Here is a 115,343-nt window from a genome sequence, read left to right as displayed (position 1 = left end):
TCGTCGCCGCCACACCCAGCGCAGCATTGATCTTGTCGTCCTGGCTCATCGGCTGATCGACCGGCAGTACGGTTACATCGCTGAGGTCCGCCAGCGGATCGAATGCGGACGTGTTGCCTGGCTGAGGCAGCGCCACCAGCGTGACGTCGCTGACAGCTGGCGCCGGCGAAACGACAACCGTCGGCTGTGATTCGGCGACGTCGTCAGCCCAGGCCGTACCTCCGCTGGCACCGATGATCGCGACCGCCGCTGTCGCGCCTACTACGGCATGCGTCAACTTACTCATTAGTTTCCTCATCTCGCGCTGGATAGCATGTAATGCGACATCTTTGGAATAGTCGCAACGCCATTTCCGTGCCTTTAATGTTTTGGCGATATGCGTCGGAAATACGCGTCATGAGCATAGGAGTGAACCGGTTGGTTTGTCTACGTTTTGGAAATTTTTCCAGAATTTCTCCGAGGACCTGCCTCGTGTCGGTCCGACTAGAATTGGGCGCAAGCATTCCACGCGCGTCCATTTAATTCGTCGCTGCTCGATGACTAGGATCGTTACTCGACGTACTGTTTTTTCACGGCGGTCATGACTTCAGCGCGGGCGAGTTCATGACGCTTTCTGATTGTTACCCGGAACGGCTATCGCGCTTGGCAGTTTGCCAGCGTGCAGATCGATCAGTTGCCGATGTCGACACCTTCGAGCTAGGGAATTTTGAGTGTTACGGCGACGGACAGCGATGTCGTCCAGGTTGACAGGTGCGCATCGCAGAACGAACGGGCATTGTCGAATCCCACAGCCTCTCGGACCAAGCAAGCGCCGGCATAGGGATAACCGCGCCGATAATGACAGCGAAAGAGTGTGGCAAACATAGTATGCGATAACAAATCCAAACGAGAAATAACTCATTCATGGTCGCACCGAGAACGTCATCGGTCTGGCCGCTCAGTCGCGTCTACGAGCGTCATCCGACCAACCAGCGCTGCGGATTGGAGGACACCAGACCGTAGCCGATGGGATCGCTGGTCCACTCGACCCGGCGATTCCCGCCGGGGCAGCGGGCTTCGAGATGATCATGGTTGTTCACTTTCCTTACTTCGAAACAAGGAGCGCGCGTCGTACTCGATATCGGTTTTTTCATTTGACGCGCACCCGCGCTTTACAGTCAGTTGAGGCCGGCGACCTCCAGTGCCTGGCGGGCAGATTCGGCCAGGAGGCGGCCCGCAGCCTGATCAGCACGGACCTGGTCGAGATATCCGTCGTTCGCCATCGCACCCGCCAAGTACCGTGCGCGCACACCCGCGATGATGCAGGCCGAGCGCCAGCTGTGGAATGCGACCCAATAGCCTAGACCCGAGACGTCCCGGCCGGTCAGCGCGCCATAGTGCGCAGCGACATCGGCTCGGCGTGGGAAGCCCTCGACGGCCGTCGGCCCCTCCTCCCCCGGCTCAGCCCAGTGCGAGACCAAGTACGCCAGGTCCGCCATCGGGTCGCCGGCGGTCGAGAGTTCCCAGTCGAACACCGCCACAACAGAGCCGTCCGGGCCGAATGCCATGTTCCCGGGCCGGAAATCGCCATGCACGACCCCTCGGGTCTCGGCCGGGAGGTGCTTCGCCAGCAATCTGTGCACCTCGTCGAACAAGATCAGCTCGCGGCCCTCGACGCCGGTGTCCCGCACCTGCGCGGACCACCGAGCGAGCTGCCGCTCCGCGAACCCGCGCCGCGACCCGCGGATGCCTCGCTCGTCCGGGTCCAACGCGTGTAGTGCCGCTAGAACCTCGACCATGTGCTCACCTGCCCGTGCCCGAGCCTCCAGCGTGAGCGCCTGTGCGTCCTCAGCCGAACCGAGGACCTGACCTTCTACGAAGTCCATCACTGTGAATTCCGCGCCCGTCACGGCGCGGTCTGTGCAATGTGCCCGTGGAGTCGCGACCGGCACCGCAGTCCCGGCCATCGCCGAGACGAATCGCCATTCCCGACCCATGTCGTGTGCGGTGTGGAGCGTGTTCCCGGTCGGCGGCCGGCGCAGGGCGTAGACGTGCCCGGCGGCGTCCTCGATCCGGTAGGTCAAGTTCGACCGACCACCTGGGACCAACGTGAACGTGGCCGGGGCCGCGAACCCGGGCAGATTCGCGACCAGCCATTCCTCGATCGGGCCTTTCTCGATGCCTGCGAGTGCCGCCATCATCGACCTGTGCACCTCGACTCCCATGTCGCCAGGAATTGACCGCTCACGAGCGGACCTTGTTCGGGCCCGCGAAGCCGAATAGGTAGCCGGCGACCTTGCGGATTTGGATCTCCTCCGAGCCCTCGGTGATGCGGTAGCGACGGTGGTGACGGTAAATATGCTCGAACGGGGTGTGCCGTGAGTAGCCGAGACCGCCGTGTATCTGCATGGCCCGATCCGCAGCCTCGCAAACGAACCGATTGGCTCGGTAGTTGCACATCGACACCTTGTCGCTGATCTCTGCGTGCGGGAGCCGGTCGAGCTCCCAGGCTGTCTTGCGGATCAACCCGCGCAGCATCTCTGCCTCGGTCTGCAGCTCTACCAATGGCCACTGGATCGCCTGCCGCGCTGCCAGTGGCACTCCGAAAGTCACCCGCTCACGGGCGTATGCCACTGATTGGTCGATGCAGAACTGGCCCGCGCCGACACCGGAAGCGGCCTGCCGGAGGCGGTTCTCATGCACGAACGTCTGCGCAAGATCCAAGCCTCTCCCCTCCTCACCGAAGATCGCCGAATTCGGTACCCGGACGTCGGTGAGAGTCACCTCGGCATGGTCGGTGGGCATGTTCAGCGTCCACCAGTAGAAGTCCGCCGAGAAACCGGGCGAGTCCGTAGGAACGAAGAACGCGGTGATCCCGCGGGACTCGCCGTCCTTGCCCGACGTACGAGCGAAGACGATGTCGTATTTGGCCGAGTGGATACCGGAGTTCCACCGTTTGGCGCCGTTGATGATCCAGTCGCCCCCGTCGCGGATCGCGCGAGTCTCCATCCAGGTCGCATCCGAGCCGTGATCAGGCTCGCTGAGCCCGAAAGCGAACCGCGCCTCCCCGGTGAGCATCGGCTCCATATATTCAGCCTTCTGCTCCTCGGTGGCGTAGGCCAACATCATGTGCGCGTACGGGAAGTTACCCACCACGGACGACTCGTTCTGTATGTCGTTGTGAAGCCCCAGCCCCTTACGCGCCAGGTGCTCACGAATGACACTCATGTCGAAGTTGGTGCCGTCCTGCCCGCCGATCTCCTTGGGCAGGGCGTAGCGCAACCATCCAGCGGCATCCGCACGACGCCGCATCTCGCGCAGCAGATCTTCCCACTCCCGCCGCGGCGTACCACCCGCCTCGAAGTCCGTGCGCGCCCATTCCCTGCGGTGGTCGAAGAACCGCTCGTTGTCGTCCTGGGCTTGCAGGGGCTTGATCTCCTGTTCGATGAACGCGTCGAGCTCGTCCAACTTCTGGGTCAGCTCCACAGGTAGTGAGAAATCCACAGGTCCTCCTTATCGAACATTCGATAAGATTGGTCTCCAGAGCCACCGCAAGGAAGGGCAGTCCAATCAGAGCTCCATGTCCGATCGCTGGCAAATTTACTGGATCGAACGTTCGCAACATGGTTCAATGAATGCGGCCAGAATGTGACTTACGCCACATATGAGTGGTGGGAGAGGCACCAACCACCGACAAGGCCGCGGTGTCGGGCAAGGGCATCGAAGCCACTGTCAACCCGATGCCGTACGCGCTGCGTACCGCTGCTCAGCTGGCTCACGGGCGTGCCGGCCGCCGAGAAGATGCATACCCGGCGGGGACGAGCTGAACCTTTCAACATGGCACTGAACTGGCAGCTTGTGGTTATTCAGACAACAGAGGAGCACTAGTGCCCAGGACGTATCGAGCCATCACACTCGACATCGACGACGGCATCGCGACGATCACGCTCGCCCGCCCCGATCGGCTCAACGCCTTCGACGTGACGATGCAAGACGATCTGCTCGCCGCCTTCGACCAGACCGACGGTGACGACGATGTCCGCGTGGTGGTGGTCACCGGCCAGGGGCGAACGTTCTGCGCGGGCGCCGACTTGTCTTCCGGCACTACGACCTTCGACTACGCCGTTCGTCCTCCCGGCACCGCGACCGGCCGCACGGAGAACGGCAGGCACCGAGACGGCGGCGGCCTGGTCACGCTGCGTATCTTCGAGAGCCTCAAGCCCACGATCGCGGCGATCAACGGGCACGCGGTGGGTATCGGCGCGACCATGACACTGCCGATGGATATTCGAATCGGAACGCCGGGCACCAAATTCGGCTTCGTCTTCGCCCGCCGCGGACTCGTCCCCGACGGCGCGGCGTCCTGGTTCCTGCCACGCCTGGTCGGCATACCGACCGCTTTGGAATGGTGCTACTCCGGCCGCGTCTTCGACTCCGCCGAAGCGTTCGACCGCGGCCTGTTCAGCGCCTTACACCCCGCAGAGGACCTCCTCGCCGCCGCGAAACAGCTCGGACGGGAGATGACCGCCGATACCGCCCCGGTCTCGGTCGCCCTTACCCGCCAGATGATTTGGCGTATGGCGGGTGCTCCCCATCCGATGTACGCCCACCGGGCCGAGAGCCGGGCGCTAACCGCGCGCGGCGCATCCGCCGACGTGCGCGAGGGCGTCGCGGCATTCCTCGACAAACGCCCGGTGCTGTTCCCTGTCGCCGTGAACGACGGACTCCCCGACATCTGGGAGGGCCAGGACGCACCGCGGTTCGAGTGACAAGCCACTTGCGCCCGCGACACCGAGCTCAGGATTCACTTACCTGGGCAGTGGCAATAATTCGACGAGAGCGCCGCGACCCGTGCCCGCAGGGAGCAGCGCCTGTGCCTATGCCTATGCCTATGCCTATGCCTATGCCTGGAGCAGACCGGAAAAATGCGCGGTGCCCACAGTTCCGGTGGCCCGCCACACCCCGCCGTCGACCTGTCGTACCGGTAGGACGCGCACCCGACGGTGGGACCCATGGTCCAGCCGCGGTCGAAGAAGTCGATGATGGCCATGGGCTCACTTGCCTCCCATGATGACGATGGACGTGACGGCCTCTTAGCCGCGGTGGAAGCCGCCCCCGTTCTCGGCGAGGGCGATGCAGGCGCCCGGCAAGTGAGGCGGGCGTGGTCGGGCACGATGGGCCATGCGGGCTAAACCGGCCCTCGACACGTTCGCCATCACCTGCCAAGGCGGGATCACCTCAGCCGGAAGCCAACCCACACGGAGATCGGATCCACCGTTAACCCGAAACTCCGCACTGCCGCCGATCGCGCTGTCAATCTGCCTCGGGGAAGATGCCGCGTGTCGGTTCATTCGAATGTGTTGTGCGCGTGCGCCGCTGCCCATGCAGCGATCTGGGCGCGTGAGGTGAACCCCAGCTTGGTGAGGATGTGTTCGACGTGTCCCTGGGCGGTCCGCGGCGAAACCACCAGGCGGTCAGCGATCGCCTTGTTGGTCAGACCTTCGGCGACCAGGTTCGCGACCTGACGTTCACGCGCGGTGAGACTCTCGAACGAATCAGGAACCGGTGCAGCAGGTTTGGACCGTTGGCCGAGTGCGAAACCGGCCGCGGCATCGAGACTCATCGATGCACCTTCCTGGCGCGCTACATCGAACGCACGTGCTCCGAGTAGCTGACGACTGCTCCGCTCGCACTCGTCACGATAGGTGTGCAGTGCGCGGAAGATGAACGACGTGGAGCTGCCGGCGAGGCGCCCCGACGCGTCCGCGGCACCGAGTAGGACGGCCGCACGGTGGGCGTCGTGCTGCTCGGCAGCGATGCAGGCCAGGGTATCCAGACAACCGGTGGCGACGAGGGGATCGCTCACCATATGGGCCAATCGAATACCCTCGGCGAGCGCACGCGTGGCGCGGTCGGGCTCGCCGCCTCGCCATTCGGCGAATCCGTTCCCCCACAACGCCCACGACCGATAGATCATCTCGCCCGACGATTCGGTGATTCCGAGCGCCCTCTGGTAGGAGGCACGGGCTCGCGACATATCCCCGTTCAGTGCGTAGGCCCATCCCAACGCGATACTCAATTGCACTCCGAGATAATCGGACTGCTCGTAGTTGCCGGCAGCCCAGGCCAGACGGTCAATCGTACGAGTTGGATCACCGTCGCCACCACAGAATGCGTAGTTCGACTCCGCGTTGGCCAACAGGGCCGTGATCAGCGGGTCGGCCGTCTGCTCGGCCAACGTCCGAAGCTCAGCCAGCCGGCTGCCGGCGGTCGACAGGTCGCCCTGCATCGCTGCTATGGAGCTTGCCGCATAGAGCGCCTTGGCGCGGTCCTCAGGTCTGCCGCCGGGTGATTGATCCAGGGCGCGCTCATACCAGCGGCGTCCCTCGCTGAGCCGCCCACGCACGAACCAGAAAAGGAACAAGGAGGACACGATTCGCAGCGCGCGATCGTCGGACTCGGACAGGCCGAATTCCAGCGCCTTCCGCACATTCGGCAGCTCCCGTTCCAGCCGCTCAACCCATTTCATCTGGTGCGGACCGACCCACTCCGAATCCGCTTCCTGTACCAGTCCGGTACACCAGTCCAGATGCCGCCGACACAGGTCTGCGTATTCGCCGGCCTCTTCGGCCTTCTCCCGGCCGAATTCCCGTACCGTTTCGAGCATCTCGAAGCGCACCGTACCGGCCACTTCCTTCCGGGAGAGGATCGACTTGTCCAACAGCGCCGACATCGCGTCGTGCAGCTCCGGCTCGCTCATGCCGTCGACACACACCTGCTCGGCCGCATCGAGTTCGAAACCCCCGGCGAATACGGCCAACCGGCGCCACAACCGCTGCTCATCCGGCGTGCACAGGTCATAGCTCCAATCGATGCAGAACTGCATCGTCTGCTGGCGCTTGGGAGCACCCCTGCTGCCCCGAGTCAGCAGCGCGTACCGGTCGTTCATCCGAGCCAGGATCTCCTCGACCGACAGCGTGCGCAGCCGGGCCGCGGCCAACTCGATCGCCAGCGGCAAACCCTCGCACCTGGTACAGATCCTCGCAGAGGCCACCCTGTTGTCATCGGTAACTTCGAAACCCGGCACCGCCGCCGCAGCCCGTTCGGCGAACAGCGCCACCGCGTCATAACGCGCCACCGTCCGCAGCTCCGGTTCGACGCCCGGATCGGGAATCTCCAGCGGCGGTAGCGGATACACCGTTTCCCCGCCGATCCCCAAAGCCTCGCGACTGGTCGCCAGAATCCGCAGACGCGGGCACGCTCGCATGAGCGATACGGACAGGCTTGTAACCGCGTCGATCATGTGCTCACAGTTGTCCAAGACGAGTAGCACATCGTACGGAGTCAAAAGCTCGACCAACGTGTCGAGCGTCGAACCACCTCCATAGTCATGCACACCGAAGGCCGCGGCAACGACATCGGGCAGCGACGCGGCGTCGTTCAGCTCCCCCAACTCGATCAGCCACGCTCCGTTCGCGAACTTATCGCGCATCTTGTGCGCCACACGCAGGGCGAGCCGTGACTTGCCGACTCCGCCGATCCCGGTCAAGGTCACCAACCGCGAACTGGACAGCAGGTTCTTGACCTCGGACAGCTGGGTTCGCCGATCGACGAAACTTGTCAGCTCCAACGGCAAGTTGCCCACGCCTGCACGCAGCCTGCCACCACGGATGAGAGAAACCTCTAGTAACACTGAGTCTTCCGAAGACACGACAGCATCAGGGACAAGCCCCGGCTCAGTCGGCAGCGCCATCTCGTCGACAGTGAAACCATGATCGAGCTGAATGCGCCGCAGCTGCTCGCCCAACCCTACGACCGTGGGGCGGTCCTGCGGGTCGCGAGCCATGGCCGCCTCGATAATCGAGCAGACGTCCTCGGGCAAGCCGGACTTACGCAGGTCCGGAAGCCGGTGACTCGTGATCCGCACGAATTGCGCGACAACCTCCTCCCCGCTTTGCCGTTCGAACGCCGCGTGCCCGGTCAAGGCGCAGAACAACGTAGCCCCCAACCCGTACACATCCGCGGCGGGGCTCTGCGGCTGCCCACCGAGGATCTCCGGCGCAATGAAGGCCGGCGAACCAGTGATCGCACCCGATGTCGTCTCGAATCCCCCAGCGATACGGGCGATCCCGAAATCCGTCAACGCCGGCTCACCGTAATCGGTCAGCAGAATGTTCGCCGGTTTGACATCACGATGCAGAACACCCACACGATGCGCACTCTCCAACGCCCCCGCCATTTTCACCCCGAGACGAAGCACCTCCGCAACCGATAGCGGACCATCACGCCGGATCCGTACATCGAGCGAGCCTCGAGAGCAGTAAGGCATCACCAGATACGGACGACCGGACCCGGTCTCACCGACCTCGAGCATGCCGACGATATTCGGGTGCCCGGTGAGTCGCCCCATCGCATGCTGCTCACGAAAGAACCGCTCCCGATTCTCCTCCAACTCACCGGTGAAAACCTTCACCGCCACCACGCGTCCTGCGGCAATCTGAGTGCACCGGAACACCGCGCCGAATCCGCCCCGCCCGATCTCCTCGGCGTCCTCGAACCCGGCCGCACTCAGCTCCGTGATGAGGTCCATACCGACATCACGCTGCGTTTCGAAGGGATCATTCTCCACCATTACCGTCCCATGACCGCACCCACAAATCAGAATATCCCCGGCGCACCCACGGACCACCTACCGCCACAACAAGGCCGCGCGGGTTCCGAGAAATACGTACCACCGCGGCAGATCAGTCGTCACGTACCGGCCAGGTGCCGATCGACGCTGTTCCGGATGTCGGCAGTGGCGGATCTTCTCCAAAGCAAGGACCGAGCGTTCTGTGGCATCGCAAAGACGACTTCGGCCGGCAGGATGGCGAGTCGGGTGCCGATCCGCAGCAATTCATATACATAAACCGGTGCGCCGAACCGTGCGCGCCGATCGGCCTCGTACGAGGCGTCCCCGGGGAGGATTGCCATGGCTTCCGGACTACGCACCCGCTCCTGCGGGCTCGAGCTCGGCGACGGTTCGCCCCGGCGGTGTGATCGGGTGACGCAGTTCCCATTACAGGAGTGCCTTGAGCTGTGGGTGTAGTACCAGGAGGTTGTGCAGGAACGTGGTCCCGCTGGTGGGAAGCCCGAGAACGAAGACCGGTTTGTCGATGGGGATCTGAGTGATCTGCGGATGGCGGTTCACGTTGTCGCGCAGCAGGAGCCGGTTGTGCAGGGCCTCCACGACCATCCCCGGGGGGCGGCTTCAAGTCCGGCCGGAAGCAGAGCGTGTCCGGTGCCATACATGGCGGTGAGGAGTCGGTTAAGGCCGTCTTCGCGGGCGCGGCCGCCGAAGTCGGCCAGCCCGCCGGTCCTGCGGATAGCTTCGAGACGGAGATCTTCGCTCGACAGCTCATTCATTGACATGGTTCGGCCTTCCTCCACGCTCCGGGGTGCCTGGTTGCGATGGGTTCGGCCGCTGCACGCTTGGCCACGTGAGGCGTACGAGTGCAGGTGCGGTGAGGATCTGCTCATGTGGAAGACTGCCCGCCATGGCAAAGCTCCGGGTCGGTGTTTTGGCCTCGCACACCGGATCGAATTTGCGGGCGCTGCATCAGGCCTCGCTGGCCCCGGATGCCGACTTTGTGGTCGCTGTCGTGATCTCCAATAATTCGGGCAGCGGCGCGTTGGCGTACGCACGCGACCACAGCGTCCCGACGCGGCATCTGTCCGGGCGCACGCACCCCGATCCCGAGGCGTTGGACGACGCGATTCGCGCGACGCTGATCGGGCAAGGAGTCGACTACGTGGTCACCGCGGGTTATATGCGCAAGCTGGGTCCTGTTGTGCGCAAGGACTTTTCGGGCCGGATCATCAATATCCACCCGTCGCTGCTGCCGCGCCACGGCGGTCACGGCATGTACGGACTGGCAGTGCACGAGGCGGTGTTGGCGGCCGCCGACACAGTATCCGGGCCATCGGTGCACCTGGTGGATGAGGAGTACGACACTGGGGCGGTGCTCGCCCAGCGGGAGGTGTCGGTGCTGCCCGGCGACACCGTCGAGTCGCTGGCCGCGCGGGTGCTCGACGCCGAGCATGTCCTGCTGCCGCAGGTCGTGGCACGCATCGCCGCCGAGCATCATCAGTAGAGGTTGGGGCCGTAGCCGCACCCAGTGGAACAATGGTCAGCGGGCATCGTCATCCGGATGACCGCGACGGGGTCGTGATCTGTCTCGTGGAATGCCGCAGTCCGGTTGCCGACGTCTCCATCGGCGAGCATTCGGCCGGACCAGCGCCATCGTCCACCGTGCTGAGCCCTGCCGACTACCGATCGATGGGCTGACCCGGGCTCGTGAACCGCTCCTAAGTCGCTGCGGCATCTCTTGCCCACAGTTCAACAGCCGCTACCAAACGCTCGAGCAGCTCGGCAGGAGGCTGCTCCACCGGCGTCACGGGAAGATTGAAGTGTGTTCCTGGAACACACTGCGGCAATTCATCATTCATGACCTCCCCCATGGATTAGATCCTCTTCCTCGTCGAATACGGCTGCGCCGCTGCGACTACGCCGATCAGATCGGGCCACGCGATCGCAAGCTCGCCCAAACTGAGCCGCGTGGAGCTCATCCGACTCCGCTGAACCGCCGGATTCACGCTGTTGATCGGTCTCGATCTGTGCAGCGGCCATATCGTCGACGAGGCTCCCCAGCGATCGTTGAGGCCCCTACCATCCCGGCGGCCCGGGAAGATTTGTTGCCACCCATCGATCGATGAGCGATGCCAGTTCGGCTCGGAGGAAGGCCGATCCGCGACCGTCGCCAGGCCGACAATGGTCCGAGCGGTGGATCTCGGCGAGGCCGGCCGCCATGACCAGAATGAAGTGCGCGCCGGGGCCGCGGCCGGCTTCGCCGTGGAACGCCCTGGCGATGGTGCGGTAGTCGGGCAGACTCGCTTGAATGGTCGTGCCCTCGACCAGGATTGCGCGGGAACTAGGCATCGCGGCCTTCCCTTTCTCAGCTCCGGTTGGTCGCGTGTCCTGCTCTTTACTCACCCGCCCAGAACGAGCCTCGATGGGATACTGCGGCCAGGCAGGTGACACTCGCTCGCGAGAATCTCCGTGATTCACGGGGGAAAGCAATGGACCTGAACGACATTGGCGACGGAATCAAGATGCTGGCCCAGTCTGCTGGACTTCGCCTGCAGCGCTCGGACGGCACCGCAGTGGCGGTCATAGACAGCGCATCCGGGGCCCTCGTTGGCGTAGCGCGCGAGGAATAACCTGGATCATGGAGTGCGCTGTTCCGGTCGTCCACCAGGCCCTTCACCGAAGAAATAGCAACAAAGCCCCCGAGCGCCGACAGGGCGCTCATCGCCATCTTCGACAGTTCGACCAGGGCGCAGCAAAGCCACAGGATGGCCAAGCGAGCAATTACGTGATCGACGCACGCGGCGCGAACATCGGCAACATTGGCGATAATGCCCAGCAGCACAGCATCTTCCGTGACACGCCGAGAAAGTCCACCTAACCAGTCCCCCCTCCAGGACAAGGCGGAAGCAGCGAGACCAGCAAATCCCGTCGAGGCCGTCGTTCTCAACCTGACCGAGCCGTGGCGGACTTTCGACGATCCCTGGCACTCCGACGGCTATACCGAGACCTTGGTCCGATGACGGTCCCCGACCACGAAATCTGGCACCGCATCAGTTGATCGATCTGAATGCCGAATAGGCCCATCCTGCGGTCCTCCGACGATCACCACGTGAACCGGCGGCCCTTCGCCACCCACGTGCCGCGCCCCCGCTGTGTGATCGACCAGCGTCCGCGCCGAGCCGTGTCAACGATCAAGCCCCGGGACGCTAGACGAGCCACAGCGCCGCGGGTAGTCCACGAGGTGAGTCCCGCCTCGGCGGCGAGCTGATCGACAGTCAGCAGGCCACCAGGCGCGAGGACACCAAGCACCGCGAATTCGGCGGCCGTCCCGGACCTCATGCCGGGACCCCGAAGTAGCGACCGAACGTTTCACGCGGCGCCGCGGTCTCCACGTCGGCGAGATGCATCAACCTGTCGAGTGTAAGGACGTCCAAATGCTCTGGCGCGGGGACGATCACGGCATCCACGTCCGCCTCTCGGACCTGATCGACCAAGTCGAGGGCCGAGTCCTCCGAAGACCAGATCAGTACATAACCCAATCGGCGCGCCAGTCGCACCATTTGCGCCCGATCCCATTGCAACGCAACACCTGACACGTCGGCGTCCAACCAGCCGAATGCTGTTGGCCTAGCTCGCATGATCACCCCTCTCGTCGCTTGCACGAATGATGTTCGCGCCCGGCAACGCTGGGATGGGACAGGAAAGGGACAGGAAGGCCATGCGATACCGGTAGAACAGAGATCGGAGTAGCCGTAGGCTCGGGATATGGCGCATGTTGGCGAACGGATTGCCGCGGAACGCAAGATCGCCGGACTCGGACAGCGGCAACTCGCGGCACGAGCGAACTACAGCCTGAGCATGGTCAAGGCCGTGGAGCAGGGCCGGGAAGTCGCCAGCCCGGGATTCATCTCCGCCGCCGCCAAAGCCATGCGCATCACCCCCGAACAGTTGACAGGCGCACCGTTTGACGATGGCAAGCCACTCGCCGACGCGGTGAACGAGTTGTCCATCCTGCTGACCGAAGGCCGCTACGCCCGCGCGACCGATCCCGGCCCGCTCGCACAGATCGAGGCCGACCTCGAGGCGGCACAACAACTGTACCGGTCCGACCGCACCCGCCAGACCATCGAAGTCCTTCCCGCCCTCATTCGGCGTATCCATGGCGCCGTGCGCAACCTGTCCTGGAACGAGCAAGCACACGCGTACTCGTTGCTCACCTCCGCGTACGTCCTCGCCGAATGGTCAGTGCGTCGCACGGGTCATCTCATGTTGGCTTTGCCCGCACTCGACCTCGCCGACCACTACGGGTCAAGCAGCGACGATCCCGTGTGGGGTGCGCTCTCAGCGCTGGCCCGTGCCCGGGTGCTCACTCATTACGGTGAATCGGAGGTAGCGGCCGATCTCATCGGATCTGCAATCGACACCGCGGACACCACACGTACCGGGATGGTTCTCGCGGGATACTCCCACCTCACAGGAGCAATCAACTCCGCCCGCAAACTCGACTACGCTGGGGCGGTCGATCACGTCACCGCGGCCCGCGAATTCGCCTCCCGCACAGGCGAAACCGATGACTACATGACTTCATTCGGACCACTCAACGTTGAAATCCATGCCCACGCAATCGAACTCGAAGCAGGCGACCCGAACCGGGCAGCACTCGAGGGCGCCGAAATCGTCATCCCCACACGCCACAACGCGCCGACCAGGGTCGGCCACCACTGGCAGGACAACGCCCGCGCCTGGCTGATGTCCGGGAAGCCCGAGAAAGCCTTGGCGGCCTTGAACAAGGCACGGGTAGCAGCACCTCAGCAGACCCGATTGCACCCGGCCGTCCGAGAAACGTTGTACGGCATCGCGGCGGCGGAGAAGCGACGCACCGATACCTTGGCCGGATTCGCCAGCTGGCTGGGCACCTCGCTGTGAGAGTGAAGTCCGCTGCCCGGCTGACACACTGGTGACCATGAACGATCACGGTGCGCCCGTTCTCTACGCCATCGTCACCGGCTCCCGCCGCCCGCGACATCGGCAGACTGGTGGATATCGCTCACGCCGACGGGTAGGACGTGTGCGTCATAGCGTCCCCCGAACGGCCTTCGATTCATCGACGCCGAGGCTCTGGAGGCGAAGTCCGGGCACCGGTGCGTAGCCGCTACAAGGAACCCGACGCCCCGACATCTTGCCCCCTGCGGACGCGATGATCGTTGCCCCACTCACTGGCAACTCGCTGGCCAAGTGGGCCGCCGGGATCTCCGACACCCTGCCGCTCGGCCTGCTCATGGAAGCAGTCGGGAAACGGCTGCCCATCGTGGCCGTGCCCTTCTCGAACTCAGCGCAGATCAGCTTTCCCGCGCTCCAGAACGCCAGCCGAGACCTCTCCGACTGGGGCGTCACGATGCTGGTGAGCGATGCGGTCAACAAACAGCACGAACCCGGCACCGGGGCGGACCACATTCGCCTATTCCCATGGGAGACAACCTGGCAAGCACTGCTTGCCCACCCACTGCTCGCGATCCAAAAGTAATCAGACACTCCGCTTTCAAACCAGGGGTCGGGTTTGCGAACTGGCGACTCTTCCGATCCATTCGGTTGTCATCGCACCCCCGGTGGGCGCCAACCGATCTCAGACCTCTCCGCCACGCATCTCCTTGCTGATCTGGTCACGAATATCATTGGTCGCCCCGCGCATTTTGCCACGATGATCCCAAGTGTCGGACTTATGTTCCATGCAGCGATCGCCTTCCGGCGACTCGTCGTCGAGATGCGAACGACGCGTGAAAGCGCATCGTTCCGACGATGGGCCAAACGGGTGTAGCGGCTACCATCTGCCGGTAGAGCTCAATCGCTTGGTTCGCGTTGGCCAGCACTCCGCCATATTTGTAGCGCAGCAAGTAGGCGTTGCCGAGGTTGGATCTATACACCACCAAATCTGGATGGCCCGCAGGGGTGGCACCTATCGCCAACCCGCACATCTCGATCGCCCGGTCTGCATCGACTTGTACCCGACCGCGGTCGAACCTCGCCGCATACGCGTTACCGGGGTTGGACAGACGTGTCGGCAATGCAGGATGATTCACGGCCGTACCGTCCACTGCCTGCCCGTACACCTCGATAGCCCGATCCACATCGGCAGGTGTCCCGCTGTATTCGTACCTGATTCATACCTGTACAGGTGGGCGTTGCAAGATTTGACAAGATACACCGGCCGGGCCAGATCTCCACGGGGTGTGCCGCCTACCGCCTGCCCGCACATCACGACCACCTTATCCAAGTCGGGACCAGATCCGGGCACGCGCATCGAGCCATATCCGGGACCTGCCCCCGTCCAGCTCGCGCTGCAGTGCAAGGTCGGCGATTTCGTCGGGGCGGGTGAATCGGTCGGTGACCGATGCGGCTGCGGCGGATTTGGCGACGGCGACTGAATATCGAGCACGTCGATCTCGGTGATGAACTGCGGCAGCGCGTTGAGCTGCGCGTCGGCCCGAGGCCAGTCGTAGCCGGTTCAACGGGTCACCGGTTGCAGCCTGCGCGACATGTCTACACTCGCGGAACTGGTGGGCACTCGCCAGTCCGGGTGAGACGAACGCCCGTATCACCTGCTGCCGAAATCCGGATTTCGTCATGCCGTCGGCTTGTCGGCCCACCCTGACGCGTCCAGAATGTCGTGCCAGGTGACCTTGGGGGCGTGGTCCGGATACTGCAGCTGGTACACGTGCGCGGGGAAGCTCATCGGAGAGGCCATCTTCGCGGGGTTCGCGTGTATCTGGTCGGCGATCGTCTCGGAGAGGGCGTAGCCCAGGTTGTAGCGGGGATATGCCGCGTGTACCCGGTCGGCGTATTCCGGTGCGAGCTTGTCGCGGAAGCGGCCGATGATGTCGGCGCCGATCCCCATCTGGGTCACGGCTTCGGTGGGGCCGAAGCGGTGGCACAGACCGTCGCTGGTGTGCAGCGCGATGGCATTCCATACGGGCTTCACGCGGTCTGGGTCCAGGCCTCGGCCGGTGAGGAACTCCGCGGCGGCGTCGGCACCGTCCACCTCGAAACGCTGGTTGCCGTTGGCATGCTCGGTCGCGCCCAGGTCGTGCAGGATGGACGCGAGGAAGACGAGTTCGTCGTCGTAGTCGGTGCCGGCCCGCATTCCCATCGCGGCCGCGATCTCGCGCCCGAACAGGTAGCCGCGCATCGCGTGGTTGTAGATGAACTCCGGTGACACCGATCGGGCCAGTTCGTCGGCGGCGACTGCCAATTCCGTTGTCGGCACGCTGAATTCCGATCGCGCGTCAGCGTCGATGGTCATGTTTTTCCTCCGGTGTCAGTGGTTGAAGAACGGGTGGTCGACTGCGTAGAGCCATCGACCGTCGGGCTGGCGGCGTGCGACTTCCGTGGTCGTCGTGACCAGCGGCTGTTCACCGAAACCGACCACCGTGGCGTTGCTCGACATCAGCGCGATGTCCTCGATCACTGCGATCCTGCGCAGGTCGAGGGTGATCCGAGCGCCGGCACTGACGTAGTCGGCCAGCTGCTCGCGGATCGCGGCGCTGCCACTGACCTCGGTCGCCGGGTTCGGCGCGAACAGTGCCCCCGCTTCGTAGAGCTCGACCAATCCGTCGAGGTCGCCGGCGGCCAGGCGCTCGACGAAAAGCTCCGCGAGCTGTTGCGGCCTGTCGGCGAACTTCGCGGGGGATGCACTGTTCGCGGTGTATTGACGTGTCACGTAAAAGCTCCTTTTCCGTTCGGTATCCCCGATTCTGGTGCGATCGACCACGCCTCGACAGTGGCCAGAAAGACTAATATCGCTATAATCTGGCCATGAAGATCGTGGCGGTTCTCGCGCTCGACGACGTGGTCGCCTTCGAGCTCGCTGTCCCCGGCCAGGTGTTCGGCACCGCCAATCTCCTCGCGGCAGTACCCACCTACGAAGTCCGTATCGTCGCCCCCGGACGCCGGGCACACACCGATTCCCTTTTCGGCGCAGTCGATTTGCGCACCGACTGGGACCTGGACGCGCTCACCGAGGCACACACCATCGTCGTTCCCGGCCGCGCGCCTACACACGCCGATCCGCCGCCGAAGGTGCTGGACGCGCTGCGCGCTGCGCACGCGCGCGGCGCACGCATCGCGTCGGTGTGTACCGGCGCCTTCATCTTGGCCGCCGCCGGTCTGCTCGACGGCCGCCGCGCCACCACACATTGGGAACACGCCGACACCTTGGCGCAGCGATACCCACAGGTCGACGTCGATCCCGCGGTGCTCTATGTCGAAGACGGCACGGTGTGCACCTCCGCGGGCGTGGCCGCTGGACTCGACCTGTGCCTGCAACTGGTACGCCGCGATCTCGGCGCCGCGGCCGCCACCGATACCGCACGCCACACCGTCATGCCACCCCAACGCCAAGGCGGGCAGGCGCAGTTCATCGCCCACCCCGCCCCGGCCAACACCGACGTTCTACTCGGCGACACCCTGCAATGGATGAACACCAACCTGCACCGTCCCCTGACCCTCGCCGACATCGCCGACCACGCGGCACTCAGCGTGCGAAGCCTCAACCGGCACTTCCGATCCCACTTCGGGACCACACCGCTGCAGTGGCTGCTCAATGCGCGCGTGCGCTATGCCCGCGAGCTGCTCGAAACCACGGACACCACCGTCGAAATCGTCGCTCGCCATGCGGGATTCGCCAACGCCACCGCCATGCGCCCCCACTTCGTACGCCAGACCGGCGTGCCACCCCTGAGCTACCGAGCGAATTTTCGGGCCGCGCATCCGCCCGCTCCGACGTCGACACCGGAGCCCGCCCACACCGTACCCCCGATCACTGCCGAACCCACGTGGACTCGGCGCGCCAGCCACCCGCGAAAGCGATGACATGCGTTGCGGCCCTGGGCAATCTGTCTGTTCTCGTCACTCCGAGACGACCTGGCGAGTCCACGCATCCTGCTGGACCTGCTTGATGAGCTCCTCGGTCGCCGGGGGCCACACATTGCGGTAGTTGCCCTCGTCCGCGCCGATGACTTCGATCATCTTGTCGATCATGTCCTGCGAATCGTATTGGCCCTGCATGATCTCGGAGAACACCTTCTCGATCGAGGACCTGGAGGTGAAGTTCACCGTGTCGTCCTGCCAGTGGAAGGTGCTGTCGCCCAGTCGATCGTTGAACCCGGTGTCGTAGGCGCCCGGATTGATGGTCTGCACCGTGATACCGGTTCCGCCTTGCGCCAATTCATCACGCAAGGTCGCCGCGATGCCCTCGAGCGCATGTTTGCTCGAGCAATAGGCACCCAGCCCGTAGGCGGTGAGCATGCCGCCCATCGAACTCACGATCACGATGCGGCCGCGGATTCCCGCATCGACGAACTTCTAGCATCGGCGTCCATGTCCGAGCGCGAACATGTCCTCGACTGGCTGCAGAGCTGGTACGCCGCGCAGTGTGACGGCGACTGGGAACACGGATGGGGCGTGCGGATCGAGACGCTCGACAACCCCGGCTGGCTGATAAAAATCGATCTCAAGGAAACGACGGACCTGGCAGACCAGGAACATCCCCGACAGCAAATCGACAGGAGCGGGCACGACTGGGTGCATGCCTGGACCGCCGGGCAGACGTTCCACCTGGCCTGTGGTCCGGGCAATCTGACCGAGGCGCTCACGCTTTCGTGCCTGGGCATCGACGCGGGCCTGAAGGCGCGAATGCGTCCGTACCGATGAGTGCGGACGCTTTGGTTGCTGCCGTGGCGTCAAGCGATCACTGACATCACACCAACCATTGAAGAGCTCGTGACCCCACGCCAATCCGATCATCGGCGGTTGCGGACGTTCCGCGGCAGTCGGATGCCATCGAGTGTGCGCTGGTGTGGCGGATTTCCTCGGAATCGGGGCAAGATCGGAAGCGGCAACGACGGCTCGCTCGTTGAGACCCTGAGGACACTGTCGAAGGAGATCGTGATGGCGGAAGCGTTTGTGCTCGGTGGTGTTCGGACCCCCTTCGCCCGGTACGGCGGTTCGCTGTCGCACATTCGGGCCGACGACCTGCTGGGGATGACCATGAAGGGTGCGTGCGAGCGCGTCGGCGTGGGTCTCGATCAGATCGAGGACATTGTCGCGGGCTGCGTCAATCCGGCCCACGAAGGTATGGGTGATGTCGCGCGGTGGGCGGCGCTGGCGGCGGGATTCCCCGACACGGTGGCCGGGGCGACGATCAACCGGTTCTGCGGGTCGTCGCTGAGTGCAACCATCAATGTCGCGCACGCGATCAAAGCGGGGGACCTGGGCGTCGGAATCGCCTGCGGCGTCGAGTCGATGTCGCGGTCGGGATGGGCGTACATGAAGAGCGACACCCCGTTCGGCCCCCGTGGCCCGGTCATCCTGCTCGACACCATGTGGGCGGGTGCGGGCGGTCCCGCCAATCCGGCGCTGCTGGCGCGCAATGCTTACATCGGAATGATCGAGACAGCACAGAACGTCGCCGACCGCTACGGGCTGACCAGAGAGGAAATCGACGCGTTCGCGCTCCGGACGCAGCGAAATGCCAAGGCGGCCAGGGATTCCGGGCGGCTGGCCAAGGAGATTATGCCGGTCGAGATCGCCGCGACGAGGAAGACCCCCGCCCGCTTGTTCGAGCACGACGAATTCATCCGCGACGACACCACCGCCGAAAGGCTGGCGGCGCTGCCCCCGCAGCCGGGGACGACGCAGATGACCGCGGGGAACTCGACTCCCCTGACCGACGGAGCCAGCGCACTGGTGCTGGCCTCGGGTGAACGAGCGGCCGAACTCGGCGTCGAACCGCTGGCGCGGGTGGTGTCCTCGGCGGTGTACGGGATCGATCCGCTCTACATGGGTCTGGCTCCGGCGTGGGCGCTGCCGCTGGCGATCCAACGTGCGGGCCTGACACCCGAGCAGATCGACGTGTGGGAAGTACACGAGGCATTCAGCGCCCAAGCCCTGGGCGTGCTGCGTGAACTGCCCAACCAGCTGGACGGTTTCATCATCCCCGACGAGAAGCTGACACCGAACGGCGGCGCGGTGGCAATCGGTCATCCGTTCGGCGCCACCGGCGCCCGCTACGTCCTGACCCTGGCCACCGAACTGCGGGAACGCAATGCGCGCTACGGCGCGATCGGAGTCTGCATCGGATCCGGGCAAGGAGTCGCAATCGTCCTCGAAAACCCCTCCGCCGCCTGAGAAATCTCACCGAAGGAACAACGTACAGGGCTCCTCCTGGAGGTCGGGAGAACAACCTCGATGAGCTTGCCGGCGCTACTACAGCAACGCCTGCCGTCAGCGCGCCTACCCAAGGCGGCGAAACGACCTGGAACACCACACATCCCAGTAGCAGTTGATCAATCGGTCCTGGTGTAGTCCAGCGCTACGCGGGCATCGCGGCGTCGGTCATGACTGTCGTGATGGGTGATGGGCTCAGCTCTGGCCGCCGAAGTACTGGGCCTGGGTCCGGCCCTTCTCCCAGCCGTTGCCCGCCCAGTTCGCCTGCATGAGCGTGATCGCGCCGTCGGCGTCGACGGTGTACTCGTAGTAGAGCGTGTTGTGATGCCAGATCTGCGCAAGCGGCCACTGCGGCAGGTACGCCTCGGCGGCGGCCCCGGCGCCACCGCGATCCAGCGTCCACGCCACCGTCGACCACATGCCCTGCATCCACACCGCCACTTCCCACAGCTGCTCCGCTGCCGGTATCGGGCGTTGAACATACGGCGGAACCGGGACGCGAAGACCGTCCGGCGAGGTCGTCATGTGCGCGGTGGTCTCGGCCGAGCCGCTGGGCTGCATCGAGTCGAGCGAGGATTCCATGGTCGTGGTCCTTTCTTGTCCGCTGAGTTCGGGCCCGACTCCCGACTGCGTTCCCTGGTGAATGCCTTGCGCGTGCGTGTGGCGTGTGGTCAGTACACGCGTGCGGTGCTGGGTCTGGTGGCGTGGACGGTGGTTGTCCATGTGTCGTCGCCGTGTGCGGAGGTGACGTGGAGTTCGATTTCGGGTGGGATGGTGGTGTCGTCGAGTTGGACTCGCCAGGTGGCGGTTTGGCCGGCGCGCAGGCCGTTGTGGCGGGCGTGTTTGATCGGCCATGTGGCTTCGGGGGCGACGCCGTTCTGGCTGGCGGTGAATCCGATTCCGGGGGAACGGATTTCGACTTCGGTGTGGTCGATGGTGCCGGTTTCGAGTGTCAGTCGTAGCTGGTGGGTGTCGGAGCTCGGGGCTTTGTCGATTCGCGCGGTCCAGCGGGGTGCGCGTTGTGCGGCCCATTGCTGGTATTCGAGGGTGAGTTGTTGTTCGGCGACGGCTGCCGATCGGGCGGCGGCGGTGGCGGATTGGTCGGCGGCGGTCATGGCGCGGCGGGCGAGGCGGGTTTGCCAGATGGAGACGCCGAGGCTGCCGATTGCCGTGGTGGCCGCGATGATCGAGATGATGAGTGCCGTGATCGCCATGGCGGGTCACGGTACGCGCGGTGGCGGGGTCGGTACGCATACCTACCGGTTCGTGTCGGCGCGGGGGTGGTCGCAGGTGGGCAAGCAGAGCGGCCAGTAGACGATCTCGCCGCCGGTGGCGCATCGCCAGGTCATGTGGCCACTGCGGCCGGTGACGATGCAGGGCTGGTGGCCGACGATGACGTGCCGGTCGCGTCCTCGCGCAAGCTTCCCTGAGCGCGCCCCAACGCGAGAATGTGCTCCAACTGATCCGTCGACACCGCCCTCGAGCAGATCGCGGCCAGCCTGGACGGGCCGATTGTCGCCACCGCGAACGCCACAAACCGCTGCTTGCCCACGATGGCGCGCCGGTCCTGCAGCACCGATGTCCGCTCGGCGTGGTGGCTCGGCTTGCGAACAGTTGCGCGACCGTGAAGATCGCGCACACTACCGCGACGGCACCGGCGGCGACTCTGAGGTTGAACGTCGTGAAGGTGAGCCCGGCCAACGGCCCGGCGAGGGGACCGGGTGAGCCGGCGCTTACTCCAACACACACCCCGCGGCTTGTGGGGTGCCTGCGAAGCGGTCGGCGAGGAAGTTCATGCCGCCGAGTGCTTCGCCCGCGGCGGCTCCGATGTGCGTCGGGAACAGCGAGTGGATCGCGGTGAGGGTGGCGCCCCGAGCGCAGTAGGTATCGACGAGGGCGGTGTAGCCGGCAACGGGGATCTTCTCGTCGGCGACGCTGTGGTACAGGTACAGCGGGGTGTCGGGGACGGTGCGGCCGAGTTCATTGGGCAGGGCGGCGTTGCGGAAAGCGGGCTGCGCCAACAGGTTCGGGACTGTGGCGAAATCGTCGACGTGGATGTCGGAGTATTCCTGAGACAGATCCGCACCACAGCCGGAGGTGTCCGCGCCAAGCAGCGCGCGGCGGCCCCGGTCGTTCAACAAGTCGGCCAATCGGGAGGCGGGTTCATTGCGGGCCAGCCCGAGCAGCATCAGTATCGCCCCCGCGGCGCTGTCGGCGCGTTGTGCTACGGCCGGGAGATCGGTGGGGATTCCGCCGGCACTGGTGCCGACCAATTGCACGTCTGGTGCGTATTCCCGGCGCAGCTGTGTGGCCCACAGGGTAGCGAAGGCTCCGGCCGAGTATCCCCAGGCGCCGATTGGGCTCGAGGCATCGATGCCGGCCGGCGAGAACGACCGTGCGGCCCGGATTCCGTCCAGAACTCCACGCCCGGATGTCACGCCGTCGAAGAGCCGGGACTGCGGCCCTTCGTAATCGCTGACCACGACGGCCCATCCCCGCAGCAGTGCGTCCGCGATGAACGGCGCATCCTGCATGGCGCTCGCCATGTCGTTGTCGCTTCCGCCGCGCAGCGTGACCGACGGGGCGCACCGGGTGTCGAGACTGTTCTCGGGTACCTGGTACGACAACACCGGCCGCGGCCCGTTATAGGGCACCGGTGGCACCAGCACCGTGGTCACGTCCAGCTGCGGATGCTCTTCGGAATCGGTTGTGCGATAACGCAATTGCCATGCAGTCACCGGTATCGGCAGACCGAGCAGTGGGATCGTCCGCGCTCCGAGTACCGCGCCGTTCGGATGTGACGCGAGATCGGGGGGTGCGGCATAGAAGGGATCGTCACCAGGGGACAGCGAAGCGGCTCGCGCGACCGGCATCGACAATGCTGACGGCAGCACGATCATGGCGAGCGTGAGGGCCGCAAGCCATTGCAGGCCGATCCGCCACCACCTCACTGGTTGCCCGGGCGTGCCGCCAACCAGCAGGCCGGGCGTATCGGTTGCCGAATACGCTGTGCGGCAAGCATTTTTCCGATATGTCGACAACATGTGCCGGGATTCCATCACGCCTCCCGCGTCCAACCATCCGACGCGCAGGCACTCGGGGCCCGCACAACCAGTCGTACCAATTCGAGATCTAGGTCACGGTAACATAACAATCCCGCGTCCGCAGCTGTTATTTTCCAACGACGGTCGAGGCCGCCCAGTACCGCGGAGAAGGCTCGCCGGACCGAGCGGATACGAGCGCGGGTGCCCGGTCTCGACGCGGCGGGCTATTGCTCGGCATACGCCGCTATCGCGCCGGCCTGTGAGCCGTGCACGTCGCGCGCCCGGCAAAACCAGATGTCGGAGGCACAACCACGATGCGACCCGGCAAGCACGTGTGACGCTCCTGAGAAATCTCCGCCTCGCCGAGCACGTTTCAGCAAACGCAAGTAGGGTGCTGGTTCGAGACCCCGGAAATAGCTGTGCGGCGGAATCAGGAATGCGTACACGGAGGTCGCGGGCAGGAGATGCGATGCCGACAAAATTGTTACGATGGCTCGTTCTGGGAGTCATATCGGCAGCTGCGTTCGCCACGTTGCCCATGGGACCGGCAAGCGCCGATCCGGTCGACGACATCCCGGGTGGGCTGGAGTCGTTCTATCACCAGCCGCTGGACTGGACACCGTGTAACGATGCGGTGCTCGACGGTGCGGGGGCTCAGTGCGCGGGCGTTGTCGTACCGCTCGACTACAACCGACCGGACTCGCGCACGCTGACCGTAGCGATCTCGCGTATCCCGGCCACCGACCCAGCCCGCAGACGCGGGATCATGCTGTCCAACCCCGGCGGTCCCGGCGGTCCGGGCCTGAGCATGATCGCCGACCTCCGGGATCGGCTCACACCGGATGTCCGCGCCCGGTACGACCTGATCGGCATGGACCCGCGTGGTATCGGCCGATCGGACCGAATGAGTTGTGCGCTGCCGCTGCCCAGCATGTTGTTCTCGGCCGGCTTCGACGCCTTCGGCTACGCGCGCGACGCCACCCTGGCCGCCGCGTTCGCGGCTTCCTGCGTAATACCCGATCCCGAGAAGGCTCGGTCCATCACCACCCGCAATACCGCCCGCGACATGGATGTCATCCGCAGCGCATTCGGCGAACGCGCGCTCAACTACTACGGCGACTCCTACGGCACCTACCTGGGCGCGGTGTACACGCAGATGTTCCCTCAGCACAGTGACCGGATCGTGCTGGACAGCGCCATCGACCCGGACCGCTACTGGATCGGCACGTACCAGGACATGGGCGCCGTCAACGAGGCCGGGCTCGACGACTGGGCGATCTGGGCGGCCCTCCACGACGCCGACTACCACTTCGGCAGCAGCGGACCGCAGGTCCGAGCCTTTGTCGAGGACTTGATCCGACGTGCCGCCACGCATCCGGTCATCGGCAACGGCTATCTCATCGATGAACACACCGTTCCGATGATGCTGCTGTCGCTGTTGTCGAATCCGAAGAAGAACACCAGCCTCGCCGAGCTCGTGCGGACCCTGGCCGACGCAGTGTCCGGGCTGCCCATCGACATGGAGCAGCTGAAAGGGAAGGTCAGCGGTCCCGTTCCGCTGGATGCTTCGGGCATGGCCGCGGTCCTCTGCGGCGACAAGGCCGCACCCCGGGATCTGGCCTGGTATAGCCGCAATATCGAAAGCGTCCGGGCAACCCAACCGGTGTTCGGCGCGTTCGCCAACAACATCACCGCATGCGCGTTCTGGCCGGACCCGGTCGAGCCACCCACCGCCGTGCACAACCCGACACCAGCCCTGATCCTGCAGGCCACCCGCGACACCCGCACCCCCTACCAGGAGGGCCTTGCATTGCACCAGGACCTGACAGCGTCACGAATGGTCACACTGGCAGACAGCCGCGTTCACGGCGTCCTCGGCTCCAACGTGAGCCATTGCGCGAACGAGGTCGTCAATACCTATTTCCGTGACGGCACCCTCCCCGATGCCGACCTCACCTGCCAACGCGACACCGACAATCTCCCCTGACCTGACCCCATGATCTCGGTCCGGAGAGTGTGAGAGCCCTTGCGGCCCACGAAGTGGGCAGGAAGGCTCGAAAACCATCGCGACACGCAACAGGCACACCCCCGAGCAGGTCGTGCGCAGGCTGAGCGAGGCCGATCGGCTGCTGGGCGAGGGCAAGGACATCGCCGACGTGTGCCGGACCCTGCAGATCACCGGCCACCTACTACCGCTAGCGCAACCAGTTCGGCTGGCTCGAGGCCGACGACGCAAAACGGTTGAAGGCCCTCGAACGCGAAAACTCCACCCTGAAAAGGCCTCTCGCCGAGGCCGAGCTGGAGAAGGCAGCATTGAAGGAGATCGCCAAGGCGAAGGCGGTGGGCGAGCTCGATGGTGAGCCTCCGGGGATCGATCGCAGTGGCGCTGCTCGTGTCCCCGAACGCGTCACCGTCAAGGTGGTCCGCGAGCTGGCGTGCCACCTCCGGAGTACGGAATCCGACGACGCGCTCGACACTCCCCAGTTCCTCGACGAGGGCCTCGGCCGTCATGCGCACATCTCCGAGGACCGGGACCCTGCAATGCACCACGGTGTTGACGACGCATCGCCGCCCAGCCGGCGAACCGGTCAGATCAGCTTCTGCAACGGCGCGGGCACGTCCAACCCCATCTGGGCCAGGGCATTGGCGTGGTAGGCCTCTCCGGGAACATGAATCATGTGTTGCAGTCCACCGTGCGCGTCGCGCCAGAATCGTTGCAGCGGGTTGTTGCGCCGAATCACATTTCCTCCGGATCGCGCGAAGATCTCATCAACGGCCGAGACCGCCCGCCAGGCACAGCGGATCTGATTTCGGCGGACCATCGAGCGGTCGTCGATCGTGACCGGCCTGCCGCCCGCGACCCGGTCATACATCGCGCTGATGCCATCGATGAGTTGCACTCGCGAGGCAGAGATCTCGGCGGCCGCCTCCCCGGCCGCGTAGAGCACGTACGGATCATCTCGCACCTGAACCGCTGTCGAGGTGACCCGGTGGCGTTGCAGGTTCAGGTGCGCGGCCAGCGCGCCCTCGCAGATCCCGATCACCGCCGCGGTGATCCCGACCGGAAACATCGAGGAGTAGGGCAGCCGGTACAGCGGCTCGGTCAGCCCTCGGGCTTCTGCGGCGGCCCCTGACTGGATCCTGTCCTGGCCGATCGTCCGATATGCGGGAAGGAATGCTTCGGTGACAACGACATCCTTGCTGCCGGTACCCGATAAGCCGATCACATCCCACGAGTCGTCGATGATCGTGTAATCCGATCGGGGGACCACCACGTGCAGCATGGTGAACGGCACGGCGGGCATTCCGGTGCCGTCGCCGAGAATGGCGGCCAGTAGGACCCATTCGCAGTGGTCGGTTCCCGAGGAGAACGGCCAGCGCCCGCTGAGAACATAGCCGCCGTCGGCGGGATCGGCGATACCACAGGGCATCACCGGCGAGCCGACCCACGTGTCCGGGTTGTCTGCCCAAATCTCTTGTGCGATACGTTGATCCATTTGCATCAACTCCCACGGGTGGATGCCGACGACGCCGGCCACCCAGCCAGCGGCTCCGTCGTGGCGTGCGAGCGCCATGACCGCTTCGGCGAAGTCCCGCGGACGGGCCGCGTAGCCACCGAACTCGGTCGACGCCATCAGACGCATCACCCCGACCGAACGCAATAGGTCGACGCTCTTGGAGCTGAGTCGGCCGAGTTTCTCGTTTTCCTCGGCGAGCGCGGCCAGCTCGGCGCCAGCCTCCTCGATACGATGGACCACTTCGTGTGCCACGTCGCACACCTCCTGTCTGATTCTTGGCTCATTGCTGTGGTGAAGTAGTCGGTCGCCCGGTCATGCGGGCGCGGAATTCACGCCGCCCTGCGTACACGCCTGCGGTCGCGCACGCGGATGACGAACGACAACAGGCTTGCGATCGGCCCGGGCAACTCGGCGTCGGGCACCATACCCATCTGCCGCCCCATGCCGAGCTGGTCGGCTTCCTGCCACCCTTCGACGATGCGACCGTCAGCGATCCGCACCATGCTGATGGCGTAGAGCGTGGCGACCCGCCCGGTCGCGGGAAACCCGTTGAACATTCCGGCATGGGTGGCGGTGGAACTCCAGCGGATCACCACCAGGTCGCCCTCGGCGATCATCTCGTGCACGTCCAGCGTGAAGTCCGGCATGCCGGTCCTGACCACCTCCATCGCCGCGCGCATGCCCGCGCGCCCAGGCGGGAACCTCCCCTCCCGGATCTGGTCGTGGAACACCACATCCGGGTCGACGATCTCCTCGGCGAAACTCCAATCCCCTTCGTTCCAGACCCTTTTGATGTACTGCTCGATGAGGGCCTTGTTCTGTTCAGCCGACACTGATCGACTCCGTTTCTCCCATTGCGAAGGGATGCAGGGTGGCGTGGCTGCGCGCGTCCAGCGCCAACAGCGGGGGCGTGACCTTCGCCCCGAGCGTGCGCAGAATCAGCGCATTGGCCTGCGGGCCGAACGGACCGCCCCAAGCGGTAGCGGCACCGATCTGACGCGACGCCAGCACCAGTGGAAGAGTCACCTTCCGGCGGGCGCGTTCATAGCCGCGCAGTGCCGCGATGGGCGCGCCGCGGCGCGCCCACTGATCGGCGAAAACGACACCGTCGGTCAGTGAGGTGCCCGCGCCCTGCCCGAGGTCGAAGGTCATGGCATGGGCGGCATCGCCGAGCAGGGTGACCCGTCCACTGCCCCACCGCATCAGTGGTGAACGGTCGAAGGTGTCGCGTCGATGGATCGACGAAGGCTTCGTCGCCGCCAGCAGCCCCGTCACGATCGGGCCCCAGTCTCGGAAGAACCTGGTCAGGCCTGCGTAGACACCCAGATGGTCGCTGCCGCGCCCGGCGGGTCCGTTGCGGACCGCCCACCAGCACACCCGTCCATCCCCCAGATGGAAGAAGGCGAAACGTGCTGCACGTCCATGCAGAATACGGAACACGCCGGCCGGTGCGCCGCCGTCGGTCTCACTGATCCCGGACCAGTGCGCGTACCCAGGATGGCGCGGTGGAGTCAATCCGTGCAAATGTGCACGCACGCGCGATTGAAGTCCGTCAGCCCCGATGAGAACGGTACCGCGCGCCGTGCGCCCGTCAGTGAAGGTCGCGGTGACTCCGGAGCCGTCCTGCGACATCGTCGCCATTGTCGAATTCAAATGGAGCGCATCGGCGCCGAGTTCTCCGTACAGCAAATTCAGCAGGTCCGCACGCCGGATCGCCAAAGGCGTCACATCGTTCGCGGCGATACGAGCCGCCATGTCCACGCTGTAATGCGTACTGCCGTGCTCACCGCACATCTCGAATCGATCGACCCGATGACCCAATGCAATTGCCTTGTCCAGCAGCCCGAGTCTGGCCAAGGACATCACGCCCGCGTACCAGAGCACGTAACAGCCGCCGTATTGCGTACCACGCGCACTCCTGGCCTCATATACGGTGGCATCGAAGCCGTTGTTACGCAACGCGATCGCTGCGCCGGCGCCGCCGATCCCGCCGCCGATTATCAATATTTTTCCGCTACCTGAACGCACAGTGCCCTCCGAAGAACTCGAGGCCCGATGCCGGGCTCGTCATCGCGCCGATTTCCGTCCGATTAGGAATCGGGACCATTGACTTGGGCCCCGATTTCAAATACATCCAAATACCCAATTTCCGCGCCGACACCATCTGCCGACCCGGTGGTCGCCATTTTGTTCGTATCGCCACAAGGCTTATCAATCGCAATGCAGCGGCTTCGTCATCTCGGTCGACCTCGTCTCGAGCAGAAGTAGAACACCGTTCTACAAGAACTGTCAACGAATGGTCGGGCGGTTCGCCGTCGTGCTGCGCCTCCTGCCTACAACGGGCGCAGAATGTCCCTGTCGGGTACCTACTTTTGACTGGGGGCCGACCTCGTCGCAGGGTTCAACTGTGATCCTGGAGGGCGATATAGCGGTGCAGCCGACGCAGCGGAGCGGGGGCGTACCAATTGGTCCCGCCCAGGAGGCTCATGGCGGCGGGCACCAGGATGCCACGGATGAGCAGGGCGTCGATCAAGATCGCCAGGCCCGTGCCGAGACCGAACATCTGGATGAAGCTGACCTTCGACACACCGAATGCGAAGAAGCTGACTGCGAGCAAGCCGGCGGCAGTCGAGACGATCCGCCCAGTTTTGGCCAGGCCGTGGATGACCGCGTCGGTCGTGGCTGCGCCCTGGTCGTGCAACTCCTTGATGCGACTGGTGAGAATCACCTCGTAGTCCATGGACAGCCCGAATGCGACACAGAACAAAAGCACGGCCATGGCGGTGTCGGTGGGGCGTGGAGTGAATCCGAGCAGCCCGCTCAGATGCCCGTCCTGGAAGATCCACACCATGGCGCCCAGTGCGGCGGAAAGGCCGAGAGCGTTGAGCAGCAGTGCGCGCAGCGGTTGTACGACGCTGCCGGTGAATGCGAACAACAGCGCGAACGTGGTCGCGACGATCATCAGGGCGGCGATGGGGAGCCGGGATCCGATCGAGGACTCGGTGTCGAGCTGCTGGGCATCGACGCCGCCGACCAGCGCGACGGCGCCGGCAGGAGCAGCAGCGGCACGTACGGAACGCACCAGATCACTTGCCGCAGCGGACTTCTCGTCCAGGTCGCTGGCGACCGTGAGTCGTTGCAAGCCCGGCTGGGCGAGCACGGCGACCGCGGGACCGGTGTCGGTGGAATTGCCGTGCACCCAGGTACCGAGGCTGGTCGTCACGCCGGTGACGCCGGGCAGTTGGGACACCCGGGCGGCGTAGTCGGCGATCGCGGACGTTGTCGAGGGACCGTCGATGACGACGTCGACGGAGGCATGACCGAAGCCGTCGAAGTCGTCGTGCAAGGTGTCCGACACTTGGCGGCTCGCGGCGCCGGCGGGCATCACTCGCTCGTCGGGAATGGAGAATCCGACTCCGAGCAACGGACCGGCCACCAGCGCGAGGATCGCGACGACCGGCAGCGCGGCTGCGATCGGACGCCGGGTCACAGCGGCGGCGAGCCGGCCCCAGGCCGGAGCGTCCGAGCCGCGATGAGCCTTCGACCAGGGCAGCGACCAGGCGTTGACCCGGTGACCGAGAACCGCCAGCAATGCGGGCACGACGGTGAGCGCACTGATCGCGGCGACGGCGACGACGCCCATGCCCGCGTACGCGAATGACCGGAGGAAGAATTCGGGGAACACCAGTAGTGCGGCCAGCGCCGCGATCACGGTGGTCGCGGAGAACACGATGGTGCGTCCGGCCGTACGCAGCATCGCCGCGACCGCCTCGCGCACGTCGGCGCCACCGGAGAGCTCTTCACGGAACCGCGCGACCAGCAACAGGGCATAGTCCACCCCGAGCGCCAACCCGAGTGCGGTCGTGAGATTGACCGAATACACCGACACTGCGGTGATTCGGCCCAGTAGGTCGAGTTCGGCGAAGGTCCCCAGGATGGCGACCACACCGAGGATCAACGGGACCAGCGCGGCGACGACGCTCCCGAAGGCCAGCACCAGCAGGATCAGGGTGATGGGGATCGCGATCGATTCGGCGAGCCCGAGGTCTTTGGCGACCTGATCGTTGACATCGTGTTGGACTGCGGCACTTCCGCCGGCGCCGACAGTGATCGGCCCGCTCGGCCCCCGGTATCGATCGACGAGCACGGCAGCACGTTCGCTGACCTGGGTGGCGTCGCCGTCGATGTGCGCGACAACGATCCCGTTGGCGCCGTCCCGAGATTTCATGGCCGGCGCGGCCGTTGTCCAGTAGGAGGCGACCTGACTCAGCCCGGGCTCCGCAGCGACCCTCTCGGTGAGTTGCCGGGCGGCATCCGCGACGGCGGGGGTGTCCACCGAACCGCTGTTCGCGTGCACCATGAGCACCAGATTGGTTTGACCACCGAAGTGATCGTCGATGACGGCCGCCGCGCGGCTCGATGCCGCGGCCGGGTCGTCGAAACCGCCGCCCTGCAGCTTGCCGAATGCCCCCACCCCCAGTAACGCGGCAGCGATGAGAATGAGGACACTGAACGCGAGAACCGTACGGGCCCTTCGATATAACAGGCCCCCCAGTCTGCTCACTCTGTCGATGTCAGGTGTCGGGGTGGACAGGACTTGGTCAGACATGACTGGCGTTTCCCATCAGGTACGTGGTCGTGCATGGGCCGGATTCGGGGAGCGTCCTTGCTATAGAACAACGTTCTACTAGAGCCCGACGGGCTGTCAACCCGGTCGGCCGCGGAAAATCCGCACTCGCCTACCACGCGAAAACCGCTGCGGTCGAGTGCATCTCGACCACAGCGGCTTCGTATTCGAAATATGAACCGGCCCGGTATCAACCCATCTGCGCGGAGGCCGTCGCAGCGAGCAAGATGAATCCGATCAGGAGCAGCCAGGATCGCAGGCCCTGGAAGAACTCCCATTTGTCCCGGGTCTGCTTCCATTGCGCCGGTGGCTCTTCGGCGTTCCACCGCCCGGTGGCCAGGTTGATGGGGACGTTGAAGATCACCGTTGAGACGATCGCCACCACGAACGACGTGGCTGCGGCCAGCCCGAGGACGCGGGTCGCGCCGCCGAGGTGCCAGACGTGCACCGCGTAGCTCACACCGATGATCGTGGTGACGATCATCAACGGTGGCATCACGCGCCCGAATGTCCGGAGTAGGCCCTGCTCGACTCGGATGTGCTCGGTCTGCGGCAAGCGCCGCACAACCGGGTGGACGAAGGCGTAGGAACCGAATTCGGCGCAGGCGGTGAATCCGGTGACTACCAGGGCGGTGAATGCGAACCAGTTCATCGGTTTTCCTCGGTACCTACTCGGGCCGGATCGAGATTGCGGCGGCGATGCGCGGGCGCAGCTCCGCGGCCGGGATCACCGTATCGACCGAGCCGACCTGCACCGCACGCTGGATGCTGTGGACGCCGTCGAATTCCGCGCCCAGTGCCGACAGATGTTCGGCCCGCACGGCGGTGGTGAGATCGGCGAGTTCGGTGACCAGCTCGGCGCGCTTGCCGGCATCGTCGGTGGCATCGAGGCGCTGACGCAGACCGCGGACGCGGGGGTCGTCGGTGGTGCGGGCGTCGACGGTGCGGGCGAAGACCACCGCGGCTGCGGGCGCACCACCGATCACCGAGGCGTAGGACCCCTCGACGGCCAGGACCGTCATATTGGGATTGAGCGCCTTGGAGAACACCACGAAGGCGCCGCCGTGGTAGCGGGAGATCACGCAGAACACGATACGGCCGTCGAAATTCACTATGGCACGGCCGATTTCGGCGCCGTACTCGAGTTGCAGCCGCCGCATCGACTCCGGGGACCCGTCGAATCCGGACAGGTTCGCCAGCACCACGACCGGCCGATTTCCACTGGCGGCGTTGATCGCGCGAGCCACCTTCTTCGACGACAGCGGGAACAGGGTTCCGGCGGTGAATGCCTCCGGGCCGTCCGCCGACGGGAAGCCGTGCCGTGCGACCTGTGCGGATTCGATGCCGATCAGGCAGATGGGGCGACCGTCGATGCGGGCGTCGGTCACCACGGCGGTCTCGGCTTCGGCCATGTCCGCCCACCGTTCCGACAGCGGGTGGTCCTGGTCCGAGACGGCGTGCAGCACAGCGCGGATGGAGAACGCCTTCTTGCGGTCGGGGTTGGTGGCCGCGCTGAAGATCTGGCCGACGGTGGTGAAGTCGCTGTCGGGGTGCCGGTGCGGGAACTCGGTGACGTCACGGGTGACCGGGTCGGCGGTCGCGGCCCGGCGCGGCCCGGACTCTTCGGCGGCAACATACGTGTGCTCGTAGTGGTCCATCAGAATCTCGTGCGCGGCCGCGAGATTCGGTGCGAAGTACTGGGCCTGGCCGTTGGGGCCCATGACCCGGGCGTATCCGCCGATGCCGAAGTTGTCCTCGGCGGAGACGCCGCCGGAGAAGTCGAGGGACTGCTTGCCGGTCAGGACCATGGCGCTGGTGGGGGTCATCACCAGGATTCCCTTGGTGTGCATGAGCATGGTGGCTTCAGCGTTCCAGTACGGCTGGGCGCCGACGTTGATACCGGCCACGACGATATTGATCTCGCCGCCGTGCTGGGTGAACTGGACGATGCGGCGCAGCACCCGGGCCACCCAGTCCATGTTCTCGGTGCCGGAGTTCATCGAGATCCGTGCCCCCGACGACAGGGAGTACCACTCCAGCGGAACCCCCTGACGCTCGGCCAGATCGAGGGCGGCGTCGATGCGTGCGCATTCGGGTTCGCCGAGCGCACCGAGTTCGCGATACGGATCGCCGAACAGCGCGATCCGCTGCACGCCTTCGGGGTGCAGCTCGGTCGGCGTGGTCACCGCGCCGACGACGATCCCGGCTTCGTTGTGTCCGCGCGGCCGGTCGACCTCTTGCAGCCCGTCCCCGTTCGGGCCCAGGTCGAGTTCGGTGAACTTCCCGTTCTTCCCGCGTACCAGGTCGATCAGCTCGTACGGGTAGAGCGCACCGCGGCGGCGCACCCGCATTACTTTCTGGTCGTAATCGGTGAGCGGCGCAAGAGGTTCCGCGGGCGGTGCGTCGACGGTGACCTCGGTACCGCCGGTCAGGTCGTAGCTGAATCGGGTGACCTGGAAGTCGTAGGAGCCGTCGGGCTGGCGGACGCGGCCGTGTACGACCACTTCCTGGATTCCGGCCCGAACGATCTGGGGCGCGGTGACGTGGAGCCATTCCGCCAGTGCGGCGGTGTCTTCGTCGATAACCGGCCGGATGTCGAGCCAGACGTGATTGAGTTCCAGCCGCGTGCCGACCGGATCGAGTTCGCGCCGCGCCTGCGCCACCACTTCCGCGCAGGCATTGAGCACCGTCTCCGCACCGCGCACCGTGATGATCGCACCGACGCCGTCGCGCACCGGTTCGAAGCGACGTACCTGGGCCATGGCGACAAGTCGCTGATCGGCGGGGTTGTCGAGGGCGACCGCGTGGTAGACGGCCATGTCCGCGGGCGCGGCCAGGCGGTCGAGCCGGAAGTTGCGCAGCCGCCACAGATGCAGCCGTCGGCCGACCAGCGGGTGCACCCCACGAATCACGCTGTCCTCCACCAGATCACCGGCGCGCCGGCGGAAAGTGAAGTGTTCCAATGGCGCACCGTCGGGCGGTGCCAGGGCGACGGCGATGCGGCGTGCGTGCGACGCGAGTGCAGTCCTGCGCAGCGCATCCAACAGGTCGGACGCGCGTTCCTCGACCGAGCCCGGCGCGTCGGGCCAGCAGAGCAGCAGATCGACCACATGGACGTGGTCGGCGGGAGCGCCGTCGAGCAGACCGCACAGGGCGCTCACCACGGCCCCGGACGGCCCGTCCCGCAGGTCGCTGATTCGGGCCACGGTGGCGACGCAGGTGGTCGGAACGGTGTTGCGCGGCTGCAATTCGAGGCTGTAGTCGCAGACCGCGTAGGCGCGCCCGGCAACGGTCACAGTGTGCACGCTGCGCAGATGCTGTTCCCCGTAGCGGCGACGACACATCACCTCGAGCAGCGGATCCACCGGAGCATGGATATCGCGTCGCAGGCGGGCCACCAGGATACGATCCAGCGATTCGGGAATGTCGGCGATGGCCGTGATCCGTCGCGTGCGCTCCAGCGAGTCCGGAAGGCTTGCCAGCGTTCGCAGTTCGTCCGCGAGCCCGGCCAGCATGGCGGCGCGCGCCGCTTCGGCCTCCGGGTGCAGGTACCACCGGAACTCGACGCTGCGCGCCAGGTCGGCCAGCACCGGGGTGCGCGCCACTCCGACTCGGATCAACCGCTCCAGGGCGGCCCGGACCGCCGCATCGCTGTCCGGGAGCGGCTCGCTCAGCCACACCTTCAGCAGCTCCCGCACAATTCGGGTGGCCTCGTCGAGCCGCCTGCCCGCCAGCACGATTCGATACACGGCCTGTTCGAGCTCGGGCGTGCGCTCGAATCCGTCGACAGCATATCGACGCAGTCCGGCGGTCAGCGCCTGCCGGAACCCGGCGGACAGAGCGCCGCGACGGACGTCCAGACTCTGCAGGTAGACGTGCAACTGCTCGCGGCGGCTGCGATGCGAGTCGGTCTCCGGCACCGGATCCGACAGTTCGGCGATATCGCAGAAGGTTTCGATCACATCGGCCTCGGCGGCCGGCGGCGCACCATGCCGCGCGAAAAGCTCACTACGCGTGCGCAGATAGCGCGCCAGGGCCGGCTCGGATTCGTCGGCGTGGTCGAAACCCAGGATCACATTCGACAGTTCCTGCAACGCCCACCGCGCGCCGCCCCCGGAGTCCTCATCCGACGGCACCGGAAGCAGCAGATCGACCGGCTCCGACGGGGCCGACTCCAGGGTCTCCCCCACCGGCTCCAACTGAGCGAGCAAGGTTCCGGTAGCAACCTGGCTGCCGACCGAGACCAGCAAAGTACGAACGCGGGCGTCGAACGGCGCGGGCAGCACCGTCTCCATCTTCATGCTCTCCAGCACCAGAACCGGTGCGCCGGCAGCGATTTCGTCCCCGGCCGCCACGGGCGTCGCGACAACCAGTGCCGGGGCCGGAGCGCGCACCGCACCGCCCTCGTCGCGGCTGACCCGATGCGCCACCCCGTCGACCTGGACAACATGCACGGTGCCATGAATGGCCGTGACGATGCGGTAGGTGCGGCCGGCGACGGTCAACCGGCTCGAATACCGGTCACGACGTTCGACGACGGCATCGAAACCTGTTCCGTCGATGTCGATTCGGTACCGATCGGCTCCGGTCCGGGCCGCGGAGGTGCGATAGGTGCGCCCGGCCAGCTTCACCTCCACCGCGCGAATGGGCTCGTCGAGGATCTGCGGGCGACCACCGCGCCCGGTCTCCCACAGCCTCGTCCGGCGCGCCTGCTCATCCTCCTCGTAGCCGGCGATCGCCGCGGCTGCCAACGCGATTCCCGTCTGCTGGGCGGGCGCCAATCCGCCCAGCGCGCGGACCCGATCGACCCACCGGGTATCCGCGGTGGCGTCGATAACCTCGGGAGCATCCAGCAGAGCCGCCACCAAACTCTTGTTGGTCGCACCGCCTTCGATCACCACGGTGGTCTCGGCGACGGCCCGCCGCAGTCGCGCCAGCGCCTCGTTGCGATCCCGGCCGTAGGCAATGATCTTCGCGATCATCGAGTCGAAATCCGGTGGGATCTCATCGCCTTCGATGACACCGGTATCGATGCGAATACCCGGCCCGACCGGCCAGCGCAGCAGTTCGATGCGCCCCGGCGCGGGAGCGAAGTCCCGGTCGGCGTCCTCGGCATTGAGCCGCGCCTCGACCGCGTGTCCACGCTCGAGCGGGCGGGTGCCGCGTAGCGGCAGCCCGGCGGCCACCTCGATCTGGGCCTTCACCAGATCCATTCCGGTGGTCAGTTCGGTGACCGGGTGCTCGACCTGCAGGCGCGTATTGACCTCGAGGAAGGCGAAGAGCCGCTCCTGCGGCTGGTAGAGGAATTCCACCGTGGCTGCGCCCTGGTAGCCGACCGCGAGGACCAGCTGCTCGGCCGAATTCTTCACCGTCGCAATCTGTTCCGCGTCCAGCAGCGGCGAGGCGGATTCCTCGATGATCTTCTGGTTGCGGCGCTGAATCGTGCAGTCGCGCACGCCGAGCGCCCACGCGGTGCCGTGCGCGTCGGCGATCACCTGCACCTCGATGTGGCGGGCGCCGTTGACCAGCCGTTCCAGGAACACCGTGGCATTGCCGAATGATCGGAGGGCTTCCTCGCTGGTGCGGGCGTAGGCCTCACGCAGCTCTTGCGCCGAAGTGACCATCCTGATGCCGCGGCCGCCGCCACCCGCGGTGGCCTTGAGCATCAACGGGTACCCGATCTCCTCGGCCGCCGCCAAGGCGCCGGCCAGCGAGTCGACCGCTCCCCGGCTCCACGCGGCCACCGGTACACCGCACTGCTCGGCGAGCAGTTTGGCACCGATCTTGTCGCCGAGCGCGCGCATGGCCTCGGCGTTCGGACCGAGGAACGTCACGCCCAGCCGGTCGCACAACTCGACGAAGGCGGGGTCCTCGGCCACGAAACCCCAGCCCGCCCAGGCGGCGTCGGCGCCGGTCTCGGTGAGCGCCCGCTCCAGCACCGCCAGGTCCAGATAGGGTCGGGCAGCGGCCGGTCCCAGGCAGTAGGCCTGGTCGGCGTCGCCGACGAACCCGGCCTGACGTTCGCCATCGGTGTATAGGGCGATGGTCCGTAGCGGTTCACGATCGCGGTGCTCGGCATTGAACTCCCGGACCGCATGGATCAGGCGGCGAGCCGCTTCCCCACGGTTGACGATGGCGATGCGCGTGAACATGACTACTCCTGAAGCGGAACGACTTCGAGACGGGGATTCGGGACGGCTAGCGACGCAGCAGGGACACGCCGAGGGTGACCAATCCGATGGTCAGGCTCGCCACCCCGAGCCAGAGCAGCACCACCAGCGAGTTCGGCTGGGTACGCCCGGTGCCGATGGCGGACAAGAAGAATCCGGCCGAGATCAGTACGGCCGCAACGGGTGTCGCGAGGCGGGTAAGGAGGCCGAACCATCCGGTCAGCCGCGCCGAATCGGTGAGGATCAGCGAGATCAGCGAAAGGATCAGCAGCACACCGGCGTGCGCGTGGCCCGCCCGGGCGAAGCTGTCCTGGAACGCGGTCTGCGGCACCTTTCCGGCGTCGATCCGGGTGAGGAAGTAGCCGCCGAATTCCACCCCGACCATGATCAGCAACAGGATTCCGGCGATGCGGCGGGTCGTGGTGGTGAACGTCGGCACCTGGACGGCCGACGGGAGGGTCTGCTCTTGGATGGACATCGGGCGTGGTCCCTTCTACAGCTGCGGAGTGAGATCGGCGCGGGCCCGGCCCGCGGACTGCATGGCATACACGGTGCGCAGTACGACGTTGTCGCGCACCGCCCGCAGCGGTGCGGCTTCCATCAGGCTCATCCGGCTGACGATCCGCGAGGTCTTCACGAACTCGTTGGCGCGGCCGAGGCGGCGCTGCTCGTATTCGTGCAGGCCGGCTACCGGGTCGGTGGCCGAGGTCAGTACCCGGGCGAGGCATACCGCGTCCTCGATCGCCTGCCCGGCGCCCTGCGCCATATCGGGCGTCATCGGATGGGCGGCATCACCGAGCAGGCTGACGCGTTCGAGTCCCCAGTGCGGCAACGGATCCCGGTCGACGATATCGGTGCGCAGAATCGCTTCCGGCGTGGTGGCGGCGAGCATGCGCTGGATGTGGGCGGGCCACCCGCGGTAGACATCGAGCACGGCCGCCTTGCGGCCCTCGGCCGGATCCGGAACCCGCGGCGGCGATTTCACCAGGGCGAGCCAGTAGAGCCGGTTCCCGCTCACGTTGTAGTGCAGAATCCGCGCGCCCGGTCCCCAGTAGATCCGCATCTCGCCCACCGGGATCTCGGGATCGGTGTAGTCGGTGATGCCGCGCCAAGCGGTGATCCCGGAGTAGTGCGGCTGGGCCGAACCGTGCAGCTGGCGGCGCACGATCGAGGAGATCCCGTCCGCGCCGATGAGCACATCTCCGTCGACGGTGCTGCCGTCGGCGAGCCTGGCCAGCACGCGCTGGGTGTTCTGCTCGAACCCGATCAGTTCGACCCCGAGTCGCAGCGCGTCCGCGCCGACGGTTTCCAGCAGCAGCCGGTGCAGCTGCGGGCGGCTCAACCCGACCGATGGAGCGCCGATTTCGCTGCCCAGTGCGGCCAGGTCCAGCCCGCCGAGTCGGCGGCCCCGCCAGTCGAGGTAGCTGTGTGCGGTGATCTCGGTGCCGATCGCGGCCACGCGGTCGGCGAGGTCCAGGTGCTGCAGGGCCCGTAAGGCATTGGCCCACAGGTGCACTCCGGCGCCCTTGGCGAGGTCGTCGGCCTTGCCGACCTTCTCGACGACGACCACGTCGATGCCCACCCGGCGCAGGGCGATGGCGGCGGTCAGCCCGCCGATCCCGGCTCCGGCGATGATGACCCGTCCGATTGTCATTGGCCCGCACCCAGTTCCACCGAGATGCTGACCCGGCCGGCCTGGGTGACCGCCCGCACAATCTCGGCATCGGACACCCGGCCGTTTTCGGTGGCGAGCTCGGCCGGACCCGCGTAGGAGGGAATGGCATCCACGAGTTTGCGCAGAATGGCCGCGCCCTCGACGGGGTCGTACACGGAGGTGGCGACACCCTGGACCGTGCGGCCACGCAGCAGCAGCGAGACCGGCGCACCGCCGGCCAGGTTGCGGTGCCACGGCGAGTCGGTGGACAGCAACACCCGATTGCCCTCGCGCACATAGGCCATCGGAGTCGTGTAGGTCCGGCCCGACTTGCGACCGGTGAAGGTCAGCATGCCGTATTTCGCGCTCATGATGCCGTGGAACGGCGAGCGGATGATCAGCGAGGGGAATAGGTTCTTCGCGCGATCGACGAAGGTGGGCATGATCAGCTCCTGATCGAAGAGATGGTTCGGTGGAATTCACGCAGGGTGTCGGCCACGCCGGTGGTGTCCTCGATGTGCAGGCCGTGGCCGAGACCCTCGAGGTGGACGTGGCGGACATCGCCGAGCAATGCCGTCGCCCGCCGGACATCGTGGTCCGACATGAACGCGCCGCGCTCGGCGTCGCCCTGGATCAGCAAGGCCGGACAGCCGACCCGGGCCAGCAGCGCGTCCGGGTCGTAGTCGCGGGTCATGCGTCCGTTGTGGTACTGGGCGAGGACCTGCGCGTCGAACTGATCCAGCGACTTCGCGAGCGAGCGCAAGGCCAGCGGCAGCCCGGCCAGCCACAGCATCGCCGTCTCGCGCGGGATGTCGGCGGGATAGATCCCGGAGTCGGCGATGATCAACGACCGCACCAGATCCGGACGCCGGGCGGCGACGGTCAAAGCGACCCAGCCGCCCAGCGAATGCCCGTAGAGATGGGCCGGCTCGCCGATGACATCGGCGATGAACGCGATGACGTCATCGGCGAAATCACCGATTCCGTAGTCGGCCGACCGGCTCGAGACGCCGTGCCCGCGCAGATCGGGCGCGTACTGGCGGTAGTGGTCGGACAGCGCGACCATCAGCGGGCCGTAGACCTGCCAGCGCGCGCCGACACCGTGCAGCAGCACCAGCGGCGGCCCGGCGCCGGGCAATTCGCCGTATCCCTGGTGCACTCCGCCGCTGTCGACCTGCTGGGCCAGCGGTCGTGGCCTGCGGGTCATAGGACCGGTCCGACGACGAGGGCGAAGTGCGTGCCGCCCAGTGAACTGCTGACCAGCAGGGCCGGTCCATCCAGGCCGGGGCCGAGCGCCAGGGCGAGCGCCAACGGGCCGCCCGCGCCGATCGGCTCCCCGAACAGCCGTTTCGGATCGAACCACCGGGTTGTCGAATTCCCGGCGAAAACCCGTGACAGTGCGGACATTTCCGGCTCGTCGGCCGCCGGAACGCCGATGCTGTTGGTCCACACCGCGCGCACGTCGCCGGGCTCCACACCGGCCTGCTCGAGCGCCTGGCGCGCCGCGCGCTCGACGCCGCGGCCCGTACGATCCCAGCGGCCGACTCCCTGTGCGTCCGAGGCGATTCCGTAGCCGAGCAGTTCCGCGCACGGCGTCGCGCCGCGGGCGGCCGCGGTGCTCGCGCGTTCCAGCAACACGGCGATTCCGGCTTCGGCGATCCCGAATCCCGCGGTGGCCATCGGCCCGACGGCCCGGTAGGCGTCGATGACGGTGTCGGTGAGGGTATCGGCCGCGATGGCCAGCATACTGTCGGCCTCGTCGCGGGTCAGAATGTCGCAGGCGTAGGCCAGCGCGGCCGCGCCGGCGGCATGCCCGGTGGTGACCGTGGTGGTGGGCCCGACCGCACCCACGTGCATCGTCACCTGCCCGGTCGCCGCGTTGTAGACGGTGTTCGGGAACAGCGCGGGGCTGGCCGCGAGCGGCCCGTTGTCGAACAGCGGCCGCGCGAAGGCCTCCATCGAATCCATCGGGCCGATGCCGGTGCCGAGCACCGTGCCCACGCGCGTGCGGTTGTCGTCGTCGATGACCAGGCCGCCGTCCTCGAGGGCCAGCCGGGAGGCAACGACGCTGAAGATGCCGAGCCGGTCCATCCGGCGGCGCGCCTTGGCCGTGAGGTACTCGGCCGCATCGAGCGGCACCCGGCCGATGCGCGCGCCGGATTCCGCCGCGGTGCAGAGCTTCCCCTGCGCAAAGGCCTCGCGCAGCGCGGCCGTTCCGGTCCCGGCGCAGGTGAGCGCGCCGATGCCGGTGATCACCACGCGATCGGCGACCGGCGTGGCGGGCACGGACGGGCCGCGGGTCAGCACCAGCGAGGCGTTGGCGCCGCCGAAGGCGAAATTGTTCGACATGGCGACCGGAATGTCCAGGCTGCGTGGAATATTCGGCGTGTAGTCCAGGTCGCACTCCGGGTCACCCGGGGTGTAGTTCGCCGTGGGCGGGGCGACCTGCTCCTCGATCGCCTTCACGGTCACGATCGCCTCGACCGCGCCGGCAGCGCCCAGCAGGTGGCCGATCATGGACTTGGTGCTGCTGACCGCGATGGTGCGGCTGGCCGCGCCGAGACCGACCTTCATCGCCATGGTTTCGGCCGGATCGTTCTTGGCGGTACCGGTGCCGTGACTGTTGACGTACACCACGTCCTCGGGCCGGCGACCCGCCGCGCGCAACGAGGCCCGGATGGCGCGCGCCGCACCGGTGCCGTCGGGGCGGGGCGCGGTGGCGTGATACCCGTCGGCCGACAGTCCGAGCCCGGCCACCTCGGCCAGGATCGGGCGGCCCACACTCGCGGCCAGGTCGGCGCGCACCAGGACCAGCATGCCGCTGCCCTCGCCGAGCGAAAGTCCCTGCCGATCTTTGGAATACGGTGCGGCGGGCACCGGAGACAGCGATTCGAGAGAATTGAATCCCGCGACGAGCACATCCGAGAGCGCGTCGGTGCCGCCGGCGAGGACCGCGTCGGCGCGCCCGGCGCGAATCAGGTCGGCGGCGTAGCCGACCGCGTTCGCGCCGGCCGCGCACGCGGTATTGACCGACAACACCGGCCCGCGCGCACCGAAGGCGCCCGCGACCGCCTCGGCCAGCGCCTGGGGCGGGGTGAACAGCAGCACCCGCGGATCGACCGGCTCGCCCAGGTCGCGGCCGCGGTACCAGTGCCGGGCGCTGAGCAGCCCGGCATTGCAGGTGCCGAGCACCACGCCGAATCGTTCGGCGGGGACGACCTGGTTGATCGCGCCGACCGATTCCATCGCCTCCTCGGCGGCGATCAGCGCGAAATCCAGTGCGCAGTCGGCGAATCCCTCGGGATATCCGACCTCGTGCTTGGGAGCGGGCGCGTCGGTCACCTCCCCGGCCATGCGGGTACGGAAGCCGTCCATCGACATGTGCTCGACCGGGCGGATGGCCACCCGGCCCCAGCTCGCGCCGAGCCACAGATCCTCGGCGGTCGGTCCCTGGGAGGTGATGGCGCCGACGCCGATGACGGCGACGCGGCAGGGAGCGTTCGTGACCGGTGTGTTCATGACAGTGCTGTCCTTGCTGTGTGTGCCCGGAGGACGAGTGCGACATGCTGACCCTGGAAGCCGCGGGCCAGGGCCAGCACGGCGCCGACGAGCTGTTGGTGGCCCGGTTCGGTGATCCAGCGCGGCCCCGCGCACGCGGGGTCCGGATCGGTCAGGGTGGAGATGGGCGGCACCGCACCGTGTTTCACGATCAACGCGGCCACCGCCGCATTGAGCGCACCCGCGCCCGCCACCAGGTGGCCGGTCGCCGCGGTGACCGCGGTGACCGGGATTTGTTCGAGCCGAGAACCGAAAACCGTTCGTAGCACGTCGATCTCGGCGGCGTCGACGGTGGGGACCGCGGAGCCTTCCGCGACGATGCAGTCGATCCCGTCGGCTTCGAGACCGGCCTCGGCCAGCGCGGCGGTGATCGCACCGATCGCTCCCGAGGTGTCATCGGTGCCCGTGGCCGCGAATCCCCTTCCGAAACCGGCGATCTCGGCATAGACCGACGCTCCCCGCTCGGCGGCGGACTCGGCGTCCTCGACGACGACGAACGCAGCCCCGTCACCGGGCGCGAAGCCGTCGCGGTGCCGCCCGTAGGGCCGGACCGCGGCCGGACCGAGTTCGTTGCGGATACTCAAGACCTCGGCCGGATCGAGCTTGGTCATGCTCCACCACGAGGTGGGGTCGTCGAAGCCGCCCGCGACCGCGACCGCGGCCTCACCGCGCCGGACCGCGCGGAAGGCCCGGCCGATCGCGGTGGCGCCGACCTCGGCGGTTCCGGCGAAATACGTATTGGTGCCGCGCAATCCGTGCGCCTGGGAAATGTAGAACAGTGCGGCCGCCTGCAAGCCCTCCACATAGAACAGGGGGTAGAACGCCGCGGCTCCCTCGGTGCCCATGCGGGCCAGATCCGCGGTGCCGTCCGGGTTTCGGGCCAGCAGCACCGCGTCGAGCACCTTGGCGGGCTCGGAGATCTCCTTGTTGCCGCCCAGGAACAGCCCGGCGCGATCGGGATCGTCGATCGTCACGGCGGCGTCGGCGAGGGCCAGGGACGCACCGGCGACGCCGAACTGGTCATTGCGGGTCATATTGCGCAGCACGCGCCGATTCGCCGCGAACGGCGCCGGATCGAAGTCCGAGACCTCCGCGCCGAGCCGCGAACGCAGCGAACCGGCGTCGAAACCGCGCAGGTCACCGACCGCACTCCGGCCGTCCAGCAACGCCTTCCAGGTCTCGGCGGTGCCGACGCCGAGACCGGTGACCAGCCCGATTCCGGTGATGACAACCCGTTTCACAGCGCACCCCCGGTGCCGATCGCCGAGAGCTCGAGGCGGGCGACGGTCGTCACCCGCTTGCCGTCCACCAGCACCCGGCCGCTGCAAACGCCGGGCTCGAGCAGGTCGACGTGGAGCTGCATGCGGTCCCCCGGTCGCACGAAATGGCGGTACCGGACCGTGCGTGCCGCCGTCAATTGCCAGCTGCCACCGACTGTTTCGGAAACCAGCAACCCCGCGAGCACACCGAGCGAGCCGAGGATCAGCACGCCGGGCAGCACCGGAAAGCGCGGGAAATGGCTGTCGAACAGGGGCAGTGTGCTGGGCACATTACGCACTGCCGCGGCGGTGCGGCCCGGCTCGAGCTCGACGATGCGATCCAGGTCGGCGAGCGCCGGCGCCGGCGCGGTGATGGCGGTCATGGCGTGTCCTTCCTCAGGATCAAGCAGGCGTTGGTGCCGCCGAACGCGAACGCGTTGACCATCACCGTGTCGGTGTCGACCGCCTGTGCGGTGTTCGCGACGTAGTTCAGATCGAGGGCGGGGTCGGGCCGCTCGAGATTGATGGTGGGCGGGGCGTATCCGGTGCGCAGCACGCCGAGCGCGCCGAGCAGCCCGGCGCCGGCGGCCGCGGCGGTGAGGTGACCGATCATGGACTTCACCGAGCTGATGGCGAGTTCGTCAGCGTGCGCGCCGAACACGTCCTTGATCGCGCGGGTCTCACAGATGTCGTTGCCGGGCGTCGAAGTCCCGTGCGCGGCAATGTATCCGACCTCGGCGGCCGGCAGACCGGCGTCCTCGAGTGCCTGCGCCATCGCCAGGCTGACACCGCCGCCGTCCGGTGGCGGGTCGGTCATGCGGTAGGCGTTCATGGTGGCCGCGTACCCGACGATCTCGGCATGGATGTGCGCGCCGCGGGCACGGGCCGACTCCAGATCCTCGAGCACGAACATCACCGCGCCCTCGCCGAGCACGAATCCGGACCGGTCATCGCTGAAAGGCCGTGAGGCCCTTTGCGGTTCGTCGGCGTGGTCGGTGGTGAGCGCACCCAGCAGGGAGAAGCCGAGCACGTCCAGCCACGAGATCAGCGAGTCGTAGCCGCCGGCCAGCATCATCCGGGCCTCGCCCTCCTGAATGATCCGGTACGCCTCGCCGAGCGCATGCCCGGAGGCGGTACAGGCGGTGGAGACGCCGACCATCGGCCCGGTGCAGCCGCCCGCCCGGGCGATGGCGGCCGCCGGGGTGTTCTGATCACGTTCGCGCACATGCTCGACCGGCTGCCGGTACAGCGGCAGCTCTTCGCGCAGCCGATGGAAGATCTCGGCCATCTCCGCGAGCGCGGGCCGCCCGGCCGTGGCGCCGACGCTGACGCCGCGCTCGGCCGGGCGGTAGTCGCCGCCGTCCGCGAGGCCCGCATCGGCGAGGGCTTCCAGGGCGGCGGCGACACCGAAGGCACCGGGACGGGAAAGGTCGCGTCGCAGTGCCGGGTCGGGGATGGCGGTCTCGGCGTCGAAGTCCTTCACCATGCCGGCGATGTGGACCGCGAAGCTCGAGGCGTCGAAGGCGGTGATGGCGCCGACGCCGGATCGTCCTTCCCGCAAGGCATTCCAGGTGGTTTCGGCGTCATTGCCGACGGGTGTGACCGCCCCGACACCGGTGATGGCGACTCGCCTCACGATCGCACCAGTCCTTCCAGCAGGCGGAGCGAGTCCGCGTCCTCGGCCAGATCGCCCGCGTCGATGAGGGCGCACATGATGTCGGTGGCGCGCATGATCGGCACGCCGTCGACGGTGGCCGTGCCCGACAGCACGGCCATTTCGTCGGACATGGATTCGACGACGCCGTCCAGGACCACCTCATCGCCGGGCCTTGCGACGCCGCTGAATTCGACGCTGCCGATCTGCAGCAGCGCCGCGCGCTTGCGGCGCTCGGTGGAGAGCATGATCAGCCAGGTGCCGGCCTGGCACAGTGCTTCGAGCACGAGCGGAGAGTTGAGGACCGGTCCGCCCGCGCTTCCGCGTAGGCCCGACTCCGCGCCCGAAACCAGCTTGCGGCCGCGGACGCGGAGACTCGGCTCGTACTCGTCGATCCGGTCGATCAGGTGGAAACGCATGGCGCTCAGGCGGTGACGGTAGCGCGGGTCTCCACCAGGGCGACCAGGTTGGCGACGGTGAACAGGGCCATCACGCGCTCGGGCGCGAGCTTGCCGTCCAGGTCCATGTCGGCCAGCTGCGGCATGACCTTCTTCAGCTGTGCCATACCGGCTTCGGTGATGACATTGGCCTCCTCGTCGCCGAACTCGGCGTCAGGGATGCCGCCCTGCACATAGTTCGACAGCTCGGCGACGGTGACCTTGGTGCCGGTGAGCCGCTCGATGCGGAACAGGATGTCGAGCAGGTCGATGGACTCGGCGCCGAGCTCGTCGAGCAGCGACGCCGCGGCGGTCACCTCGTCCTCCTCGATGCCGAGGGCCTCGGCGACAGCGGTGCGGACCTGGGCGAACAGGGTGTCGTTCATCGGTGTTTCCTTACTATTCACGGGGTGCAAAGAGCACGGTGTGGAAGAGGTTGTGCGGCTTACCATTCGGGGCGGCCGAGGCCGAGCTGGGCGCCGGCGCCGCCGTCGACGGCGATGGTCGCGCCGGTGGTGTAGGCGGCGTCAGGTCCGGCCAGGTGGACGACCATGCCGGCGATGTCCTCGACGCGGGCGAACCCGCGCATCGGGACCTGCTTCTTGATGCCCTTGCCGCCCTTGTCGACGAGTTCGGCGACCAGGTCGGTAGGGGTGAACCCGGGCAGTACCGCGTTCACGCGGATGCCGAAGCGGGCCAGTTCGATTGCGGCACACCGCGTGAAGGCGTTGACCGCGCCCTTGGACGCGGAGTAGTTGGCCTGTCCGACCCAGCCACGTTCGCCCATCACCGACGAGATATTGACGATCGCGCCCTCGCGCCGGCTCATGAAATGCTGCAGGACAGCCTTGGTGCCGTTGAACACACCGCCGAAGTTCACGTCCATCACCGCACGCCAGTCGTCGGCGCTCATGTGGTAGATGAGCTTGTCGTTGGCGATGCCGGCATTGTTGACGAGGACGTGCAGCCCGCCCAGTGCCGCAATAGTCTGCGCCGCAAGCTCTTCGGCGGCGGCCGGGTCCGAGACGTCACCGGCCACGGCGATGGCCCGCCGGCCGCGGCTCTCGATCTCGCCCACGAGTTCCTTGGCAGCGGCGTCGCTGGCGCGATAGTTCACCGCGACATCCGCGCCCTCGTCGGCCAGCGCCAGACAGATGGCGCGGCCGATGCCGCGGGCGCCACCGGTGACGAGTGCGATCTTGCCGTCGAGTTTCATCGCGCACCGACCAGGCGATCGCGGGTGCGGATGGCGAAGGACAGCAGGCTCGCAATCGGCCGCGGCATGTCGGATTTGGGCACCATGCCGAGTTCACGGCCCATCCCGAGCTGGTCGGCCTCCTGCCAGCCTTCGACGATCTTGCCGTCCCGGAACCGCACGATGCTCATCGCGTGCAGCGTCACCACGCGATTGGTGGCCGGCAGCCCGTTGAATACCCCGGCGTGCGTGCCGGTCGCGCTCCAGCGAATGACCACCAGGTCGCGATCGGCGATGATCTCCTGCAGATCCATCACGAAGTCCGGCATGCCGACCCGGATGATCTCCATGGCGGCCCGCACGCCTGCGCGTCCCGGGGGCAGCTTGCCTTCGCGAACCTGGTCGTGGAAGACCGCGTTCTCGTCGATGAGCTCTTCGGCGACACTCCAATCGCCTTCGTTCCATGCCTGCTGGATATAGCGCTCCATGAGCGCCCTGTTCTGTTCGGTGGTCGTGGTCCTATTCGGCATGTGCCGGCTCCGTTTCGAGTGCGAGATGGCTGCGGGCGTCGAGTTCGAGCAGCGCCGGAGTGATCCGAGCGCCGATCGTGCGCAGGATGGCGTGGTTCAGGCGCGGACCCAGCGGCCCGCCCCAGGCGGTACCGGCGCCGATCTGGCGCGAGGCGACCGTCAGGGGCACGGTCACCGCCCGTCGGGCGCGCTCGTAGTCGCGCAGCCCGGCCAGCGGCGCCCGCGCCCGCGCCAGGTGGTGGGCCAGCATCACGCCATCGGTGAGCGAGGTGCCGGCGCCTTGGCCGAGGTCGAAGGTCATGGCGTGCGCGGCATCACCGAGAAGAGTGACCCGGCCGCGACCCCAGCGCCGCAGCGGCGGCCGGTCCATGGTGTCGCGGCGGTGCAGGGTGGCCGGGTCCGTGGCGGCAAGCAGCGCACCCGCAAGCGGATGCCAGTCGCGGAAGGCCATCCCGAGCGCGGGTCGCTGACCCAGATGGTCCCCGGCGGGCCCGGCGGGCGCCCGGCGGGTCGCCCACCAGCAGACCTTGCCGTCCCCGAGTGGGAAGAAGGCGAACCGAGCGGCCCGGCCGTGCATGATGCGGAAGGTGTGTTTCGGTGCACCGCAATCTGATTCGGCGATCCCCGACCAGTGGGCGTACCCAGGGTGCCGCGGCGCCGCCGACCCGTGCAGGTGCGCCCGGACCCGCGACTGCAAGCCGTCCGCGGCGACCAGCACCGAGCCGTATTCGACCCGGCCGTCGGTGAAAGTCGCCCGCACGCCGCGCGCCGAATCGTCGAACTCGCGCAGTGTCGAATTGAGCTGCAGGGCTTCGGATCCCAGTTCGGTGTGCAGCAGGTCGACCAGGTCGGCACGTCGGATGGCCAGCGGCCGGAGCTCGGGGTCGACGGATCGTCGGTCCATATCGATGCGGTACAGGATCACTCCGCGTTCGTCGCACATCTCGAACCGGTCGACCCGCTGGCCCGCGGCTTCCGCCTTGTCGCCCAGGCCCAGTCGGCGCAGCGAACGGCGGCCCGCGTACCAGAGCACATAGCAACCGCCGTAACGAGTGCCGCGCTGGGTGCGCGCCTCGTACACGACGGCGTCGAGGCCGGCCTGCCGCAGCGCGACGCCGGCGGCGGAACCACCGATGCCGCCACCGATAATGAGAATGGGTTTGCCTGAGTTGAGCATGCCGCCCCTCGAGAAATATTCGCCGGGACCAGAGAATGGACTACCTGTGATCCGGTGCGGCACTGCGCCGTTCACGTTGCCTGCAGCGAGTATTGCACTGAATTAAGACCTCTGCACTTGTCGGTCGAGTTAATTTCGCCCCAACACAACTCGGCGACGCAGAAATCAAAACCATACGGGAATGGCCGTAGTCCCTTTCAGGACTACGGCTTTCATTCCGCTGGACGGGCGTTCAATTATTCTTCTCTGCCTTCTTCCACGGTGTCCTCGTCTACCAATTCCACCCGTTCCCCGAGTGGATCGAAGACAGCCGGGCAGACCGATTCCGAAACCATCTCCTGCGCGAAATACGCCGAGGCGAGCTTCAGAATCGCGTTGGCGTGCCGCAGTTCCCGGTTCTCGCGGCGCAGCCCCGCGAGCTCCTCACTTTCATCCTCGGGCCCGCGCGCGGCGAGGATCCATTGGCGCAGGCTGGCCGGATGCACGCTCATCGTGGGGCCGATCGCCTGGGCGGCGGCGTACACCGACGGGTACTCGTCCAAGTGCTCGAGCGCGTAAGCCAATGCCCGCCCGCGGACTTCGGCCGGGTACCGCTTGGACACCGGCCTCACCCCCTCCGGCCGGGCATGAGGATGCCCACCACGACGGCCGCGGAAGCCGTGGCCACCGCGGCGGCCGTCGCCCCGGAGTGCAACGCATCCATGAACGCGCTCCGCGTCACCGCGAGGGCCTGGACCGCCGGCTGTCCGCGCAGGTCCGAGACCACGCCCAGCGCGGCCACCAGCGACTTCGATGCCGGTTCGGCCGGGAGGCCCAGGGGCCCGAAGCCGCTGGCGATCCGGTCCGCGAACACCTGGTTCATCACCGATCCGATGACCGCGATACCCAGGGCCGCACCGATTTCGCGAGTGGTGTCATTGACTGCCGATCCGGCGCCGAACTTGTCGGCCGAAAGCGAACTCATGATCGACTCGGTGGCCGGTGCAGTGCCCCACGCCAGCCCCGCAGCCATCAGCACCATCGACGCGACGACCGATCCCCAGTAGTTCGAGGTGGCGGTCACCTGTGTGGTGATCACGAAACCGCCGGTGAGCGAGAGCATTCCGAGGCAGATGACGATGCGGGGGCCGATCTTGACGGTCAAAGCCATGCCCAGCGGGGACATCACACCCATGACCGCGGCGAACGGCAGAATGGCCAAGCCCGTCTTCAAGGTGTCGTAACCGCGGATCGCCTGGAAGTACTGCGTGATCAGGAAGACGAATCCGAGCAGGCCGAGGAAGGCCATCAGGATCGCCACGCAGGCCGCCGTCACCCGGCGATCACGGAAGATACCGATATCCAGCAGCGGCTCGTCGGTATGTGACTCCCACCAGGCGAACAGGGCGAAAAGCAGTGCAGCAGCCGCGAATCCACCCAACGTGAGCGCCGAGTGCCAGCCGTCGGCCGGAGCCTGGATAACCGTGCGGACCAGCAGCCCGACACCCGCCATGGACAGCAGCGCACCGAGCACATCGAAACGCCCGATGCGCTCGGCACGCGAATTCGGCAGCAGCACCAGGCCGCCGGCCAGCGCCACCGCGATCAGCGGCAGGTTGACCAGGAACACCGAGTTCCACGAGAAGTGCTTCAGCAGCAGCCCGCCCGCGACCGGCCCGACCGCGGCGCCGAGACCGGAGACAGCCGACCAGATGCCGATGGCGGCGGCCCGCTCCTTGCGATCGGTGAAGATCGTCGACAGCAGCGCCAGCGTCGCCGGATAGATCAGTGCGGCAGCCAATCCCATCGCCGCCTGCGCGGCGATCAGCTGGCCGGTGCTGTCGGCGTTCGCGGCCGCCAGCGAGAAGATCGCGAACAGAACCAGGCCGATGTGGAGCGTGGTCTTGCGGCCGAAGCGATCACCGAGACCACCACCGGTCAGCAGCATGACCGCGAACACCAGGGTGTAGGCGTCGACGATCCATTGCATCGCGGTGGTGGAAGCGCCCAGATCACGACCCAGGGTCGGCAACGCGATGTTCACGACGGTGCTGTTGACCACGGCCAAGAGCACGCTGACGCAGATGAAGGCCAGGGCAATCCAGCGCCGGGCCCCCGCCTGCGCCGGTGGGGTCGAAGTAGCCGGCGCAGCCGCATCCTGCTGGTTCTGCGCCTGCTCGGTAGTGGGTGTATTCACGCCGCCCTCCTATAGAACGATGTACTATAGTTCCAGAACAACGTTCTACAGCATCCCGCGCAAGCCGTCAACCAGGGCGAACCCGTAGGGTGACAGTCGAATTCACCGAGAACAGGAGATCGAACCGAGATGGCCGAGCGTGCCCGCCGCACCCCCAGCAAGGACGTCGAACGCGTCTTGGTCGACGCCGCAGAAGCGGTCCTCGTACGCGAGGGTCTCGAGGGTGTGACCGTTCGAGCAGTGGCGGCCGAAGCCGGTGTCGCCCAGGCCGGCGTCTATTCCCGGTTCGGAGGCAAGGATGGCTTGGAACGTGAGCTGTTGATTCGGGGCTTCGATGCGCTGCGGGCAGAAGTCGCCACGGCGGACGAGGCCGATCCGATCATGCGCCTGCGCGTGGCCGCGCAGAGCTACCGCCGCTTCGCCATCGAGCACCCCGATCATTACTCGATCATGTTCGCGGCGACCGTCGGCAAACATTTCACCAGCGAGACCGTCCAGGAAAGTGCGGGCCGGGCCTTCGGTGAACTGGTGGTGCACCTCGGCTACGCCATCGGTCTCGGCGCGATCCGCACGGGCGATCCCGGGGATCTCGCCCAGCAGGTCTGGTCCGCGTTGCATGGCGCCGTCTCGCTCGAGCTCAACGGCGCCATGCGAGCCCCTGACCCGGAGGACAGTTACCGTCGGATGGTAGACCTTCTCATCCGGGGCCTGTGCGCGTAACCGACCGGCCCGATCAACCGGCCGACGGAGTGGCCGCGAGTTCGGTCACGAAGGATGGGCCGCCGAAATCCGGCACGCCCGTGCGGTGTTCGAGATCCGAAGCAACCATCGAGGCCGTGGCCCGGCCCGAGGTCAGCGTCCGCAGCGACGAGGTACCCTCCTCGGCCCAGTGTCCCGACAGATAGAGGCCCGGCAGCGGGGTTCGATGCGGCAGCCGCTTGCTCGCGGTCTGCGCGGGGGTGTTCTCCCAACCGTAGGCCGCGCCACCCGCGTTGCGGCCGTAGCGGAAAAGCGTGTCCGGAGTGGCGATTTCGATGGTTTCGAAGGCATCGCGGAAGCCGGGCACACCATTCTCGACCGCTTCGAGCAGTCGCTGCCCGTGCGAGTCGCGGATCTCGCGCCAGCTACCGTCCGCCCCTGTGCGAACGAGACTGGTGACAATCGCGAGATGTCCGCCTTCGGTGGCGAGCTCGGGATCGACCATGGTGGGGACGGTGACCCAGATGCCCCCGGGACGTGCGGCCTGCACATCGGCCCAGATCAAGTCCGGGTCCCACGATCCGAACACGAAACCCTCGTGTGACAGCCCCAATTCGCTCGGATCGGCCCGCAACCGGCCGTACAGTGCGAACGCCGACGGCGCCAGCTGGTACCGATCGAGGCGACGGTGCAGGGCCGGCGGCAGCGATTCCCAGCCGACCAGCTCGCCGAAGGTCTGGCGGGCATCGGCATTGGAAACCACGACCCGCGCCCGCAGCACCTCTCCCCCGCCGACGACCACGCCCGCCGCCCGGCCGTCCTCGACGAGAATGCGTTCCACCTCGGCGCCGAGCCGCACCTCACCGCCGTTCGCGACGACCGCTGCCGACAGTGCGTCGACCAGCGTCCCGAATCCGCCACGAGGGTAATAGGTTCCGTGATGCAGGGTCTCGAGCATCTGATTGAACAGCGGGAACGACATCCGCGACGGCGGCGAGCCGATGTAGGGCCAGATGCAGCCCAGCGCGGCCGCGCAGCGCGGGTCGTCGATGAACTCCCCGAGGACGTCGGTCAGGGTTGCCATGCGGTACTGGAACACCAGCGGCGCCGCGTTCATGGCCTCCTCGAGCCCGCCCGCGCCGACCTGCTGGGGAAGGGCGGCCAGCTGGGTGAACATGTTGCGGCGCAATTCGAACAACCGGCCCAACCCGGCCGCCTGCGCCGGGAACAATTGCCGGTGCAGGTCGAGGAAGGGCTCGCGGCCGGGCGGCGCATCGATGACGAGTCCGGGGAATCTCGCCTGATAAGTCTGTGGCAGTTGGAGGAATTCGACCCGATCGGCGACGTCGAGGTGCGCGAGCATCGCGGGGATGAACCCACCCGGGCCCGCGTCCATCGTGAAATGGATTGCCGGGTCGAACAGATTCGGGCCACGACGGAATGGCTGTGCGTACCCACCGGGTGCGTCGTTACGCTCGACGACCACGACGCGAAGTCCGGCACGGGCCAACAGCGCCCCGGCGGACAGCCCGCCGAGGCCGCTGCCGATGACGATGACATCGCTCATCATGCCGACGCTTTGCTCGATGCACCCGGGGTGGGAGCGGTCCAGTCGCACACGATTCCGGCGTACATCCACTTGGTGGCCTCCACCCCGATGATGGCCACGCGCTGGCCGGGCTGGATCTGCCCGTTGCGCCAGCCGTCGTCCAGGAACAGCGGCACGGCCGCGCAGCCGCACGCGCCGGTCATGGCCAGGTTGTCGAAGATGCGGCCCTCCAACGCCTCCCATTCCTCGGTCTGCAGCCCGGCCTCGCGCATCGAGTCGAGCATCCAGCCGGCGTTTCCCTCGGGGATCAGGCACCAGTCGGTGTCGGCGGCCTTCAGATCGGCGGCGGCCAGGGTATGGGTGAGCGCCTCCGCCACCATCACCGGCGTGAAGTCTCCGGCGCCGACCACATCGACCTTCAAGTCCACCAGCTTCTTCGAGCGCTGCTGCTGCAGCAGCGGCGCGTGGGTGCCGCCACCGATCGCCCAGATGCCCGGCTTGCGGCTGCCGCCGATGGCTCGGGCCGCGCCCTGGCGCAGGCCGCCGGTCTCGCCGGCACGCAGCACGATCGCACCGGCGCCGTCGCCGAACATGTACAGCGGCAACCGGTCTCGCATCCGGATCTTGGCGGGCTCGGTCTCCAGGAAGACCGGCGCGATCGCCGGCGAGATGGCCTCCACGCCGATCACCAGAGCCGTGGTGACCGTGCCCTGTTCGATGAAGGTCCGGGCGATGTCCAGGGCCTGCGCGCAACCCGATCCGCCGGAGCGGATCTCGAGAGTGGTGACCTTCTCCAGGCCGAGTTTCTCCTGCACCAGATTCACCGACGGCGGGAGCGTGTAATCCGGCGTGCCGGTGGCCAGGATCATCAGATCCACCTCGGCCGCCTCCACACCTGCGGCCTCCAGCGCCCGTACGGCGGCCTTGTAGGCCATGCCGGAGTTGCTGTCGTGGTGTTCGCCGGTCTCGGGGTCGATCATCCAGAAACGCTGTTCGATGGTGAGTCCAGACAGCACCTCCTCCGGCAGCGGACCGACGTACTTCTCGATGGTGGCGTTGTCGATCGGCTCGCCAGGCTGGTATCCGCCGGTGCCGATGATGTGAGCTGTGGGCATGAGAGTCCTAATCGATTTGTGGGACGGAGGTTTCGCAACTCGCACAGGTCGTGCGAGTCGGCTCACGCGCTCTTGGTGAGGCGGTAGTCGTCGGAGATCGAAGCGATGCGGCGAGCATCGGTGGCGGAGTGACAGTTCAGGAGGGGATAGCTGCGTCGGCAGATGCCGGTCAGCACCTTCCCCGGACCCACCTCGACGAAGGTGCCCACCCCGAAATCGACCAGCCTGGACAGTGTGTCGGTCCACTGGACCGACCCGGCCAGCTGGCGGCGCAACGCCTCATATGCCTCGTGCCCCGTGGTGATGAAGTCACCGGATGCGTTGACCACGACCGGAGTCTGCGGGCTGCGGAACGTCACCGTCGCCAACTCGGCGTCGAACGCCGCTTCCACGTCCGCCATCAGCGAGCAGTGAAAGGGCGCGCCGACATCGAGCTTCTTGACCTTGCCGCCCTCGGGCAACTCGGGTCTGGCCAGGCGGAGGAACTCTGTCACGGCCGCGATCGTCCCGGAGACCACCGTCTGCGTCGGCTCGTTGTAGTTGGCGACTTCCACGACTTCAGCGGTCGTCGCGGCCGCCTCGGCGCACAGCTTCTCGACTGTCCCCGCGGAGAGTCCCAGCGCCACCGCCATTGCCCCGGGCGTGGTTTCGTTGACAGCCGCCATCAGCTGACCGCGTCGCCGTACCAGCCGCAGCGCGTCGGTCCAATCCAGGACTCCCGCGACCACCAGCGCGGCGTATTCGCCGAGACTGTGTCCCGCTACGACCGCCGGTGACGGTATCTGCTCGACGAGCACACGATAGGTCGCATAACTGGCCAAGAAGATGGCCGGCTGCGTGATGTCGGTCCGCCGCAGAACGTCTTCGGGACCATTCCAGCATATTTCCGATATCGAGAAACCGAGTAGATCATCCGCGGTCTCGAAGATCTTCGCCACGAGCTCGGGGTGTGCCGTAAAGAGGTCCCGGCCCATACCGACCCGCTGCGAACCCTGCCCGGGAAACAGAAAACACCATCGGTCGTGGGAAATTTTGTTCATAATCCGACCTAGCACCAGAGGACGTATTTCCATTGAACGAGAACGATATTCGGCGAACATCGCCTCCAACGGCAGTAGAACATCGTTCTACAAGCGCTGTCAACGAATGGTCGACCACGGATCAAGAGATATCCAACGACCGCGCCGACTCCGCACGGCGCTCAATCGACTCCGCCATACGCAGCCAGGCAGCGCTTCGCTCACGCGCCAGCTGCGCCACGGTGTGCAGGTGATACTCCGGCAATCCGGAAATGGCTTGAATGCACCCGCTGCGATCGAGCGCGGTGGAGTCGAGCCACCGCAGTAGCCACCGCCCGCCCTCGGTCAGGCGAACCGCCGGGTCACGCCGCAATCGCTGCATCATCAATTCCGGTGCAGCCGAGTCCGGTTCACCGAGCCCGTCGGCCCGCCTCGCGTCCACCTTTCCGTCCGAGCCACCCGGTTCCGGCCGCACGGCGGTTCCGTCCTCTGCCGAACGCTGCCGGGCGGGCAGCGGGTGATCGCCCCGCCGTAGCCGGCTTCGCACATCCTTCGCGGTGGTGAGCGAGATCCCCGCCTCATCCGCGACGTGGCGCAGTGGCAACCGCGGCTGCGCCTGCAACAGCTCCGCGGCCCGCAACCGTCCGTCGACCACCGGTCGCCGGCTGAGCTTTCCGTTTCGCGCAAGCCGTTCGGTCGGTTGCGGAATTTCCGCGGCCGCCCCTCTGCGGATCGATCCAACGGTCTTGTCGGACAGCCCGGTTACCGACGCGACGTATCGATCGGACCAGGCCGGACAGTCACGAAGAATGCGGAGGGCAGCGCCTTTTCGATCCGCCAGCGACAGCGGTAGGCCATGCCGCACGTTCAACCGAACCGCAAGAGCAAATGCCTCCTGATCGGTCACGTCCACCAGGATCGCGCGGACGACGGTCTGCCCACGAAGAGCTTCCGCCCGCAACCGGTGGACACCATCGATGACCCGCATTCGACTGCGCTGAACCACAATAGGAGGAAGGTCGGCTCCGGACTCCGCCAGCGCACGCACATGTGCGACGTTCATCCCTCCAACACGCACACCCTCAATTGCCCCCAGCTTCTCCATCGGGACCAGAGTGACGTCCGCGGGCGACAAGTCGCTGTTGCCGGCGGTCGATAGGCACCGATCGAGCAGTCCACCGTCCACTATGGCATTTTGCTGCGGCATCAAGCCCTCCTCGACCAGCCAAACCTCGTACAGAACGTTCGACATATTCGATATGGACTGCACCACAACATACTTCGACCAACAGTGGCGCCGTTGCCGATCACACCTTCGGAAATCACAGTGCGGTTGCGCGAAAAACTCTGCAGAACAGGCCAGCTCGGTATCCGAACACTGTGTCGGCTCCCCGACCGACACGTCACGATCCTGCCTGCAGCAACCTTTATCAAGCCTTAATTCAGCTGCCAGAAACCAGAATTTCGGCAATCCGGAACGCGACCGTAAAGAAGACAACACCATGGTGAACAAGCAGTTCACCATCGGCGAAGCGTCAGCAATCACAGCGAGCGTCGATCCGAGGCTTTCCGCCGAGCAGACAACACCCCACCAAAACTGATCGATCGACCAGTCCACAGCGCCGCCGACCTGGGCGGATGACCGAACTACTCACCGCACGAGGTCGCATTGTGTGTTGGGCGCAAAGGGAATTCGACTTGTACGATGCGGACGAACAGGTCGCAGTGCAAAGGTCCGGCGCAGCCGAGGAATCCACCTGATTACCCGCACGAGTCCGCCACACAGCCTGTTGCTACCGATGGAGGATCGCTTGTGCGCGTTTTGGTTGCCGAAGACGACGACGACCTGCGTCCTGTCATCGTGATCGCCCTCCGCGGTGGGTCCCTTTCCGTCGACGCGGTCAGTGATATCCCGGAGGCCGACGAAGCGTTGGCCGTAACCAGCTACGACTGCGTCGTATTCGACCGAATGCTGCCCAGCGGCGATGCCGCGCACTACGTTGCGAGCCGACGCCGCCGAGGCTGGTCGACCCCAACGATTTTCCTCTCCGCGCGCAATACCGTCGATGATCGCGTCCGAGGGCTCGAATATGCCGACGACTACCTCGGCAAGCCCTTCGCCGTGGCCGAACTGGTCGCTCGAGTGCGAAGCCTGTGCCGGCGGGTGGACAGAGGAGGCCCGTGCGTGATGCAGTGCGGCGACCTCGAGATGGACCTCGGTCGGCGTGAGGTCCGTCGCCGCGGAGTGCTGCTGAGCCTCACCCACAAGCAGTACTCGGTTCTCGAGCAACTCATGATCAACGTCGAGCACACAGCGTCCCGCTCCGCCCTGTTCGAGCACTGCTGGGACGAACACGCAGCCGACAATGCCAACGCGCTGGACGTCACGATCGCGTTGCTCCGCCGCAAACTCGGTCCACCCGAAATCATCCAGACGATGCGCGGGTACGGGTACCGGCTCGTCCCTACCGAATGAGGCGCTCGAGGCTTCGCCGCGGCGTCCTGGCCCGACGATTGCGGCACACTCCGTTGATCGTGGTCGCGGTCCTGACCGGCTTCGCCGGTATAACGCTGTCCAGCTTCGCGGCATTCGCCCTCACAGTGCAGGAAAACGCGGATACAGCGCAACTCGATGCCGACCTGACCTCCGTAGCTTCGGCAGCCGCACACCAAGTCGCCAGTAGCCAGGCAGGCGTTGTACCACAACAGTTCTCGGCGTTCACGAACACTGCCGAACTGGTCACCTACCAGGGTCACGGGTTGTCTCGCATGGACAACGATTGTCCGCAATTCGCCGTCGTGTTTGCGACCAGCGCCGGAACCCAGGAGTTCCGCAGTGCGAAGCACTGCACCGTCGATCTCGACGACCCGCTCCTACAGCAGCTCCGTGCGCGCGCAGTCCGCACCCACGCGGCGGTACGGGCGACCGTGGCCGACGACGGAAGCGACGTGCGCGCAGTGGCTGCGCCAGTGGACGATTGGCGCTACGACCGATTCGGCGGAGCCGCCATAGCATGGACGGACATCGGCCCCGACCGATCTCGAGAGGATCAGGTTGCCGCACTGACCTGCGGCCTCACGTCCGCGCTCATCGCCTTGTTCGGCGTCACGACCTATGTTCTGACAGCACAACTCCTGCCGTCGCGAATCCGCGCACTCGAGCGCCAGGAGACAGTCCTCGCCGGAGCCGCGCATGACCTGCGGGCGCCGATCGCGGCGCTACGCGCTCTCGCCGAAACCGCACGCGACCACCCCGACCAACGCACCGAACTACTCGACCGCACCGTCCAACTGTCCCGCCGGATGGGCGACATCGTCGAGGATCTGCTCTCGCGCGCCCGCCTCACCGCGGGAATCGAGGAGATGGAGTCCCAGCCCCTGCGGCTGGACCAGATCGTCACCGATCTCATCGACGAAATCGACCCCAACGCAGCAATATTCACATCAACCACCGCACCGACCGTCGTCAACGGAGACCCAACCCTGTTACGCCGCGCGCTCCGGAACCTTCTCGACAACGCCGTTCGGCACGGCCACCTGCCGGATGAGCCCGCCCGCGTACACGTCACGGTCGCCGGCGGCCGGGTAACGGTTGCCGACCAGGGCCCCGGACTCGACGACCGTGACGTCGACTCGATCTTCGAGGCATTCCACAGCAGCGCGGGTTCGACAGGTCTAGGCCTGCACATCGCCCGATGGGTGGCCCACGCCCACGGCGGCACACTCGATGTACACAGCGCCGATGGGGGCGGCGCGATCTTCGAGCTGGCGCTGCCGACACCCGCACGCGACCTGTAGAGGCACACAGCACCGATCGGAGCAAGACGATGAGCGACCTCACCAAGAGCAGGATGACCGCTGCCGAACGATGCGAACAGATACTTCGAGTCGCCGTCACCACTTTCGCCGAATCCGGTTACACCGCAACGCGTACCGACGACATCGCACGACGTGCCCATGTGTCACAGCCGTACGTGTTCAGACTGTTCGGCACCAAACAGCAGCTCTTCCTGTCGGCCTTACACCACGTCTTCGATCGAATCGAGGAGATAGTGGAATCGACAGCGGCGCAAGATAATTCCAAGACACCGCGCACTCCCGCAACCCTGCTGCTGACCGAGATATGCCGCGCGTTGGCCGACGAACGCGAACTGCTCCTGGTCGCACTACACGGCCTGGCCGCAGCCTCGGAACAGGCCATCCGCCGCGACCTCCGCCTACGCTGCGACCGCCTCTACCGACTCGTCCCCGAGTTGACGCGAGCGTCCGCAGACGAGACGCGTCGTTTCATCGCCGCAGTCGCCCTGCTCACCGTTTCGTCCGCGCTCGATCCCGACACCAAGCGCACCGGATCGACCGACCGAGACTCCGGACGGTCGGAAGATCGAGCCTTTGACGGCGGTCCCGCTCACGACCGCGCCGAGGCGACTCTCGGCAAGCCCGCGCAGCGCGCAAGGTCGACCCATCCTCGGCAGCGCACGGAACTGCTCGATCGCACCGTCCGATCATCACGCCGGACGGGCGACATCCTGGACGATCTACTTTGGCGAGTACGCATGACTGCGGGCACCGACGAGATGGAATGCCAACCCCTGCGCCTCGATCGGATCGTCACCGACCTCATCGACGAAATCGACTCCGGCGCAGCAAAAATCACCTCAACCACCGCACCGACCGTGGTCTACGGCGACCCAGCCCTACTGCGCCGCGCCATCCGAAACATGCTCGACAACGCCGTCGGCTACGGTCACCTGCCGAACGAACCGGCACGCGTCCACGTCACCGTCGCCGACGGCCGGGTGGCCGTCGCCGACGAAGGCCCCGGACCCGAAGACATCGATATCGACGCCATCCTCGAGGACATCCACGGCGGCGCAGGCTCGACCGGCCTCGGCGTGGCGATCGCACGCCGGATCGCACACGCCCACGGCGGCACATTGGAGGTGCACAACGCCGCCGGCGGCGGCGCAATCTTCGAGCTGACCCTGCCCACACCGGCACGCGACCTGTAGCGGCCGAGAATCCCACTACCGGAATAGTAGAGATGCTGCACATCGACCAACTCATGTTCGGATGGAGCACCCCCATCCCGCCCTACATCATCTCAGTCGCAGGATCCGTGCTCGGCCTTCGCTGCACCAAGCATGCCCGCTCATCCAACAGATCCGGCCGCTGGCTCTTCGCCGCCGCCATCGCATTGGGTGGCTGCGGAACGTGGGCCATGAGCTTCATCGCGATGCTCGGATTCGGAATTCGTGGCGTCAGCATTCGCTACGACGTTCCGACCACTCTGTTCAGTACAGCGATCGCCATCCTGGCGGTCTGGATCGGCCTCTGGATCGTGCTGCGTCGGCGGCAGAAGTTCGTGCTGCCCATCCTCGGCGGGATCCTCGCCGGGTTGGGCATAGCCACTATGCAATATGTCGGACTGCGCGCGATCCGTTGCGGCGCACACATCGATTACAACTCTGCTCTCGTAGCAGCGTCGATCGCGCTCGCGGTCATCACGGCCACCGCTGTGCTGTGGTTCGCCCTGCGGGTACACGGCCACCTCGCAGCTTTCGGCGCAAGTCTGATCATTGGTACTGCCGTGTCCGTAACGCATTACACCGCAATGCTATCCATGCGTGCCCACGCCACGCTTCTTCCCTCCTCCCTCACCGGCGTCCGGTCCGTCGAACTGCTCGCCCCCCTCATCACCATTGTCGCTGTAGTCATGATCACCTTGACCATCGTCGTCGGTCTCGCCGAGGTCGTCCCCGCTGATCTGAGAGACACCCCGACCCGGCCGGACCGCAACAGATCGGGCTCGGTCAAGTCCCGGGGCGCGGTGTAACTCCGGCGGTCAGGCGAAGGGCCATGACCCGCATCACCAGTCCTTCTGGGCGCGCCGGAATCGGCCATCTTCCCCATCAGTGGTTGTGAACTGACCCCATGATTTCGGTCCGGTCCTGGACCGGACCACGGGTCCCATCACCCTCACTGCCACTTCATGGCGACTGGGTTGCACTCCAGACCCGGATCCGACCTAGCAATCCACGGTGCAGTGATTCAATTGCCGGTTGCTTGTCTCACGACCGATGTCGCGCACCCCGAACCCCATTGAGACCACAGGCATGAGTGCATGTTGCTTGGCTCATGAAGCGCAATAGCGTGCGATTCTTCCTTGCTACCGCTTCTACTCGACGGAGCGGGTGCGGATCGCTTGTTGGCCGGTTCGCACTGCAGATGTAAGTCCCCATCGATAGGATCTGCAGCATGTCGATCGGGGTGGGAGCAATTCATCGGATGCATAGGTTGCTGTCGAGCGCATGTGCGGCGGCCGCTGTGGCCGGACTGATGGCGACCGCTACGGTCGCGCACGCGGGGACCGATGGCGCTTCGTGCGCGCAGGGCTGGCAAGCCGATATTCTCGCGTCGGGTCTGGGTGGTCTGGAGAATCTCGAGCCCGACGGGGGCGGCGGCTTCTACGTGTCCGGCATCGTCAAAGGCGTCCTGTACCACGTCGATTCCAGCGGCGAGGTCACCACGCTGCTGTCGGGTCTGGACAATCCGGCTGGGCTGCGGCTGGTCGGTGACGATCTGTACTTCCTGACCGGCGACGGCACCGCGTTCACCGGCACCGGCACCCTGCAGCGCTACAACGTGACCACCGGCGCGGTGACAGCGCTGTTGACCGGGCTGGTTCAACCCAACGGGTTGCTGCTGCTTCCCGACGGGGACCTGCTCATCTCCCACCTGTCGATTCCCATACCGGTGGGCATGAGCCGGTATCGGCCGTCCACCGGTGAATTCACCCCGCACTGGTCGAATACGCCCTACCCCAACGGTATTGCGCTGACAGCGGACCAGACAGCCATCTACACCGAGAACGACTTCACCTCGCAGGTGCTGAGGATTCCGCTGGATGCGCCGACGGCCGCCACCGTGGTCGCCGCCGTTCACGACGGCCTCTTCCCGGGCCTCGACGACATGCAGGCCACCCAGGCCGGGCAGCTCTATCTCGCTGGCGACACCTCCGGCAGCGTCTACAGCATGGATCCGGCGACGGGCGCCACCTGCACCATCGCTACCGGCTGGCAGACCTCGAGCCCGATGCTGCCCAACGGCCCGACCTCGGTCCGGATCGCCCGCGACGGACAGGGCTGGGCGCTGTATGTCACCAGCATCGACGGCAACCTACGCCGCCTGCGTCCTCCGCCCGGCGTCGACCTCACACCCGTACTCGCCGACACCGACGTCAGTACCCCAGGGTAGTCGACGCCGTCGACTGTCGACGCGCCGGACGACCGGATCGCGGGAACGCTCTGAACCTGGTCGTAGTGGCCGCAAGTCGGGCATGTGATGTCGATTCCCACAGTGGCCACCCGTCCCAGTGCAATTGCGCCTCAGTATCTTGCCCCGGCCCCAGATCGACGCGGCACTGGCAAGTTGGTTTCACTCGGCATCCTGTAGGTTGTCCCGGCCCTCTTCTACGTCCTCTTCAGCATCATCGCTCTGGGCGATCCCGAAGCCACCTCGTCCCTACCCTGGTTCATCTGCGCGAACTCGGCATTCGTCCTCGCGCTCGCCACCCCTTCGATCCTTCTGTTCTTCACCGCATCACGCAGAACTCGCCTAAACAATCGGATCGTTCGCGGACTTCCCTTCGCTCAAAGTGTTTGGCGAGCTGGCCACTACTGCCACGGCTGCGGCTCCTGCTTCTGGCCCTACGAGCCTGCACCTGGCGTCCCTGTACGACATGCTGTCTCGCTGACTCAGTTTCGGGGAATCGTCTGGAACGCAGGCCGTTACGCGAACGCGTGACGAATCTTTCGCTCGCGTTCGCTTGATAGACGAACAACGAACACGACAAACAACCGAGCAAGGATGAGGGCAGGCCACCGAGCCCGCCCCGTCGAGAGCGCGGCGCACACCCAGGGAGTCCACGCTCGCACGGGTCTTCCATCTCCTCGACGCGTGCCCGCCGCTATGAGCTGTGCAGTTCGCGCAATTCCCGTCGCAGGATCTTTCCTGCCGCGGACTTCGGGATCGCGTCTATGAAACGGACTTGACGGATCTTCTTGTGCGGCGCGACGCGTTCAGCGACATAAGCCATCACCGAGTCAGCAGGGAACGACTCTGGTGCGGTTGTGACGACGAAAGCCTGTGGGATCTCACCGGCTTCGGGATCCGGGATTCCGATGACCGCGGCGTCAACGATGAGCGGGTGGGCCAGCAGGATCGCTTCGAGCTCGGCCGGGGGCACCTGGTAGCCCTTGTATTTGATCAGCTCCTTGAGACGGTCGACGATGTAGACGAATCCGCGATCGTCCACGACGGCGAGATCGCCGGTGTGCAGGAAACCGTCTTCGTCGATCGTCTCCTTCGTGGCAGTCTCGTTGCCGAGGTAGCCGACCATGACATTGGGGCCCTGAATCCACAATTCCCCTGGAGCGCTGCGCCCTTCGGACGGTAGTGCCACCTCCGCGCCGGTCTCGGGATCGATGATCTTGTTGACCGTGTTCGGCACTGGCCGACCGACCGAATCGGCGGGCGCGTCCTCACCGACCGCCACGGTGTGGCTGACCGGGCTGAGCTCGCTCATCCCGTAACCCTGGTGGACGCGGCAGTCGAGCCGGGTCGCGACCTGCCGGGCCAGCGCGCCGTCCAGCGGGGCGGCGCCGGACACAACGGTGTGCACGCTCGACAGATCATGCTCCGCCACGGCGGCGTGCTTGGCCAGTGCCAGCACGACCGGCGGGGCGATCGGCAGGTAGCTGCACCGGTACCGTTCGATCGCAGAAAGGAACTGGCCCAGTTCGAATTTCGGCATCGTAACGACGGCGGATCGGCTGTACAAGGCGGCGTTGAGCAGGACGGTGAGCCCATAGATATGGAAGAAGGGCAGCACGGCGAGAACCCGATCGGCGGCGCCGAGTCCGGACAGCCGCGAAATCTGGCAGACGTTCGCCACCAGGTTGTAGTGGGTGAGGATCACGCCCTTCGGCCGTCCGGTGGTGCCCGACGAGTAGGGCAGCACCGCGGGGTGCGTCAGCGGGTTCAGGTCGACCGCGGGCGCCCGCAGTCGCTGATCGAGCAAGTCGCGCATACTGGGATGCCCTGGTGCGTCATCAAGCACGATCACCTGTTCACGCACCATGCCGACGGCCCGGGCTGCCGGCAAGGCGTGGGGAAGCAGCGCCGCCGTCGTGATGAGAAAGGTCGCACCGGCGTCGGTCAGTTGCGCGGCGACATCTTTCTCCGGATACAGGGCGTTCACCGGCGTGACGGTCCCGCCCCCCTCAGGACGGCGTGCAGTGCGATGACGAAGGCCGGACTGTTCGGTGCGTACAGACCGACCACGCCGCCCGGTTCGAGACCACGGCTCGCGAGCGCCCCTGCGGCCGCCTCGATTTCCTCCACCAGCTGTCGATAGGTGTGGGTGTCGCCCGAGGCGCTGTCGATGAGGGCGATGTGGTGCTGCTCGTGATCGTTCAGCTCGCCGAAGAGGAAGTCATGAACGGCGACTTCGGGAATGGCGACGTCCGGGTGTGGGCTGGCGAAGCTCACGACGAAACTCCTTGGAACTTGTGCGGATCGGTTCCGGCGACTCCGCGCCACCGGAACCGGTCGTCCATCAGCGGGTGGTGGGCAGGCCAAGGCTCAGATCGTGGAGCAGGCTGTGGACGTCGGCCATCTGGCCATTGCGTTCCACGTAGCCCATCAGATTCTGCCCCGAACCCCAGCCGAGCAGGCGCTGCACCTCCTCGGACAGTCCGAGCAGTTTCTCCCTCGGGATGGAGAGGTACTGGTTCTCCTCCTGGCGCAGGCAGGCCAGATCGAACGCCATGGTCACGCCCGTTCGAGCGCTGTCGGAAGAGTTGTCGCCGCCGCCGTGGTAGGTCGATCCGATCCAGATCAGCGCCGAACCGGCCTGCATGACCGTTGGAACGGCTTCCTCATGCTTGGGTCCGCGCTCGTCGTCCCAGCGGTGGCTGCCCGGAATGACCAGGGTGCCACCGTTCTCGGCGGTGAAGTCGCTGACGGCGACCATGATCTGCACACGGCCCTCGCGACCGTAGTCGGGATGCCGCCACAGAAAGCTGCCGTCGTCACGGTGCAGGCGCTGCGCGCCCTGGCCAGGGTGGATCTGGATGGCCTGGGTGACGCCGACCTGGATGTCGGGTAGCACCTCGAATCGATCGTCGCCGACCCAGAGCGCGATCGGCTGCTGCAGAATCTTCTTCGCAGCACCGTAGTAGAGCGGATGCAGCGCGATCTCCGGCATCATGTCGATCCTGCCGAAAAGCCCTCCAGCCCTACGTGTCTGGGTGCCCGCGAAAAATTCGTCCTCGCCGTACCCGGTGGTGTCCAGAATCGGTTCGACCTGGCGGCGCAGCTCGGCGAGGCGGTCCGCGTCGATGAAGTCCTCGACGATGACGCCGCCGTCGCGCCATATGACCTCCACGATCTCATCGACCGTCGTCGTCGATGGAAGGTTGGTCAGCGTGGTCTCGGTGGTCATGGTGGATCTCCTATTCGGCGAATGTGGGCTGGGCGGCGAGTGTTTCGATCTGGGCGAAGATCCCCTGGTCTCCCAGGCCCGCCGCGCACGCCGCGCGCAGGTTGTCCAGATTTGCGGACATCAGCGCGGCGCGCTGTCCCGCACGCACCATGGAGTCGCGCCAGGACTCGACCGCGGCTGTGTAGATGTCCAGTGTCGCCTGATCGGTGTCGTATTCGCGGGTCTCGAAGGCGGACAACGCCTCTCGCAGCAGCTGCAGCAGTTTGTCGGTCCACAGATGCAGTACGTGCGACATCTCCGAGACCGGGATCCCTTCGGCGCGAACATATGCCGCGGCTTCGTGGAAGGCGCCGAGCGACACATTGAAGAAAGCACCGGCCATTGCCGCGTCGAGCACGTTCGCCGCGCCGGGCCGCGTGCCGACGAAGCGGGACTGGGCCGCTATCGGGGTAAGCAGATCGCGCACCTGGCTCCAGGCTTCCTCGGATCCGGAGTAGTTGATGCCCGAGTTTTCGGTGCCGATGTCCTCCGGATAGGCGGAGATCGCGCCGTCGAGGTACCGGCCGCCGCGACCGGTCACCCACTCGGAGAACTCGTTCGCTTCTTCGGGCGATCCGGTGACAGCGTTCACCACGGCCTTGCCGGCTAGAGAATCACACTGTGCCAGGACCGACTTCGCGACGCCGTAGTCGAGCAGGCTGATGAGGACAATCGGCGCGGCGGCGACGGCGGCCGACGGTGAATCCGCCACAGTGGCCCCTGCGGCGCCGAGCGCGGCGCATTTGTGCGCCGTCCGGTTCCAGACCGTGACCCGGGCCCCGGTGTCGAGCAGGCCTTTGGCCAGGGCGGACCCCATGAGTCCGGTGCCGAGCAATGCGATGTCCATGTCGTTCAGTTCTTTCCGGTAGTGAGGCGGTGGTAGTCGGATTTGCGGAAGATTTTGGTGCGTGCCCAGTACTCGACGGTCGTGCCGGGCCAGAGGGTGTCGATGCGCCCGTCCTCAGACTGGTACCAACTGGTGCAGCCGCCCGAGGCCCAGACCGTGCGGCGCATGCGCCACTGGGTGTGGTCGTAGGCCCGGCGTTGCACGGTTCGGTCCAGGTCGAGCGCGGCGATACCGTAGCGCCGCATGTGACGGATCGCGGAGGTGATGTACCGTGCCTGGGCTTCGATCATGAAGACCACCGAATTGTGGCCCAGTCCGGTGTTCGGCCCGTTGAGGAAGAACAGGTTCGGGAATCCGGAGGTCGCGATGCCCAGTTTGGTGGCGGCGCCGTTTCTCCAAGTGTCGGACAATTCGGTTCCGCCCCAGCCGAATACCTTCATCGGTGCGAGGAAGTTGGTGGGCTGGAATCCGGTGGCGAAAATGATCGTGTCGACTTCGTGTTCTTCTCCGGTGGCGGTGACGATCGACCCGGGCCGGACCTCGCTGACGGCATCGGTGACAAGGTGCACGTTCTCGCGTTGCAGCGCGGGATACCACGCGTCGGACACCAGACGGCGTTTACAGCCCGGGTCGTAAGCGGGCGTGACTTTGGCCCGCAACGCGGGGTCAGGGACCTGCCGCTCGAGTTCGGCGAGCGCGGCATGGCGGTAGTTCTCGATGCGGCGACGGTCACCGAGGAATGCGCTGGCCAGTCGCTCGAACACCCAGTAGGTACGCCACCGCGACCACCGCTGCCGCCATGGACTGCGCGCGAAGGCCGCTCGGGTCGCTTCGGGCAGCGGTGCGTCCCCGCGGGGCAGGATCCAGTTGGGCGTGCGCTGGAAGACGATCAGCGATTCCGTCGAGGCGGCAATCTCCGGCACGAATTGGATTGCGCTCGCGGCAGATCCGATCACCGCAACGCGTCGCCCGGTCAGGTCGAGGTCGTGCTGCCACTGCGCCGAGTGGAACGCGACACCCTCGAAGGTCTCCAGACCCGTCAGTCGGGGTACGAACGGATTGCTCAGTCCGCCTGATCCGTTGACAACGACCGCCGCGAACACCTCTTCACCGGAGGCGAGTTGCAGCGTCCAGCCCAGGCCGGCCTCGTCGAATCGCATTTCCGCGACTTCGGCGCCGAATCTGATGTGCGGTATCAGTCCGTACTCGTCGGCGACCCGACGGAGGTAGTCGTGCAGTTCCGACCAGGGTGGGAAGATCCTTGTCCAGTCTGGATTCTGTGCGAAGGAGTAGGAGTACAGCACGCTCGGCACATCGCAGGCCGCGCCCGGATACGTGTTGTCACGCCATGTTCCGCCGATGTCGTCACTGCGTTCGAACACGGTGAAGTCGTGAATGCCTTTCTTTTTCAATGCGATTGCCATGCAGAGACCCGAGAATCCGGTCCCGATGATGGCGATGTGGCCATTCGTGTCGCTGATTGCCATGTGTGCGCCTTCGACTAGAGATGGATCCAGGTCGTCTTCAGGGAGGTGAATTTGTCCAGTGCGTGGACGCTCTTGTCCGCGCTGTGGCCCGACAGCTTCCGGCCGCCGAACGGGACGGTCAGGTCGCCCTCCTCGTAGCAGTTCACCCACACCAGACCGGCGTCGACGCGCCGCGAAAGCCGGTGGGCACGAGAGAGATCCGAGGTCCATAGCCCGGCCCCGAGGCCGAAGGCGGAGTCGTTGGCCAGTTCGACTGCGTCCTGCTCGCCGGTGAATGTGGTCACCGACAGCACGGGTCCGAAGACCTCTTCCTGGAACAGGGAATGGTCCGGGCGGACCCCGGTCAAGACGATCGGGTCCAGATAGGTACCGGCTCCGGTGCGCTCGTCCACCGAACCCGACGCGAGTGTTGCGCCCTGCCGGACGGCTTCGCGCGCGTATTCGAGGATGTCTGTGCGATGCCCGCGGCCAGCGACCGGACCGATGCTGGTCTCGGGATCGAATGGATCCCCGACCTGGTATCGCTGGATCTCGGCGATGACGGCCGTGACGAATCGATCGGCGACGGTTTCTTCGACTAGCAGACGGGAACCGGCGGTGCACATTTGACCGGCGTTGAATGTGATGGCCCAGGCGACGCCTCGGGCAGCGGCCTCTAGGTCGGGTGCGTCCCCGAAGACGATCTGGGGACTTTTGCCGCCTAGCTCCAGATGGACTGCCTTGGCGTTCGACTCCCCCGCGTAGGTCAGCAATCTCTTGCCCACGTCGGGCGAGCCGGTGAAGGTCAGGCAGTCGACGTCCGAATGACGTGCGAGCGCTTCCCCGGCGCTTCCGCCACTGCCGGTCACGACCTGAAGTACTCCGTCGGGAAGTCCTGCCGCTGCGCCGATTTCAGCGAGCCGTAGCACCGACAGCGGTGCCTGGGTTGCGGGCTTCACCACCACGCTGTTGCCTGCGAGCAGTGCAGGTGCGATCTTCCAGGCGCTGAGGGTGAGCGGGAAGTTCCAGGGCGTGATCCCGGCGACGACGCCAACGGGTTCACGCGTGACCAGGGCGACCGCATCAACTAGGCCGCGCGGCGATTCGTCGTACAGCTTGTCGGCCAGCTCGCCGTACCAGCGCAGTGTGTTCTCGACGGCCCGTACCTCGATATTCCGCGCCTGGACAACGGGTTTGCCCATCTCGAGGGTGATGAGCGCGGCCAGTTCGTCGCGGTGGTCGTGAACCAGATCGGCCCAGTGCCGCAGCACGACGCCACGGTCACGTGGTGCCCGATCAGCCCACACTCCGCCGCGAAATGCTGCACGAGCCCCGTCCACTACGAGGTTCACATCCGCCGCCGTGGCCGAGGGGACGCTGCTGACCGCGACCTCGGTGTGCGGTGACACCACTGCGTGCCGGCGGGCGCCGGTTCCGTCGAACGGCTTGCCGTCAACCCACATCGCGGAGGGTAGGTCGAGGCGGGCGGCGAAGTCCGTCCATTCCCGGAGTGTCTTCATGTGGTTTGTGCCCCTTCGAGGTCGGGAAGTGCCGCATGGATTACGGGACGGCGGTCGTGCCACGGGTCGACCTGCTCGAGCTGGGCGGATAGCGCAAGCAGCAGATCCTCGCGGCCCGGCGCGGCGGCGAACTGGACCCCGATGGGCAGTCCGTCCCCGGTCCGGCCTGTGGGCACCGAGATCGCGGGCTGACCGGTCACGTTGTAGAGCGCGGTGAACGGGGAGTAGTGAGTGAGGGTTTCGACCCAGCCGTTCGCATCCAGGTCGGAGCGGTTGGCGTCCAATTCGCCTACCGGCCAGGCGGCCGTGCGCGTGGCCGGAGTCAGGAGCAGGTCGTAGGAGTCGAGGAAGCGGCCGATACCGCGGGTGAGCTCGTTCTGATAGCTGCGAGCCTTCGAGACCTCCGCCCAGGACAGGTTCAGCCCGTGCCGCATCATGACCGCGGTCGTGGCTTCGAAACCGTGGAGGACATCCTCGATCGGACCGCTCCCCGCGAGCGCGCGAGCGGTGTCGGCGATGGACGCGGACCAGAAGGTGAGGTTCAGGCTCTTGAACCTCTCCTGGTCGACTTCCGGTGTGGCCCAGTCGATTCGATGACCCAGCCCTTCCAGAAGGGTTCCAACCCGGACGACTTCGGCCACTACCTCGGCGTCGGTGTCGGCGACGCCGGCGGGCGTGGCCGTCCACACCGCGATCCGAAGGCCCGGCGGTAGCGCATCCGGCTCTATGTACGTACCGCCCGGTCGCCGCGGAACGTGATAGCGGTCGCCCGCGGCGCTGCCGTGTACGACTTCGAGCAGCAGGGCGGCGTCGCGAACCGTTCGCGTCAGCGCAAATTCGGTGGTCAACCCGAAGAGCGGCTCATCGGAATCGGGACCGGGCGGGATGAGACCGCGCGTCGGCTTCAGCCCGACCAGGCCGCACAGTGCCGCCGGTGTGCGGATCGAACCCCCGGCGTCGTTGGCGTGCGCGCACGGGAGCGCACCGGCGGCGACCAGTGCCGCCGCGCCGCCGCTGGAGCCGCCGGAAACACGGCCCGGATTCCACGGGTTGCGCGTCGGGCCGTGCGCGATGGGTTCGGTGCTGGCGCTGAACCCGAATTCCGGTACCGCGGTTCGGCATACGACTGCCAGCCCAGCCTCGCGCCACCTCGTCATCAGGTCGGAATCGCGGTCCGCGACATACCCGGACATGGCCCGGCTGCCGTTCTCATTCGGCACTCCGACCGCCGTGCAGAGCAGGTCCTTCAATGCGAACGGAACGCCGCTGAGGGGACCGGACGGCGAGTGCGCCAACGGCCCATCGAACAGGGGCCCGACCACCGCATCCAACTCGGCGTCCACCGCGGCGATCGCGGCACGGGCGGCCGCGATGACCTCCGCGCGTCCGACATCGCCGTTTCGGATCAGCTCCGCCAATTCTGTCGCGTCGCAACGGGCATACTCATCCGGTCGCATCGCACACCTCCGCACGGGTTCGGGCCGCATCCACCAGCCATCTGAAAACCGGGTCCTTGCGCCGCCATTCGGGGTGCCACTGCACGCCGAGCACCGGGTGACCGGCCAGTTCGACGGCTTCGACGACACCGTCGGGTGCCCACCCGGTGACCGCCAGTCCCGCGCCGATCCGATCGACCGCCTGATGGTGCAGTGAGTTCACCGCGGCGTGCGTTCCGTAGATCTCGAACATTGTCGAGCCCGTGCTGAATCGGACGTAGTGGGTCTCGTCGGCGATCGGTGCGCCCGGCGAGCGATGGTCGATCTCCTGCACCGGGAGATCAGGGACCAGGGTGCCTCCCAAGGCCACATTCAGCACCTGCATCCCTCGGCATATTCCGAGCACCGGAATGCCGAGCTCGATTGCCGCACGGACCAGTTCGACTTCATGGGCGTCCCGGCGCAGGTCGCTGTCCGGATCGGTGGGCGTTTCCGCGCTGCCCTGGGTCGCGGGATGCAGATCCTGGCCACCCGAGACGATCAGGGCGTCGAGCCGCACGACGAGCTCGGCGCCCGCCGCCTCGTACGGGAGCTGGACGGCGAGCCCGCCCGCTTCGGCGACCCGCCTCGGAAAGTCGGCGAAATGCATGTCGAATTCGACCGCGCGATAACGCTTCTCGATCTCGAGCCGGTTCGCAGCGAACCGGCGACCGGTCACTCCGATCAACGGGCGACGCTGCGGTTCAGTCGAAGACCACGACGACACGATGCACACCTCCTCGGCGTAGGGTTTCGACACCGGAGTTGATGTCTACGAAGCCGAACCGCCGCGAGACCATCGCGTCCAGATCCAGCCGGTTCGTCAGATACAGGTCAGCGAGCTGCGGAATGTCGGAGGGGAAGTGGTTCGATCCGAGCAGTGAGCCCTGCAACCGCTTCTCCCGGAAGAAGAGCTCGGACGCGGCGATCCGCAACGGCTGATCATCGGGCACCATCCCGAGCACGGTGGCGACGCCGCCCGGGCCGAGCATGGCGAAGGCCTGCTCCACGGTGTCGCGACGGCCGATCGCCTCGAAGGAGTAGTCCACTCCGCCGGAGCACAGGGTTTTCACCGCGGCGACGGGATCCACGGCGCGAGGATCGACGACGGCCGTCGCTCCGAAGCGCAGCGCCTGTTCCCGGCTACCTTCATCGAGGTCGACGGCGAGGATCTGCGCAGCACCGGCCAGCCGGGCACCCTGGACGACCGCCAATCCGACTCCGCCACAACCGATGACGGCGACGGTGGAGCCCGGGCGAACCCGAGCGCTGTGCCACACCGCGCCGATGCCGGTGATGGTCGCGCAGCCGAGCAGGCACGCTCGATCGAATGGCACGCGCGGGTCCACCCGGGACAGGCTGTTCTCGTGCACGAGCATGCGCTCGGCGAAGCCGCCGACACCACCCATGCGGCCCACGGCTTCGCCGCGCGCGTTGGTGAGCGCGGCACGTGGCCGGGTTCGGAGCGCAGAATGGTTGACGCACAACGTCAATCGACCGTCGAGGCAGAACCGGCAACGCCCGCAGAAGGCGGTCATGCAGGTGACGACGTGATCTCCCGGGGACACCGCCGTGACCTCCGATCCAACCGCCTCGACCACGCCGGCCGCCTCGTGCCCGAGCACCTCGGGTAGGTCAGTACGCCAGACGGCGTCGATGTAGTGCAGATCGGTGTGGCACAGGCCCACAGCCATCGTCCGCACCCGCACCTCGTGCGGCCCTGGCGTATCCAGCAGCAGGTCCTCGAACTCGAGGATTCCCGGCGCTGTGTTCAGTACCGCGGCCCGGACTGCGTCGGCTCCGCGCTCAGACATGTTCGAAGTACCGCTCGAGCTCCCACGCGGAGACGCCGGGCGCGGGATCGCCACCGGTGGTGTGGAATTGCAGCCACTCCCAGCGGCGGGTACCGATCCAGTAGCGCACGAGATCGGCGCCCAGTACCTCGGTGAGGACGGAATCGGATTCCAGCGCCTGCACCGCCGACGACAGGGTGGCAGGAAGTTTGGGCGTGCCGGGCGGCAGCCCCCATGCCATGACCTCGCACGGTTCGCCTGGGTCGAGCTCATCACGCAGTCCGATCAGGCCACCGGCGAGGAACGACGCCATCGACAGATAGATATTGACGTCCGCGGACGGGACTCGGTACTCGATCCTCGACAGCTTCTCCCCGGCGCACACCGCGCGCACCGCAGTGCTCTTGTTGTCCACGCCCCACGTCACCGAGGTGGGCGGGCCGTCGAACTCGGCGATGCGCCGATACGAGTTCGCCGTCGGGAACTGGAAGGACGCGGCCGCCGACAAGGTTGCGAGCACACCTGCGATGAACTCCCGCATCGTCTGCGAAGGCTGTTGCGGCGCAGCGGGATCGAAGAACACATTGCGGTCCTCGCGCTGCAGCGACAGATTGATGTGCGCACCCTGACCGAAGAGATCCGGTGACCATCGCGCCATGAAGGTGATGGTCCGGCCATGCTCGCAGGCGACTTCGCGCATCACCTGCTTGGCCCGCACGTACCAGTCGGCGGCGGTGAGGATGTCGGTCGGCGGCAGGTTGAATTCGATCTGCCCGTGGGCGGATTCATCTGCCCACCCTTCCCAGGGAATTCCGGTCCGCTGCAGACGTTCCGCCATCGCGTCCAGCAACGTGGTGAAATCGCGTGAACGACTCAGGACGTAGATGGCCGCACCGGTGCCGCCCAGTGGATGCAGATTCTGAAAGCGTTGCGCCCTGGCCTGTTCGATCGATTCCTCGAAGACCGAGGCCTCGATTTCGACCGCCGCCCGGCCGGTAAAGCCACGCTCGGCGAGCAGACCGGTCATTCTGGCCAGCACCGACCGCGAACAAACCGGCAGCGGGGTACCGTGCTGGTCCACCAGATCACACATGACCGTCGCCAGACCGGGCAGCGCCTCGTCCCGGGACAGCGTGTTCAGGTCGGGGCGCAGCAGCACGTCCCGCATCTCACCGCGCCATTCGCCGAACTCGAAACCGAGCTGGGCACTGTTGCCCAGATCGACCGCGAGCGCGATATCGCTGAATCCCCAACCCGACCGGGCGCCGGCCAGAAACTTCTGCGGGGACAAGTGTTTGCCGATCAGCACGCCGTCCAGATTCACCGTCTGAACCCGCACGGACCGGATCGAATTCTCCTCGATCCAGGAGACGAGGGTGTTGTGGTCAAACATCGTAAACCGCTTTCGTCGACGCACCGATAACCACCGACAACTGACGCTGGGATCCCCGGATCGCGAAGCGGCCCGCGCGCAAGGCATGCGGGAACCAGTCCATACCAGTGAGCACTCTGCGCAGATCGAGCTCGCTGCCGAAGATTTCGTAGCGACCTGTGTCCGGGCCCAGCACGACTTCGGCGCCCGTATCGACCGCCGACAGACGGACGCCGGGCATGCCCGGCAGGTCCATGGCGAGCTCCCAGAACCGCTGCGCCGCAATGTCGAGGTCTGCAGGCTCAGGCTCGATCAGCGCGACCACCGCATCGTGCAGCGCGGGTGGCAGATCCGCACCCACGACATCGAACGTCATGGGCTGCACCGTTATCGAATGATCGCCCCTGCCATCGACGTCGACCACCGCGACCCCTTCCGGGGTTCGGCGCAATTGCGCCGCCTGGGCATCGATGGCGGACCGCAGGTCCACTGCGCCGGTCAGCGCATCGAGTGCGCGGCGACCGGTCTCGGTCCGCAGAGCGATGCGAATCCTGGTCGCAAGGGCCCGGGCGAATGGCGTTGCATCACCGTCGAGGAGCACGCGAGCGTCGGACGGGCTCGGATCGGCGCATCGAGGGGACGGCCGAGCCGATTCCGTCACCACACGGGTATCTGTCATGTGGGATTCCTTCTGTTCTCGAGTGCTGCCGGCGAAGGGCTGCCCACTCGATCGCGAACCTGGCCGACCCCTGTTCCCTGCGCGTCGCGCTTGGTGGCTGTGACAGTGGGCCGCCTGGCCTGGTAATGATGTCAGTCACTCGACTTAGTCATACGACTGACAATAAGCCAGATCACACTTCGCGTCAACACCCGACCCGGCGAATGCGCTGTGATCGACCTGTCACCTCGATTTTAGGTCGCATGACCTATATTCACAGTGTGAATGATGAACTCGAATTCGACGCGAACGGACCGGTTCTGCTTGTAGGCGGGTATGGAACCGTCGGCGCCGAGCTGGCCCGGTTGGCCGCCCCGTCGCTGCCGTTGCTGCTCACCGGTCGATCCGTGGAACGAGGCCGCGACCTAGCCGAGAAGACCGGTGCTGCCCTGCAGGTTTGGGATCTGTCAGACCCCACTCCGTTCCATTCCCGTGCCCGAGCGGTGGTCTCGGTGGTGAACGATCCCGACGATCGAGTGTTGCGGGCCGCGATCATCGGCGGCTTGCCGCTGGTCGACATCACCCGCTGGACCGCGAGGCTCCAGCGCGCCGCGACGGTCGCAGCCCTCCTGAATCCGGTTGCGCCGGTACTGCTGTCCTCGGCATGGATGGGCGGCGTGACGAGCCTCGTCACAGCACACCTGGCCGCGGATCTCGGTGGAGCCGACGTGGTGGACGTGGCGATTCGATGGGATATGCAGGACCGCGCCGGAGCCGACTCGGTGGAGTTCATGGACCGGCTCGGGCTGGACTACGAGGCGGTTCAGGACGGCCGCCGGCACACGATCATGCCGCTCACCGACGTGCGGCGCGTGTGGATTGGAGACGATCTCACCCGGGTCGCCCGCATCGACACTCCCGAGCAGTTCACCCTACCGCTGACACTGGGCACCACCACGGCCACCACACGGATCGGATTCAGCTCCGCCGCATCGACTTCGGCGCTGCTGGCGGCGAAGCGGCTCGGGTTCTTCCGCTGGGGCCGGGGTGACCGCTTCACGAATGCACGGCGGGCGCTGCTGTACGCGCCCGGTGAGGGAGGTATCGCCCGGCTGCGCATCGATGTCACCCACGAGGACCTCACCCACAGCGCGGTGGTGAACGATCCCGCCGGCCAGGCGCATCTCACCGCAGTGGGGGCCTTCCTGGGAGTGCGGAGGGTCCTGGGTCTGGACGGAGCGCCCGCCGTGCAGGGCGTGCGCTTCCCCGAGCAGACTCCCGTGCCGTCCGATGTCCCCGCGGCCTTGGCCGCCTACGGTGTGGAGGTGCAGATCGATACCGTCTCCCCCGCCGGCCGGAACGCATGACCCGATCGACCGGTTCGGCCCGGCGCGCGGGAGCCACCTCCAAGGGCGAGCATCGCCGGGCCGAACTTCTCGACATCGCCGAGCAGATCCTCGTCGAATCCGGCTACAGCGAGCTGACCATGCGCGCGGTCGCCGCGAAAGCCCAAGTGCGACTGGGCCATCTGCAGTACTACTTTCCCAACCGCGACAACCTGGTCCACGCGGTGTTACAGCGCACGCTGGAATCCTCACTGGGGCGACTAGAGCCGCTGCTGTCGCGGCCGGTCACCGCACAATCCGCCGAAGACCTGGTGCACGTCCTGCTCGCCGAGCAGGACGATCCGCGACTGACACGGATCTACACCGAACTGTGGGCACTCGCCAGCCGCGACGCCACCATCGCCGAGGCGATGCGGACCTTCTATCGCGACTACCAAGCCCACGTCGCCGCTGTCGTGCACGCGCGAAGTCCGGCCCTCACCGCCGAGATCTGCGAAGCCCGGGCTCGGGTGTTCACCATCCTTATCGAAGGGGCCGCCCTGTTCCGATCCGGCGTCGCCGCGCACGCGGACCCGAACGCCGAGGCACTTCTGATCGCGACTGCGGCAACACTTCTCGACGCCGAATCCGAGCACTGACGCGCCCGGTCCACGCGGGCCTGCGGGCATGTGCCAACCCCGGCCAGATACTCTCGAGAAAGAACGAACCCGGCCGGGCAGCGTTGGCGAGAGCGATGAATGGTGGTGACATGGCCTATCTGACGGCTTCCGAGCGTCGATCCAGGATCGTCGAGGCCGCCGCGCGAGTCATCGCCCGCGACGGCCTCGCCGCGGCGAGCACCAGGCGGATCGCCGAGGAGGCCGGGGTCAATCTCGCCGCGCTGCACTACAGCTTCGACGGCAAGGACGAGATCTACATCGCCGTCGACGACGCGCTGCGCACCATGGTCATGCGGACAGCGATCGACACCGGCGAGCCGCCGACCCGCCGCAGCGTCGCTCGATCGCTGATCAGCCGCTTCCAGGACAAGCTCGGCACCGACCGCGAAATCGCACTCGCCCAATACGAATTGCTGCTGTGGGCCCTGCGCAGCGCCGACAAGGCCGACCTCGCCGCCGCCAGCTATCAGAAGTTCATCACCGCATTCGCGGCAGAGTTCGACGGGGCCGTCGACGCCCGACCCGGCGACGCGGAAGTTCTCGCACGCTACACGATCGGCGCGATCGATGGGCTGTACATGCAGCACCTGGCCGCCGGCACCAACGGCGTGAGCGACGCCGAACTCGACGCGATCTCCGCGGCCATCGTCACGATCGTCGACGCCGTCCGCGCTCCCCGCTGACGCAATTCCGCTCCTCGCACACCAATTTCGCTGAATCCATTGACGGCGTGGTCGAGCGCATCTACTCTCAGTCACACGACTTAGTCATGTGACTGATATCACGCACCGGGTCTTCGACCGACCCCCAAACCGATGGATGCGTGTCGTAACTCAACGGCGGCTGTCTCTTCGCCATCTCCGCGAATTCTCTTGCAGCCCAACATTCCAAGGAATACCCATGCCCGAAACACCCCACCCCGAAGCAGGCTGCCCGGCGGATCCACACGACGGAAACGGCGGTAGCCTCGGCCACATCGGACTCACCGCGCTGGCGATCTGCTCGATGATCCCGGCCGTCGGCATGGCCTCGTTTCCGATGCTGCTCGTTGTCAATGCCGGATGGGGAAGCTGGGTCGCCGCACTGATCTCCGCGCTGGCGGTGATCTGCGTCGGCATGGCGGTGATCGTCTTCGCCCGCCGCCACACCGCGTCCGGCTCTCTGTTCGCCTATGTCGGCGAGGTTTTCGGGCCCTGGGCACGCGCGATCACCGGGGCGTCGCTGCTGCTGGGATACCTGGCGATGATCGCGAGCATCCTCCTGGTGATCGGCGCGTACACCGGGAGCTTCCTGGTGTCGATCGGAATCGACGGCGGGATGGGCAAACCCACACAGCTGGCCATCTACGTGACCGCGTCCGCGATCGTCGGCCTGATCACCTATCGTGGCCTGGACGTGTCCGTCCTCATCGCGGTCGCGCTAACCGTAGTGTGCCTGCCGCTGTTGCTGTTTGTCACCGGCGCGAGCGCCGCACATACCGGGCTCGCACTGCACGAGCAACTGTCCCTGCACGGGACCTCGATGAGCGCGGTGGTCGCCGGAATCGCCTCCGGCTCGGCGTTTCTCGTCGGATTCGAAGGCAGCGCCGCTCTGGCCTCGGAGACCCGGGACCCGAAACGCAGCGTCCCGGTCGCGGTCATGAGCGTCCCGCTGGTGCTCGGCACGCTGTACCTCGCTGCGACGGTGCTGCAGACGCCCGGCATCCTGGCCGCCCAGGGCGCCATTCTCGACGGCGTGTCACCGCCCACCGCGCTGGCTCGGCAGGCAGGCCTGCCGGAGGGCCTCGGCAAGGCCACCGATCTGGTCGTCGCCATCGCGACCTTCGCGGCCCTGATCGGTTTCGTCAACTACGGCTCGCGCTTCATCGTGTCCCTCGCGTCCCAGGGCCTGCTTCCGCGCAGATTTGCCGAGGTGAACGCCCGCTTCCGCAGCCCCGGCATCGCGATTGCGGTGACAATCCTCGCCGGCCTCGCCGGAATCGTGATCCTCACGATCGGTTCGAGTGGACCGCTGCCGTCGATCTACAGTGCGGTGTCGACACTGGTCGTCTATTTCTGGGTAGCACCCTACGTGCTGGTGTGCATCGGCGCAGCAGTCCTACTCCGCCGCGCCCGTACCTCGACCTTCGGATTCCTGATCGCCATGGCCGTCGGCGCCGGCACGACCGCGTGGCTCTACGTCGGTGGAATCGTCTCACCCGCACCGCAACCGGTCGCCGCGATGTCGTACGTCGCGCTGGGATCCACCGCCGCGCTCGCGCTCGTGTTCTACGCCCGTGCCCGGCGTCTGACCTCCACGCTTCCGGCGGTGGTCGGAGGCGAGGAGCCCGGTGACGCGCAGCTCACCGCGGAGCGCCGGTGAGCGTACCGGCCTACCCGCCGCACCGACGGCCGGGCGCCCGGGGTCCGCCCACACGCCGACTGCACCGTCTATTCGATTACCTACCAACACAATTCAGGAGAATGACATGGGATCCACCGGTGCTGAACTGGCCATCATCGGAGCGGTAGCAGGCGCGATTTCCGGCGTCTTCGCTGCCGTGGCCGGGTTCGTCGGCCTGGCGACGCTGTCCGCGGCCGCGTAACGCCGACGCCCTGCTCCCCCTGACGGATCTCCCCGTCCGTCAGGGGTTTCCGCGCATCCCGGCCACTGGAACGGGCCGGGTACGAAACCCATTCCGACGAACCCTTGGAGCACCTTCGATGACCCCCATCGCGTACCGGTTGCCACAGCAGCGCACCCTCGTCACCGCCTTGCCCGGCCCGCTGTCTGCGGCGCTCGCCGCCCGCCGTGCCGCCACCGTGGCCGCGGGTGTCAGGTCCGCTGCGCCGATTTGCACGGCCGACGCTGACAGTGGCGTCATTGTGGACCAAACGGAAATTCGTTGATCGACTTGCCATCCGGCATCGCCGTGACTTCCGTCGGAGCTTCGCATCCAGCGGTCGTCACGGCCATCGCCGAGCGGGCCGCACGTTTCACTCACACGTGTTTCATGGTCATCCCGTACGAGGGTTACATTCGACTCGCCGAAGAACTCGTCGCACTGACCCCGAGGTCAGCAGGCCAAGCGCAGCGTTCTGTTCAACTCCGGCGCCGAGGCGGTGGAGAACGCGATCAAGATCGCCCGGCTGGCCACTGGAAGGCAGGCCGTGGTCGCTGTCATTGAGCCGATCCAGGGCGAGAGCGGATTCACCGTTCCCGCACCGGGATTCCTGGCCACGCTCGCGGCTTAGGCACGCGAGCACGGGGTGGTGTTCATCGCCGACGAAGTGCACACGGGCTCCGTCCGCACCGGCGCCCGGTTCGCCAGCGAACACGAGGGCATCGTGCCCGACATCGCCACCAAGGCCTAGGGCATCGCCGGCGGGATGCCTCTCACGGCCGTCACAGGCCGCGCGGACCTGCTCGACGCGGTCCATCCAGGCGGACTGGGCGGCACCTACGGCGGCGATCCGGTCGTCCGTGCCGGTGCTGCGCGCGCTCGCCGCCGAAACCGGAATTGTCGGTGAGGTCCGCGGGGGCGGCGGCATGATCGCCCTCGAACTCGTCCGGCCGAACACCACCGAACCTGATCCGGTGCTGACCAAAGCCGTTGCCGCCGATGCCCTTACACGCGGAGTCCTGGTGCACATGTGCGGCACCTACGGCAATGTCATCCGCCAACTGCCGCCGCTGGTGATCGACGGCGACGTGGTCGCCGAAGGGATCGATGTGCTTACCCGCGTGCTGCGCGTATCTCGCTGATCGAACTCTCCGCTGACAGCGAAGCGGCCCCGGCGCGAAATGCGTCGGGGCTACAAGTGGCGCGGCATGCCGGCGATCAGAGTCCCAGCCGATCGGCGAGCTCGTCATAATCCCACTGCCAGAGTCCCGGGTGATTGACCGGATATTGCGATCGGAACCCGATCAGACGCTGAACGCGGGACGGCAGAGTACGGACCAACTCGATATCCGCCATGAACGGATATGCCTCCTCCGGCACGAGATAGCCGAGATTGAATGTCCATGCCAGTCCCCGGCGGGATTTTCCGGTCGTATTCGCACCGCCGCCATGGACCACCCGCCCACTGATCAGAAGAGCGTCGCCCGCTGACATCTCCGCCGGAATGGTCATATACGGTGAGCCACAGTTCGTGTAATCGGACCAGGTGTTGCTGCCCGGGATGACCCTGGTTGCGCCGTTCTCCTCGGTGAAGTCGGTGAGCGCGACCAGAAAATTGATCATCGCTTCGGGGCCGTCCGGACCGAGCATGACGAACGGCGGGTAGTTTGCCAGATCGCGATGGAGCAGCTGCGCCGCGCTACCCGGACCGATCTCGATAACCTGGGCAGTACCCATCCAATAGGTCCCCGATTCCGCCATGAACATGGCGTCGGCGATCGACTCGGCCAGCGGATCGGGCAGCACCTCATTCCGGAACGTCTCGCAGTTCGCGACGAGATTGGTCAACCTCTTCGTATTCCGCCCATGGAATGCCGCAATATCCGCGTTTTGATGCCGGGAGCCGGGCTCTAGCAAATCCAGGTGCGGCTGAAGCTCACTATTCAGCCGATCCACTTGATCCGATGTAAGAAATCGCTCGATAACTGCTCCCCCGTCCCGGCCGACAATCGAGAGAATCTCTTCGACTGATGCACTTCTGGGCAGCGTTGCAAGTTCCGCCGTGCTGTGTGAATTCAAACCGAAGCCTCTTTCCGCGATGGCGATAAATCGATCCAGTCATTCGACTTAGTCGATTGACTGAGATTAACTCAGACTCCAGCATGCGTCAATGAGTGGAATCGGATTGAAACTGCGACAGGACATGAGAACTCAGCACACCAGGGCCACCTCTCCATCGATGTAGACCCGCGCTCACCCGATCCACCATTGACGCAAGCGTAGAATATACGACTGATACGTCAATGCAGTGCTCGGGCGCCGGAGCTGCCGACGCCTCCACAGTGGTGAAAGGACCTATCCGTGAACAGGTTTGAGGGCAAGACCGCCATCGTTACCGGCGCCAGCAGAGGAATCGGTCTCGGCATTGCCAGGCGGCTAGTCAGCGAGGGAGCGCGGGTGGTGATCACGGCTCGTAAGCGGGACGCGCTCGATGACGCGGTCGAAGCACTCGGCGGTCGCGAGCACGCGCTCGCTGTCGCCGGTACTGCGGATGATGTAGAGCATCAGGCCGAGACGGTGCGGCGAGCCATCGAGACCTTCGGCAGTGTCGACCTGCTTGTCAACAACACCGGAATCAATCCCGTCTTCGGCCCGATGGTGGATCTGCCACTCGCGACCGCACGCAAGATCTTCGAGGTGAACTGCCTGGCCGCACTGTCCTGGGTGCAGCACACCCATCGGGCCTGGATGATGGACAACGGGGGCGCGGTCGTGAACGTGTCCTCGGTGGCCAGCGTGCGGCCCGCCCCGGGAATCGGGTTCTATGGGGCCAGCAAGGCCATGCTCACGCACATCACCCAGGAGCTCGCCATCGAGCTAGCGCCCTCCATTCGCGTCAACGCGGTCGCACCGGCCGTGGTGAAGACCAATTTCGCCGCAGCGCTGTACGACGGCAAAGAGGAGAAAGTCGCTGCGGCATATCCGCTTCGGAGACTCGGGGTTCCCGAGGATGTCGCGAGCGTGGTCGCGTTCCTGCTCTCCGCCGAGGCGAGCTGGCTGACCGGCCAGCTGGTCGTGGTCGACGGTGGCGTCACCCTGACCGGGCAGCTAGTCGACGGTGAAGGGGCATGACGATGAACACCGCATTATCGACGACCCTGCCGGGGCTCGATCTGGATCGCGTGGGCGCCTGGTTGTTCGAACAGCGCCCGGAGCTGACCCTCGGACCGCTGTCGGGACGGGTTCTCGCCGGCGGCAAGTCGAACCTGACGTATGAGATCACCGACGGACGGGCGCGATGGGTCGTACGGCGTCCCCCACTGGGTCATGTGCTCGCGACGGCGCACGATATGGGCCGCGAGTTCCGGGTCCTGACCGCGCTCGCGGAGACCGATGTCCCGGTACCGCGGCCCGAAATACTGTGCGATGACACGACTGTCGCCGACGCCCCGTTCTACGTGATGGAGCATGTCGCCGGGACCTCGTATGGGACGGCTGCCGAGCTCACCGCGCTGGGCGAGGATCAGGTCCGAGCGATCACTACGGCCATGATCGACACCCTGGCCTCGCTTCATCGTGTACGCCCCAACGAGGTCGGGTTGGAAGACTTCGGCCGCCCGATCGGATTCCTCGGACGCCAGGTGCATCGGTGGAAGAAGCAGTTCGACGCATCGCACCCTCGTGACCTACCCGCAGCGGAAGAGCTGTACCTGCGCTTGGCAGCCGCCCAGCCGCCGCCGTCCGCGGACGGCATCGTGCACGGCGACTATCGTCTCGACAATCTGCTGGTCGAGGATGGCAATCGGGTCGCTGCCGTGGTCGATTGGGAAATGGCGACAGTCGGCGACCCGCTCACGGACGTGGCGTTGTTGGTGGTCTATCACCGACTGGGCGCGGCGGGAGTCGAGGCGCTCCCGGATGTTTCGAGGGCGGACGGCTTCCTCACCGAATCCGAGATTCTCGACAGGTACACCGAGCGTAGCGGCCGTGCTCTGTCACACCTGGGCTTCTATCTCGCGCTGGCCTCCTTCAAGACCGCGGTGATTCTCGAGGGGATTCACTACCGATATCGCCTGGGCAAGACCGTCGGGCCCGGTTTCGACAGTGTCGGCGACGCCGTCGAGCCACTCCTCGAAGCCGGGCTCGCAGCCCTGCAGAATCCGCGATTCTGACCGGATGCGGTGGAAGACCTTGCACAGCAACGTCTTCCACCGCACTTTCAGGTTCAGAGTGCGAGCAGTGTCGGGCTCGTGAGCCGCCTGTCCCGCAACGGCCGGATGGCGAGCCGGACCAGGGCGAGCGGGTTGTCGTCACCCGCTGCCCGATTCGTGCTGAGTTCCCCGCACTCGACACACTGGTGGATGATCATCCATTCGCCGTCCGCGCGCGCGGTCATGCCGAGCGCTTCCATCCGCCCGTGGCATTCCGCAGCGCGGTCACCGGGCACCTTGCGGTCCACGTGCTTCGAGACCAGGCAATTCGGGCAGTGGTTGCGGTGCTTGGTCCCCGGCGCGTCGATGGGTACGTCCAATCGGCAACCCACGCAACGGAAGTCATTGCGCCGATGCCCACCGTGGGTATGGAGGACTGTCTTGTGGCGCTGTGGGCGGGTGGTCGGTCGGTTCGTGCGACGTGGCATGGGTCTACTCCTTTCTCTGGAGCCGGGTCATAGCGAACCGAACGATTCGAGCGGGAACGGGGGCTGAGCGAGGGGGCGCACCGCGATCCGCATGAGAATCAACTGATTGTCGTCGGCGAAAATCGGATTGGACGTCAGCTCGTCACATCGCACGCAGCGATGGATCAGTATCCAGTCGCCCGAGCGCGGCACGGCGACGGCGATCGGCGCCATCCGCGCTCGGCACTCGCTCGGGCCGCCCCCGGCCTTGTCGACGACATGTTGGGAGTGCAGGCATGACGGGCAATGATTGCGGCGTGCGCCGTCGGCGGCGAAGCGTGAGACGGCGAGTCCGCACCACACGCAGGTGAAATGGTCGATCTTCTGGGTGGGGAGAGTGATAGACACCCGGAGCTCCTCGGCTGAAATCGTTGCATGACAGCGAGAGCAGGCCGAGCGATCCTCGACAGGGGAATTGAGCGCACCGCGACCGGACAGGTCGACCGCCCCGCGGGACGGGGCATGCGAATGTGTCGGTTTATGCGGTGCGGTGAGGCGCGCTCGGCGCTGGCCGGGACATCAAGTCTCTTTCCAGGGCACATCGACGGTGAGGTCGCGGGTGCCCGGTCGGTGATCGGGGGTTCGAACGGAGGCTAGCAAGCCGATGGCTAACCAGCCATCCATTATTCGCGCGCGTCGGCGGGGCGGGCCGGAACGCGAGACACCTCACAGCCGGTGTCGGTACCGAGAGGCGTTCGCGGAAGCGTAAATTGGGGTGACGTGAGGAGTGCCTGTCCCAGGTAACAGCTGGGACAGGCACTCCTCACCAGTTTGCCTGTATCAGGCGGCTGACAAGGTCACCAGGCCAGCAATGCCGGCCACGGCGCCGAGAACACTGGACAGAGCTCCGACGATGACACCGAACGTGGTCAGCTGCGCTGCTGAAGATCCCATGATGATTCTCCTTGGATTCCGAAACGATGAGCGGGTGCGGGCCGCGCCGGGCGGCGCTCGAGCCGAGGCAAGCGAACGGATACTCGGCCCCATCACGCGCGGGACCGGGACTCCGCGGCGGCCGCGCGGGCCTCGACCTCGATCAGCAGTTCGGGCAGAGCAAGCGAATGCACCCGGACCATGGTGGCCGCGGGCCGCACCTCACCGAACGTCTCCTTGTAAGCCCTTGCTGCACCGGCCCAGTCGGACTCGGGCGTGAGGTAGACACGAACCTGCACCACATCCGATACCAGCATGCCCACGTCCGCGAGCGCGGCAACCGCACCGGCGAAGGCCACACGTGCCTGTGTGTAGGTGTCAGAGCCGACCACATGGCCCTCGTTATCGAGACCGACCGCACCCGAAGTCCAGGCATGCTCACCCGCACGAACAGCTCGCGAATAGGGAGCTTCAGAGCTGGGCGGCATCGGCTGTCTCCATTGACGGTTGAACATCGAGCAGGCTCAGCGCTTCGTCGAGCACATCGAGACCGAAGTCGAGTTCGGATTGGGTGATCGCCAGTGGCGGACCGAGATGCATGCTGTTGGGCAGGAACGGGAACAACAACACGCCGCGCTGCGCGCACTCTGCGGTCAGGAACTCCGAGGGCTTGAAGGTGTCACCGTCGGCGGTGATGTCATACCACCTGTCCGTCGGTGTCCACGGCAGTCCGGTCGCTGGGTCGACGAAGTTGAGGATCCACCCGAGTCCGCTGCCCTCGAAATGGGACAGGCTCGGATGCGCCGCGGCCATGTCGGTCAGCCGGCGCCGGATGTGTTCACCAAGTTCCGCGGCATGCTCGACGAGCTGCTCGTCGATGATCGTCTCGAGGGTCGCCGAGACGGCCGCCATCGACAGCGGGTGACCGTGGAAGCTGCCTGCCGCGGTCCAGATTCCGGAGTCGAAGAACTCCGCCATCTTCCGGCTCACGATGCAGGCGCCCACCGGCGCGGCGGAACTGGATAGCCCCTTGCCCGCGACGACGATGTCCGGGGTGACACCGTAATGCTGGAAGGCCCACCACTTTCCAGTTCGGCCGACGCCCGCGACGACCTCGTCGTCGATCCACACGATTCCCAGCCGTTCGGTCATTTCACGGATCTGGGCCGGATAGTCCTCGGGGACGATGTAGGCGCCGGCGGCGTTGTAGAGCTCGGTGATGAAGGCCGCGACATTGTGCACACCGACGGCTCGGATGGTTCGCTCGGTCTCCACGACGCAGGCGAGCGTGCCCTTCTCGTCGCGGCATCGGCCGGGTGTTCTGCCCAGCGGGCACGACGCGCAGAAGGGTGCGGGCGCGATGGGCGCGTGCCGCACCGACGCGTTGCGGACACGCCCCTGCGGCAGGTCGAAGTAGTCACCGCGGTTGATCGTGGAGGTCGAGACCGCCGCGGCCCCTTCGGTCCAGCCGTGGTGCGCCAGCTGCCGGGTCACCACGATCTGGCGATCGGTGTAGATGCGGGCCATCAGCAGTGCCGTCTCGACGGCCTCGGTGCCGCTGGCGACGAATCGAACCCGACCAGCCCAGTCCGAACCCTCCATGGTGTCTTCGATCAGCAGCTTCGCGGCGCGACCCTTGTCCTCGTGCGAGAAGAGGTCGACGCAGTAGCCGAGCCGGTCCACGGCGGTATGTAACGCAGCTCGGACCCTGGGATGGTTGTGCCCCACCCCCATCGACATGTACTGGCCGTGCAGATCGAGCAGCTTGGTGCCGTCGCTCATGGTCAGCCAGCAGCCGTCGGCCGCCACCGCGATGCCGAGCGCGTGTTCGCCCGGCGGGCGGTGGACGTGCATGGCGTACTTGTCGTCCCATCTCGCGGCCTGCGTGATGGTGTCGAGATCCCCAGAGGATGACTCCGCTGTTCCGATGGGCTCGTTCATGCCCAGCTCCTCAAAATGTGACGTGGGCTTCAAATATCAGACGCAATCGTCAAACTGTCAAGGTGTTCCCAAGTTCGAATTTCGTCTATAGTGTCGAATAATTGACGCAACTGTCACATCGATCAGTGAGGACCTCGATGAAGCTCCAGCGCATCGCGATACTCGGCGGCGGTCCGGGCGGACTGTTCGCCGGACGCCTACTCAAACTTCGGCATCCCGACGCCCAGGTCGATGTGTACGAGCAGAACGCCCCCGATCGGACCTTCGGATTCGGCGTCGGGTTGCCCGCCGGCGCGCAGCGCAATCTGCGTGCCGCCGACTCGCCCACCGTGGATGCCGTCGAGCGTGCGGGAACCCGCCATGACGCCGCGATGCGCCTCGGTTCCCGATCGGTGCGGTTCGCCGACTTCAGCACCATCGCCATCGCGCGCACCGAGTTGCTGCGCGTCCTGCGCATTCAAGCTGAATCCGTCGGCGTCTCAGTGCATTTCGGACACCGGGCCTCGATCAACGACCTCGATGCCGAGGTGATCATCGCGGCCGACGGGGTCAACAGCGCCACCCGCGACCGCTTCTCGGCGGAGTTCGATCCGCAGGTGGACATCAGCGCAGGGCTCTACCTGTGGGCTGGTACCGAATTCGCGCTCGAGCACGCGGTTTTCGCGCCGGCCCACACCACTGAGGGAACCTTCGTCACCCACGCCTACCCGTATGCGAAGCACGCCAGCACCTTCCTGATCGAGACCGACGAAACCACCTGGCGCAAGGCCGGATTCTCCGACGCCGCGCAGTTCACCGACCCTGCCGCGAGTGATGAGGAGTCGCTGAGGTACCTGGGATCGGCCTTCGCTGAGGTGCTCGGCGGACGACCGCTGGTGGGCAACCGGACCCGGTGGCTGCGTTTCCGGACCGTGCGCTGCCGCCGCTGGCATCACCGCAATATCGTGTTGCTGGGCGACGCCGCGCACACCGCTCACTACTCGATCGGCTCCGGAACCAAACTCGCGATGGAGGATGCGATCGAGCTCGATCGGGCACTGGCCGAGGCGAATTCGGTGCCCGAGGCGTTCGAAGCGTACGAGGCGCGACGCCAGCCCGCGGTCGTCGAACTTCAGGCGATCGCGCGGCGAAGCGAGCTGTGGTGGGAGACCTTCCCGGATCACACCGAGCTGCCGATCGAGCAGTTGATGATCGCCTACATGACCAGAGCGGGCAAAGTTCCGCTTCAGCGCTTTCTCGACACCACCCCGGATATCGTCCGCCGAGGTTTGGCCGACTACGCCGGCATCGATGCGGACGAGGTGCCGACCACCGGCATCGCCTCATGGGTCCTCGATAGACCGCTCGATCGCGCCGGATTTTCCATGCCCACACGGCTGTTCACAACCGCGGTCGACAGTGAGCGAACCGATCGATCATGCGCCATCGATGGGCGTTCGATGCCGGACCCCGGCACGATTCCCGCAGCGATCATCGATATACCCAGCGACATGCTCTGGTCTGGGGAACGGCTGGACACAGCGGCTGGCGCGACGGATACGAACCGCCCGGTGCTCTGGCTGCGTGGGTCCGCAGCGCGATCCGACGTCCTGGATCGTTTCGCGATCGCAGATGACCTGCGCCGCCGATCCGCCAGGATCGTGGCCGTCGACGTCCCGGCGGATCTGCTCGACGACGCCGCTGCGGCACTCGCCGGCGACCGAATCGACGTGGCCGTCCAGACCCGCCAAGACCGTGACGAAGTCATGATTGCGCATAGGCTACGGCGATGAACACCGATCGGGCCGATAAGCAGCAGGTGCGCGGCAAGCCGACCTGTGAGCTCGCACCGCGCAGCAACCCGCGGCGCGAGCTCGTGGAGAAGCAGATCTTCGAACAGGCCATCGCGCTCTTCTCCGAACGCGGGTTCGCCGCAACCACCCTGCAGGACATCGCCAAGGCTACCGGGCTGACCCGGCCCGCCCTCTACCACTATGTGGACAGCAAAGACGATCTGCTGGCGAAGCTTGTCGACCAAGACAGTGGCGGAATCGCGGACCAACTCAACGAGATTCGCGCGGACACGACCCGCAGTGCATCTGACCGCTTGCACACGATGGTTTATGACAGCGCTCTGCGCCTGGCCCGCGATCCCGCTCGTTTCCTGTTGCTGCTCCGATCCGAGCGCGAACTGCCCGACGAGCTCTTCCGCGCCTATGACAGTGGTCGGCGCCGTGTCTTGAAAGAATTCACCGTGATTATCAAAGAGGGCGTCGGTTCAGGCGAGTTCCGCCCGGTCGATGCCCGGGTGGCTGCGTTGGCGATTATCGGCATGACCAACTGGATCGCCTGGTGGTACGGACCCGACCAGAAGCCCGACGAAGAAGCCCTTGCTAGGCAGTTCGCCGATATGGCCGTCGGTTCAGTCACCATTGCCGGAAAGCGCCCCGAACCGGTGAGCGGGCCCGCACAGGCAATCGCCTTGCTGCGGCAGGACCTGAACCTTCTGGAAGGTCTGATCGACGGCAAATAGCACAGGTCGTGCCAGGGCAGCGGGCACCACCTACGGGCTGGCTGTGCTCGATGTAGCCGTTGCGCCAGGGCTGACGGGGCGGGATGAAACACCAAACCGACCTGTTCAGCAGCCCAGTCGGCCATCGCCTGGCAGGCCAGTTCGGGTCCGTTGTCGCAGCGCAGCGCGGCCGGGTAGCCGCGATCGACGGCGATGCGGTCGAGCTCATCGATGAGCCGATCAGCGGTGGTCCACCGCTCCACCAGGCCGCCGAGGCATTCGCGGGTGTGTTCGTCGACGATCGAGACGATCTTGACCGGGCGGCCGTCGTCGGTGGCGTTGAATTGGAAATCTACTGCCCACACCCGATTCTGCGCGTTCGCTGTCACCGTCGTGGCGGTAGAGGAGCCCGGGCGTTTCCGGCGGCGCCGCTGCAGGACTCGTAGTCCGTCCTCGCGCCACAGGCGTTGGATCTTCTTGTGGTTGATCGTCCAGCCTTCGCCGCGGGCGTTGTGGTAGGCGCGGCGAAAACCCTGCCGTGGATGCGTTTTCGCCCAGTTACGTAACCAATCACGCAGCGCCGCATCCGGATACGCGGTGGTCTCATCGGCCGAAGATCGGCGTCGGGTACTTCGGTGTTGCCCGGTGACCCGGCAGGCGAACCGTTCGCTGAGGCCCTGCACACCCATCAGGTGCGCCACGGCCGCCCGCCGGCGTTCCGGGTCTAGAGGTTTCCCTTGGCGATCTCCTTCAACGCTGCCTTCTCGAGAGCTCGGCTTCGGCGAGAAGCCGTTTCAGGGTGGAGTTTTCGCGTTCGAGGTCCTTCAGCCTTTTGGCGTCGTCGGCCTTCAACCCGCCGAACTGGTTGCGCCACCGGTAGTAGGTCGCCTCGGTGATCTGCAGGGTCCGGCACACATCGGCGATCTCCTTGCCCTCGCCCAACAGTCGATCGGCCTCGCTCAGCTTGCGCACGACCTGTTCAGGGGTGTGCCTCTTGCGTGTCGCCATGGTCTTCGAGCCTTCCGCCCACTCCGTGGGCCGCAAGGCACTCACACTCATCACCCGGACCGAAATTACCGGGTCAGGTCAGTCGCTCCGGCGAATTGCGGGACGGGTCGCTGACCTCAGGAAATGCAGTGATGTGAAAGCTGACTGGACACGGCTGTCGGCCTGGACACCCTGCCGGGTGACCCACCGCCAATGCCGACCTGACTGGCTGCGGCTGGCTCGTACCGAATCGGAGCAGTAAAGCTGCGTTGCTACGGAACTAGCGAGCGCTCGTGCCGCTTCTCGCGCTGAGTGAACAGGTCACAGCCGGACGTCAAGCCGGATCGTGACGCCGGATTTCGCCGATACAACGTCACTAGCATTCAGGGTGCAGTCAGGATTCATCGATGAACGACGTCGTGATTCACCGATGTAGACGTACGGGCGTTTCGCATGCAGCGGGTCAGATCTGCGCTGCGCCGTCTAGTAGCAGTTGCAGCATCGCCGGTCGTGGATCGTGGTCGATGGCGATCTCGGTGTTGCACACGACTGCGGCTCCCACACCGCGTTCGGCATCGAGCATGACGTAGCTGGCCGTCCCGAGATCGCTGCCAGCGTGTTGCCAGACGCTTTTGGCGTCGCCGACCAGTCGCATCCAGGCGTGTCCCTGAGCGATCATCGAGACTGGAGATTCGGAGGCCGCGAGGATCTCGGGGGCGACCTGGTTGGTCAGTGCTGCCGCGGCGAGAGGTTTGGGCAGGATCTCGCGTCCGTCGATCGATCCTCCGCCCAGCCACAGCCGGACCCAACGAGCAAGATCAACCGCATTGGAGAAGAGGGCGCCGGCAGGTGTGAGCGGCGTTGTGTAGGAGTCGTATTCGATCTTCCCTGTGTATGTGTCGGGGATGTCGTGTGGAATCAAGTTCCGATAGTCCTTCCACATGCCCTTTTTGATGCCGTTTTCGAACCAGGCGTGGGGGTGGGCGCGGTCGTCTTCGGAGAGCTTGTCACGGTTGAAGTCGGAACGGGTCATGCCCGCGGGCTGGAGGATCGCTTCGCGGCAGTAGTCGTCGAAGTACTTCCCCGTGACCGCCTGCACCACATGACCAGCGACGTCGAAGCCGATATCGGAGTACATGTGCGCCTGGCCAGGGACGCCTCGGGTGAAGTTCGCCTCGGCATCATATGTCCAGCCACGCGGAGCAGGTGTGAGGAAGTCGTACAGCCACCGGCCCATCTCCGCGGAATTCGCAGCGTCGCCCACCCGGTAGGAGTATCCGTACGGACCCGGTTCCGCTCCACTGGTGAGCGGTGTGAGGTGCGTGAGTAGGTGTTTGACGCGGATCGGTGCATCGGGGTGGTGGGGGCTGCGGATGCTGCGTGGTCCATAGAGTTTGGCGTTGGCCAGGACGTCGTTGACGTCGGTATCGAGGGTGATCTTGCCGGCGGCGACCAGTTGCAGGACAGCGGTGGCGGTGACGGTTTTGCTGACCGAGCCGATGTTGAGAGTGCTGACCGGTGTCATGGGTTTTCCGGTGCGGGCGTTGCCCCAGGCGTCGGCGAACACGGTCCGGTCGCGGTTGACCGCGGCGACGTTGCAACCGATCACGCGCGCGGAATCGGCGAGGGCTTGCAGTTTCTGTTTCAGCTCCGGTGGTGCGGTGGGGCCGTCGTAGCCGGTGGCGCCCGACCCGGCCGACCCCGCACTGGTACAAGCCACCACAGCCGCTCCGATCGCCAAAGCCGCTGCCGACGACGAGGCAGTTGCCAATAATTGCCGCCGACTGACGCGGCAGCTTCGACTGTCCTGGATCATATCGCTCCCTAAACTCGGCCTCGTCGCACGCTTACCTGCAGAAGCGTTCAGCGAGCCAATGGTCGATTTCGGTCGCTGCCAGGGTGATCCCAGAGGGCTCGCCGTCGGACAGCGCGGCACCAAAATGCGTCCCAGGCAGTCGGCGGCGCAGCTTGTCGCTGGTCCCGATCGCTTCGAACATCGCGCCGGCTTCGCTCGGTGTGCATGCCTGATCGCCGGTCAGTTCCAGAAACAGAGTCGGCTTGCTCAAACCCGGTGCGCAGCGGACGAATCCGGCGTTCGAGGACAAGCCCGACCATGTCGACAGCCACGCGTCTGCAGTGGCGATCCGGCCGAATCCGGTGAGCCCGTAATTGGTCAGGTCCGGGCGCTTCCCGAACAGGGAACCGTAAGAGCGATCGTTCGGATCCAGCGACAGGTCGATGCACCGCGGATCGGCGTCGGTGCGGTAGGTGATCAGCAGCCGGGGTGCGCAGGCCAGGCGGCGCATCCGATCGGAAGACTCCGCGCGTGCCTGCGCGGTCTCGGCGGCGATGGCCTTGGCCATCGCGTCGATTCGGTCCACGCGTTCGCGCTGCGCGGCACGGTACCGGGCTATGAACACGTCCGGATACCGGGAGACGTGGGGTGGCGGCGCGAATCCGTTGGCCGGGTTGAACAGGTCGAGTCCGGGATCGATCGACATTGGGTCCGCCTCGTCGACCACCGACGGATCGATCATGTTCAGCAGCAGCGCACCCTGCCCGGGATGTGCGGCGAGAAAAACGGCCGCGTCCGGCACTGGCATGGCAGCCTCGGATAGGAACGTCGGCCGACCGGCCGGTGTGAGAGCCTGCCGTTGTCCAGGATCACGACCCGCCTGTTCGTGGTAGTAGGCGAACAGCGGACCACCGCCGGAATGCCCCAGTGTGACAACAAGATCGAACTCCAACTCGCGTAGGAAATACTGCCCCGCAGCGAGGTCGAGCAGCGCCCGCTCGTGAACCAGGTCGATGTCGTTGTTCACCGAACGGGTTCCCTGGGTCCAGACCGCGTAGCCCCGGTCGAGGAGCTCGGCGACGATCGGATGATGGGTCAGATCCTGACGCGGATGCGCCAGGCAGACCACCGTTGTCGCACCCGGCACCGTGTGCAGGTGTCCGTGGATCGTCGCGCCGTCGTGCGTCCGCAATTGGTGGATCGAGGTTGTCGTGCGATCAGGAAGGGCGGTCCTGGCGGCACGACCTCTCATACCGGCCGGGGAGGTCGTCATCGTGAGGCCACCACCAGTGCGTCGGAATCCCATTGCGTGATACGGGAATCGACCAGTCCGGCGACACAGCTGTACCAGACCGCGTGTCGGCACCCCGTCGCGCGCCGGTCGATCGCAATGTCGGTCTCCGCGCTGAGCGCGAAGTAGGGTCCGTAGCGCTCCACGCGGATACCGGGCGCTGCGGAGGCGGTCGCGACGACCGGAGCGTTCTCGGGAACGTCCAGGACGAGCAGGACACTCACGCGTGCTCCTCCATCGCCGTCACGTTCGGCCAGCCTGCCGCGCGATCGAGAATCAGCGCGGCCTTACGGTTCAGCAGCGCGTCCATGCTGGGCACACCCTCCGCGATCACATCGAGCAACGCCTCGATCGTGAGGTTGGCATCGAGATCTTCCTGGGGTGTGACCGGACGCAGGGAGCGGGTGAACTCGATCAGGTAGCCGTTCGGGTCGTGCGTATAGATCGATTCGATCGTTTCGTGCTGCAGGCGAAGCTCACAGGGCCATTCGCTGTCGTCCAATCGCCGCTGGTACTCGGTCAGTTCGGCGTCCCCGGCCACGTGGATCGCCAGATGCCTCGAGCGGACGAAGAACAGGGGGACCTCGTCGGTGTGTGTGGTGTACGCATCGCCGAGGGGACCGCGCTCGAACGGCTCGAGACCGAAGTAGTAGAAGAACGCGAGCCGGTCGTCATTGCCGATGTCGAAAAAGAAATGGATGAAATCGGGATGCTTCTCGGGTCCCCATCCGGCGGCACAGATCGAATGGACGATCGGGAATCCGAGCACGTCGCGATAGAACCGGACGGTGGCGGCGGGATCGAACGTCGGATATGCGACGTGGTCGACGCCCTTGGCAAGATGGCGCTTGGTCACGAGCTGCTCCTTTCTCAGAGGCGGGCAGGCTGCGGAGCGAGAAGGCTTCCGGCGCCAGGGATTTCGGTCGGCAGTCCCAGACCACGCAGGATGCTGAAGGCTCCGGCGGTCGCCGCTGACAGCACGGGAATTCCGAATTCGGCCTCGGCGTCCTCGATCACCGACAGCGATGGCATCTGGACACACGCGGAGATGACAAGGGCGTCGGCCGACGAACGGTCCAGCGCCCGTGCCGCCTCGAGCACCCGCTCCGCTGGAATCCGTGCGACCTCGCCATTGTCGGCGACTTCGAGGGCGCACCAGTCGACGATGTCGAAGCCCTCGGCGTACAGGTAGTCCATCACCGATTCAGCCAGGGACGTCACGTACGGCGTGACGACAGCGATGCGTTTTGCACCCGATGCGCGTAATGCCTCGACCAGTGCGCCGGCACTCGACCGGACCAGGGCGCTGGATTCGCCGGTCGAAAGCTGTTCGCGGACTAGGCCCTCTACCCGGTCGTGCTCGCCGGGACCAGCGGCCATGAGCGCGACGAGGCACGCATACAGAATCACGTCGGGGCTCGCGTCGGCCACTTCCATGACGCACCGTTCCCGCTGCGCGTTCATCGCCGCCAGCTGCTCGGCCGACACCGTGTGCATCCGCATGCGACTGGCATGGAAAGAGAAGGTGCAACTGGCATGTCGCGACAGCAGCGCCGGAATCTCGGTCTCCACGGTCACATTCGAGCTCGGAACGATGAGTCCGATTCGTCGGTGCTTCATCACCGGAACCTCTCACATAGAATTTGACGTTAGCGACGAGTATCCGACGTATACGTCAAAAGTGTCAAGGAGTAGCCGTCTGATTGCGGGCATCCAAAACGACTTGACACACCCGACGAGCACGTCAAATACTGGACGTGTTCGTCAACACAATGTGAGGGGCGACGCCTTACAAGCCGCCGTCTGAGGAGTCAGAAGTGGACAACACGCCCTGGGGAGACCGCTTGGTCGCGTTCCCGTCCGGCCGAACCGAGCACTATCTCCGATCCGGCGAGTGGAGTGATCTGCCGACCTCCGAGCGATTCCGTGCGGTCGCCCGGGTCTTCCCCGATCGCATCGCCGTCGTCGACCCGGACGGTTCCATCAGCTACGCCGAACTCGATCGGCGCACCGACCTCATCGCGGCCGGACTGATCGAGCTCGGGGTGCGGCGCGGCGAACCGGTGATCTTCCAGGTAACCAACAGCGTCGAATGCGTGGTTGCCTGGTACGGGTTCCTCAAGTGCGGGGCCATCCCGGTCGCTACCCTGGCGTCCCACCGCGGCCACGAAATCGGCTATATCAGTAGAAAAGTCGGTGCCGGCACGCACCTCGTGGACGCCGATTCCACCAAGTTCGACCTCGTCGAATTCGCGCGGGAGCAGGCGTACGATCACCCGACGATGCGACGGATCGTCACCATCGCCGACACCCGTTCCGGCTTGCACGCTGTCCGGCTCGAGGACCTTGGTCACGACATCGATCCCTCGGAGGCCCGCGCGCGGGTCGAAGCGGTCCAAGCGACGATCCAGCCGACCGATATCGCAGTGTTCCAGCTGTCCGGCGGAACCACTGGCGTGCCGAAGGTGATCCCCCGCCTGCACGGTGAGTACTGGAACAACGCCGCTCTCTACGCTCAGCGCCTCGACCGGACCAAGAACACGCGGGTGGCTCACCTGGCTCCGTTGATCCACAACGCCGGCGTGCTGTCGGGTCTGCACGGCACCCATGCCGTCGGCGGCTGCCTGGTTTTGCCGCCGCTCGAAACAACTGCTGCGCTGGAATTCATGGCGCGAGAACGGGTCGACGACGTCATGTTCGGGCCGACGTCCTTCCACTGGCCAGACCTGCCGGAGTACCTGCCACTGGCGGCATCTCTGCACACTGTGATCCTGTCGGGAGCCAAGGTTCCGCGTCCGGTTTTCGACAGGGTGCAGGAACTCGGCGCCCGGGTGGGGCAGCTTTTCGGTATGTCGGAAGGGCTTTGCACCGCAACGGATCTCGGCGTGAGCGACCACATCCGAATGAACTATGTCGGCACGGTGCTGTCCACCGAGGACGAGATGCGGGTGCTGGATCCCGGGTCCGAGAACGAGCTGGCCGACGGTGCGGTGGGTGAGCTCGCCTGTCGTGGCCCCTACACCATTCCCGGCTATTTCGATGCGCCCGAACACAATACGATCGCCTTCACCTCGGACGGCTTCTATCGGACCGGCGACCTGGCCAAGATCGACACGGTCGACGGTTTGCGGTTGCTCTCGATCGAGGGACGGATCAAGGACACGATCAATCGCGGCGGTGAGAAGATCAATGCCGAAGAGGTCGAGTCCCTACTCCTACGGCACGCCGACGTGCTGCGGGCTGCGGTGGTCGCGATGCCCGACGCGCGGCTGGGCGAGAAGGCCTGCGCGTACATCGTCCCAGCCGGGCGGCTGATCTCGCTGCCGGAAGTGCAGCGGCACTTCGACTCTCTTGGAGTCGCGAAGTTCAAGTGGCCGGAACGGATCGAGTGCGTGGATTCCCTGCCCGAAACGCACGTCGGAAAGATCGACAAGAAGGCCCTGCGGGACATGGTCCGCGGCGCCCTCACCGCCGAGGCGGAATCAGCCGTCAACGCCGATTCGCACTGAACCCCCTCCGGTTTCACGACACGCTCCGGCTTCCGGGGCACAATTCCGCTCATTCCCCACAAGGAGACGCACCGATGATCCAGCAGGATCGACATTCCGGACCCAACCGCAGACAACTCCTCTCCGGAGCGTCGCTGGCCGCGGTCACCGCCGGTCTCGGCACAGCGCTGGTCGCGTGCACGGGTTCGCAGTCCGCGGGGGCGACCGACACCGGTTACGACGGCCCCACAGCACCCCCGGAACTGAAGCAGAAACTCCAGGCCCTCGCCGATTCCGCACGGGTGGTCGGCTGCAATGTCGCCGCGGTCAATCGCGACCGCACCCTGTTTGCCGACGCGTGGGGAACCGCCCGCACAGGAAAACCCATGACCCCGGTCAGTACCCTCAACATCGGGTCGGTCAGCAAGACCATCACCGCCACCGCTGTCCTGCAACTGGTTGCCGCCGGCCACTTCACCCTCGACACCGACGTCAACGACATCCTGGCCAACGCCAAGCTCTATGGACCACACAGCGTCCGCAGCCCCCACCATCCCGATACACCGATTCGTATCAGGCATCTCCTCACCCACCTCACTCCACTCACCAGCCCGGTCGGACCCAACGCCTACGGGTACACGTACCGGATGGGAGCGGTGCCCGATCCGGCCGAAATGGGCCGGTGGCTGCACGACTACCTCACTCCCCCGCCCCGGGGCTGGACGTACAGCGCGGAAGCCAACTTCACGAAAGGCGTTCCCGGCGAGGCGCACCAATACTCCGATGTCGCATACGAACTCGCCGGCCACGTAGTCCAGGCGGCCACCGGCAAGTACTTTGCCGACTACTGCCGCGACGCGATCCTCACGCCCGCGGGCATGACCCGTTCGGATTTCAACCGCGACAAGCTCTCCGAGGACAACCGCGCCCACCCCCACGCCTGGTTCGAAGACGGCGTGAAGAAGGGTATGTGGGAGGACTTCCGGAATCTGATCCCGCACGACATCCCCGATGACTTCACCGGACCCGTCGAGTACGCGCCGTACGTGAGCAGCCTCGTCGCCGACGGCGGTCTGCGATCCAACGCGGTCGACCTCGCCCGCTGGGCGCGGCTGTGGCTCAACGAAGGATCCATCGACGGTCAGCAGATTCTGCCCCGGCCGGTGGCAACCGCGGCACTGACCAATCAGGTTGCGCCCCAGGTCCTCGCGGCCTCCGAATCGCCGGTGTCGATGATCGCGCAAGGATACGCGTGGATGCGGCTCGCCGGCGACGCCGACGGTGTCTGGCAGCACGCGGGCAGCGAATTCGGCACCGCCAGCTATGTCATGATCGATACCAAACGTGGTGCCGCCGCCGCCGTGGTCTGCAACACCGAGGTCAGGATCGACAACGATCCACGCCCGAAGATGCTGCAGTTGCTGCTCGACGCGGCCGCCAACTCCTGATCGGGCCACACCCATCCCATTTCGAGCCGACGACGGGAGCGAATGATCGAAATCAGGAAGTACCTGCCTACGGACAGGCAAGCGTGCCTGAAGATCATGGCGAGCAACACGCCTGAATTCTTTGCGCGGCGCGAAGTTTCGGAGTTCGAGGAGTTTCTCGACAATCTGCGCGATCCGTACGTCGTCGTCGAGGATCAGGGCGCCGTCGTCGCATGCGGCGGATGGCGCCTCCGCCCAGACGGCGCGGCCGCGCTGTGCTGGGGCATGGTGCGGCGTGCGGATCACCGCAGGGGCATTGGCACCCTACTCATCGGGGAGCGCCTCCGCCTGATTCGCCAGCAGGGCATGGCGTCCCGGGTCGTCCTCGTAACGAGCCAGCACTCGCAGCTGTTCTTCGAGCGCTTCGGTTTCGTGGCCATCGCGTCCGTAGATGACGGCTTCGCGCCCGGACTCGATTCGGTCGAGATGCGCTTGGATATCGCGACCGGCGACGTCCGTTGAGATCGGGAAGGGCGGACGTCCCCGAGGCGCTGGGAGGATTCGATGCCCTTGCCGGCGATCCGGACCGCGATGGCCGCTCAAGGGCTCTGCAACGGCAGGCGTTCAAGCCGGCCGCCTTCTCACCTGGTCGGCTTCGCGCGCATGTGCATGCGCTGTCCCTGGGGACCGAAGAGGCTGAGGATCTCGACCGGCCCCTGGCCGGTGCTACCGAACCAATGCGGCACCCGGGTGTCGAATTCTGCGGCCTCACCCTGACCGAGCACGACATCATGATCTCCGAGTACGAGCCTCAGGCGTCCTGACAGCACGTACAACCATTCATAGCCGTCGTGGACAACCACGTGGGGTTCGGCCTGACTCGGCGGAACGGTGATCTTGAACGCCTGCAACCCCCCGCGTTGACGGGTGAGCGGCAAGATCGTCCGGCCACTCACCGTCCGCGGTGCTCGAACGATCCGCGGGTCCGCGATCTGTGGCGCAGCGATGATTTCGTCGAGTGGGACCCGGAAGGCCAATGCGATGGGGAGCAGCAGTTCCAGGCTCGGGCGGCGTTGGCCCATCTCCAGTCTGGAGAGCGTACTCGTAGAGATCCCCGTATCCGCCGACAATTCGGCAAGCGTCACCCCTCGTCGAGTGCGAAGGTCTTTGATGCGCGGCCCGACTCGATCGAGGGCCGCTGCGATCTGCGGTGTATCCGACACACGCACATCATCGATCCGCTTCCCAGAAACAGCAAATATATTTGCCGTTTTCGCAGAAGCGCTGGCACTTTCGGGTCATGAAACGAGACAACACCACCGACAATCTTCTGGATGTCGCCGTCATCGGAGGTGGCGCCGCCGGACTGACCGCCGCGCAGGTACTCGGACGCGCACGCCGCAACGTCGCGGTGATCGATAGCCGCGATCCTCGCAACAGGCCGGCCGCACACATGCACGGGTTCCTGTCGCGCGACGGAATGCCGCCCGCCGATCTGGTCGCCACCGGGCGCAAGGAAGCGCTCGACTACGGTGTCAACCTCATCGACGGCCACGTCACCGAAATCACGAGCCACGGAACCGATCCGGGATTCACGCTGGAGCTGACCACTGGCCTGCAGCTCGAAGCCCGTGCCGTCCTGATCAGCACCGGCCTCCGGGACGAACTACCGGGCGTCCCGGGACTGTGGGATCGATGGGGAGTCGACGTCCTGCACTGCCCCTTCTGCCACGGCTACGAGGTCCGCGACAAACCGCTCGGAGTCCTGGGCGGGAACGTCCGAGAGCTGTCCATCCACCAGGCACTGCTGCTGCCGCAGTGGTCGCGCGATGTGGTCTTCTTCGCCAACGGCATCGACCTGACCGACGGAGAACGCGCTCGCATCCGCGCCCGCGGCGTCGACATCGTCGAGGATCCCGTGCGTGGCATTGTCGTGGACGACGATCGACTGCGCGCGGTCGAGCTCGGCGACGGGCAACTTGTCCCCCGCGCGGCGCTCTTCGTCGGCCCCCGATTCGTAGCCAACGACTCCCTGTTACGCGGGTTCGGATGCGATATCGGACCCAACGGATTTGTCACCATCGACAGCACCGGCCGTACCAGTGTGCCGGGTATCTGGGCCGCTGGAAACGTCGCCGACCCGCGAGCACAGGTCATCACCGCCGCCGGCGCGGGGTCTGCCGCCGCGATCGCTGTCAACGGGTATCTCCTCGAATGGGACGTCGAAACGGCGCTTGCAAACCGAGATCAGGCGCTGGCAGACGACGTCTTCTCCCCCGCGATGGAACGAGCGGTCAGCGCGATCGTCCTCGACGCGAAGCGATCCGACCCACGCTCACCTCTGTCCTGAGCACTACACCCAGCAAGAACGAAGGAACCATGCCAACCATCGCAGTTACCGACACCACCTTCCAGAACCGGGTGCTCGACAGCGCCACACCCGTGGTCGTCAACTTCTGGGCGCCCTGGTGCGGCCCGTGCCGAATGCTCGCCCCCGTTCTCGAGGAGATCGCCGACGAACACTCCGAGGACTTCACCGTGGTGAAGGTCAACATCGACGAGAACCTGGCCGCTGTCGACGCTTACCAAATCATGGGAGTTCCGACGACGGTCCTGATCGTCGACGGCCAGGAAGTCACCCGAGTGACCGGCGCGAGACCGAAGGGCGCACTGCTCGACGACCTGCTGAAACCCCTCGCACAGTAGTCCAACCACGCGCTCGATCCGGAGTGCCGAGCACGACACCCACCCCACCCCTGCAAAAGGAGCATCTCTTATGAACAACCACGAGACGGCAGCCACGGACGTGCAGCTTCCCACGGTGTGCGCCCCGGGCGAGGGTCTACGCGTCGCATCGGGCGGAATCGTGTACCGGTTCTTGACTACCGGTGCCGAAACCAACGGCAAATACTCACTTTTCGAAGCCACTCTGCGTCCCGGGGAGGGCTCGCCGTTCCACGTGCACAGCCGTGAGGAGGAGGCGTTCTACGTCCTGGACGGCGAGGTCGCCTTCTATACCGAGACCGGACGAATTCCTGCAGGGCCGGGAACGTTCATCAACGCCTCGATCGGCGTGATTCGTGGCTTCCGCAACGAAACCGACTGCAACGCAAAGATGCTCATCCTCGTCGCACCCTCCGGTCTGGAGGGCATGTTCCTGGCGGACGGCACCATCCTCACAGATCCGACGCAGGAGGCCCCGCAGGGCGGCACCGAGTGTCCGGTCATCGCCGGACAGTACGGGATCGAAGTCATGCCATACGACCTTCCGCCTATGTAGCTCGCGGTCGCCGTGCGCGACGATGGAATCCGGCCAAACGACCCCGCCGACGAGTGCCCCGCCGAAGAACTCGGCGCGCGTTCGAGAGCGGATGAAGACAGCAGACAGGTAGGTTCGTCGACACACACGCGCACTGTGCCGGCAGCAACGAACAAAACAGAGCCGAGCCCTGGGGTTGCCGCGTAGCCGGTCCCCAGGGCTCGAATCAGATGAGTCAAAAGCTGATTCGCCGATCAGTCCGATCCTGGGCGACGAACGTCCTATGGTCTCGCCCGGTCTCGACCTTGTCCCAGAAACAGCAAAAATCCTTGCCCTACGCTAAGTCCCGGTGCACGCTCTGCGCATGCACAAGCCCGAAGCGACCGCCGCGCAGTCCCCGTCGACGACGGTGGTAGTGCGCGCTTGTGGACGCCGGGAACCAGCCCTGCGAACAGGCGCACAGGCCGAATATCGCTGGCGCGGAGCACTGGACGGCGCGCCGCACTCCCAATCGATACCGGTCCGCGCGAGCACCGGGCGCAATGCATACTTCCTGACCACGGATCGCCGCTGACCACACGACGGCGGTAACACCGCCCTCGAACACCACGCACCCCGGCCACCATTCGGGTAACCGCGGAGAAATCCAGCACATCACCTTGCCGCGCCCTACAACGGCGCGCTCACATCCCCCTTTTCGGACCGAGCCCTCGAGTCACCAGCGCAAAACCCCATCCGGTTGACCGACGTCAAGGATTGGCCGCCTCGTGCAGTCGTCCGAGCGCCTCCCTTTGCCTCTGACTCACGCAGCTCAGGTCCTCCAACCAATGGAGTACTCCCCCATGGCAATTGTCCCTGACGACCACCGAGAGGCTTGAGGAACATGGAGAACAATCGAGTCCACACCTTCAGAGACGATGCACTCGGCGATCTCGACGCGTGCGGCATCGCAGCCCGCATCGCCTCAGGCGAGGTCTCGGCGCGCGAGGTTGTCGAGGCCTCCATCGCACGGGCGTACGACGCAGACCCGACTCTGCGTGGCCTCGCCGTCGAAGACTTCGATCGAGCAATTTCCGCCAGTGACCATGTTCGAACCGGCGCCTTCAGCGGCGTACCGACTGCGATCAAGGACAACACCGCCCTGGCAGGCCTCCCGACACAGTTCGGCAGCACCGCATTTCGGGCCGTCCCAGACTCGGCGAACGGACAATTCGTCGACCAAATGTTGCGCGCCGGAATGATCCCCATCGGAAAGACCCGGCTACCCGAGTTCGCATTCAACGTCACATGCGAGTATTCGCGAGACGCCCCGGTTCGAAACCCCTGGAACACAGACTATTCCGCGGGTGGATCGTCCGGCGGCGCCGCAGCACTGGTTGCCTCCGGTGTGGTTCCCATCGCCCACGCCACCGATGCAGGCGGGTCCATCCGAATCCCCGCTGCTGCCTGTGGTCTCGTGGGACTCAAACCCTCTCGCGGACGGTTGGTGGAAGACATCTCGGAGAAGGCCATGCCGCTCAAAATCGCCGTTCAGGGTGTCCTCACACGGTCGGTTCGCGACACTGCACGCCTGATGTTCGAGGCTGAGCGCTGCTATCGAAACCCTCGACTGCGCCCCGTGTGCGACGTGGCGGGTTCCAATCGCACACGCTTGAGAGTCGGAGTACTGGCTGCCTCTCCGACTTCGAGTCCGGTCGACTCGGAAACGCAGGAATCTGTCCGGGCCACCGCCGATCTCCTGGAATCTCTCGGGCACCACGTCACCGAGGCAACGTCCCCCGTTCGAGCAGACTTCATGAAGGACTACCTGCTCTATCTGGGGCTTCTTATGACCGGCATCCAGAGCGCCGCCACACTGATTGTCGGATCCAGCCTCGACAAGGCCGAGCTCGAGGCGACAACCAACGGCTTCTGCGATCAGTACCGGCGCGCCATCGCCCGCACACCGATCGTTCTTCATCGACTTCGGCAGGTGCAGAAGCAATTCAGATCGACCTTCGACCACTTCGACGTACTGCTCTCGCCCGTTGTCGCGCACTCGACGCCGGTTCTCGGCCACCTGTCCCCGGATCAGCCGTTCGATTCATGGCTCGAGCGACTGAGCGCCTTCGACTGCTTCGCGCCGCTCAACAACATCTCCGGCACACCGGCCATCACTCTTCCCCTCCACCACACCCGATCGGGTCTGCCACTGGCATCGCACCTGTCAGCGAACATCGGCGACGAACGCACCCTGCTCGAACTGGCCTTCGAACTCGAAGAGGCAGCTCCGTGGGCACGAATCGACGCCCAGCCACAGCCCGCCCCGACCCCCAACCGGATCAGGAGTATCAATGCAGAGCACGATGAATGAAGTGCCACTGTCGATTGCGCAGTTGCTGCGGCATGGAAGTACTGTCCACGCTGACGCCGAGGTGGTCACCTGGACCGAGTCGGGCCCGCGTCGTCGTACCTATGCGGAGGTCGGTCAGCGGTGTGCGCAGTTGGCGCACGCGCTACGAGGTCTCGGTGTCACCGGTGACGATCGGGTGGCCACGTTCATGTGGAACAACGCCGAGCACCTCGAGGCGTATCTGGCGGTGCCGTCAATGGGTGCGGTGCTGCACACGCTGAACATCCGGTTGTTCCCGGAGCAGCTGATCCACGTGGCCAACCACGCGGAGGATCGGGTGATCATCGTCGACGCGACACTGATTCCGCTGCTGGGCCCGCAACTGGCGCAGATCAAGACGGTCGAGCACGTGATCGTCACCGGCGATTCCACGGCCGGGCTCGAGACGCCCGAGGGAATCCAGGTGCACTCCTACGAGGACCTGATCGCCGGTGAGCCGACCGAGTACGACTGGCCCGAACTCGACGAGCGATCGGCCGCGGCGATGTGTTACACGTCGGGCACCACCGGGGATCCGAAAGGTGTTGTCTACTCGCATCGTTCGATCTACCTACATTCCATGCAGGTGTGCATGAGCGACGGCCCCAATCTGGCGCAGGGCGACCGGGTGCTCGCGGTCGTGCCTCAGTTCCACGCGATGTCGTGGGGTATGCCATACGCGGCGTTCATGATCGGCGCGTCGCTGATCATGCCGGACCGGTTCCTGCAGCCTGCGCCGCTGGCAGAGCTGATCGCGGCCGAGCGCGCGACGTTCGCGGCGGCGGTGCCGACGATCTGGCAGGGCCTGCACCTGCACCTCAAGCAGCATCCGCAAGACATCTCCTCGATACGGGAGGTCCTCATCGGTGGGGCGGCGGTGCCGCCGTCGCTGATGCACGCGTTCGAGAACGACCATCAGGTGTCGGTGTTGCACGCGTGGGGCATGACCGAGACGTCGCCGCTGGGGTCAGTAGCGCGACCGCCGGCCGACGCCGACGAGGAGGAGCGGTGGCGGTACCGGTACACGCAGGGCCGGTTCCCGGCGTCGGTGCAGGCGCGGTTGATCGACGATGACGGCAACCGGGTGCCGCACGACGGGTCCAGTGTCGGGGAACTCGAGGTGCGGGGGCCGTGGATCACCGCCTCCTATCACGGGGTGGAAGCGCCGGACAAGTTCCGGGATGGCTGGCTGCGCACCGGTGACGTCGGATCCATCACCGCAGACGGCTACCTGACACTGTCGGACCGGACGAAGGACATCATCAAGTCCGGTGGCGAGTGGATCTCCTCGGTCGACCTCGAGAACGCGGTCATGGGGCACCCGTCCGTCGCCGAGGCCGCGGTGATCGGCATCCCCGACGAGAAGTGGGACGAACGGCCGCTCGTGGCGGTGGTGTTGCGTGAGGGCAGCGATGCCACACTCGGTGACCTGCGGGACTTCCTGGCCGACAAGGTCGCCAAGTGGCAGGTGCCGGAGAACTGGGCGGTGATCCAGGAGGTGCCCAAGACCAGCGTCGGCAAGTTCGACAAGAAGCGGCTGCGGGCCGACTTCCACGACGGCACCCTCGACATCATCAGGCTCTGACGACCACCCGGTGGCCCGGAATCGCCCAGGCCACCGGGGGTCTCGCCATATTGACTCGTCCAGTCATGGGGAAAGTCACGCTCAGCGATCGGAGGTTTGGTGCGATGTCGTAGGCCGGGTGTCGGTTCGAGAGTCGTTCACGCGGAAGGGTTTTGGGGCGGCATCTCGCGCCTGGCCGTAGGACCCCGGTTGCTCGCCGCCGGCATCGAATCACCAAATCACCTGCGAAAGCACATCGTCATGGGTGACGGATATCGCGATAGAGCCTCAGGGCTCGCTTAGAGAGTGGGCAACATGACAGTGCATCCCATCCGAATTGTCGGCGATCCCGTCCTGCACCAGGCGACGCAGCCGGTGACCCAGTCCGTCGCCGAGATTCGAGGACTTGTCGACGACATGTACGAAACGATGGATGCCGCCGATGGTGTCGGGCTCGCCGGTCCCCAGCTCGGCGTGAGTCTGCGTCTTTTCGTGTACCACTGCCCCGAGTTGGGATTCACCTCACGCGCCCAGATAGCTGCTTGGGCCACAGCGCATTCCGGCAGCACATCGAACTGACCCTCTCTGCTGGATCCCAGTAACGTCGAGGCAGGAGTGCACTGCCGGCGATAGCAGCGCAACGCAGTGACAGCGTCGCGGCCAATGCTGAGCGCTTGGATCAGGTTGAGGCGAACACAAGAGCCGAAGCTCGCGAAAGGTCCAGTTCGGCTGCAGGACACGCGAGTTCGATCCACAGTCCTGCCACAGGTCAAGGTGCCGGTTCTGCTTGTTCTGGCCGATGACGATCTCAATGTCGACGTCGATGAGACCGAACGGATCTACCGGGAGATCCCTCCGCAGCGACAGCTCACGATGCAGCGCTATCCGAACGCTTCGCAGAGCATCGTCAAGGCCCGCTTCGACAATGACCAGGACTGGTGTGCGGCTGTGGTGGCACTGTCCGCGCCACATGCTGTACGCACCCGGCTATCTGGGTTCGCTGAGTGAGTACGCCGAGAAACAGGCGGCCCGCTGAACAGAGTTCGCTACACCGAATCAGGAGGAGCCGGTCCGACACACTGGTCCGGCCCCTCCTCTCGACTATTCGATCGGTTCTTGCTCGACCAGATAGACGGGGGCGCCTGCCTTGCGCCCTAACACGACATCGAGAACCTCGAAGAACCGTTTGGGGTCGATGACGGCCTCGGGAGGGTGCACGCCCGGTCGGCGGGCCGAGCCATCGATGACCTGCGACATGCCGATTGCCAGCGGGATTCCGGTTACACGCGCCATGTCACCGAGCAAGGCGCGGGCCGGGTCCTCTGCTGAGCCGGCCAGGTTGAGGTGCGCCAATACCATGTGCGGGCGCCCCTGCTTGATGCCCGACACCGCTGCAAAGAACGGCGGGAGAGTGTCGGGTCCCTTGGCTCGAAGCGCGGTCGGCGCCGACCGGATGATTCGCAGCAAGTTCGGATCGGCGAAGGCGCCCGCCGCGGCTTCATTGGTGAGTTTGCCCCTGTCGATATCGCGGCGGAGGGTATCGAGGTAGGCCATAGCCCACGTACTCATCACCATCAGGTTGATCGCATCGCCGCTGGGTTTCAGGGTGCGCTGCAGGGTGATCGGCTCCGGGTGGCCGACGGAGTACGCGGTTCCACGTCGTCCGCCGGGAAGTTTCAGCGACACCGGGCGAAGGGGGCGTTGCTCGCTGAGCAGACCGGCGGTCACACCTTTGATCATGCCGCTGCTCTGCTGCATCCAATGCACCGCCGCGGCAGAGGGACGACCGTCGGGCCCGAGCAGCTGCGCGTCGTCTCGGGTCGTATCGCCCGCGCCGTCGACGTCGACCGGCCACGCGGTGTAGGCATCGCGTACCGAGTCGAGTTCCGCGGCAGCTATTGCCGCCAGCAAATTGCTGATGCCAGGGCTGGCACCCATGCCGATGATCGCGCAAACCTCCCGGGCACGAGCCGCCGTGTCGAGTTCGAGCATCTGCAACGTGGGTTCCCAGTCGTCGCAGATATCGAGGTAGTGCGTTTGTGTGTCGATCGCCGCTTGTAATACCGCCAGCCCGAAGCGGTAGTAGGGCCCAACTGTGTTCAGCACTATGTCGGCCGGCGCGAGCGCTGCACGCAACTGCGCTTCGTCGGTGACGTCCACCTGGATCGCTCGTACGGCCACGGGTGCCTCTGCCAAGCGATGTGCCAGTCGTTCGGCTGCGCCCAGATCTCTGTCTGCGACAACGATTTCCGTCACGCCGGGGATATTCACCGCTGTTTGCACGGCCACGGTGCCCATAGCACCCGACCCGCCCAATGCAAGAACCTTCATCGGATGCTCCTAACTTCCAAGATCGTGGGTTGCGGTCTTCACGCGCACGGTGCCGTGCACCACTTCGCTCGTGGTCGGCAGAGCGGCTTGCCGACGCCGTCTGGGCGTGGGACTCGCGAGAGGGCGGTGCTCCGTGGCCGCGACCGCTGGTGCCCGGACCGTTCCGGTTGCGATCGCCGCTGCCAGGAGCAGGAGGGCTGTACTGCGGGTTAGAAACTTCATCACCATCCTTTCGTTCGAATAGAATACGATCGTATCACTAACGATAGTTAGTACTAGTGATCGATTGGAGCGTGAGATATGTGCGGGTCCGCAGCTGGGGTCGCCGCCGCATGGCACACCGTTCGGGGTGAGTTCGTCAGTCGTCGCCAGGGCTTGCTGCGGTCGACCCCTCTGAACTGTTCGACGATCGCCGGGGCATGGTGCTGGAACGCGCCGAAGGCGACGTGGTGACAGCGTCGATGCCAGGGACGGCCAACAGACCGGGCATACGATCGACGTCGACTCGGCAACCAGGCATCGACGGCAGCGGCTGCCGCCGCAGAGCTGGCGAAGTTCGGCAGCAGGGACGTGGTTTCCCCCGCAGGCGAGATCTCGAACAAACGGCGACCGACGTCATTGTCATCGGATCGGGTGCAACGGGGGCCACCATCGCTTATGTCCTGGCGCACAACGGCATCCGCGTAACCTGTATCGATCTTGATGTGCGCGGTGCGGGAGTGACCGGTAGTGCGTTCGGGTGGATCTGTACTACTCACACCAGGATCGGCTCGGAACTGCACCGCGACGCGATCGCTGACTTCCGCGCTCTGGACGCGGATCTCGGAGGTGCTCTATCGATCTCATGGGCCGGGTCGCTGACCTGGTTTCAGGCACCGGAACACACCGAATCGTATTTGAGAATGCAACAGGGGCTGGGTTTGCCAACCGAAGCCGTCGATGCCAAAGGCTTCAGACGTTTGGAGCCCTCCTTGCGTCGCCGACCGGAAATTGCGGCGTACGCGCCGCAGGAAGGTGCCGTCGCGCCAGGGCGAATGCGACGAACCCTTCTGGCCGCTGCCCGAGACCATGGGGTCCGGGTAGTGGAGGCGCCCGTCTCCGAGATTGTGGTCGGGATCGACGGTAGGGCACAGGTCTTCTCCGATGCCGGCGTCTTCAACGCGCGATACGTGGTGTTGGCGAACGAGCTTGGTGCCCCACGTCTGGCAGCACAGGTGGGCACTGTGCTCGAGGTCGAGTCCTCACCGGCGATCCGATACACCTTCCGGGCCACCGCGCCACTGTCACGGCGAGTCCTGTCAGGCCCGGACTACGAGATCAGGCCCTGGCATCGAGGAACGTATCTGGGTGCGGCGGACTACGTGACATCCGAAGGCGCGCATCGCCCCGTAATTCGCGTGCACCGCGCACTCGACGCCATCCGCCGCGATTTCATCCTGCGAAATCCCCTGCAACTGCTGGACTTTCGCGTCGGCTACAGGCCGATGCCGACGGCCGGGCGACCTTACCTGGGCGCCCTGCGCACCGCACCTCAGGTGCTTGTCGCCTGTATGCATTCTGGAATCACCTTGGCACCTGCTGCTGCTCGCCGGGTACTCCATCACATCACCGGCACTGCCGAGCTCGCTTCGATCTGAACCACGAGGTTGTCGATGGAGAACAACGGCCCTGCGCGCTCATACCCGCGCGGACTACATCAACTGCGCCCCGCTCGGCGTCTCGTCCTCGTCGAGTCCGCGGTCGGGTTGCTTGTGGGGGTGGCGACACTGCCGCAGTCCTACCCGTCAGCCGGGGAGTCGGCGATGTGGGCACAACTGCTCGGCTTGTCATTCCTGCTGGCAGCGCTCGGCGCGAACCTGCGCTTGTGGCATCGGGTCGTCGCCGCCGGTGTGGGGTTGCGTTATCACAGGGCCGCGCTCTCCGATGAACGGCAGCTGCGCCAGTTCATCCTGGACGAGCGACGGCTCCGGTTGGCAACCGTCATCTACGCGGCCGCGATCTGCGTCCTGGTACCACTGCCCCCGTCGTGGCGATGGTTCTGGTTCACCTTCACCTTGCTGACCACAGTGCTGACCGCAGCGTCGCTGCGGCGAATGTGGCGCGCCGAGGTGTGTGGCACTAACGGCGGGAACCGAAACTACGACGTGTGAGCGGGGTCGGCGGCCCCGCTGATGACATTCGAGTACCAGCGGAACAATCGAACAGGTTGCGCGGGATCGGATTTGAGCATTTCCGCCCAGCAGGCCGCCACCGCCGCGCGCGCAGCTGTGCCGACCCACGGCTGAGGAAGCAGCTGAGGTGGCAGCAGCGGATCAGGCTCCATAGCGTTCGTGAATTCTGCGGCCAAGGCAACGGCGATCGTCAGATGTCGAACACGCGAGGAGCCTCGCAGTTCCTGCAGGTATTGCTCGGCGGCCACGAGCAGCCGCCGATGACCGTCTGCGATGCGGTCGAGCGGCCACAGCTGCTCGGCAATGTCACGTGGGGCGACATGGCGACCGATGACCAGATCGGTGCTGGTCAGGGTGGTGATGTGGTCAGTGACGCCCAGTTTTGTTGCGGCCGAACGGATTCGTTCCTCCCAAGGGTTCGCCGAAACGTATAGGCCACCCTGAATCGGCGCACCGCCGAGCCGCTGGATGGAATCGCGCATGGAATCGCGCGCATGCCGCGCGGATTCAGGAACACCGAACGCGGCCAAATGCCAGCGCCCGTCCCATGAAGCCTGTCCACGATCCTGGGCATACATGTAGCGCACAAAGTCGAGATCGGGTTCGAGACTGTTGCGGGTCAGATCTGTCGCGCGCAGTACGGCCTTGCGGCCGCGACCCTCCTGGATGAACCTGCCCTCCGCCACGAGCCGTTTGATGCAGTGCCGGACCTGTTGATCGCTCATGCTGAGCGCATTGGCGACATCGTAGAGTTCACCAGCATCGATTGTCGCGTCCTCTCGGACCAGACTCTCCACAAGAGTGCGGGTCGAGATGTCAGTGTCATGGAACTGGCCCTCGCCCATGTTCGCCTCTGCTTTGCATGTCGACGAGCTGCAGCTATCACATCTCGTACGTTCGGTTGCGTCTCGATCGTTTACTGTACGGTCAAACCAGGTGGGACCCGGGGCGGGCACGGCTCAACTGCGATTCAGGCGCACCCGGACGCAGCGGCTGGCAACCACAGGGGGCACGCTGTTCACCCAGCGGCCCACGATGCGCAGCCTCGCCCGCACCATCGTCACGGTGAAGATCGGCGAGGCGGGATATCGCGAATGGGATACCCGCTGGGACAACGACTCCCGCTTCCGCCGTCAACTGCGCGTGCTGACCGCGGTGTGGGGCACGGTGTTCACCCTCGACGCCGTCATCCGGGTGGTCTTCGCCTACGCACTGCCCCTCGACGCCGTTCCCCTGGCCACCGCGCTGCAATGGCTCGTGGTCCTCGCCGGGCTGATCACCTTCCACATCGTCTACGTCACCCGCAACGGGCTGAAGGTCTGAAACGCGCCCGGCAGTCGGTCAGCGGCCGGGCGGCGCGAGCAACTGCAGTCCCTCACGGACAGCGAGGGCCGCGAGCTCGGCGCGGGAACCGCAGTGCAGCTTGGTGAGGAGATGTTCGATATGGGTCGCGACGGTCTTGGGACTGACCACCAGCCGGGCCGCGATCCCCGCATTGGTGTCGCCGAGGGTGACCAGGTGCAGGGTGTGCAGTTCACGGATGGTCAGCCCGTGCGGGCGGGCGATGCGACGCTCGGTGACCAGAACCTCACCACGCGGACCCGGAATGAGTTCGACACGGTGGCAGGCTCTTTCGGCGTCGAGCCACAGGAATCGTCCGGCCTCCGGCGCGTGAGCGAGCAGGGTCCACAGCGCGGCACCGTCGCACAGGTGTGGGCCTGGCTCGCGCTGATCGAGATCGACGCCGCCCACGGCTGTGCGCACCCTCGCATGGGTCGATGGATCGAGCCGGCGGGCCAGCAGATTCGGTTCCTTCATGAGGTCGCAGGCATTGGCGAAAACCGGCAGCAGCCGGTCGATGGCCTCGCGCCGCCGGTCGGTGGCAGCGTCGGCTCGGGTCCAGCTGACATGGACCGACCCGACGTAGCGACCGCCGCGCACCTGCAGCGCGGCCGACGCGCCCTCCCGGAAGCCCGCCGGAATCAGCAGCCTGCCGGTGACGGTATCGGTCACGTCGATGTGCCAGTCATCGCGGAAATCGCGCCACCGCACGGCGTGCGGCACCGTGCTGACCAGCTGATAGGTCACGGTATCGGCGCCGAAACCCGTGGTGGCGTGCCGCAGGATCGCGGCGGAGTAGCCGTGGCTGGCCAGCACGTGATGGCGGCCGGCCGCGTCCAGCGGATCGAACACGATGACCGCCGCCGCCTGGGCGGCGGTGAAGCCACGCAGGGTGTCCATCAACTGCGCGGCCTGTTCGCCGATCTCGGGATCGAGGTCCGGCGGCGGCGAATCTTCCTGTGCCGCACCTGCTTCCGTACATCCGGGCGCGAGGTGGTCGTGAACTTTCGTGGGCGTGCGCTTTCCGTGAATCCGCTGAGCTGACCCGAGGCTAGCAGTCCCGCGAGCGATCCGAGGGCAAACTCGGGTGACCCGAGAAATCGGTGAATCGACCGATGGTCGTGCCGCGCCACGACGGTCAGGATGACTCGCAACGAAAAACGATCGGTGTTCGGACCAGAGTGCAGAGGAGATTCCGGCATGGGTGAGCAATTGTGGCGCAAAGGGGCAGGCGAGCTCGCGGCGCTGATCCGGGAGCGCGCGGTATCCGCGAGCGAGGTGGTCGAGGCGCACCTGGCACGCATCGAGGAGGTCAACCCGGAACTCAACGCCGTGACCGTCGTCCTCACCGAGGAGGCCCGCGACGGCGCCCGCCGGGCCGATCGGGCGGTCGCCGAGGGCGCGGAACTCGGTCCGCTGCACGGGGTTCCGGTCACCATCAAGGAGAACATCGACGTCGCCGGCACCGCCACCACCCAGGGCATGGCCGCGCTGGCGGGCGCGATCGCGGCCCAGGACGCCCCCGTGGTCGAGCGGCTGCGCGCGGCCGGGGCAATCGTCCTCGGGCGCACGAACATGCCCGACTCGGGATTGCGGATCGCGACCGAGAGCTCGCTGCGCGGCATCACCAGCAATCCGTGGCGGCGCGGGCGCACGGCGGGTGGATCCTCCGGCGGCGAGGGGGCGGCGCTGGCGTCGGGCATGTCTCCGCTGGGGGTCGGCAATGATCTGGGCGGCTCACTGCGCAATCCCGCGCACTGCTGCGGAATTTCGTCGCTGAAGCCGACCACCGGCCGTATCCCGCAGGCCACCGATCTCGAGCCGAGAGACCTGCCGCCGTCGATCCAGCTCATGGGGGTGGCGGGGCCGATGGCCCGTACCGTCGCCGACGTTCGCCTCGGCTACGGGATTCTGTCGGGCGCGCATCCCCGCGACCCGATCAGCGTCCCCGCGCCGCTGCACCACCCCGATGCCGCGCAGCGCGTGCGGGTGGCCCTGATCGCCGAACCGCCCGGCGGCAGTACCGATTCCGGAGTCGCCGACGCGGTCCGGCAGGCGGGCGCGCACCTGGCCACCGCGGGCTACGAGGTCGAGGAGGTCACCCCGCCGGAGTACGAGGCGGTGCTCGACCTGTGGCGCCGCTTCCTCATGACCGATGTACGGATCATGTGGCCCGGGCTCGCGCAGATCCTGGGCCAGCAGGGAAAGGATTTCGTGCTGGCCGCCTTCGACGAGATCCCGGCCCTGGACCGGGACGGCTATATCGGGGTATTGATCCAGCGGCAGCGCCTGCAACGCCTGTGGTCGGAGTTCTTTCTCGACTACCCGCTGATCCTGTCGCCGATCTGGGCCCGGCCCGCCTTCGAACACGGCTGGGATGTCGTCGATCCGGACCATTCCTCGGCCACCCTGGAACTGCTGCGGCCGGTCATGCCCGCCAATGCCCTCGGGCTGCCCGCCGTCGCGACCACCGGCGGATTCGCCGACGGCATGCCCGTCGGGGTCCAACTCATGGCCGCGGCCTTCCGCGAGGACCGGGCGCTCGCCGCGGCCGAGGCGCTGGAGGCGGCAGTCGGCGTCCACACGCCCATCGACCCGTTCGTCAGCGGCCAGTAGCCGTTCGTCGCCGAGAAAAGAAAGCCGCGCAAAGAAATCTGCTGTGCGGTCGCCTGTTCCGGGGCTCGATGTCGCCGCGGAACAGGCGAATAGCCGAGAAGATCCCCGGTTGGGAAGGATTCAGCAGCCGACGGGTGGACCTCATGAGTCGGGCGATTGCCGTATACAAGGACGGCCCCCGAGGCGCAGTCGAGGACTGGCTCAAGAAGGGCGCCTGTCGCAAGGCGGGTTCGTCCTGGCATCTGAGTCGAACCGCGGTGATCAGCCTGTACCCAGCGTTCGACGAGCTCTCGTGGACAGGTCCCGACCTCGACGAGGCCGGTATCGAGAAGGGCGTCTTCGAGTAACACTGGGTGCCAAGCATTTTCGTCACTCATGGGCGACGACGACTTGTTTCGCGCAGTCATGCACTGCTGGGCTGAATTACCGCCGCCCGCGTGCACAACATCCCCGCTTGCCCCAGTCCCCCGGGCTCGCTTCTGCCGACGAATCCGGCTTATCAGCACCGGATTCGCTGCCACAGCTCTCGGTCATGGGTGGTCGACGCGGAGGCGCGGCGGCCACCCACCAGTTGTCATCGGTGATGAGCACGGTCCATGACCGGCTGTGCACAAGGTTTGGTATCCAAGCGGGTCAACAGCGTCTACCGGCCGGGGCGCTCGCGGGACTGGGTCATTCTCTGCACTTTGCAAGCAGGCTCTCCGAGTTGGCCGTGAGTAACGGTAATCGTTACAACTCGGTGTCATCCTACGTAGTGGAATCGTCAGTGCCGCAGAGTTTCTCGTGAAGGATCGCTTCCGATGCCGAACGCCGAGTGTCGCAGCTCCAGCCCCCAGCTCTCTCTGGGTGGCCGGTTCGGTCAGCGCGCAACGCGGCATGACAGTGTGTTGGCGCAGTATGGGCGCTCCCCCGAAAACTCGAGGGTTCAGTTGAGTTCGGGACACGTCAGCATCTTCGAGAAGTCGTTGTTGGTTCAGGCGAGGCGGTCGAGGATGGCGGCCAGCTCACGGGCCTGTAGGACGACACCTACGTCCGGACTCCAGACTGTGGACGTCGAAGGGATTGTCCGGTGTGAGGCGGTCGGCGTCGTCGATCATTTTCGTGGCCAGCGTCGGAGAGATCACATTGTCTCGGGCTAGACATCCCAGGTCCGTAAGTTGTCAAGCGGCTTGGGTGTTTTGGCGGTGTGCCCAGGCGGTGTGTTCGCTGTAGGGGGTGCGGTGGCG

At 65.9% G+C, this 115,343-nt stretch carries 97 protein-coding genes and 6 pseudogenes (1 of these 103 running past the window's edge); 39 read left to right on the top strand and 64 right to left on the bottom strand.

Annotated features, from left to right (window positions below; translation table 11 throughout):
• From ACFXIV_RS40650 to ACFXIV_RS40635, 4 genes are all read right to left on the bottom strand, one after another.
• Positions 1 to 286, bottom strand: partial view of a hypothetical protein gene (locus tag ACFXIV_RS40650; protein ID WP_379402979.1) — the 5' end (the start) only. The gene continues 293 nt to the left of window position 1, outside the view; 286 of the gene's 579 nt are visible here — the first part of the coding sequence; its start codon is at positions 284 to 286; the stop codon falls past the left edge of the window.
• Between the two features lie 670 nt (positions 287 to 956).
• On the bottom strand, positions 957 to 1,079 hold the full coding sequence (locus ACFXIV_RS40645) for a hypothetical protein (RefSeq protein WP_379402980.1): 123 nt from the start codon (positions 1,077 to 1,079) through the stop codon (positions 957 to 959).
• Between the two features lie 78 nt (positions 1,080 to 1,157).
• Positions 1,158 to 2,177 carry a phosphotransferase family protein gene (locus ACFXIV_RS40640; protein WP_379421427.1) on the bottom strand — a complete coding sequence of 340 codons (1,020 nt, stop codon included), beginning with the start codon at positions 2,175 to 2,177 and terminating at the stop codon, positions 1,158 to 1,160.
• A gap of 46 nt (positions 2,178 to 2,223) precedes the next feature.
• Positions 2,224 to 3,483, bottom strand: coding sequence for an acyl-CoA dehydrogenase family protein (locus ACFXIV_RS40635; protein WP_379402982.1), 1,260 nt, complete (start codon positions 3,481 to 3,483; stop codon positions 2,224 to 2,226).
• A 383-nt stretch (positions 3,484 to 3,866) separates the two neighbouring features.
• Here ACFXIV_RS40635 and ACFXIV_RS40630 point away from each other — a divergent pair, with 383 nt between their 5' ends.
• Complete coding sequence (locus ACFXIV_RS40630; RefSeq protein WP_379402983.1) at positions 3,867 to 4,748, top strand: enoyl-CoA hydratase-related protein; 882 nt, start codon at positions 3,867 to 3,869, stop codon at positions 4,746 to 4,748.
• 578 nt (positions 4,749 to 5,326) lie between these two features.
• On the opposite strand, the gene ACFXIV_RS40625 is transcribed toward ACFXIV_RS40630, so the two are convergent.
• Positions 5,327 to 8,611 carry a protein kinase gene (locus tag ACFXIV_RS40625; RefSeq protein ID WP_379402984.1) on the bottom strand — a complete coding sequence of 1,095 codons (3,285 nt, stop codon included), beginning with the start codon at positions 8,609 to 8,611 and terminating at the stop codon, positions 5,327 to 5,329.
• A 426-nt stretch (positions 8,612 to 9,037) separates the two neighbouring features.
• The gene (locus ACFXIV_RS40620; protein WP_379421426.1) at positions 9,038 to 9,208 is read right to left on the bottom strand and encodes a sulfotransferase; all 171 of its coding nucleotides are present in this window, start codon (positions 9,206 to 9,208) and stop codon (positions 9,038 to 9,040) included.
• A 307-nt stretch (positions 9,209 to 9,515) separates the two neighbouring features.
• On the opposite strand from ACFXIV_RS40620, the gene purN reads away from it, so the two are divergent.
• Complete coding sequence (purN, locus tag ACFXIV_RS40615; protein ID WP_379402986.1) at positions 9,516 to 10,112, top strand: phosphoribosylglycinamide formyltransferase; 597 nt, start codon at positions 9,516 to 9,518, stop codon at positions 10,110 to 10,112.
• A gap of 572 nt (positions 10,113 to 10,684) precedes the next feature.
• Here purN and ACFXIV_RS40610 read toward each other — a convergent pair.
• Both ACFXIV_RS40610 and ACFXIV_RS40605 read right to left on the bottom strand, forming a co-directional pair.
• Complete coding sequence (locus ACFXIV_RS40610) at positions 10,685 to 10,957, bottom strand: hypothetical protein (protein WP_379402988.1); 273 nt, start codon at positions 10,955 to 10,957, stop codon at positions 10,685 to 10,687.
• A gap of 986 nt (positions 10,958 to 11,943) precedes the next feature.
• Entirely contained in the window at positions 11,944 to 12,216 is a 273-nt protein-coding gene (locus ACFXIV_RS40605; protein ID WP_379402989.1) for a hypothetical protein, read from the bottom strand.
• Between the two features lie 157 nt (positions 12,217 to 12,373).
• On the opposite strand from ACFXIV_RS40605, the gene ACFXIV_RS40600 reads away from it, so the two are divergent.
• Positions 12,374 to 13,534: a helix-turn-helix domain-containing protein gene (locus tag ACFXIV_RS40600; protein WP_379402990.1), complete on the top strand. Its 1,161-nt coding sequence runs from the start codon at positions 12,374 to 12,376 to the stop codon at positions 13,532 to 13,534.
• A gap of 271 nt (positions 13,535 to 13,805) precedes the next feature.
• Positions 13,806 to 14,132, top strand: a complete 327-nt coding sequence (locus tag ACFXIV_RS40595) for a flavoprotein (RefSeq protein ID WP_379402991.1) — start codon at positions 13,806 to 13,808, stop codon at positions 14,130 to 14,132.
• Between the two features lie 1,095 nt (positions 14,133 to 15,227).
• Here ACFXIV_RS40595 and ACFXIV_RS40590 read toward each other — a convergent pair.
• Both ACFXIV_RS40590 and ACFXIV_RS40585 read right to left on the bottom strand, forming a co-directional pair.
• A complete protein-coding gene (locus ACFXIV_RS40590) occupies positions 15,228 to 15,905 on the bottom strand; it encodes an HD domain-containing protein (RefSeq protein WP_379402992.1) in 678 nt (225 codons plus the stop codon).
• 15 nt (positions 15,906 to 15,920) lie between these two features.
• Entirely contained in the window at positions 15,921 to 16,373 is a 453-nt protein-coding gene (locus ACFXIV_RS40585) for a YybH family protein (RefSeq protein ID WP_379421425.1), read from the bottom strand.
• A gap of 44 nt (positions 16,374 to 16,417) precedes the next feature.
• On the opposite strand from ACFXIV_RS40585, the gene ACFXIV_RS40580 reads away from it, so the two are divergent.
• Positions 16,418 to 17,473: a GlxA family transcriptional regulator gene (locus tag ACFXIV_RS40580; RefSeq protein ID WP_379402994.1), complete on the top strand. Its 1,056-nt coding sequence runs from the start codon at positions 16,418 to 16,420 to the stop codon at positions 17,471 to 17,473.
• 36 nt (positions 17,474 to 17,509) lie between these two features.
• Here ACFXIV_RS40580 and ACFXIV_RS40575 read toward each other — a convergent pair whose 3' ends face one another.
• Complete coding sequence (locus ACFXIV_RS40575; RefSeq protein WP_379403026.1) at positions 17,510 to 17,947, bottom strand: SDR family NAD(P)-dependent oxidoreductase; 438 nt, start codon at positions 17,945 to 17,947, stop codon at positions 17,510 to 17,512.
• Positions 17,948 to 17,980: 33 nt separating this feature from the next.
• Here ACFXIV_RS40575 and ACFXIV_RS40570 point away from each other — a divergent pair, with 33 nt between their 5' ends.
• Positions 17,981 to 18,313: an immunity 53 family protein gene (locus ACFXIV_RS40570; RefSeq protein WP_379402995.1), complete on the top strand. Its 333-nt coding sequence runs from the start codon at positions 17,981 to 17,983 to the stop codon at positions 18,311 to 18,313.
• 237 nt (positions 18,314 to 18,550) lie between these two features.
• The gene (locus ACFXIV_RS40565) at positions 18,551 to 19,789 is read left to right on the top strand and encodes a thiolase family protein (RefSeq protein WP_379402996.1); all 1,239 of its coding nucleotides are present in this window, start codon (positions 18,551 to 18,553) and stop codon (positions 19,787 to 19,789) included.
• Positions 19,790 to 20,023: 234 nt separating this feature from the next.
• Here ACFXIV_RS40565 and ACFXIV_RS40560 read toward each other — a convergent pair whose 3' ends face one another.
• The 3 genes from ACFXIV_RS40560 to ACFXIV_RS40550 all read right to left on the bottom strand — a co-directional run bounded on the left by ACFXIV_RS40560 (position 20,024) and on the right by ACFXIV_RS40550 (position 22,779).
• Entirely contained in the window at positions 20,024 to 20,410 is a 387-nt protein-coding gene (locus tag ACFXIV_RS40560) for a hypothetical protein (RefSeq protein WP_379402997.1), read from the bottom strand.
• 89 nt (positions 20,411 to 20,499) lie between these two features.
• The gene (locus ACFXIV_RS40555) at positions 20,500 to 21,042 is read right to left on the bottom strand and encodes a hypothetical protein (protein WP_379402998.1); all 543 of its coding nucleotides are present in this window, start codon (positions 21,040 to 21,042) and stop codon (positions 20,500 to 20,502) included.
• Between the two features lie 519 nt (positions 21,043 to 21,561).
• Positions 21,562 to 22,779, bottom strand: coding sequence for a lipase family protein (locus tag ACFXIV_RS40550; RefSeq protein WP_379402999.1), 1,218 nt, complete (start codon positions 22,777 to 22,779; stop codon positions 21,562 to 21,564).
• A 631-nt stretch (positions 22,780 to 23,410) separates the two neighbouring features.
• On the opposite strand from ACFXIV_RS40550, the gene ACFXIV_RS40545 reads away from it, so the two are divergent.
• Positions 23,411 to 24,859, top strand: a complete 1,449-nt coding sequence (locus ACFXIV_RS40545; RefSeq protein ID WP_379403000.1) for an alpha/beta hydrolase — start codon at positions 23,411 to 23,413, stop codon at positions 24,857 to 24,859.
• Positions 24,860 to 24,935: 76 nt separating this feature from the next.
• A pseudogene (locus tag ACFXIV_RS40540) lies at positions 24,936 to 25,317 on the top strand (transposase); the annotation flags it as partial.
• A gap of 143 nt (positions 25,318 to 25,460) precedes the next feature.
• Here the strand turns inward: ACFXIV_RS40540 and ACFXIV_RS40535 are convergent.
• The 21 genes from ACFXIV_RS40535 to ACFXIV_RS40435 form a co-directional block, all read right to left on the bottom strand.
• The gene (locus tag ACFXIV_RS40535; RefSeq protein ID WP_379403001.1) at positions 25,461 to 26,642 is read right to left on the bottom strand and encodes a hydroxylase; all 1,182 of its coding nucleotides are present in this window, start codon (positions 26,640 to 26,642) and stop codon (positions 25,461 to 25,463) included.
• A gap of 77 nt (positions 26,643 to 26,719) precedes the next feature.
• The gene (locus tag ACFXIV_RS40530) at positions 26,720 to 27,223 is read right to left on the bottom strand and encodes an ester cyclase (RefSeq protein ID WP_379403002.1); all 504 of its coding nucleotides are present in this window, start codon (positions 27,221 to 27,223) and stop codon (positions 26,720 to 26,722) included.
• Positions 27,213 to 28,418 (bottom strand): FAD-dependent oxidoreductase, encoded by a 1,206-nt coding sequence (locus ACFXIV_RS40525; RefSeq protein ID WP_379421424.1) that lies wholly within the window; start codon positions 28,416 to 28,418, stop codon positions 27,213 to 27,215. Before ACFXIV_RS40525 ends, ACFXIV_RS40530 begins: the two co-directional genes overlap by 11 nt.
• 373 nt (positions 28,419 to 28,791) lie before the next feature.
• Positions 28,792 to 30,954, bottom strand: a complete 2,163-nt coding sequence (locus tag ACFXIV_RS40520; RefSeq protein ID WP_379403004.1) for an MMPL family transporter — start codon at positions 30,952 to 30,954, stop codon at positions 28,792 to 28,794.
• Between the two features lie 253 nt (positions 30,955 to 31,207).
• A complete protein-coding gene (locus tag ACFXIV_RS40515; protein WP_379403005.1) occupies positions 31,208 to 31,669 on the bottom strand; it encodes an anthrone oxygenase family protein in 462 nt (153 codons plus the stop codon).
• Positions 31,670 to 31,685: 16 nt separating this feature from the next.
• Complete coding sequence (locus ACFXIV_RS40510; RefSeq protein ID WP_379403006.1) at positions 31,686 to 37,169, bottom strand: carboxyl transferase domain-containing protein; 5,484 nt, start codon at positions 37,167 to 37,169, stop codon at positions 31,686 to 31,688.
• A 46-nt stretch (positions 37,170 to 37,215) separates the two neighbouring features.
• Positions 37,216 to 37,665: a hypothetical protein gene (locus tag ACFXIV_RS40505; protein WP_379403007.1), complete on the bottom strand. Its 450-nt coding sequence runs from the start codon at positions 37,663 to 37,665 to the stop codon at positions 37,216 to 37,218.
• Between the two features lie 15 nt (positions 37,666 to 37,680).
• A complete protein-coding gene (locus ACFXIV_RS40500; protein WP_379403008.1) occupies positions 37,681 to 38,841 on the bottom strand; it encodes an FAD-dependent monooxygenase in 1,161 nt (386 codons plus the stop codon).
• Positions 38,838 to 39,284: a nitroreductase/quinone reductase family protein gene (locus ACFXIV_RS40495; RefSeq protein ID WP_379403009.1), complete on the bottom strand. Its 447-nt coding sequence runs from the start codon at positions 39,282 to 39,284 to the stop codon at positions 38,838 to 38,840. The genes ACFXIV_RS40500 and ACFXIV_RS40495 overlap by 4 nt, the downstream gene beginning before the upstream one ends.
• A 2-nt stretch (positions 39,285 to 39,286) precedes the next feature.
• Positions 39,287 to 40,048 (bottom strand): alpha/beta fold hydrolase, encoded by a 762-nt coding sequence (locus tag ACFXIV_RS40490; protein ID WP_379403010.1) that lies wholly within the window; start codon positions 40,046 to 40,048, stop codon positions 39,287 to 39,289.
• Positions 40,045 to 42,360 carry a beta-ketoacyl synthase N-terminal-like domain-containing protein gene (locus ACFXIV_RS40485; protein WP_379403011.1) on the bottom strand — a complete coding sequence of 772 codons (2,316 nt, stop codon included), beginning with the start codon at positions 42,358 to 42,360 and terminating at the stop codon, positions 40,045 to 40,047. Before ACFXIV_RS40485 ends, ACFXIV_RS40490 begins: the two co-directional genes overlap by 4 nt.
• Positions 42,357 to 43,640, bottom strand: coding sequence for a beta-ketoacyl-[acyl-carrier-protein] synthase family protein (locus tag ACFXIV_RS40480; protein WP_379403012.1), 1,284 nt, complete (start codon positions 43,638 to 43,640; stop codon positions 42,357 to 42,359). The genes ACFXIV_RS40485 and ACFXIV_RS40480 overlap by 4 nt, the downstream gene beginning before the upstream one ends.
• Positions 43,637 to 44,041: a 3-hydroxyacyl-ACP dehydratase FabZ family protein gene (locus ACFXIV_RS40475; RefSeq protein WP_379403013.1), complete on the bottom strand. Its 405-nt coding sequence runs from the start codon at positions 44,039 to 44,041 to the stop codon at positions 43,637 to 43,639. Before ACFXIV_RS40475 ends, ACFXIV_RS40480 begins: the two co-directional genes overlap by 4 nt.
• The gene (locus tag ACFXIV_RS40470; protein ID WP_379403014.1) at positions 44,038 to 45,294 is read right to left on the bottom strand and encodes a beta-ketoacyl-[acyl-carrier-protein] synthase family protein; all 1,257 of its coding nucleotides are present in this window, start codon (positions 45,292 to 45,294) and stop codon (positions 44,038 to 44,040) included. The genes ACFXIV_RS40475 and ACFXIV_RS40470 overlap by 4 nt, the downstream gene beginning before the upstream one ends.
• Positions 45,291 to 45,731, bottom strand: coding sequence for a 3-hydroxyacyl-ACP dehydratase FabZ family protein (locus tag ACFXIV_RS40465; protein ID WP_379403015.1), 441 nt, complete (start codon positions 45,729 to 45,731; stop codon positions 45,291 to 45,293). The genes ACFXIV_RS40470 and ACFXIV_RS40465 overlap by 4 nt, the downstream gene beginning before the upstream one ends.
• A gap of 5 nt (positions 45,732 to 45,736) precedes the next feature.
• Positions 45,737 to 46,135 carry an acyl carrier protein gene (locus tag ACFXIV_RS40460; RefSeq protein ID WP_379403016.1) on the bottom strand — a complete coding sequence of 133 codons (399 nt, stop codon included), beginning with the start codon at positions 46,133 to 46,135 and terminating at the stop codon, positions 45,737 to 45,739.
• Between the two features lie 59 nt (positions 46,136 to 46,194).
• Complete coding sequence (locus tag ACFXIV_RS40455) at positions 46,195 to 46,965, bottom strand: 3-oxoacyl-ACP reductase family protein (protein WP_379403017.1); 771 nt, start codon at positions 46,963 to 46,965, stop codon at positions 46,195 to 46,197.
• Positions 46,962 to 47,474 (bottom strand): ester cyclase, encoded by a 513-nt coding sequence (locus ACFXIV_RS40450; RefSeq protein ID WP_379403018.1) that lies wholly within the window; start codon positions 47,472 to 47,474, stop codon positions 46,962 to 46,964. The genes ACFXIV_RS40455 and ACFXIV_RS40450 overlap by 4 nt, the downstream gene beginning before the upstream one ends.
• The gene (locus ACFXIV_RS40445; protein ID WP_379403019.1) at positions 47,464 to 48,651 is read right to left on the bottom strand and encodes an FAD-dependent oxidoreductase; all 1,188 of its coding nucleotides are present in this window, start codon (positions 48,649 to 48,651) and stop codon (positions 47,464 to 47,466) included. Before ACFXIV_RS40445 ends, ACFXIV_RS40450 begins: the two co-directional genes overlap by 11 nt.
• Positions 48,652 to 48,887: 236 nt before the next feature.
• Complete coding sequence (locus ACFXIV_RS40440; protein ID WP_379403020.1) at positions 48,888 to 49,253, bottom strand: transposase; 366 nt, start codon at positions 49,251 to 49,253, stop codon at positions 48,888 to 48,890.
• Positions 49,254 to 49,258: 5 nt separating this feature from the next.
• The gene (locus ACFXIV_RS40435; RefSeq protein WP_379403021.1) at positions 49,259 to 50,827 is read right to left on the bottom strand and encodes an MFS transporter; all 1,569 of its coding nucleotides are present in this window, start codon (positions 50,825 to 50,827) and stop codon (positions 49,259 to 49,261) included.
• 129 nt (positions 50,828 to 50,956) lie between these two features.
• Here ACFXIV_RS40435 and ACFXIV_RS40430 point away from each other — a divergent pair, with 129 nt between their 5' ends.
• Entirely contained in the window at positions 50,957 to 51,547 is a 591-nt protein-coding gene (locus ACFXIV_RS40430) for a TetR/AcrR family transcriptional regulator (RefSeq protein WP_379403022.1), read from the top strand.
• A gap of 13 nt (positions 51,548 to 51,560) precedes the next feature.
• On the opposite strand, the gene ACFXIV_RS40425 is transcribed toward ACFXIV_RS40430, so the two are convergent.
• From ACFXIV_RS40425 to ACFXIV_RS40410, 4 genes are all read right to left on the bottom strand, one after another.
• A complete protein-coding gene (locus ACFXIV_RS40425) occupies positions 51,561 to 53,093 on the bottom strand; it encodes a phytoene desaturase family protein (RefSeq protein ID WP_379403023.1) in 1,533 nt (510 codons plus the stop codon).
• Complete coding sequence (locus tag ACFXIV_RS40420) at positions 53,093 to 54,190, bottom strand: 3-oxoacyl-ACP synthase III family protein (RefSeq protein WP_379403024.1); 1,098 nt, start codon at positions 54,188 to 54,190, stop codon at positions 53,093 to 53,095. Before ACFXIV_RS40420 ends, ACFXIV_RS40425 begins: the two co-directional genes overlap by 1 nt.
• 62 nt (positions 54,191 to 54,252) lie before the next feature.
• The gene (gene fabD, locus ACFXIV_RS40415) at positions 54,253 to 55,290 is read right to left on the bottom strand and encodes an ACP S-malonyltransferase (RefSeq protein WP_379403027.1); all 1,038 of its coding nucleotides are present in this window, start codon (positions 55,288 to 55,290) and stop codon (positions 54,253 to 54,255) included.
• A 61-nt stretch (positions 55,291 to 55,351) separates the two neighbouring features.
• The gene (locus ACFXIV_RS40410; RefSeq protein ID WP_379403025.1) at positions 55,352 to 56,827 is read right to left on the bottom strand and encodes a ParB/RepB/Spo0J family partition protein; all 1,476 of its coding nucleotides are present in this window, start codon (positions 56,825 to 56,827) and stop codon (positions 55,352 to 55,354) included.
• A gap of 195 nt (positions 56,828 to 57,022) precedes the next feature.
• On the opposite strand from ACFXIV_RS40410, the gene ACFXIV_RS40405 reads away from it, so the two are divergent.
• From ACFXIV_RS40405 to ACFXIV_RS40385, 5 genes are all read left to right on the top strand, one after another.
• On the top strand, positions 57,023 to 57,685 hold the full coding sequence (locus ACFXIV_RS40405) for a winged helix-turn-helix domain-containing protein (protein ID WP_379421423.1): 663 nt from the start codon (positions 57,023 to 57,025) through the stop codon (positions 57,683 to 57,685).
• 59 nt (positions 57,686 to 57,744) lie between these two features.
• Positions 57,745 to 59,007, top strand: coding sequence for a sensor histidine kinase (locus ACFXIV_RS40400; protein ID WP_379421422.1), 1,263 nt, complete (start codon positions 57,745 to 57,747; stop codon positions 59,005 to 59,007).
• A 29-nt stretch (positions 59,008 to 59,036) separates the two neighbouring features.
• Complete coding sequence (locus tag ACFXIV_RS40395) at positions 59,037 to 60,221, top strand: ATP-binding protein (protein WP_379403514.1); 1,185 nt, start codon at positions 59,037 to 59,039, stop codon at positions 60,219 to 60,221.
• A 32-nt stretch (positions 60,222 to 60,253) separates the two neighbouring features.
• Positions 60,254 to 61,045, top strand: a complete 792-nt coding sequence (locus tag ACFXIV_RS40390) for an MHYT domain-containing protein (protein WP_379421421.1) — start codon at positions 60,254 to 60,256, stop codon at positions 61,043 to 61,045.
• 422 nt (positions 61,046 to 61,467) lie between these two features.
• Positions 61,468 to 62,466: a hypothetical protein gene (locus ACFXIV_RS40385; protein WP_379403512.1), complete on the top strand. Its 999-nt coding sequence runs from the start codon at positions 61,468 to 61,470 to the stop codon at positions 62,464 to 62,466.
• A 712-nt stretch (positions 62,467 to 63,178) separates the two neighbouring features.
• Here the strand turns inward: ACFXIV_RS40385 and ACFXIV_RS40380 are convergent.
• The 10 genes and pseudogenes from ACFXIV_RS40380 to ACFXIV_RS40335 form a co-directional block, all read right to left on the bottom strand.
• Positions 63,179 to 64,761, bottom strand: a pseudogene (locus tag ACFXIV_RS40380) (AMP-binding protein).
• Positions 64,762 to 64,828: 67 nt separating this feature from the next.
• Positions 64,829 to 65,716, bottom strand: a complete 888-nt coding sequence (locus ACFXIV_RS40375) for a phytanoyl-CoA dioxygenase family protein (RefSeq protein ID WP_379403511.1) — start codon at positions 65,714 to 65,716, stop codon at positions 64,829 to 64,831.
• Between the two features lie 10 nt (positions 65,717 to 65,726).
• Positions 65,727 to 66,602: an NAD(P)-dependent oxidoreductase gene (locus tag ACFXIV_RS40370; protein WP_379403510.1), complete on the bottom strand. Its 876-nt coding sequence runs from the start codon at positions 66,600 to 66,602 to the stop codon at positions 65,727 to 65,729.
• A 5-nt stretch (positions 66,603 to 66,607) separates the two neighbouring features.
• Positions 66,608 to 68,089 (bottom strand): flavin-containing monooxygenase, encoded by a 1,482-nt coding sequence (locus ACFXIV_RS40365; RefSeq protein ID WP_379403509.1) that lies wholly within the window; start codon positions 68,087 to 68,089, stop codon positions 66,608 to 66,610.
• 14 nt (positions 68,090 to 68,103) lie between these two features.
• Complete coding sequence (locus ACFXIV_RS40360) at positions 68,104 to 69,588, bottom strand: aldehyde dehydrogenase family protein (protein WP_379403508.1); 1,485 nt, start codon at positions 69,586 to 69,588, stop codon at positions 68,104 to 68,106.
• Positions 69,585 to 71,045, bottom strand: a complete 1,461-nt coding sequence (locus ACFXIV_RS40355; RefSeq protein ID WP_379403507.1) for an amidase — start codon at positions 71,043 to 71,045, stop codon at positions 69,585 to 69,587. Before ACFXIV_RS40355 ends, ACFXIV_RS40360 begins: the two co-directional genes overlap by 4 nt.
• The gene (locus ACFXIV_RS40350) at positions 71,032 to 71,742 is read right to left on the bottom strand and encodes a gamma-glutamyl-gamma-aminobutyrate hydrolase family protein (RefSeq protein ID WP_379403516.1); all 711 of its coding nucleotides are present in this window, start codon (positions 71,740 to 71,742) and stop codon (positions 71,032 to 71,034) included. Before ACFXIV_RS40350 ends, ACFXIV_RS40355 begins: the two co-directional genes overlap by 14 nt.
• Before the next feature lie 25 nt (positions 71,743 to 71,767).
• Positions 71,768 to 72,877 carry a Zn-dependent alcohol dehydrogenase gene (locus ACFXIV_RS40345; RefSeq protein ID WP_379403506.1) on the bottom strand — a complete coding sequence of 370 codons (1,110 nt, stop codon included), beginning with the start codon at positions 72,875 to 72,877 and terminating at the stop codon, positions 71,768 to 71,770.
• Positions 72,870 to 74,249, bottom strand: coding sequence for a glutamine synthetase family protein (locus tag ACFXIV_RS40340; protein ID WP_379403505.1), 1,380 nt, complete (start codon positions 74,247 to 74,249; stop codon positions 72,870 to 72,872). Before ACFXIV_RS40340 ends, ACFXIV_RS40345 begins: the two co-directional genes overlap by 8 nt.
• Entirely contained in the window at positions 74,242 to 74,829 is a 588-nt protein-coding gene (locus ACFXIV_RS40335; RefSeq protein WP_379403504.1) for a hypothetical protein, read from the bottom strand. The genes ACFXIV_RS40340 and ACFXIV_RS40335 overlap by 8 nt, the downstream gene beginning before the upstream one ends.
• Before the next feature lie 338 nt (positions 74,830 to 75,167).
• Here ACFXIV_RS40335 and ACFXIV_RS40330 point away from each other — a divergent pair, with 338 nt between their 5' ends.
• The 5 genes and pseudogenes from ACFXIV_RS40330 to ACFXIV_RS40310 all read left to right on the top strand — a co-directional run bounded on the left by ACFXIV_RS40330 (position 75,168) and on the right by ACFXIV_RS40310 (position 80,635).
• Complete coding sequence (locus tag ACFXIV_RS40330; protein ID WP_379403503.1) at positions 75,168 to 76,253, top strand: saccharopine dehydrogenase; 1,086 nt, start codon at positions 75,168 to 75,170, stop codon at positions 76,251 to 76,253.
• Positions 76,250 to 76,870 (top strand): TetR/AcrR family transcriptional regulator, encoded by a 621-nt coding sequence (locus ACFXIV_RS40325; protein WP_379403502.1) that lies wholly within the window; start codon positions 76,250 to 76,252, stop codon positions 76,868 to 76,870. The genes ACFXIV_RS40330 and ACFXIV_RS40325 overlap by 4 nt, the downstream gene beginning before the upstream one ends.
• Positions 76,871 to 76,980: 110 nt before the next feature.
• Positions 76,981 to 77,574, top strand: coding sequence for a TetR/AcrR family transcriptional regulator (locus tag ACFXIV_RS40320; protein ID WP_379403501.1), 594 nt, complete (start codon positions 76,981 to 76,983; stop codon positions 77,572 to 77,574).
• A gap of 217 nt (positions 77,575 to 77,791) precedes the next feature.
• Entirely contained in the window at positions 77,792 to 79,252 is a 1,461-nt protein-coding gene (locus ACFXIV_RS40315; protein ID WP_379403500.1) for an APC family permease, read from the top strand.
• A gap of 341 nt (positions 79,253 to 79,593) precedes the next feature.
• A pseudogene (locus tag ACFXIV_RS40310) lies at positions 79,594 to 80,635 on the top strand (aminotransferase class III-fold pyridoxal phosphate-dependent enzyme).
• Between the two features lie 76 nt (positions 80,636 to 80,711).
• Here the strand turns inward: ACFXIV_RS40310 and ACFXIV_RS40305 are convergent.
• Positions 80,712 to 81,572, bottom strand: coding sequence for a phytanoyl-CoA dioxygenase family protein (locus ACFXIV_RS40305; RefSeq protein ID WP_379403499.1), 861 nt, complete (start codon positions 81,570 to 81,572; stop codon positions 80,712 to 80,714).
• A gap of 282 nt (positions 81,573 to 81,854) precedes the next feature.
• On the opposite strand from ACFXIV_RS40305, the gene ACFXIV_RS40300 reads away from it, so the two are divergent.
• Both ACFXIV_RS40300 and ACFXIV_RS40295 read left to right on the top strand, forming a co-directional pair.
• Entirely contained in the window at positions 81,855 to 82,625 is a 771-nt protein-coding gene (locus ACFXIV_RS40300; protein WP_379403498.1) for an SDR family oxidoreductase, read from the top strand.
• Complete coding sequence (locus ACFXIV_RS40295; RefSeq protein ID WP_379403497.1) at positions 82,622 to 83,665, top strand: phosphotransferase family protein; 1,044 nt, start codon at positions 82,622 to 82,624, stop codon at positions 83,663 to 83,665. The genes ACFXIV_RS40300 and ACFXIV_RS40295 overlap by 4 nt, the downstream gene beginning before the upstream one ends.
• A 53-nt stretch (positions 83,666 to 83,718) precedes the next feature.
• Here ACFXIV_RS40295 and ACFXIV_RS40290 read toward each other — a convergent pair whose 3' ends face one another.
• From ACFXIV_RS40290 to ACFXIV_RS40275, 4 genes are all read right to left on the bottom strand, one after another.
• On the bottom strand, positions 83,719 to 84,132 hold the full coding sequence (locus ACFXIV_RS40290; protein WP_379403496.1) for an RNHCP domain-containing protein: 414 nt from the start codon (positions 84,130 to 84,132) through the stop codon (positions 83,719 to 83,721).
• Between the two features lie 27 nt (positions 84,133 to 84,159).
• On the bottom strand, positions 84,160 to 84,519 hold the full coding sequence (locus ACFXIV_RS40285; protein WP_379403495.1) for an RNHCP domain-containing protein: 360 nt from the start codon (positions 84,517 to 84,519) through the stop codon (positions 84,160 to 84,162).
• A gap of 638 nt (positions 84,520 to 85,157) precedes the next feature.
• Complete coding sequence (locus ACFXIV_RS40280; protein WP_379403494.1) at positions 85,158 to 85,532, bottom strand: Rid family hydrolase; 375 nt, start codon at positions 85,530 to 85,532, stop codon at positions 85,158 to 85,160.
• The gene (locus ACFXIV_RS40275; RefSeq protein ID WP_379403493.1) at positions 85,516 to 86,985 is read right to left on the bottom strand and encodes an aspartate aminotransferase family protein; all 1,470 of its coding nucleotides are present in this window, start codon (positions 86,983 to 86,985) and stop codon (positions 85,516 to 85,518) included. Before ACFXIV_RS40275 ends, ACFXIV_RS40280 begins: the two co-directional genes overlap by 17 nt.
• 137 nt (positions 86,986 to 87,122) lie before the next feature.
• Between ACFXIV_RS40275 and ACFXIV_RS40270 the strand changes: the two genes are divergently transcribed.
• Positions 87,123 to 88,757, top strand: a complete 1,635-nt coding sequence (locus tag ACFXIV_RS40270; RefSeq protein WP_379403492.1) for an FAD-dependent monooxygenase — start codon at positions 87,123 to 87,125, stop codon at positions 88,755 to 88,757.
• Complete coding sequence (locus ACFXIV_RS40265; protein WP_379403491.1) at positions 88,754 to 89,497, top strand: TetR/AcrR family transcriptional regulator; 744 nt, start codon at positions 88,754 to 88,756, stop codon at positions 89,495 to 89,497. Before ACFXIV_RS40270 ends, ACFXIV_RS40265 begins: the two co-directional genes overlap by 4 nt.
• Before the next feature lie 46 nt (positions 89,498 to 89,543).
• On the opposite strand, the pseudogene ACFXIV_RS40260 reads toward ACFXIV_RS40265, so the two are convergent.
• The 6 genes and pseudogenes from ACFXIV_RS40260 to ACFXIV_RS40235 all read right to left on the bottom strand — a co-directional run.
• A pseudogene (locus ACFXIV_RS40260) lies at positions 89,544 to 90,484 on the bottom strand (IS3 family transposase); the annotation flags it as partial.
• Positions 90,485 to 90,926: 442 nt separating this feature from the next.
• The gene (locus tag ACFXIV_RS40255; RefSeq protein ID WP_379421420.1) at positions 90,927 to 92,279 is read right to left on the bottom strand and encodes a serine hydrolase domain-containing protein; all 1,353 of its coding nucleotides are present in this window, start codon (positions 92,277 to 92,279) and stop codon (positions 90,927 to 90,929) included.
• A gap of 31 nt (positions 92,280 to 92,310) precedes the next feature.
• Positions 92,311 to 93,531 (bottom strand): alpha/beta hydrolase, encoded by a 1,221-nt coding sequence (locus ACFXIV_RS40250; RefSeq protein ID WP_379403489.1) that lies wholly within the window; start codon positions 93,529 to 93,531, stop codon positions 92,311 to 92,313.
• The gene (locus tag ACFXIV_RS40245) at positions 93,528 to 93,773 is read right to left on the bottom strand and encodes a hypothetical protein (protein ID WP_379403488.1); all 246 of its coding nucleotides are present in this window, start codon (positions 93,771 to 93,773) and stop codon (positions 93,528 to 93,530) included. The genes ACFXIV_RS40250 and ACFXIV_RS40245 overlap by 4 nt, the downstream gene beginning before the upstream one ends.
• Positions 93,770 to 94,405, bottom strand: a complete 636-nt coding sequence (locus ACFXIV_RS40240; RefSeq protein WP_379403487.1) for a VOC family protein — start codon at positions 94,403 to 94,405, stop codon at positions 93,770 to 93,772. The genes ACFXIV_RS40245 and ACFXIV_RS40240 overlap by 4 nt, the downstream gene beginning before the upstream one ends.
• A gap of 14 nt (positions 94,406 to 94,419) precedes the next feature.
• On the bottom strand, positions 94,420 to 95,169 hold the full coding sequence (locus ACFXIV_RS40235) for a maleate cis-trans isomerase (protein ID WP_379403486.1): 750 nt from the start codon (positions 95,167 to 95,169) through the stop codon (positions 94,420 to 94,422).
• Positions 95,170 to 95,366: 197 nt separating this feature from the next.
• On the opposite strand from ACFXIV_RS40235, the gene ACFXIV_RS40230 reads away from it, so the two are divergent.
• The 3 genes from ACFXIV_RS40230 to ACFXIV_RS40220 all read left to right on the top strand — a co-directional run bounded on the left by ACFXIV_RS40230 (position 95,367) and on the right by ACFXIV_RS40220 (position 98,986).
• Positions 95,367 to 97,058: a (2,3-dihydroxybenzoyl)adenylate synthase gene (locus tag ACFXIV_RS40230; protein WP_379403485.1), complete on the top strand. Its 1,692-nt coding sequence runs from the start codon at positions 95,367 to 95,369 to the stop codon at positions 97,056 to 97,058.
• A 74-nt stretch (positions 97,059 to 97,132) separates the two neighbouring features.
• Complete coding sequence (locus tag ACFXIV_RS40225) at positions 97,133 to 98,485, top strand: serine hydrolase domain-containing protein (protein ID WP_379403484.1); 1,353 nt, start codon at positions 97,133 to 97,135, stop codon at positions 98,483 to 98,485.
• A 42-nt stretch (positions 98,486 to 98,527) separates the two neighbouring features.
• The gene (locus ACFXIV_RS40220) at positions 98,528 to 98,986 is read left to right on the top strand and encodes a GNAT family N-acetyltransferase (RefSeq protein WP_379403483.1); all 459 of its coding nucleotides are present in this window, start codon (positions 98,528 to 98,530) and stop codon (positions 98,984 to 98,986) included.
• Between the two features lie 119 nt (positions 98,987 to 99,105).
• Here ACFXIV_RS40220 and ACFXIV_RS40215 read toward each other — a convergent pair whose 3' ends face one another.
• Positions 99,106 to 99,693: a helix-turn-helix domain-containing protein gene (locus ACFXIV_RS40215; RefSeq protein WP_379403482.1), complete on the bottom strand. Its 588-nt coding sequence runs from the start codon at positions 99,691 to 99,693 to the stop codon at positions 99,106 to 99,108.
• Positions 99,694 to 99,764: 71 nt separating this feature from the next.
• Here ACFXIV_RS40215 and ACFXIV_RS40210 point away from each other — a divergent pair, with 71 nt between their 5' ends.
• The 7 genes and pseudogenes from ACFXIV_RS40210 to ACFXIV_RS40180 form a co-directional block, all read left to right on the top strand.
• Positions 99,765 to 100,814, top strand: coding sequence for an NAD(P)/FAD-dependent oxidoreductase (locus tag ACFXIV_RS40210; RefSeq protein ID WP_379403481.1), 1,050 nt, complete (start codon positions 99,765 to 99,767; stop codon positions 100,812 to 100,814).
• Between the two features lie 29 nt (positions 100,815 to 100,843).
• The gene (gene trxA, locus ACFXIV_RS40205) at positions 100,844 to 101,170 is read left to right on the top strand and encodes a thioredoxin (protein ID WP_379403480.1); all 327 of its coding nucleotides are present in this window, start codon (positions 100,844 to 100,846) and stop codon (positions 101,168 to 101,170) included.
• 70 nt (positions 101,171 to 101,240) lie between these two features.
• On the top strand, positions 101,241 to 101,744 hold the full coding sequence (locus ACFXIV_RS40200; protein ID WP_379403479.1) for a cupin domain-containing protein: 504 nt from the start codon (positions 101,241 to 101,243) through the stop codon (positions 101,742 to 101,744).
• 862 nt (positions 101,745 to 102,606) lie between these two features.
• Positions 102,607 to 104,076, top strand: coding sequence for an amidase (locus tag ACFXIV_RS40195; RefSeq protein WP_379403478.1), 1,470 nt, complete (start codon positions 102,607 to 102,609; stop codon positions 104,074 to 104,076).
• Complete coding sequence (locus tag ACFXIV_RS40190; RefSeq protein ID WP_379403477.1) at positions 104,057 to 105,679, top strand: long-chain fatty acid--CoA ligase; 1,623 nt, start codon at positions 104,057 to 104,059, stop codon at positions 105,677 to 105,679. Before ACFXIV_RS40195 ends, ACFXIV_RS40190 begins: the two co-directional genes overlap by 20 nt.
• A gap of 294 nt (positions 105,680 to 105,973) precedes the next feature.
• A pseudogene (locus tag ACFXIV_RS40185) lies at positions 105,974 to 106,168 on the top strand (peptide deformylase); the annotation flags it as partial.
• A 246-nt stretch (positions 106,169 to 106,414) separates the two neighbouring features.
• A pseudogene (locus ACFXIV_RS40180) lies at positions 106,415 to 106,694 on the top strand (alpha/beta hydrolase); the annotation flags it as partial.
• Positions 106,695 to 106,759: 65 nt separating this feature from the next.
• Here ACFXIV_RS40180 and ACFXIV_RS40175 read toward each other — a convergent pair.
• Positions 106,760 to 107,989 (bottom strand): saccharopine dehydrogenase family protein, encoded by a 1,230-nt coding sequence (locus ACFXIV_RS40175; protein ID WP_379403476.1) that lies wholly within the window; start codon positions 107,987 to 107,989, stop codon positions 106,760 to 106,762.
• Positions 107,990 to 108,408: 419 nt separating this feature from the next.
• Between ACFXIV_RS40175 and ACFXIV_RS40170 the strand changes: the two genes are divergently transcribed.
• Both ACFXIV_RS40170 and ACFXIV_RS40165 read left to right on the top strand, forming a co-directional pair.
• Positions 108,409 to 109,626 (top strand): NAD(P)/FAD-dependent oxidoreductase, encoded by a 1,218-nt coding sequence (locus ACFXIV_RS40170; protein ID WP_379403475.1) that lies wholly within the window; start codon positions 108,409 to 108,411, stop codon positions 109,624 to 109,626.
• Positions 109,627 to 109,641: 15 nt separating this feature from the next.
• The gene (locus ACFXIV_RS40165) at positions 109,642 to 110,139 is read left to right on the top strand and encodes a hypothetical protein (RefSeq protein ID WP_379403474.1); all 498 of its coding nucleotides are present in this window, start codon (positions 109,642 to 109,644) and stop codon (positions 110,137 to 110,139) included.
• Here the strand turns inward: ACFXIV_RS40165 and ACFXIV_RS40160 are convergent.
• Entirely contained in the window at positions 110,127 to 111,005 is an 879-nt protein-coding gene (locus ACFXIV_RS40160) for a PaaX family transcriptional regulator C-terminal domain-containing protein (RefSeq protein WP_379403473.1), read from the bottom strand. The genes ACFXIV_RS40165 and ACFXIV_RS40160 overlap by 13 nt on opposite strands.
• A gap of 91 nt (positions 111,006 to 111,096) precedes the next feature.
• Here ACFXIV_RS40160 and ACFXIV_RS40155 point away from each other — a divergent pair, with 91 nt between their 5' ends.
• Positions 111,097 to 111,483 carry a VC0807 family protein gene (locus tag ACFXIV_RS40155; protein ID WP_379403472.1) on the top strand — a complete coding sequence of 129 codons (387 nt, stop codon included), beginning with the start codon at positions 111,097 to 111,099 and terminating at the stop codon, positions 111,481 to 111,483.
• A gap of 18 nt (positions 111,484 to 111,501) precedes the next feature.
• Here the strand turns inward: ACFXIV_RS40155 and ACFXIV_RS40150 are convergent, their stop codons facing one another.
• On the bottom strand, positions 111,502 to 112,401 hold the full coding sequence (locus ACFXIV_RS40150; RefSeq protein WP_379403471.1) for a response regulator transcription factor: 900 nt from the start codon (positions 112,399 to 112,401) through the stop codon (positions 111,502 to 111,504).
• Positions 112,402 to 112,701: 300 nt separating this feature from the next.
• On the opposite strand from ACFXIV_RS40150, the gene ACFXIV_RS40145 reads away from it, so the two are divergent.
• Complete coding sequence (locus ACFXIV_RS40145) at positions 112,702 to 114,117, top strand: amidase (RefSeq protein WP_379403470.1); 1,416 nt, start codon at positions 112,702 to 112,704, stop codon at positions 114,115 to 114,117.
• Between the two features lie 143 nt (positions 114,118 to 114,260).
• A complete protein-coding gene (locus ACFXIV_RS40140; protein ID WP_379403469.1) occupies positions 114,261 to 114,464 on the top strand; it encodes a hypothetical protein in 204 nt (67 codons plus the stop codon).
• Positions 114,465 to 115,343: the final 879 nt, after the last annotated feature.

It is taken from the genome of Nocardia sp. NPDC059236 (assembly GCF_042754085.1).
Classification (GTDB): domain Bacteria; phylum Actinomycetota; class Actinomycetes; order Mycobacteriales; family Mycobacteriaceae; genus Nocardia.
The sequence above is the reverse complement of the archived record's forward strand: the minus strand, read 5'-3'. Positions and strand labels throughout refer to the sequence as shown.

What these genes read in the sequence shown, in the direction of transcription:
- ACFXIV_RS40640 (WP_379421427.1), bottom strand. Translation starts at nt 2,177, where the DNA reads ATGGCGGCACTCGCAGGCATCGAGAAAGGCCCGATCGAGGAATGGCTG.
- ACFXIV_RS40625 (WP_379402984.1), bottom strand. Translation starts at nt 8,611, where the DNA reads ATGGTGGAGAATGATCCCTTCGAAACGCAGCGTGATGTCGGTATGGAC.
- purN (WP_379402986.1), top strand. Translation starts at nt 9,516, where the DNA reads ATGGCAAAGCTCCGGGTCGGTGTTTTGGCCTCGCACACCGGATCGAAT.
- ACFXIV_RS40610 (WP_379402988.1), bottom strand. Translation starts at nt 10,957, where the DNA reads ATGCCTAGTTCCCGCGCAATCCTGGTCGAGGGCACGACCATTCAAGCG.
- ACFXIV_RS40600 (WP_379402990.1), top strand. Translation starts at nt 12,374, where the DNA reads ATGGCGCATGTTGGCGAACGGATTGCCGCGGAACGCAAGATCGCCGGA.
- ACFXIV_RS40595 (WP_379402991.1), top strand. Translation starts at nt 13,806, where the DNA reads ATGATCGTTGCCCCACTCACTGGCAACTCGCTGGCCAAGTGGGCCGCC.
- ACFXIV_RS40590 (WP_379402992.1), bottom strand. Translation starts at nt 15,905, where the DNA reads ATGACCATCGACGCTGACGCGCGATCGGAATTCAGCGTGCCGACAACG.
- ACFXIV_RS40580 (WP_379402994.1), top strand. Translation starts at nt 16,418, where the DNA reads ATGAAGATCGTGGCGGTTCTCGCGCTCGACGACGTGGTCGCCTTCGAG.
- ACFXIV_RS40570 (WP_379402995.1), top strand. Translation starts at nt 17,981, where the DNA reads ATGTCCGAGCGCGAACATGTCCTCGACTGGCTGCAGAGCTGGTACGCC.
- ACFXIV_RS40565 (WP_379402996.1), top strand. Translation starts at nt 18,551, where the DNA reads ATGGCGGAAGCGTTTGTGCTCGGTGGTGTTCGGACCCCCTTCGCCCGG.
- ACFXIV_RS40560 (WP_379402997.1), bottom strand. Translation starts at nt 20,410, where the DNA reads ATGGAATCCTCGCTCGACTCGATGCAGCCCAGCGGCTCGGCCGAGACC.
- ACFXIV_RS40555 (WP_379402998.1), bottom strand. Translation starts at nt 21,042, where the DNA reads ATGGCGATCACGGCACTCATCATCTCGATCATCGCGGCCACCACGGCA.
- ACFXIV_RS40545 (WP_379403000.1), top strand. Translation starts at nt 23,411, where the DNA reads ATGGGACCGGCAAGCGCCGATCCGGTCGACGACATCCCGGGTGGGCTG.
- ACFXIV_RS40515 (WP_379403005.1), bottom strand. Translation starts at nt 31,669, where the DNA reads ATGAACTGGTTCGCATTCACCGCCCTGGTAGTCACCGGATTCACCGCC.
- ACFXIV_RS40510 (WP_379403006.1), bottom strand. Translation starts at nt 37,169, where the DNA reads ATGTTCACGCGCATCGCCATCGTCAACCGTGGGGAAGCGGCTCGCCGC.
- ACFXIV_RS40505 (WP_379403007.1), bottom strand. Translation starts at nt 37,665, where the DNA reads ATGTCCATCCAAGAGCAGACCCTCCCGTCGGCCGTCCAGGTGCCGACG.
- ACFXIV_RS40500 (WP_379403008.1), bottom strand. Translation starts at nt 38,841, where the DNA reads ATGACAATCGGACGGGTCATCATCGCCGGAGCCGGGATCGGCGGGCTG.
- ACFXIV_RS40495 (WP_379403009.1), bottom strand. Translation starts at nt 39,284, where the DNA reads ATGCCCACCTTCGTCGATCGCGCGAAGAACCTATTCCCCTCGCTGATC.
- ACFXIV_RS40490 (WP_379403010.1), bottom strand. Translation starts at nt 40,048, where the DNA reads ATGACCCGCAGGCCACGACCGCTGGCCCAGCAGGTCGACAGCGGCGGA.
- ACFXIV_RS40485 (WP_379403011.1), bottom strand. Translation starts at nt 42,360, where the DNA reads ATGAACACACCGGTCACGAACGCTCCCTGCCGCGTCGCCGTCATCGGC.
- ACFXIV_RS40475 (WP_379403013.1), bottom strand. Translation starts at nt 44,041, where the DNA reads ATGACCGCCATCACCGCGCCGGCGCCGGCGCTCGCCGACCTGGATCGC.
- ACFXIV_RS40465 (WP_379403015.1), bottom strand. Translation starts at nt 45,731, where the DNA reads ATGCGTTTCCACCTGATCGACCGGATCGACGAGTACGAGCCGAGTCTC.
- ACFXIV_RS40460 (WP_379403016.1), bottom strand. Translation starts at nt 46,135, where the DNA reads ATGAACGACACCCTGTTCGCCCAGGTCCGCACCGCTGTCGCCGAGGCC.
- ACFXIV_RS40455 (WP_379403017.1), bottom strand. Translation starts at nt 46,965, where the DNA reads ATGAAACTCGACGGCAAGATCGCACTCGTCACCGGTGGCGCCCGCGGC.
- ACFXIV_RS40450 (WP_379403018.1), bottom strand. Translation starts at nt 47,474, where the DNA reads ATGCCGAATAGGACCACGACCACCGAACAGAACAGGGCGCTCATGGAG.
- ACFXIV_RS40445 (WP_379403019.1), bottom strand. Translation starts at nt 48,651, where the DNA reads ATGCTCAACTCAGGCAAACCCATTCTCATTATCGGTGGCGGCATCGGT.
- ACFXIV_RS40430 (WP_379403022.1), top strand. Translation starts at nt 50,957, where the DNA reads ATGGCCGAGCGTGCCCGCCGCACCCCCAGCAAGGACGTCGAACGCGTC.
- ACFXIV_RS40425 (WP_379403023.1), bottom strand. Translation starts at nt 53,093, where the DNA reads ATGAGCGATGTCATCGTCATCGGCAGCGGCCTCGGCGGGCTGTCCGCC.
- ACFXIV_RS40420 (WP_379403024.1), bottom strand. Translation starts at nt 54,190, where the DNA reads ATGCCCACAGCTCACATCATCGGCACCGGCGGATACCAGCCTGGCGAG.
- fabD (WP_379403027.1), bottom strand. Translation starts at nt 55,290, where the DNA reads ATGTTCGCCGAATATCGTTCTCGTTCAATGGAAATACGTCCTCTGGTG.
- ACFXIV_RS40395 (WP_379403514.1), top strand. Translation starts at nt 59,037, where the DNA reads ATGAGCGACCTCACCAAGAGCAGGATGACCGCTGCCGAACGATGCGAA.
- ACFXIV_RS40390 (WP_379421421.1), top strand. Translation starts at nt 60,254, where the DNA reads ATGCTGCACATCGACCAACTCATGTTCGGATGGAGCACCCCCATCCCG.
- ACFXIV_RS40385 (WP_379403512.1), top strand. Translation starts at nt 61,468, where the DNA reads ATGTCGATCGGGGTGGGAGCAATTCATCGGATGCATAGGTTGCTGTCG.
- ACFXIV_RS40375 (WP_379403511.1), bottom strand. Translation starts at nt 65,716, where the DNA reads ATGACCACCGAGACCACGCTGACCAACCTTCCATCGACGACGACGGTC.
- ACFXIV_RS40370 (WP_379403510.1), bottom strand. Translation starts at nt 66,602, where the DNA reads ATGGACATCGCATTGCTCGGCACCGGACTCATGGGGTCCGCCCTGGCC.
- ACFXIV_RS40365 (WP_379403509.1), bottom strand. Translation starts at nt 68,089, where the DNA reads ATGGCAATCAGCGACACGAATGGCCACATCGCCATCATCGGGACCGGA.
- ACFXIV_RS40360 (WP_379403508.1), bottom strand. Translation starts at nt 69,588, where the DNA reads ATGAAGACACTCCGGGAATGGACGGACTTCGCCGCCCGCCTCGACCTA.
- ACFXIV_RS40355 (WP_379403507.1), bottom strand. Translation starts at nt 71,045, where the DNA reads ATGCGACCGGATGAGTATGCCCGTTGCGACGCGACAGAATTGGCGGAG.
- ACFXIV_RS40345 (WP_379403506.1), bottom strand. Translation starts at nt 72,877, where the DNA reads ATGTCTGAGCGCGGAGCCGACGCAGTCCGGGCCGCGGTACTGAACACA.
- ACFXIV_RS40340 (WP_379403505.1), bottom strand. Translation starts at nt 74,249, where the DNA reads ATGTTTGACCACAACACCCTCGTCTCCTGGATCGAGGAGAATTCGATC.
- ACFXIV_RS40325 (WP_379403502.1), top strand. Translation starts at nt 76,250, where the DNA reads ATGACCCGATCGACCGGTTCGGCCCGGCGCGCGGGAGCCACCTCCAAG.
- ACFXIV_RS40320 (WP_379403501.1), top strand. Translation starts at nt 76,981, where the DNA reads ATGGCCTATCTGACGGCTTCCGAGCGTCGATCCAGGATCGTCGAGGCC.
- ACFXIV_RS40315 (WP_379403500.1), top strand. Translation starts at nt 77,792, where the DNA reads ATGCCCGAAACACCCCACCCCGAAGCAGGCTGCCCGGCGGATCCACAC.
- ACFXIV_RS40295 (WP_379403497.1), top strand. Translation starts at nt 82,622, where the DNA reads ATGACGATGAACACCGCATTATCGACGACCCTGCCGGGGCTCGATCTG.
- ACFXIV_RS40290 (WP_379403496.1), bottom strand. Translation starts at nt 84,132, where the DNA reads ATGCCACGTCGCACGAACCGACCGACCACCCGCCCACAGCGCCACAAG.
- ACFXIV_RS40280 (WP_379403494.1), bottom strand. Translation starts at nt 85,532, where the DNA reads ATGCCGCCCAGCTCTGAAGCTCCCTATTCGCGAGCTGTTCGTGCGGGT.
- ACFXIV_RS40275 (WP_379403493.1), bottom strand. Translation starts at nt 86,985, where the DNA reads ATGAACGAGCCCATCGGAACAGCGGAGTCATCCTCTGGGGATCTCGAC.
- ACFXIV_RS40270 (WP_379403492.1), top strand. Translation starts at nt 87,123, where the DNA reads ATGAAGCTCCAGCGCATCGCGATACTCGGCGGCGGTCCGGGCGGACTG.
- ACFXIV_RS40265 (WP_379403491.1), top strand. Translation starts at nt 88,754, where the DNA reads ATGAACACCGATCGGGCCGATAAGCAGCAGGTGCGCGGCAAGCCGACC.
- ACFXIV_RS40255 (WP_379421420.1), bottom strand. Translation starts at nt 92,279, where the DNA reads ATGATCCAGGACAGTCGAAGCTGCCGCGTCAGTCGGCGGCAATTATTG.
- ACFXIV_RS40250 (WP_379403489.1), bottom strand. Translation starts at nt 93,531, where the DNA reads ATGACGACCTCCCCGGCCGGTATGAGAGGTCGTGCCGCCAGGACCGCC.
- ACFXIV_RS40235 (WP_379403486.1), bottom strand. Translation starts at nt 95,169, where the DNA reads ATGAAGCACCGACGAATCGGACTCATCGTTCCGAGCTCGAATGTGACC.
- ACFXIV_RS40225 (WP_379403484.1), top strand. Translation starts at nt 97,133, where the DNA reads ATGATCCAGCAGGATCGACATTCCGGACCCAACCGCAGACAACTCCTC.
- ACFXIV_RS40220 (WP_379403483.1), top strand. Translation starts at nt 98,528, where the DNA reads ATGATCGAAATCAGGAAGTACCTGCCTACGGACAGGCAAGCGTGCCTG.
- ACFXIV_RS40210 (WP_379403481.1), top strand. Translation starts at nt 99,765, where the DNA reads ATGAAACGAGACAACACCACCGACAATCTTCTGGATGTCGCCGTCATC.
- trxA (WP_379403480.1), top strand. Translation starts at nt 100,844, where the DNA reads ATGCCAACCATCGCAGTTACCGACACCACCTTCCAGAACCGGGTGCTC.
- ACFXIV_RS40200 (WP_379403479.1), top strand. Translation starts at nt 101,241, where the DNA reads ATGAACAACCACGAGACGGCAGCCACGGACGTGCAGCTTCCCACGGTG.
- ACFXIV_RS40195 (WP_379403478.1), top strand. Translation starts at nt 102,607, where the DNA reads ATGGAGAACAATCGAGTCCACACCTTCAGAGACGATGCACTCGGCGAT.
- ACFXIV_RS40190 (WP_379403477.1), top strand. Translation starts at nt 104,057, where the DNA reads ATGCAGAGCACGATGAATGAAGTGCCACTGTCGATTGCGCAGTTGCTG.
- ACFXIV_RS40175 (WP_379403476.1), bottom strand. Translation starts at nt 107,989, where the DNA reads ATGAAGGTTCTTGCATTGGGCGGGTCGGGTGCTATGGGCACCGTGGCC.
- ACFXIV_RS40170 (WP_379403475.1), top strand. Translation starts at nt 108,409, where the DNA reads ATGGTGCTGGAACGCGCCGAAGGCGACGTGGTGACAGCGTCGATGCCA.
- ACFXIV_RS40165 (WP_379403474.1), top strand. Translation starts at nt 109,642, where the DNA reads ATGGAGAACAACGGCCCTGCGCGCTCATACCCGCGCGGACTACATCAA.
- ACFXIV_RS40160 (WP_379403473.1), bottom strand. Translation starts at nt 111,005, where the DNA reads ATGGGCGAGGGCCAGTTCCATGACACTGACATCTCGACCCGCACTCTT.
- ACFXIV_RS40150 (WP_379403471.1), bottom strand. Translation starts at nt 112,401, where the DNA reads ATGGACACCCTGCGTGGCTTCACCGCCGCCCAGGCGGCGGCGGTCATC.
- ACFXIV_RS40145 (WP_379403470.1), top strand. Translation starts at nt 112,702, where the DNA reads ATGGGTGAGCAATTGTGGCGCAAAGGGGCAGGCGAGCTCGCGGCGCTG.
- ACFXIV_RS40140 (WP_379403469.1), top strand. Translation starts at nt 114,261, where the DNA reads ATGAGTCGGGCGATTGCCGTATACAAGGACGGCCCCCGAGGCGCAGTC.